Below are 81,332 nucleotides of genomic sequence, written 5' to 3' on the forward strand. Positions count from 1 at the left end.
CCCCGGCATGGCGGGCTACGTCGAACGGAACCGCGAGGAGCTCGACGACGCCCGCCGCTCCGCGACCTGAAGCGCCGGAGCCGCTCCTCGGGTCCGTGCCGCGGTCAGCTGACCGAGCAGAACACTCGGTCGGAGCTGACGGACGCCGTGCTCTTCGCGCCGGAGCCGACGGAGCCCTCGGGCAGGGTCAGCGTCGCGGTGAGCACGAAAGCGGTGGTGAGCGACAGCGTGGTGCGCAGGCCCAGGAACGCGCCGGCCGGCAGCGGGCCGATGAAGGTGACGAGGCGGGCGGTGCTGCTCGGCGAGCTGATCGTCACGATGTCCGAGGTGGCCGTGAACGTGCCGATGCTCGGAACGCGGCTGCCGACGATCACGATCGTCGTGCCGACGGGCACGTCGCCGCTGCCGGCTCGGAGCGTGAAGCCGGGGCCGGTGATCCCGGCGTTGCCGCAGCTGCCCGCGAGGACGAACGCCCCGATGTCGGCGGTGGACGCGGCGGCGGCGGGGGTGGCGACGGCGACCGCCACCACCGGCACGGTCCACGCGGCAGCGGTGAGCGCGCGGCGGGAGAGTCCGCGGGACGCCGAGGATCCTGAGGACGCCGACGATCCTGAGGACGCCGAGGACGCGGCGGCGGAGTGGTGGATCTCGGTCATGGCGGCCTCTCGGTCGGCGGGCGCGGCGCCACCGGGACGAGAGGGGCCACCCCGATCCTCGCAGCGGATCGGCGCCGAGTGCGGTCCGCCTCTGGCCCCCGAGTAGGGCGAGTGTGCGAGGCTGCCCGGATGGCATCGGAGCAGGACGGCCCCCCGCGGTTCGCGGACCCGCGCCGGCTGGGCGCGGTCGTCGGTCTGGCCGGCGCGGTCGTCTTCGCCTTCTCCTACTCGCCTGCGGAGCCCGTCGCGCTCGTCGCGCGGGTCCTGGTCGCCGCGACGGTCGCCGCCGCACTCTGGTTCCTCTTCGTCCGTCCGCGCCCGCTCGGGTCCTTCGCGCCGCCGAGGCCCGTGCGGCTCGCCGTCTACGGCGCCTGCGTGGTCGCGGAGTTCGCGCTCATCGCTGTCGGCAGCCGCGCCCTCGAGTCGGCGGGTCGAGGCGAGCTCAGGCCCGCGCTCATCGCGCTCGTGGTCGGGCTGCACTTCCTCCCGTTCGCGTGGGCGTTCTCCGAGCGGATGTTCGCGCTGCTCGGCGGTGCGCTGGTCGTGCTCGGCGGGCTCGGCCTGCTCGTCGGCAGCGGCGACGCGGCCGTGCTGGCGGCGGTGGCGTCCGGAGCCGCGATGGCGCTGCTCCTGCTCGCGTACGCCCTCGGCGCGTTCGCCCCGGGGAGCCGAGCCCCGAGGAGCCGAGCGCACCGGAGCTGAGCGCGCCCGTTCCCCGCTGTCTGAGATCCTTCTCATAGACTCGACCGCAGTGCCCGGATGAACGTCTCGCTCCTCCGCTCCGTACCCCCTGTGACGGGCCGCCCGGCCGGTCGGGACAGGAGGCGCCGATGGCACTCGCGGCGCTGACGATGCCGACGACGATAGGGCCGACGCCGATCGGGCCGACGACGATCGGGCCGACGACGACCGGGCCGCAGACGACCGGGCCGACGACGACCGGGCCGACGACGAGGCGACGAGGGGACCGCACCGCGATGACGCAGCCCGACCCGCGCCCGGCGCCCGTGCCCGCCGCCGGACCCGCCGTCCCGCCTCTCGATCCCAGGCACCTCGACCCCGCGCCCGGCGACCCCGCGCCCCTCGATCTCACCGCGGCGTTCGACGAGCACGGATCCGCCCTGCTCGGCTTCGCCGTCAACGCGCTGCGCGACCGAGGGCTCGCCGAGGACTGCGTGCAGGAGACGTTCCTGCGCGCCTGGCGCTCGCGCGAGCGCTACTCGGCGGAGCGCGCGAGTCCGCGCACCTGGCTGTTCGCGATCGCCCGCAACGTGATCGTCGACGCCCACCGCTCTCTGCAGCGGCTGCCGCGGATCGTGCCGGCCGAGGTGCTCGACGACGTCCCCGGCGACGACGTCGATCCCCTCGAGCCGCTGATGATGGTCGAGGCGCTGGCCCGGCTCTCGCCCGAGCACCGGCAGGTCGTCGTCGCGATCCACCTCCGCGGCGAGAGCTACGCCGAGGTCTCCGCGGCCACCGGAGTCGCGGTCGCGACGCTCCGGACGCGCACGTTCTACGCTCTCAAGGCGCTCCGCACGCATCTCGCGGCGCCCGACCCGACTCCGGAGGACCGATCGTGACCAGCAGTGGCGGACCCGGCGACGGCGGACCCGGCAGCGGCGGACCCCGCAGCGGCGGCCCGGACGAGGGCGGCCGTCGCGAGGAGCTGATCGCCGCGGCCCTCGCCGGCGAGCTGTCGCCCGGGGAGGCCGCCGAGCTCGACCGGCTGCGGGCCGAGGACCCGAGCGTGGACGAGGAGCTGGCCTCCTTCGGCGCCGTGCTCTCCGGGCTGGGCGGGGTCGGCCGCTGGGAGGAGCCGGAGCCCTCGGCGGACCTGCGCGCGCGGGTCGCGGCGCTCGCCGGCCCGGCGCCGGTGGCCCTCCCGGATGCCCGCGACGCGGAGGAGCGGGGTGCACCGAAGCGTCCCGCGCGCGCCCGCCGGATCGCGCTCGGCGTGACCGCCGCGGCCGCCTGCGTGGCGCTCGGCGCCGTCGGCGGTCTCGCCCTGCAGGCGCTCGGCGACCGACCGCCCCAGGGCGGGCCGGGCACGCTCGGCGCCGTCGAGCCGATCGCTTTCGCCGAGGACCCGGCCCTCGACATCGACGCCGAGCTCGTCGCCCATACCTGGGGCACCGAGACGATCCTGCGCGGCAGCGGCTTCGCCGTCGGCGAGAGCTACGAGGTCGTCCTGGTCACGGCGACGGGCGTGCGGCTGCCCTCCGGCTCCTTCCTCGGCAGCACCGCCGAGCTCGACTGCGCGATGAACGCGGCCGTCCTGCGCGCCTCCGTCGCCTCGATCGAGATCACCGACGAGAGCGGCGGAGCGGTCGCGGTCGCCGAGCTGCCGGTCGTCGAGAGCTGACCGGCCGGGCGGCGATCGGCCAGGCGGCTCAGCGCCGCGGCGCCGGCACCAGGCGGGTCAGCCGGCCGATCAGCCACTCCAGCGGTCCGATGCCGACGAAGCGCCACCACAGCACCGCGACCGCCCACACTCCCAGCACCAGGAGGAGGGCCGCGCCGGGGGTGTCGGCGACGTAGCCGAGGCCCTGGGTCGCGAAGGCGGCGACGACCGCCACCTGCAGCACGTACACCGAGAGCGCGAGCGAGCCGACGGCGCGGAACGGCGTGAGCACCGCCGTGATCACCGTGCTCGCCGGCCGCCGCCGGACCGTCGCGAGCAGCACCACTGCGACGTAGGCGGCGAGCACCAGGCCGAGGTCGTGCAGCGTGTCCGGGTGGCTGCCCGAGACGGATCGGAGGCCGATCAGCCGCTCGAGCGCCGGCCGCACCGGGTACGCCAGCACCGCGACGACGGCGAGCACCGCGAGCAGGCGGTCGCGCCGGAAGCCGTGCCGCAGCAGCAGCGCGCCGAGCAGGAGGAACGGGAGCAGGTTCGTCAGCCGGTAGTGCGGATCGACGAAGCTCCACTGCAGCAGGTATCCGACGGGCGTCCGCGCGTAGAGGACCGCCGGGTCCACCGACGCCGCGACCAGCGCGTTCAGCGGAGCACCCGCCACGAGGACGACGGCGGCGACGATCGCGACGAGGCGGCTGCGCAGGAGCAGGATCGGCGTCCCGAGCGCGAGCGTGAGCCCGAGGTGCGGCAGCACGATCGCGATCCAGCTGCCCCAGCCGCCCAGCCAGACGCCGAGCGCGACGAGCACGGCCCCGCGGATCAGGTTCTGCACGACGACCCGCCCGCCGGAGGCGCCGGGCCGCGCCAGGACCAGGGCCGCCGACATCCCCATCACCAGGGCGAACAGCGGCGACGCGAGGTCGTTGATGTTCCCCGCCGCGAAGCCGGCCGCTCCGTCGCGCAGACTCGGCAGGAGCGGCATCGCGTGCGCGATCAGCATCGCCAGGATGGCGACCCCGCGGAGGACGTCGGGCACGAGGACCCGGTCCGGCTGCAGCCGGGGCGCGAGGGTCGCGGCGCGCGGAACGGTCGTGGTCGCATCCATGGGGGAGAGGCTACGGCGTGGCCGCCCGCGCCCGCGCGCCGTCGCGCGTCGGGGCGCCCCCACCTCGCGCCAGGCGAGCCTTCGCTGTCCGTGGCGTCCGCGCCCGTGCCGTGGTCCGCGCACGGAACCGGTCTCGGCTCGTCGGCTCCGGGCGTTGCAGGGTCACCGTGGACGCCGTACCGTAGGAGTCGCCCCCCGTTACGACGGAACGGGAAGAAGACCTTGGAACCCCAGCCGGACGACTGGATCCAGGGTCTTTCGCTTGTCAGGGTGCCTTCCGCTCGTCAGGGTGCCCTCCGCTCGTCAGGGCCCGGAGTCGATCGCGACGAGTGACTCCGGCGTGCGACTCTCGATGATCAGCGTCGTCCGCAGCTCGTCGAGATGTCTGTGGTCCCCGAGACGGGCCGAGTTGATCGCTCCCAGAACAGCGTCGGCGATCCAGAGCAGAGGCTCGTCACCGCCGCGACGATGCGCGATGCGCAGGCGACGATCCAGTCCCTGCGCTTGAAGACCGACGATGTGGGCACGGTCGTCTCGGTCCTGCGCAGTGGATCGGCACTCGAGCGTCAGATCGAAGACCTCGAGCCCGATCAGCTCGTGGTACAGCATCTCGAGGCATTTCCGCCGATACCGCTCGACGCGGCGGCGCCGGAGGTCGCGGTGGGAGACGACGATGTTCATCGGTCCGAGCTCGACGATGCGAGAGACGATGACGCGGCGACGTCGCTCGCTCTCGCCCGTCCAGTGGAGCTTGATCTGTCCGGGCAGCAGGAGCGGGCGCAGCAGGTCGCGCGCATCCGCGTAGGAGTCGGCGGTCAGAAGCGCTGCGCAGACGAGGTACTCCTGATGCCCGCTGCCACGGTCGGCCGACGACTCGTCGATGAAGGCGCGAAAGGGTGCTGCCATCAGCTCTCCCTTCTTCGCGCTCGACCCCGCACGGGCCGCGTCGGTACTCGTCGACCTGGTGCTGACAGCGACGAGGTCGGCAGCGATCCGAACAGTAGCGGGAGCACCGCGCTCCTGCTGCTGACCGGGCAAGCAGTATCGGTTCCGGCCGCGATTCGTCGTGTCTCCGGCTCGTGAGACGCGGCCGGGCTCGTCGGACTGGGCGGTCTCCGCGTGCCGGGGCGGTTCCTGCGAGCCCGGGCCGAGCGCGCGCGCCGGACGGGCGCGGGCGGCATGCTGGAGGGATGACCGACGCCACCACGCCCGCCGCGCCGTCCGAGCGCCGCGCCCGCCCGCCCCGCCCGCAGCTCGTGCTGACCGTGCTGCGCACCGAGCGGCTCACCGAGCACTTCGTGCGCGTGCACCTCGGCGGCGAGGGCTTCGACGCCTTCGTCGAGGCCGCGGATCCCGAGCGCCTCGCCGCCACCGACCGCTACGTCAAGCTGCTGCTCGCCCCGCCCGGTGTCGCGCTCGAGCCGCCGCACGACCTCGACGCCCTGCGCGCCCGCCTCGCCCCCGAGGAGCTCCCGGTGCGTAGGACCTACACGATCCGCTCCGTCGATCTCGAGGCGCGCAGCCTCGCGATCGACTTCGTCCTGCACGGCGACGAGGGAGTGGCCGGACCCTGGGCCGCCTCCGCGCGCCCCGGCGACCGCCTCGAGATGTCCGCCCCGGGCGGCGCCTGGGCGCCCCGAGCGGACGCCGCGAACCTCCTGCTCGGCGACGAGTCGGCACTGCCGGCGATCGCGGCGGCCCTGGAGGCGATGCCCGCCCATGCCCGCGGCACGGCGCTGATCGAGGTGCACGGCGCCGAGGACGAGCTGCCGCTGACCGTCCCCGCGGGCGTCGAGGTGCGCTGGCTGCACCGCGGCGACGAGGAGGCGGGGCAGGCGCTGACCGCCGCCGTCGCGGAGCTGACCCGCCCGGACGGCGCCGTCGAGGTCTTCGCCCACGGCGAGCGGACGGCGATGAAGCGGCTCCGCGCGATCCTCCAGGACGACTGGGGCGTCGAGCGCGCGGCGCTCTCGCTCTCGGCCTACTGGGCACTCGGCCGCGCCGAGGACCGCTTCCAGGCGGAGAAGCGCGAGCCGGTGGGCGCGATCTTCGCCGACTGACGGCGACTCGGACTGACGGCGAGTCCGGCTGACGGCGACTCCGTCACCCGCGGACGACGAAGGGCCCCTGCACTGCGCAGGGGCCCTCCGGCGTTCAGACGGTGATCACTCCGGGCGTCAGACCCGCTTCAGGAGGATCGGAGCGCTCGTCGTGGCGTTGCCCGCCGCGTCGACCGCCTTCGCCGTCACCGAGTAGGTGCCCTTGGGGAACACCGCGGTGTTGACCGTGAGGTACCAGTTGCCGTCCGACGCCTTCACGGCGTCGCCCAGCTTGGTGGTGCCGACCCAGTACGTGACTCCGGTCACGGCGGTGTCGTCCACGGCGGTCGCCATCAGGCTGACGACTCCGGTGACCGACGAGCCGGAGCCCGGCGAGACGATCGCGACGGTCGGCGCCGTGCGGTCGACCGGCGCCGGCGTGGCCGTCGGGGTCGGAGTCGCGGTCGGAGTCGCGGTCGGCGTCGGCGTCGCGGTCGGCGTCGGCGTGGCGGTCGGCGTCGGGGTCGCGGTCGGGGTGGCGGTGGCCGTCGAAGTCGCGGTCGGCGTCGCCGTCGGAGTCGCGGTCGGGGTGGCCGTCGGGGTCGCGGTCGCGGTCGGCGTGGCCGTCGGCGTGGCGGTCGGCGACGGAGCGGTCACTCCGCCGAACTGGTCGGCGCCGGCGGTGCGGGAGCCCATGACCTGGCCGTCGATGTCGGTGCGGGCCGACGTGGTCGATCCCCAGCCGGCGATCTGGGTCCCGGTCGCGGACAGCACGTGCAGGTCGCCGGTGGCCACCGAGGCGAGCGCCGGAGCGCCCTGGACGTTGCCCTGCTGGTTGAGCAGCGACGGCGTCTTGCAGAGCTTCGTGTTCCAATTCTCGACGATGGTGTTCGTCATCGGGCTGGTGCAGGAGGAGAGGTAGCTGACGATGTTGCGGTCGAAGACCGTGTTCTTCGCCCCGCCGACCCGCAGCGCGCCCGACTCGAAGGTGTTGTTGCGGATGTGGATTCCGTCGGCCGAGGCCTCGCGGAAGTCCGCGGACGAGCCGCCGCGGCAGTCGCTGGTGATCACGATGCAGCCGGAGACGAAGTTCGACTCCACGGTGATGTCGCTCATGCCGTCGCCGCCGCCGGGGGAGAAGATGATGCCCGCGTTGTAGCAGTTCATCAGCGTGTTGCCGCGGAGGGTGACGTCGTTGCTCTCGAAGACCTGGATGCAGTCGGCGTGCAGGCCGTTGTCGATGTTCTGGTCGAAGTTCCGGACCAGGTTGTTCTCGATCAGCCCGTTGTCGGTGCCGCCGACCTGGATGCCGTCCATCGACGAGCCGTTCTCGAAGAGCGAGTCGCGGACGACGACGTTCGCGCTGCGCACGAAGATGCCGGCGCCGTCGATGTGCATCCGGTTCACCGTGATGCCCGAGCCGTAGGTGTAGAAGGTGCTCTTGGAAAAGATGTCGTTCCACACGGTGTTGGGCGTGTAGACCTTCGTCGAGCCGAGCACGGGCGAGGCGCCCGGGGCGGGCTGCACGACGACGGGAGCGGCGACGGTCGCCTTCCCGCCCTTGAGGGTGGTCGTCGGGTAGGTGCCGGCGGTGAGCAGCACGGTGTCGCCGGCGGCGGCGTTCTGGACGGCGGTGGTCAGGGCGCAGGGAGCGGCTGCGGAGCAGGCCGTTCCCGTGCCGTTGGGCGAGGCGTAGCGGTTCGCCGCCGCGAAGCTGGGCGCGGCCGCGAAGAACGCGGCGATCACGACCAGCAGAGCGGCGAGAGTCGCGCTGAGCGTTCGAGTCATGGGCGTGGTGTCCAATCGGGGAAGGTGTGAGCGGGGACTCGGGGCTGGGAGAGGAGAAGGGAGAAGACGAGGGGAGGCCGTACCGGGCCTCGGCGGTGCGCGCCGGGCGAACGGGGGACGACTCCGTACACTGGGCGCGGCGGGAGCGTCCCCGGCGGCCGAGCACCACCGATGCACGTGCCGCCGAGCTCGCGCCCTGACGGACGGATGCGGCGACGGGCCGCCTCCGCCATCGATGAGCACGGCTCCGCGACGGGGCCGGGAACGGGATCGCTGTGAGCGGAGTAGGTTCGCGAGTCCGGACGGTGCTGGGCGGGCTGCGCAAGCGCACCGCCCCGCTGCTGAAGAGCCCGGCGGTGCTCTCGCTCGGCGCGCGCGGCGTCTTCCTCGACGCGCCGCGCCTGCGCAGTGCCCGCCGCTCGGGCGGGGCCCGCGGAGCCAGTGGTGCTCAGGGCCGCGCGATCCTGATCGCGCCCCCCGGTGCCGGCAACATCGGCGACGCCGCGCTGGTCGGCGCGTTCCTGGAGAACGTGGCCGGGCCGATCACCGTGATCACCCGCTACAAGGGCGACTTCCGCATCCCGGCCGAGCAGGCCGACCGCGTCGAGATCGTCTCGCTGGGCACCCTGCTCTACGGCGGCCTGCCGAGCTTCGTCCGCGACCTGCGCCGCTTCCGGGCCATGCTGCCCGGCGCCGCGTCGGTCTCGATCGTCGGCGCCGACATCATGGACGGCGCCTACAACTTCCGCGCCTCGACGAGCCGCGCGCTCGTCGCCCGCAGCGCCGCGTCGGCCGGAGTGGACACCCGCGTCCTCGGCTTCAGCTGGAACGGCAAGGCGCACCCCGGTGCCCTCGCGCAGCTCCGCGACGCGGACCGCGCCGGCACGACCCTCTTCCTCCGCGACCCGCTCTCCGTCGAGCGCGCCCGCCGCGACGGCCTGGACGCGAAGGCCTCGGCGGACATCGTCTTCTCGGCGCGCTCCGTCGACCAGGGCCGCGCGAGCACCGAGCTCGCCGCGCTGGACACGACCGGCGGCATCGCGATCGTCAACGTCTCCGGCCTGATCGACACCGACCAGACCGGCGCCTACGTGGAGATCATCGGCGGCCTGCGCGCCCGCGGCCTCGCCGTCGTGCTGCTCCCGCACGTCATCAAGCACGGACCGGACGACCTCGCGGCCTGCCGCAAGGTCTTCGCGGCCCTGCCGGACACAACCGGCGTCGCCTTCGTCGAGGACGTCCTCACTCCGGCGGAGGTGCGCGGCTTCACCGAGCGCGCGACCGTCACCGTCACCGGCCGGATGCACCTGGCGATCATGTCCCTGATGAAGGGCGTCCCCGCGATCACGCTCGCCACCCAGGGCAAGGTCGAGGGCCTGATGGCGATGTTCGAGCTGCCGTACCTCTGCGTCGAGCCGGGAGCCGGTCTCGCCGGCCGCGTGGGCGACGCCCTCGAGCGCGTCCTCTCCGACCGCGAGAGCGTCTCGGCCGCCATCCTCGCCAAGCTGCCCGCCGTGCAGGAGCTCAGCGCCGCGAACTTCGCCGGCCTGCCGCGCGCCTGAGCGGCGCGGGCGGGCTGTCGCGGGGGTCGTCGGCACGGGCGTCCTTCCGGGCGTCGAGGGCGGAGGAGCGGCTCGCGCCCTGACCGCGGCACTGCGGTGGGGGAGTCGCTCGAGAGGTCGGCCGGAGGAGTCCGGCGCGTCTGCTGCGACCCTAGGCGGGGCGTTCGAACGCCTGTTCGCAATGAACCTTCCTCCGGACGGGGGTTCCCGTTCAGGGGGCGCACTCCGGCTCGACGCGCCGCCGGTCCGCCCGATCCCGCCCCGGACGGGTGACGCGGGCCTGGGATGCGGCCCCGAGCGCGAAGACGCGTTCGGCTCGCGGAACCGCGTCGGGCTCGCGGGACTGTCCGGATCCGGCGTGCCGAGGCGGGTTCTGAGTGCCGGAGGTGGCTGCGGGCGGCTGGGCGGGCGAGTTCGGCTCGCGACATCGCGTCCGGCTCGCGGAACCGCGCACGTTCTGCGCGCCGGAGGGGGTTCCACGAGCCGAAGATGCATGCCGTTGGCACCGTCGCCGTAACCCCGAGCGCCGTCAGACCGAGCGCCGTCAGACCGAGCGCCGTCAGACCGAGCGCCGTCAGATCAAGTGCCGTCAGACCAGGCGCCTCCCGCTGAAGCGGTCGATCGGGGCGTCGCGGCGCATCGCCCGCTCGTACATGCGGTGGAACGGCTCGGTCAGCACGCCGTTGGAGCGGTCGAGGGCGTCCTGCCGGGCGACGATGTCGCCGAGCTGCGCCGCCAGGTCGGCCCGCAGCGCCGCCTCGTCCACCGTCGTCGACTCGCCGCCCGCGACGACGACCCGCCCGGCCACGATCACGGTGTCGATCGACGAGCCGTTCTCGGAGTAGACCAGCTGGTTCTCCAGGCGCTGGCGCGGAGTGAAGGCGAGCGTCTCGAGGTCGAAGAGCACGAGGTCGGCCTGCTTGCCCACCTCGATGCTCCCGGTGACGTCGCCGAGCACGGCGCTGCGCGCGCCGCCGATCGTGCCCGCGGTGAGCACCTCGGCCACCGTCGGCCAGGACGAGAGGTCCGGATCGGTCACCTTGTGCAGCAGCGCCGCCGCCTTGATCACGTCGAGCATCCGCGGGGAGTCGCTGCTCGAGCAGCCGTCGGTGCCGAGTCCGAGGTTCACCCCGGCCTCGTGCAGTGCGCGCCACGGCGCGATGCCCGAGCCGAGCTTGAGGTTCGAGATCGGGTTGTGCGAGACGGAGGTGCCCGCCGCCGCGATCGACGCCATGTCGGAGTCGGTCAGCCAGATCCCGTGCGCGAAGGTCGTGTTCGCGGAGAGGGCGCCGATCCCGGCCATGTACTCGACCAGCGTCGAGCCGTGGAACTCCTCCCCGGTGACCAGCTGCGTCTTGGTCTCGAGGACGTGGATGTGGCACTCCGCGTCGTGCTCGAGCGCCAGCTCCGTCGCCCCGACCAGCAGGTCGGCGCCCACGCGCTGCGGGGCCGAGGGCGCGACCATGTAGCGCAGCCGTCCGCCGCCCCGCCCGTGCTGGGTGGCGAAGGCGGTGCGACTGAAGTCGAGGTAGCCCTCGGTGGTCGGCCGGGCCGCCCCGCGGACCGAGTCGAGCAGCTCGGCCGGCAGGTACTCCTCGAGGAACGGCATGGTCTCGAAGAACGGCTTGCTGATCACGTGGCCGGAGATGTTCGCCCGGATCCCGATCTCGTCGTAGGCGTCGAACACCGCCGCCAGCTGCGCCGCGTCCTGGTCCGGGTTCTCGAGCACGTCGTCGACGAGCGTCGTGACGCCCGCCTTCAGCGACTCGAGCGCGAACAGCGACGAGCGCAGCCGGATCAGGTCCGGAGCGACGCGGCTGTCGCCGAGGATCGGATAGGACAGCAGCATCCACAGCTCGAGCGGCAGGTTGTCGTAGCGTCCCTTGTAGAGGTACTCCCACGAGTGGGTGTGCGCGTTGACGAAGCCCGGCGTCACGAGGCGGTCGCGCCCGTCGAGGATCTCGTCGCCCGGCTCGGGCTCGAGCCCCGGGCCGATCGCCGTGATCACGTCGTCGACGATCCGGATGCTCGCCGTGATCGGGACGGCGCCCGAGACGGGGTCCATGGTGATGACGGCGGCGTCGGTGATGAGGAGGGGCATGGCGGTTCCGTTCGTGATGCGGTGGTGCAGGAGCAGGGTGGTGCGGGAGCGGGGGGTGCGGGAGAAGAGGAGCGGGCGGAGTGACGCGGCCGGCTACCCGAGGACGGGCTCGGACTCGCGCGCGGCCGGCTCCAGGGCCTCGCGCTTCCGCACCCAGGACGCGGCGTCGCCGCGGCCGAGCAGCAGATAGGCGAGCCCCGCTGAGACGCCGCCGGCCAGCCAGGACACGTCGACGCCGCCGAGCGCGGTCGCGGCCGGCCCCTGCAGCGCGGGCACGGAGCCGTTCATGAACAGCCAGGTCAGCGTCGCGCCGATCGCGAAGGAGAGCAGCGCGCGCCAGCGGACGTCCGGCAGCAGCGGCGAGCCGACCGGCGCGAAGAGGTGCCCGAACGAGCGCACCCGCGGCTCGAACACCGTGTAGTGCACCAGCACGATCGCGCCCCACGGAGCGACCCAGCCGACCAGGCCGACCAGCCAGGCGTCGAGGGTGGTCGCCAGGTCGTCCTGGAAGACGAAGAAGACGGACGCGGCGAAGGCGAGCACGCCGACGATCAGGCTGAGGGTCCGGCGGCCGAGGCGGATGTCGAGCGCCTGGGTCGCCATCCCGAACGAGTAGATGTTGAGCACGTTGGTCGCGATCGGCCCGTGCACCACGAGCAGGAGCACCGGGATCGCGAGGGCGCCGAAGTTCTCCACGATCAGCTGGCCGGGGTCGACCGAGCCGTTCTTCGTCGCGAGCGTCGCGCCGAGCACGCCCAGCCAGACGACGGGGACGAACTGGCCGAGCACGCTGGCGAAGTAGAGCTTCCGGCGCGAGGCACGGGGGCTGACGAAGCGGGAGTAGTCGCCCGCGTAGGCGAGCCAGGTCAGGCCCCAGCCGATCCCGATCGCGGTCATCACGATCGACATCGCCGCGATCCGGTCGCCGCCGGTGAGGGCGCCCTCGGCCGGGCCGGCGTAGGACCAGTCGATGTCGAGGAAGAACCAGGCGACGATCGACATCACGGCCAGCACCAGCAGCGTCGGCGGCACGGTCCAGCGCTCGAACGCGGCGATGGCCTTGTAGCCGAGGAACGAGATCGCGACCTGGATCGCCATGATCACCGCGGCGACCGCGACCTTCCAGCCGATGTTCGCCGCCTCCGGATCGACGAGGCCGACGGAGCCGAGCAGCGCGATCACCAGGTCGAGCACGATCCAGGTGTTGATCGCGCACCAGCCGATCACCACGACGGCCTGGATCACGGCGGGCGCGTAGTTGCCGCGGCGGCCGAAGACCGCGCGGCCCACGAGCATCCCGGTCGCGCCGGTGCGCTGGCCGAGCAGCACGAAGAAGCCGAAGACGGCCATGCCGACGACGTTGCCGAGCACGAGGACGGTGATCGTGTCCCAGAGGCCGAGGCCCATGTTCACGCCCAGCGCGCCGAGGACCCAGTTGATCGGGGCGATGTTGGCGCCCGCCCAGATCCAGAACTGGCCGTCGAGGCGCGCGTTGCGACGGCTCTCGGGGAGCGGGGTCAGCGCGTCCTCGGTGTCGGTCGTGCCGTGCAGGGTGTCGGAGCTCATGGGTGGATCCTCTCGAAGCGTGAGGTGGAGCGGGGAGGCGGAGCGGGGAACGGTGGACGGCGCTGCGGATGAGCGGCTGTGGAGGAGTGCGGCGGGTCGGGGTCCACCCTCCCGGCGGGCGGTTTCCGCGGCCGCCTCGCCGTGTAAATTCGCCGTGACGCGAGAGGACGTTCTGCATGGTGATCCCGCTGTCCGAGGCGCTCCTCGACCCGCTGCTCGCGGCCGCCGGACCGGTCGTGGTCGCCGGCGGGGAGGCCGCCGCGCGGGTGCCGATCCGCTGGGCGCACGCCAGTGAGCAGCTCGACGTCGCGCCGCTCCTCCTGGGCGGCGAGCTGCTGCTGATGGAGGGTGTCAACCTCTCCTCGGACCAGGATCCCGAGGAGTGCCGCCGCTACGTGGAATCCCTGGTCACGGCCGGTATCGGCGCCCTGGCCGTCGAGCTGTCCGAGCGGCTGCCGAGTGTCCCGGCTCCGCTCGTCGCCGCGGCCGACGACCTCGGGCTCGCCGTGCTCGCGCTGCCCCGGCGGGTGCCGTTCGTGCAGGTCTGCGAGAGCATCAACACCCGGCTCACCGAGCAGAAGTTCCGGAGCCTGCGGGTGGCGGACAGAGTGTCCGGACTTCTCGGCGAGGCGGCGGCCGCGGACGCCGGGATCGACGAGCTGCTGAAGGTCGTCGCGAGCGCCACGGGCGCCAGTGCCGCGCTCGTCTCGCCGGCGGGAGAGGAGATCGTGCGCGCCCATCCCGGCCGCGGCGTCGACACCGCGCGCACCGCGGGCGCCTCGTCCGGGGTGCTGCGGGCCGGCGACTCCCTGCTGGGCACGCTCTACCTCCGCGCCCACGACGAGGCCGACCTGCACGGCGTGGCCGTCGCGCTCGACCGCGCGCCGGACGTGCTCGCGATCGCCCTGCTCCGGCGGCGGCCGCCGACCGCGCGCGAGCGGCTCACCGCGCAGCTCTTCGCGGTCGCGACGGCGCCGTCCGCGCGCCCCGACCCGAGCGCGGAGCTGCAGATCGACGCGCTCCTCGGCCGGCTCGGCGTCGGCGGCCGGGAGTGCTTCCTCGGTGTCTGGGCGGACTTCGGCGACGACGAGCGCACCCTCCGTGCGGTCCGCGCCGCGCTCGACCGCTCGGTGCGGGGGTCCGCGGACTCCGCGAGCGTGATCTGCGTCGCGGGCGGCGAGCTGCTCGCGCTGCTGGCCTTCGCGGACTCCGCCGCGCGGGAGCGGGCGAGGGCGCTGCTGCTCGGCGAGTGGCCGCCCGCTGCCGGGGCGGCCGCGCTGGTCTGCGTGGGCAGCGGGGCCGACGCAGTGGCGCGGGTGCCGCGCGAGCTCGCGGAGGTGCGCGGGGTGCGGGAATGGACCCGCGCCGAGAGCGGCGTCGTCGATGCGCGGCTGCACCGGCTCGAGCGCTTCGCCAGCACGCTCCGCGACGACCCCGAGGCGGATGCTCTGGTGGAGGAGGTGCTCGGCCCGCTGCGCCGCGGTCGGCCGGAGCTGCTCGCGACCCTCGAGTCGTTCGCGTCGCACTGGGGGAGCAAGACCGCCACCGCGGCCGCCCTCGGCATCGGCCGGCAGACCCTCTACGACCGCCTCGCCCGCATCGAGTCCCTGATCGGCCCGCTCGACGCCTCCCCGGCCCGCACCCGCGTCCTGCTCACCGCCGTCTCCCTGCACCGCGCCCGCGCAGCCCTGCCCCCGGCCGCCCCGCGCTCGACCCGCCCGTTCCCGCCCCCACCGGACCGCTGACGCGCCGCGGACGCCCATCGCGGCGCCCTCTGAGACGCTGAACGGAACGAGAAGGAGAGGTGCGGGACGATGCACATTAGCCCCGTGGATCCGCGTGACGTCGACGCCGAGGTGACGATGCCCGTCTACCGCGTCTACTTCGCCGAGACGGAGACGAGGGTCGACGAGATCCGGATCACCGGCGCGCGGGACGTCTTCGAGGTCGTCGACTGGGCGGAGCGCGACGCCCGCGGAGTCCCGTTCACGGTCTACTGCGAGCACCCCAGCCCCTTCAACCCGGGCAAGGTGACGCTGCAGCTCCTCCTGTCGCGCTGAGCGAGGTCCTGTCGAACCGAGGTCTCAGCGCGGCGGCAGCGCGGCGCCCGCGACGGCAGAGCTGCCGAGGTCGCTCTGAGGGAGGGGCTCGCCGGAGGTGAGGGCGTCGGTCCAGGTCGCGGTGTCGGCGACGGCCGCGAAGTTCGAGTTCAGCAGGGCGAGCAGCGTGGTGTGCACGGTCTCGGCGTCGACGGAGCCCGCGGCGTTCGAGATCGCGATGGCACCGGTGGCGTCGGAGAGCACCTCGGCTTTCAGGCCGTGCGTCTCGGCCTCGGCCGCCGAGGCGAGGATGCAGTTGTTGGTCATGTAGCCGACCAGGGTGATCGTGTCGACGTCGCGCTCGCGCAGCCAGGCGAGCAGGTCGGTGCCGGCGAAGACGGTGCCGAACCGCTTGGTGATCGACTTCCACTCATCACTGCGGCGGCCTTCGATCTCCGGGTGCAGCTCGAAGCCGGGGGTGCCCGGTGCGAAGACGGGTGCTCCCTCGCCGCTGCTGTGCTGGACGGCGGCGATCGGCAGACCGGCGGCCGTGGCGGCGTCGAGCGCGGCGGTGATGGCGGGCAGCGAGGTCGCGTGCGGCGGGTAGCGGATCTCGAGCGGCCCGGCGAAGTACTCCAGCTGGACGTCGACGAGGATCAGGGCGCGGCGGGGTGCGGTCATGGTGTCTCTCCTGGATCGGGGTGGTGCTCACCAGACTGCCGTCTTCCGGGAGTCGAGGGACTCGCGGATCGACGGCGCGGCCGTCAGGTCGTCGCGAGGGCGATCCCGAGCAGGAGGAGCGAACCACCCGAGGCGAGCACGCGCGCCGTGTTGGCGCGGACCCAGGCGCGCTCGAAGCCGCGCCGGGCGTCGGAGAGCGGACCGCCGGCGGCGCGGTCCAGTCGCAGGTTGAGCGGGATGCTGCGCCCGAAGGTGACGACGTACTGGAGCACGGCGAGGGCGAGGGCCCCCGCGACCGCGCTGGTCGTCGCGGCACCGGCGCCGCCGGCGAGCGCGGCGACCAGCGCGGCGGCGGAGGAGAGACCGCTGCCGACGAACGACAGGGCGAACAGCGGGTTCTGCACGGCGGCGTTGATCGCGGTCATCGCGCTGACGAAGGCGCGGTCGTCGGTCCGGCTCAGGCCCGGCATCACCGCGCAGGCGAAGGCGTAGAAGAAGCCCGCCGCCAGGCCGTTGGTGACGAGCGCGGCGAGCAGGAGCGGCACGAGGAGAGCGTCGGGCACGGCTGCCTCTCGGAGGGGATGGGCGGGTGGACGGTGCGCGGCGGACGGCGGAATCGGCCCGCGCGACCGAGATCCCGGCTGCACCCGAGTGCTGACCCGCCTTCCGGTGGGGTCGTCCAGGTGATCGTCCGGTGGCGGTCGACGCGGGGGTGAAGAGGAGGCTCGCCGCCGGATGTCCCGGCGAAGGTGGGTCTCGATACGCCCTTCGGGCTACTCGACCAGCATGGACCGCCCTCGGGGCGAGGGTGGCTCTCGATACGCCCTTCGGGCTGCTCGACCAGCGGAGGGCCGGGCCGCACCATGCTGATCGAGTAGCCCGCGGAGCGGGCGTATCGAGATCCACCGGCGCCGGAACAGGAGTCTGCAGACTCGCCGAGCTGGTGAGGGTGGGTCTCGATACGCCCCTGCGGGGCTGCTCGACCAGCATGCAGCGGCTGCTCGACCGGCGGCGCTACTCCGTCTCGGTGCGGGTCTCCGTCTCGTCGGAGGAGGTGATCTCGGTGTCGGTCTCGTCGGCGCGGTCGCGGAGCGCGTCGGCCATGGCGCCCGCGCCCTCGTCGCCGTGGTCGTGGTCGACCTGCTCGATCAGGCCGCTCAGCTTGTCGTCGTTGCTCGCGTCCTCAGCGCCGTCCATGACGGGGCCGTTCTGGGTGTCGCTCATGACTGCCTCTCCGCGCGGACGGAGGTCGACCGCGCGCCTCCGACGCTACGGACCGCGCCGCCGGAGCGCCCGCCCTTGACGCCGCGACCGCCCCGTGGGAAATGCGAACGGCCCGGCTCCCCCCCCCCGAGGAGGGAGCCGGGCCGTTCAGGCGGAGCGGGTCAGTTCTTGATCACCAGGGTGATCGAGGCGCTGGAGCCCACGTTGCCCGCGGCGTCCGTGGCCCGGGCGACCACGGCGTAGGTCGCGTTCGGCCAGTTCTTGCTGTTCGCGGTGAGCGACCAGCTGCCGTCGGCCTGCTTGACGCCGTCACCGAGCTTGGTCGAGCCGGACCAGAAGGCGAGGCTCGTGACCGCGACGTTGTCGCTCGCGTTGGCGACGAGGGTCACGGTGCCGGTCACGGTCGTCTGGCTGGCGGGCGAGACGATCTTCGCCTGCGGCTTCACCGTGTCGGCGCCGGAGGTCGGCGTCGGGGTCGGCGTCGCGGTCGCGGTGGGCGTGGCGGTCGGCTTCGGCGTCGCGGTGGCGGTCGGCGTCGGCGTGGCGGTCGCGGTGGGCGTGGCCGTGGGCGTCGCGGTCGGCTTCGGCGTCGCGGTCGCCGTGGGCGTCGCGGTCGGGGTCGGCGTGGCGGTCGGCGTCGCGGTCGCGGTGGGCGTCGCGGTCGGCGTGGGCGTCGCGGTCGGCGTCGGGGTGACGACCGTGCCCACCGGGATCGTGCTCACGCCGTAGCCGTAGTAGCGGCCGGAGACGGGACGCGTCGGGTCGCCGGCGAAGGTGCGGCCGCGGTCGACGGTGGCCGACTTGGCCTGGGCGACCACCTGGGCGATGACCTGCGCGGGGCTCTTGCCCACGCAGGATCCGCCGGCCGCGAGGCAGTCGAGGACGACACCGGAGGCGGCGGCCGTCGACATGCTGGTGCCGGTCTGGATGTACGCGTAGGTGTTGCCCTTCTTGGTCGTGTAGGGGCAGGTGCCGGGCGCGGCGATGGTGTGACCGGCGTCCGCGGGCGAGGCGAAGTTGCTGTTCAGCGTGTAGTTGTCGTCCTTGGTGGTCACGTTCGAGCACGGGACGGCCGCGAGCGAGCCCGGCTTGCCGTCGTAGTTCGCGAAGTTCGTGACGGCGAGGACCTCGTCGTAGGCGGCGGGGATGTAGGCCGACAGGTCGGCGGCGGAGTTGCCGGCGGCCGAGACCACGGTCACGCCCTTCGCGACGAGGTCGCAGACCGCCTGGTGGATGGTGTCGCCGTTGGTCCGCCCGCAGTTGCCGTCGTCGACGCCGTTGGTGGCGAGCGACATGTTGACGACCTTGATGTTGTAGGTCGCGGCGTTCTGCGACACCCAGTCGAGCGCGCACATCAGGGTCGAGATGCTGCCCTTGTTGTTCGCGTCGAGCGCGCGGACCGAGTAGACCGGCGCGCCGGGGGCGATGCCGACGGTGCCGGACCCGTTGTCGAGCGCGGTCATGTAGCCGGAGACGCCGGTGCCGTGGCCGTTGGCGTCCTCGGCGGTGCCGGAGCCGAAGCAGTTGACCTGCTTGGCCAGGTTGTAGTCGGGGTGCGCGCTCACGCCGGAGTCGATGACCGCGACGGCGGGTCCGGTCCAGTTGGTGACGCCGTCGCCGGCGCTGACCGGGGCCTTGTCGGCCTCCGCGGTCAGGACGTGCGAGGGCATGGTCTGCGCCTGGCCCTCGACCACCTGGTCGGCGGGCGAGAGGCCGAGGACGCGGCTGTCGGCGGCGAGGATCGCGTGCTGACGGGCGGTCAGGGTCGCGGTGAAGCCGGAGACGCCTCCGCCGTAGGACGCGTCGAGCGAGAGGCCGAGGGCGCTCGCGAGCGTCGTCGAGACGGCCTTCGAGTCGACGGTGACGACGTAGCGGCCGGCGCCGGTCTGCGCCGACTCGGCGGCCTGCGCGGGGAGCGCGGCGGCGCCGACGAGACCGGCGGTGACGACGGCGGCGGTGGCGGTGGCCGCGAGGAAGCGGCGCAGTCGGCCGGCGGGGCGGCGCGACGGGGTGGAGCGAGGGATCACGAAGGTCCTGTGTTTCTGTGCGGCGGGCGGGGCGGGGGAACCGGAGGGCTCGCCGGGCTGCGGTGACCGACGACCGACGGACGCTGGGAACGGCCGACGGAGGAGTGCAAGGGGATCAGGAGCCCAAGCTAGCGGTCCCAGGTTCGGGATGCACTACTCTTCGTGATTTCTCAGTGCGCTGGTTCCATGGGCGGGGCTGTGGAGGAGCGTGGATCTCGATACGCCCGCTGCGCGGGCTACTCGATCAGCTCGAGCGGGGCCGCTGCGCGAGCCGCTCGATCAGCATGCGCGGAACATGCTGGTCGAGTAGCCCCGCAGGGGCGTATCGAGACACGCGCCGCTCAGCGCGGGCGCGGAGCGCGCAGCACGCGGCGGTAGACGTCGATGGTCGCGCGGGCGATGGCGTCCCACTCCAGCGCGGAGAGGTCCGCGGAGGCGTCGGCGGCCACCGCGCGCTCGTCGAGCCAGGCCAGCGCGCCGTCGAGGGCGGCGGTGTCGAAGGCGCCGTCGTAGAGCCGCACCCAGTCCGGGCCGACCAGCGCGGCCAGCTCGTGCATCGCGCCGAGGTCGGGCACCAACACCGGCCGGTCGGCCGAGACCGCGAGGATCGCCGAGCCGGAGTTCTGGATCGCCGAGTAGGGCAGCACGACCAGGTCGCTCGCCCGCAGCCAGAGCGCCATCCGCTCGTCGCTGAGGAAGGACAGCTCGAGCCGGATGCGCGCATCGCCGGCCGCCGCCTCCTCGATCACGCCGCGCAGCGGTCCGCGGGCCGGGTTGCCGGCGACCGCGAGCAGCGTGCCGTCGTCCTCGCGCTCACGGAAGCGCTCGATCAGCGTCGGCACGTTCTTGTACGGCCGGATCTGGCCGACCGACACGACGAGCCGCGCGTCCGGGTCCAGACCGAGCTCGGCGCGCGCCTCGGCCCGAGTCGCGGAGAAGTCGTAGTCGTGGCGGTAGTGCCCGTGCGGGGTGACGAAGGCGGGCACCGCCGCGAGCTCGGGGTAGGAGCGCCGCATCGCGGTCACGCCCTCCTCCGAGAGGCAGACGATCGCGTCGAGGTTCTCGGTCAGCAGCCGGCGGTACCAGTTGCGGAGGAACGGGGTGCCGCGCTCCTCGTGCGAGGTGACGTTGTGCGCGGTCCAGATCAGCCGGGTGCCGCGCAGGCGCGCGACGCGCAGGAAGGCGAAGAAGAAGACCAGCCGCGCGACGATCCGGTAGCGGCGGACGCCGCTGAGGAAGGTCAGGTCCGGCCAGTGCAGGTGCACCACGTCGACCTTCGCGACGAGCAGGCGCAGCCAGGAGAGGTCGCGCACGAGCACGCCCTCGGCGGTCATCGCCGTGTAGAGCCGCGCGTTGTAGGGGTTCGCGTAGCGGGTGCGGAAGGCCGGCTCGGCCTCGACCCGCAGCCGGCGGCTCCGGGCGTCCTCGCCCGAGAGCAGTCCGCGCACGCGCGTGCGCAGGCGGCCGCGCAGGGTGCGGGTCCCGCCGGGGATCATCGGGTGACCTCCGCCGCGCCGGTGCCGGGCACCCGGCCGAACAGCGTGCGCTCGGCCTCCGGGTAGCCCACGCGCCAGTCGGCCCGGCGCTGCCAGACCTCGGTCCAGGCGCGGCGCTTGCGGCGGGTCGCGGTCTCGAGCACAGTGCGCACGAGCGCGCCGGCCTGGAGCAGCGCGATGCCGATCCGCGCGGGCAGCGGCTTCCACGCCAGGCGGATCATCGTGGCCTTGCCGGCCATCACCATGCACATCTTGCGGCCGGAGTTGCCGGCGGTCGCCGCGTCGCGGGTGGAGGCGCCGACGTCGTGCACGATCACGGCGGTCGGCACGATCACCGGGCGCAGGCCCGCGCGGCGAGCGCGGATCGAGAACTCGGCGTCCTCGCCGTAGAGGAAGAAGCGCTCGTCGAGCCGGCCGACCCGCTCGTACTCCTCGCGCGGCATCAGCAGCAGGCAGCCGGTGATGATCGGCACCTCGCGCACGCTGTCGCGCTGCCAGCCGCCGAGCGACTCCGGGTCGAGCAGCGGGTTGCCGCGGAAGGCGGTGGAGAGCATGGTCGCGTAGGTCAGCAGCGACCACAGGCTCGGCGCGCCCCAGCAGGACGAGGGGTCGACCGAGCCGTCGGGCCGGAGGGTGCGCCCGCCGTACACGCCGTAGCGCGGGTTCGCGACGGCGAACTCGAGCAGCGCGCGGAAGGAGCCCTCGAGCACCAGGGTGTCGGGGTTCAGCAGCAGCACGAAGCGCTCGGTCGCCGCAGCGACGCCGCGGTTCACGCCGCGGGCGAAGCCGAGGTTGTCGCCCGCCTCGATCACGGTCGCCTCGGGGTGCGCGGCGCGGATCGCCTCCGCGCTGCCGTCCTCGGAGCCGTTGTCGACCACGATGATGTGCGGGGGAGTCGGCGCGTCGCCGAGCGGGATCGACGCGAGGCAGGCCAGCGTCTTCTCGCGGGTGTTGTAGCTGACGACGACGATCGCCAGGCTGGTGTCCACGGCCTCAGGCACGGTCGGCCTCCGGTCGCTGCCCGATCACCTTGGCGGGCACGCCGCCCGCGATGCAGTTCGCGGGCAGGTCCTTGGTGACCACGGCCCCCGCGCCGACGATCGCGCCGTCGCCGATGGTGACGCCGGCGACGACGACCACGTTCGCGCCGAGCCAGACATCCCGGCCGATCACGATGTCCTTCTCGATCTTCGGCTGGTCCATCACGGGCGTGCCCTGGACGATGCTGTAGTTGGAGGCGGTGATCGTGACGTTCGGCGCCAGCAGGCACTTCGCGCCGAGGGTGATCCGGCCGGTGCTGTTGCCGGCCCAGAGCAGCGAGTTCTCGCCGATGTGGGTGCCGGCGCCGAGGGTGATCCGCTCGGCGTTCCGGAACGACACGTTCGGTGCGAACGACACGTCGGCGCCGCGGGTGAGCCGCGGCACCTGGTCCGCGTGGCTGTACGCGTGGAAGTGCAGCAGGCGCACGGCCTGCAGGTAGGTGCGCACCTTCGTGAGGGTGCGCAGCGGTCCGCCGCCCTGGCTCATCGGCCGGCTCCGTTCGGTTCGTGGTCGTCCGGCGATCCGGCGGGGGTCTGCTCGGCGAGCGGGTCGATCACCGGGGCGCCGATCTCGGTCAGCGAGGCGGCGATGGAGTCGATGAAGCGGTCGGCGTCGAGGTCCGAGCGCACCGAGATCGCGATGTCGAGCCGCTTGGCGAAGGAGCTCGCGAAGACCGCGGCCTCGTCGTCCGGCTCGGTGACCGGCCAGAGGGTCATCGAGGCCAGCTCGGCCCCGCCGAACCAGCGCGGGCGCAGGAAGACGGGGAGGTAGGACGCGTAGCCCTGCCAGTCCTTCCGGCCGCGGGTGATGCCGCTCTCGCCGGTCTCGACGGCGAGCTGCACCTGCTCGCGCACGCTCGCCACCGTCTCCGCGAGACCGAGCGACACCGGCACGGCGACGCGCACCATCGACACGTGGTTGCGCTTGACCTCGTTCTTGTCCCGGCGCGGCGACACGGGCACGAGCGTCGCGATCTCGGCGCGCTCGGGGTGCAGTGCGGCGAAGGCGTGCAGGGCGAGCGCGACGGTCAGGTCGGCGACCGAGCCGCCGGCCGCGCGGGCCGCCGCCTTCGCGGTCTTGAGGTCCACGGTGAGGATCGCGGCGTCGCGCGGCTTGATGCTGCGCTCGAGCAGCCCCGAGCGGCGGATCCACCAGTCGCGGGCGGAGCGGATGTTGCGGCCGCCGACGCGGGTGATCCGCTTCTTCAGCGGCTTGCGCTTCCACTCGGTCCACTCGTCCGCGAGCGACGCGTGCGTCGACGCGATCTGGCGGCGGGCGGCGAGGGTCAGCGAGAGCGGTCCGCGGGGCGGCCGCGGGTCGTCCGGGAAGCGCATCGGCGCGCGGCTGTACGCCGGGAACTCGATCGGCTCGCCGGAGGTGAACGCCTGGATCAGCACCAGGCCGAACATCCCGTCGCCGAGCGCGTGGTGGATGCGCACCGCGAAGCCGAGCTGCCCGGTCGAGAGCTCGATGACGAGGATGTCCCAGAGCGGGCCCTTCGGATCCATCGGCCCGTTGAAGGCACCGGTGAGCAGCTCGACGTGCCGCGGGTCCCACTCGACGACGCCCGGGTGGAAGCGCACGTGGTCGCGGACGTCGATCGTGTCGACCGACACCCAGGACGGCGTGAACAGCCCGAGCGGCGCGCGGGCGAGCCGCTGCCGCACCGAGGGGGAGGTGCGGATGAACGCCTCCCAGGCCGAGTAGACGAGGTCGCGGTCGAGCGAGCCGTCCGCGCGGCGGAACGGGGCGCCGTCGACGATCATCGAGCCGGTCGGCCGGGCGACCTCGTAGACGACGGCGTTCGAGACGAACTTCTCGTCGAGGGTGCGCAGCGGCTCGGCGTGCGGTCGCCCGGTGGGGCGAGGGGGTCGGGTCATGGCGGTGCTCCCTGGTCGGAGGCGGAGGAGGGGAGCGGTCAGCTCGGGGTGCCGGCGGGAGCCGGGTCCGCCTGCGCCGTGCCGGGCTGGGCCGGGGTGGCAGGCAGGCGGATCGGCGTCGGCGGGTACTCGTCGACGAAGGTCGAGCCGGAGAGGCGGAGGTGGCGCGAGCGCAGGTAGCCGCGGAGGATCCCCTCGACCATCGCGAGCTCGTCCTTCGCGCCGCGGCCGCGTCGCTGGGCCGAGCGCACCAGGCGCCGGCCGCTGCGGACGGCGAGGGTCGCGGTGAGCCGCGCGCCGACCTTGGGCGACAGGCGCCACCACTTGCCGACGAGCGCGCCGAGCCCGAGCCCGTAGCCGCGCATGAGGCGGCGGTAGGCGACGGGGTTGCGGGTGTTGACGTGCAGCACGACGCTGTCGGGCACGAAGACGGCGGTGCCGCCCGCGGCGAGGGCGCGGCAGAAGATGTCGAGGTCCTCGGCGCCGGCGAGGTAGCGGCCCGCCCCGAGGGTGTCGTCGAAGGCGCCGAGCGTCTGCAGCACGTCGCGGCGGAAGGCCATCACGGCGCCGTGGCCCGCGTCGAGGCCGCGGACGGCGGAGCGGTAGACGATGCGGTCCGTCGGCGGCACGTCCGTGTCGACCAGGGTGTGGTCGAGCATCCGCCCGGTCGCCACGGTGACCCGCTCCTCCTCGAAGGCGCGCAGCAGCGCCTCGATCCAGCCGGGCGTCGGCGAGCAGTCGTCGTCCGTGTAGACCACGATCGGCCGGTCGCTCGAGTCGAGCCCGAGGTTCCGCGCGATCGAGAGGCCCTTGGTGTCGGTGCGCACGTAGCGCACGCCCGCGGCGAGGGCGACCTCGCGAGTGCGGGAGTCGGTCGACGCGGAGTCGACGACGATCACCTCGACCTCGGGGTCGGTGCCGGCGGCGATCGCCGCGAGCGCCTCCCGGAGCATGTCGGGCCGCTCGCGGGTGCACAGGATGATCGAGACGTCACCCGGGGTGAGGACGGAGGGGTTCACGGCGTGTCTGTCCTCGGCTGGTCGGAGCGGTCGTCGGAGTCGGCGGCGGAGCCCGTAGCGGCTGAGCCCGTGCCCGCCAGGTCCTCGCGGACGAGCACCATCGCGGCGCGGTAGGCGGCGACGAGGTCGATGCTCGCGCGCTCCCAGGTCAGGTTGCCGCGGTTGTCGAGCGCGGCCCGGCGCATCCGCGCGAGCAGGGCGCGGTCGGAGGAGACCAGGTCGATCTGCGCGGTGAGCGTCTCGACGTCGCGCGGCTCGTGCACGAGCCCCTGCATGCCGTCCTCGAGGTTGGCCCCGGCGGCGGAGGAGACCAGCGGCACGCAGCCGGCGGCCTGCGCCTCCGAGGTGACCAGGGCGCTGCCCTCCTCGATGGTCGGCAGGATCAGCACGTCGGCGCTCGCGAAGACCCCGGCGACGTCGCCCGTGAAGCCGCGCAGCTCGACGCTCGGCTGCTCGAGCAGCCCGGCGAGGCGCTCCTGGTAGCCCGGGGTGAAGTCGCCGTAGATCAGGAAGCGGCCGGTGCTGCTCGCCTTGGACTGCTGCCAGGCCTGCAGCGCGTAGAGCAGGCCCTTGCGCGGCTCGATCCGGCCGACGAAGACCGCGGTGAAGACGTGGTCCGGCTCGTCGCGCGGGTCGGGATCGAAGCTGCGGGTCGTGTCGACCAGGGCGCCGTAGCGGTGGCGGAGGAGCTTGCGCGGCGAGAAGCCCTTCTCGAGGAAGGTCTGCTCCACCGAGGCGGACGGGACGAGGATCGCGGTCGCGGACGCCCACTCGCGCTCCTCGCGGCGCAGGCGCACCGCGTTGTAGGTGTGCGGCGAGCCGACCGGGGGCGTGATGCCCAGGCGCTCGTACTCCTCGGCGACGACCTCGAAGGCGTGGGCGGTGTGCGTGTTCGGGGCCTCGCGGACCGCGGGCACGCCCTGGCGGGCGGCCTCGTCGAAGGTCCGGGCCGAGCCCCACGGCCAGCCGTGCACGACGTCGTAGTCGCCCTCGGCGAGGATCCGCGCCGTGACGCGGTCGTGGTGGGCGATCGAGCGGCTGCGGCCGAAGAGGCGGTGCGGGAGGCGGACGCCGCCGACCGTGAGGGTCGTCACGGCGCGGGCGACCGGGCCGAGCGACTCGGTGATCGAGGCGGCGACGACGGTGACGCGGTGCCCCGCGGCGACGAGCGAGCGGACCTGCTGCAGCGCGGTCCAGCCGATCCCCGGCGAGCCGATGCCGTGCGGGAACGAGTACAGGATCGACAGCGGTGCCCCGGCGGGCGCGCCGGAGGCGACGCTCGTCAGCGGACGGGCGTCGCGGTCGGTGCGGTCGTGCTCGGGGTCGTCTCGATGGTCGGGTGGGCCTGCGGCAGTGGTGGAGCACTGGTGCTCATCATCCATGCGTCTCCTGTCGTGAGGGCGGCGCGCTCAGGAATGAACGATAGCCACCATCCTCGACCACCTGAGAGGAACGCAAGTCCACTCCCGGCTCGGCGAGTCGTCGCTCCCGCAGACTTAACACAGCCGCAATACTTCCGGCATCCGCATGCCGTGGGTTATGGTCACAATGAGTGTGTCGGGGCACCGCACTCGTGGGGTCCCGGTTCTGTGCTCGTTCCGGCCCCATCGAGGCATGCCCGAAGGCCGGTGCGAAAGCAGCACCGCACCGCTCCGAAACCGCCCTTCGCACCAGGCTCCGTCGACACCTCGACAGCCGCAAAACCCGTTCCGCCATCACCGCCGTGATGGACGGAGGCGTTGCTCCAACGATTGCAGCAGCAATGCGACCTCCGAGCACGCGGCGCGTCGCCCCGAGGTACCACACCTCGCCGTCTGGAAGTCGAGACCGAGATGTCCGTCCCCCTTTACCTTCGAGTGCTCTGGAGCTACAAATGGCTCCTCGCGGTCGGCCTCGTGGTCGCCGTCCTGGCCGCCATGGTCGCCGGTTACACCGTGAAGGACGGTGAGATCGTCTCGCGCGCCGAGTCGGCGTACCGCTCCGACACCACGATCCTGCTCGGCGGTGGCTCGCGGAACCCGCTCCAGGCCGTCGAGCCCGGCCAGACCCTCACCGAGGGCCAGTCCGAGGCCCAGCAGAACGACCTGACGAACACCGCGGTCATCTACGCGTACATCGTCAGCGGCTCCGAGATCCGCACCCAGGTCGAGCAGGCCATCGGCGGCTTCGCGCCGACCGAGGCCCTCAGCGCCGTGCGCCGCACGACCCAGCCGGCCGGCACCGAGCAGAACCCGGGCCGCTTCAGCCTCCCGATCCTCTCGATCGTCGGCGAGTCGACCGACCCGGCCCGCGCCGTCCTGATCTCGCAGACCGCGACCCAGATCTTCCAGGGCTACATCACCGCGCAGCAGGACGCCCAGGGCGTCGCCCCCGAGCTCCGCGTCACCCTGCAGACCACCGACCAGGGTGCGGCCGTCGAGCAGGAGGGGTCGAACCCGATCATCCCGATCGCGATCACCGGTCTCGGCGTCTTCCTCGCGTTCATCGCGCTCGCCTTCATCCTCTACAACATCCGCATCTCGCGGGAGCGCGTCACCGCCAACCGCGGCAACCAGCGCCGCGGCGAGTCCTTCCGGCGCGGCCCGGCCCTGACCGGCACCGCGTCCGAGAACGGCCAGCGCCCCGCCGCCCTCGGCACCGCCCCCGAGAACACCGCCGGGCCGGGTGAGCTGGCCTCCTCCGGGAAGCGCAGCGCCACCTGAGGCGGTCGCAGCAGATGAGCACGCCGACGCTGAAGGGGACCCCGCTCGGGGTCCCCGGGAACGACGACCCCTACGCGGGTGAGATCCTCGTCCGCCGGACCTTCACGGTCCGCGCCGTCCTGTCGACCGTCCTGCTGGCGGCCGTGGCCGTCGCAGCGGTCTACTACCTCAATCCGCTGTACGCGGGGGCGATCCTCTTCGGGATCTCCTTCCTGTACCTGACGCGCAAGCTGGTCTTCAATTGGACCGGCGCGTTCATCGTCCTGCTCGGCGTGATCATGTTCATCCCGGTGCGCTACTACGCGCTGCCGATCCCGCTCGGCTTCGCTCTGGAGCCGTACCGGCTCGTCATCGTGCTGATGGTCGTCGCGGCGATCGTCGCGCTGATGATCGACCCGACCTTCGTCTGGCGCCCGGCCGCGTTCGGCTGGCCGCTGGGCATCTGGGTGGCGTCGAGCCTGCTCTCGATCGCCGCGAACGTGCAGTTCATCTCCGAGGGCGCCCTCGGCAGCGGTGTCGCCGGCGCGATCGTCAACGACCTGCTGATGCTCTCGGTCTACTTCGTCGCCCGGCTCGTGATGCGCAACGAGAAGCTCGTCGAGGCCTTCCTGACCTTCCTGGTCTGGTCGGCCGTCGTCGTCGCCTTCTTCGCGGTCATCGAGCGCGCGACGCAGCAGAACGTCTTCACGATGCTCGACAAGTTCCTGCCGCTCGAGCGCCTCGGCGCCGAGCAGGAGGCCTACCGGGCCGGCGGCTACCGCTCGTTCGGCTCGTCGCAGCACCCGATCGCACTGGCCGTCATGTTCACCATGATGATCCCGATCGCGATCTACCTCTCGAAGTACGCCCGCTGGCCCTTCAACGAGATCAACCGCCGGATCATCTATTACGGCACGATCCTCGCCCTGCTGCTCGGCGTCGTCACGGCGGTCTCGCGCACGGCGATCGTCACGCTCGGCGTGATGTTCCTGCTGACGGTCATCCTGCGGCCGAAGGTCGGCGGCTACCTGCTCCTGGGCATGGTGCCGGTGCTCGGCCTCGGCTTCGTGCTGATCCCGAAGATCCTCACGGACATGATCGGGTCCTTCCTCGACCCGGACGCGCTCATCGCCTCGCAGTACACCTCCGCGGGCATGGCGGGCGCCGGCCGCCTGGCCGACCTCGAGCCGGCCATGGCGATCGTGCGGGAGCACCCCTTCTTCGGAACGGGAGTCGGCAGCCGCATCGTGGTGGGCGAGGACAAGAACGCGTTCATCCTCGACAACCAGTGGCTGGGCACGCTGCTCGACGGCGGCGCCGTGGGCGTCATCGGCCTCGCCGTGCTGTTCCTCGTCCCGATCGTGATGCTTCTGCGCTACTCGTTCAAGAGCACCACCACGCCGCAGTACGCGAGCCTCGCGTTCGCGATCGCGGTCCTGCTGCTCGGCTACACGATCGCCGCGTACTTCTACGACGCCTTCGGTTTCTTCCAGTCCTTCATGCTCTTCTGGATCCTCCTGGCCGTCGGGGCCTGGGTGCTCACGGAGGCACCACGGAAGTCGACCCGCCGGCGCCTGTCGCCGGAGGAGGCGGGGCACGTCTCCGCCTTCACCCGCGGGGGCCCCCACATCCCGGTCGGGCAGCCCGCCCTCGGCTCGCACGTCGGCGCTCACGTCGTCCGCAAGCCGACGCAGATCGAGTCGTGAGCGCACGCGTCAGCGTCGTCATCCCCGCGCACGACGAGGGGGCGGTGATCGCCCGGCTCCTCGGCGCCCTGGTGGCCGGGGACCCGGAGGGCCGGCTCGAGATCGTGGTCGGCGCGAACGGCTGCACCGACGACACCGCGGCCGTGGCCCGGGCCGTCGATCCCCGGATCCTGGTGGCGGAGACGCCCCGGGCCTCGAAGATCGCCGGCCTCAACGCGGCCGACGAGCTCGCCACGGTCCTCCCGAGGATCTACGTGGACGCGGACGTCTCGGTCTCGGCCGAGACGCTCCTGGCGCTCGGCGACGAGCTGGCCCGCCCCGGCGGACCGCTCGCCGCGGCGCCGGAGTTCCGCGTCGACACCCGCGGGGCCTCGTGGCCCGTCCGGGCGCACTACTCGATCTGGGAGCTGTCCGACTACCGGGCCCCGGGCCTGGTCGGCTCCGGGATCTACGGCCTCTCGGCCGAGGGGCGCGGCCGCTTCGGCGCGTTCCCCGAGATCATCGCGGACGACCGCTTCGTCCAGCAGCTCTTCACCCCCGAGGAGCGGCTGACGCTCCCCGGCCGGTCCTTCTCCGTGAAGGCGCCGCGCCGGATGCGCAACCAGATCAAGCGCACCGTCCGCATCGCGATCGGCAACGCCCAGCTGGCGGCCTCCGGGCTCGTGCCCGAGCAGGCCGGCTCCGGCGGCGGCGGCCCGGTCGCGCTGCTGAAGCGCGTCCTGCGCCGGCCCGCCCTGTGGCCGGCCTTCCCGATCTACTGCTACGGCTATCTGCGACCCCGCCTCGAGGCGCGGTCGATCATCGCTCGAGGAGGCGTACCCGAATGGAACCGCGACGAGACGACGCGCGCGTGACGGGGTCGACCCCCGCGGGCGGCTCCTCCGCCCGCCACGGCACCACCGCGAGCGACGCCCAGATCGAGGCGGCGATCGACGACACCGCGCACACCACCGAGACGTTGGCGACCGACGCGATCGCGCAGTCGCCGACCGTGGGGGACGGGCCGAACCTGCCGCCCGCCTCGCCCAAGTCCGACCTCGGGCACAAGGCGAGCCGCGGGGTCATCCAGACCCTCGGCGGCCTGTGGGGCAAGACCGCGATCCAGCTGATCTCCACGATCGTGCTGGCGCGCCTGCTCTCGCCGAGCGACTTCGGTCTGCTCGCCGCCGTCACGGCGATCGTCGGCGTCGCCGACCTGGTCCGCGACTTCGGCCTGACCGGCGCGATCATCCAGGCCAAGAAGATGAGCGAGACCGTCTGGCGGTCGGTGCTCTGGCTGTCGGTCGCGCTCGGCGTGGTCGGCACGATCGTGATCGGCGCCTCCGCCTGGCTCATCGCCGGCATCTACAACGAGCAGGCGCTGGTCGTCCTGACGCTCGCCGTCGCGCCGACGCTCTTCATCAACAGCCTCTGCATGCCGCTCCAGGCGCGCGTGCAGAAGGAGATGAAGTTCGGTCTGATGGCGCAGATCGACGTGGTCTCGATGCTCGTCGGCGTGATCGGCTCGATCATCGCCGCGTTCCTCGGCTGGGGCGTCTGGTCGCTCGTCGTGCTGCAGGGCGGCGCGCTGATCTACCGGTTCATCGCGCTCTGGGTCGCGGCCCGGCCCACCTTCGGCCGCCCGCAGATCTCGCGCGAGGTCATCCCGCTGGTCACCACCGGCGGCAGCATCTTCGGCGTCCAGCTGCTCAACTACTTCGCCCGCAACGTCGACAACGTGCTGATCGGCGCGCAGCTCGGCACGGGCGTGCTCGGCCAGTACACCCGCGCCTACTCGCTCTTCCTGCTGCCGCTGCAGCAGCTGAACGGACCGCTCGGCCGCGTCGCGCTGCCGGTGCTCTCCTCGCTGCAGGACGACGGCGAGCGCTACCGCCGCTACGTCCGCGGCGCGCTGCTCGTCATCGGCTACCTCACGCTGCCGACCTTCGGCGTCCTCGCGGCGCTGGCCGGGCCGCTCGTCGAGCTCCTGCTCGGCCCGCAGTGGTCCTCCTCCGCGACGATCCTCTCGCTGCTGTCCATCGCGGGCATCGCGCAGGGCATCGGCAACGTGCAGGGCTGGATCTACATCTCGCTCGGCCGCGTGCACCGCCAGCTGGTCTACTACGTGGTCACCCGCCCGCTCGTCATCGGCTCGTTCTTCGTGGGCCTGTGGTGGAACGGCGTCGAGGGCCTCGCGCTGCTCTACGGCCTCACCACCCTGGCGCTGCTGGTGCCCGGCTTCTGGCTGGCGATCCGCGGCACCTTCGTGCGCGGCTCCGACGTGATCGTGCCCGTCCTGCGCCCCGCGCTCGTCGTGCCGTTCATGTTCGGCGCGGCCTGGGCCGTCGGCGCGTACACCGACCTGCCCGCGATCGTCCACCTGCTCGTCGGCGGACTCGCCTCGCTGGTGCCGCTGGCGCTCGCGATGGCGATCCCGGCCTACCGCCGCGACATGAACCAGATCCTCGCGTTCGTGAAGCAGGTCCGGAAGCCCAAGCCCAAGGGCCCGGCGACCCCTGCCGCGCCTGCCGCGCAGACCACCCCGGCCGATGGAGGCACTGCATGACCCGCACCACCCGCTCCCGTCGCGCCGGCGTCCTCGCCGTCGTGGCCGTCGCCGCCGCGCTGCTGGCCGGCTGCACCTCCGCCCCGGCTCCCGCCGAGACGACCGAGCCCGCCGCCTCGGGCGAGCTGCCCTTCGCGGCCGGCTCGATCGCCGCGCTGGGCGACTCGATCTCGGTCGGCGTGGCCGCCTGCGGGCAGAACAAGCCCTGCCCCAGCGCGTCCTGGACCACCGGCGAGGACGAGACGGTCGACTCGGTCGCCCGCCGCGCCGGCGAGTCGGTCGGCGCCGTGCCCGAGATCGAGAACGTCGCCTCGAAGGGCGCGACCTCGGCCGAGCTGCCCGGCCAGGCCGAGAAGGCGGTCGCCGCCGCTCCCGACCTGGTCACCGTCCTGATCGGCGCGAACGACGTCTGCCGCAAGAACAGCGCCGACATCACGACGCCGGACGCCTTCCGCGCCAACGTCACGACCGCGCTGACGACGCTCTCCACCGGCGCTCCCGAGGCGACGATCTTCGTCTCCTCGGTGCCGAACCTGCTCGACTTCTTCGAGACCGAGCGGACCGACGCCGAGGCCGTCTCGCGCTGGGGCGGCAGCTCCAACTGCAACTCGCTGCTCTACCAGCCCACGTCGGACGACGCGGACGCGCAGGCCCGCCGCGACAACGTCTCGACGACGATCGACGCCTACAACGACGTCCTCGCCGACGTCTGCGGGGCGACCGCGAACTGCGTCTACGACCAGGGCGCCCTGCACGACTTCGACGTCACCTCCGACGACATCTCGGACGTCGACCACTTCCACCCGTCGCTGGCGGGCCAGGCGAAGCTCGCGGACATCGCCTGGACGGCGCTGCTCGCGAACGCCTCCTGAGGCGCTGAGAGCGCCGCCTGCGCCCGCTGAGGGGGCAGGACGAGGGCGGGGGAGCTTCGGCTCCTCCGCCCTTCTGCGTGCGCGGGCGGCTTCTCGCGTGCGCCGGCGGTCGTGGTGACGACGCGCTCGTCCGGCTCGCGATTCCTCCTCCGGCTCGCTGGAACCCGTGGATCCGGCGTGCCGGGCGGGTTCCCGCGTGCCGGAGGTCTCGACGGAGCCGGTCCGGCTCGCGATCCGGCGTCCGGCTCGCTGGATCGGGTGCTTCTGACGTGCCGGGGGTCTTCCCACGTGCCGGAGGTGCCGGGGGTGAGGTTCGGCACGAGATTCCGGCTCGGGCTCGCGGGGTCCTGCGATTCCGGCGTGCCGGGCCGGTTTCCGCGTGCCGGAGGTCCCGGCGGCACCGGTTCGGCTCGCGATCTCGCGTCCGGCTCGCGCGAGCCGGTGCTTCTGACGTGCCGGAGGTCTTTCCGCGTGCCGGAGGTCTCCACGGCGGCGCTCGGCACGTGGAGACGGCTCCGGCTCGCAGAATCTCGGGGATTCGGCGAGCCGGAGGTGGTTCAGCGTGCCGGAGGCGATCCGGCGCGAGGTGGGCGCAGCGGCCCCCGCGTCAGGCGGTCTCGAAGCGGGTGTCGCCGCGCTCGGGGCGCCAGGAGGGGACGCTCGCGGAGGCGCGGCGGCGCGAGCGCGCGCGGGACGGGCTGAAGCGGAACGGCGGCACGGTGGGGGCCAGCGCGGCGGTGCGGCTCGCGGCGCGCAGCAGCAGCTCCTCGGTCAGCTCCTCCGGGGCGGCGGCGATCGCCAGACCGCGCTGGTCGAGCTCGCGGGCGATCTGGATCTGGTGGTCGTCGATGTGCTCGCCGCGCGCGACGAGGCGCGGGACGAGGATCGGCACCTTGCCGTTCTCGATGGCCGTGATGGCGGCGCCGGTGCCCGCGTGGGCGATGACGACGTCCGCCTCCTTCACGGCCTCCTGCAGCTCGTGGTGCGGCACGCTCGCGCGGCCCTCGATGCCGTAGGGGGAGACGTCGGCGAGGCCGGTCTGCCAGAGCACCTCGGCGTCCTTCAGCAGCGGCACGGACGCGGCGATAAGCCGGTCGAAGGGGTAGAGGTCCTGGGTGCCGACGGAGATCACCGCGCGGCGGATCGCGGAGACGGGCTGGTCGGGTCCCGTCGTGTACGCGTCGAAGATCGAGCCGCCGAAGAGCCAGCGCTCGTCCGCCCAGACCGGGTACTGCGTGTAGGTGTTCACGCCCGGGAGGCGGGCCATGATCTTGCCGGTGATCGAGGGGCCGTCGGCGCGCGCGGCGCTCTCGATGTAGTGGCACTCGATGCCGCGGAGCGAGGCCTCGGGCATGAACGACACGGCGGGGCTCGAGCCGGTGCTGAAGACGGCGGAGTAGTCGCCCTTGGCCAGGATCCGGTGCGCGATCAGCGCGTTCTCGGCGATCGGGCGGGCGTCGCGGGGAGCGGCGAAGCGGCTGTAGGTGACGCGGCGGCCCTCGAGGAGGGAGCGGCTGAGGCCGTTGTCGAAGGTCACCCAGTGCTGGTCGGCGGGGTCGATCCCGAAGCGGGAGGACAGGGTGAAGAGCTGTTTGAGATGCCCTCCACCGGAGCAGACGAACAGGAACTGTGACATGGCGACCCTTCTCGCGTCCGGGGGAGCTCTCGGGCTCTCCTCCGGCGGAAGCTGACTGAGGCGGTAGTGCAGGGCTGGGTGGTGTGGGGGTGGGTGGTGCTGGTGGTGCTGGTGGTGCTGGGGCGGCGCGGAGCCGGGCGGGAGCCCCGCTCTGCACGGGAGCGGCCCGGTGGGAGGGAGATCCGGCGGCGTCGTGACCGCGCTCTCCCCGGAGTGCGTCAGGACGTGGGGGCGTCCCGGGCATCGGCGGGTCGACGACCAGGGGGACGCGCGCGGGGTGGGGCGGGGAGCCTGCGCTGCATCGTGGTCCTGGTCGGTCGGGTGGTTCTCGGGCGGGTGAGGATCGTGACGTCGGGTGCGACGCGGTGCCGGCACGGCGGGATCCGCTCCTGCGCCTGGGCGAGTGCTCGCCGTCCGAGGACGAGGGCACAGCGGAACGGGCCGCGGTGCCACCCCCACGATAGTGAGGCGCCCGTTCCCTGGCTACTTCGGAGTCGGACCCCCGGGTGGATTGACCTAGCCCGCCTGCAGTGCCGACGGGGTGGCTCCGCCCGCGCGGGCGCGGCCGTCGTTCCGGTCGAGCAGGATGTCGAGCACCGTCTCGTGCCGGGCGGCCCAGGAGTTCGCGTGGATCCAGCCGAGGCGCTCGTCCTCGGTGGCCGGGCCGTCGGCGAGCGCGTCGTCGACGACCGCGGCGAACTCCGCCATGGTCGGCACGATGCGGATCCGGTCGCTGATGCCGTGGATCGGCGGCAGATCGACGGAGATCACCGGGCAGCCGCTCGCCACGTACTCGTAGAGCTTGAGCGGGCTCATCGCCTCGGTCAGCGGGGTGCGGCGGTGCGCGAGGAGGCAGAGCTCGACGTTGCGCATCGTCGCCACCAGCTCGCGGCGGCCGACGGAGTGGTGCAGGTGCACGTTCGCGAACGGGGCGAGCGGGGCGAGGTAGCCGGGGTCGGGCTGCGGGCCCATCAGCACGATCTGCAGCTCGGGGTGCGCCGTCGCGACCGCGACGATCCCCTCGACGTCGAGCCGGTCGTCCAGCGTGCCGACGTGCAGAGCGCGCGGGCCGGGGATGCGGCCGAGCCACTCGGGGGCGTCGGGCACGGGGCCGGTCCACTCCTCCGGGCTGACGCCGTTCGGGACGACGGCGTGCGGGCCGGTCGGCGCGATGCGGTCGATGATCTCCTGCGAGACGGCGGTGACGGAGCGGCCGCTGCTCGCGACGCGGCGGTAGGCCTCCTGGAAGGCGGGCCAGTGGCCCTTCCAGCGGGTCGAGGTCGTCCAGTCGTCGCGGGCGAAGAACATCACGTGCTCGGCCCACTCGAACGGCGAGAAGCCGGCCACGACGGGGCTGGTCGTGACGACGACGGGGCGCACGAGCTCCATCTCGTCGGCGAGCTTCGCGATCCCCTGGTCGTAGGCGCGGTACTCCTTCTCCAGGCCGGCGATGTCGGTCGGGTCGGAGCGGCGCAGGCGCAGCGGGGTGTGCAGGATGCGCTGCGGCGTCGACGGGAACTCGACCTCGCGGCCCAGAGCCCCGCGGACGAGCGTCGTCGGCAGGAAGCGGAAGGGGTTCGCCACGATCAGGCGACCGACCTGCGGGCTCTCCATCAGCGAGTGCAGGATCCGGTCCGGCGGGCGCATCATCCCGCGGCGGGCCGCATCCGTGTAGGTCTCGTAGGAGAAGGTGAAGACGACGTCGCGGACGACGCCGTCGGCGGTCGCCTCGGGCGCCGTGTGGTCGGGCGCTGGCTGCTGGGGCACGGCGTTCCTCACGCGAAGGTCCGGATGACGCGCGCGGGCACGCCGACGGCGACGGAGTAGTCGGGGACGTCCTCGCGGACGACGGCGTTCGCGCCGATCACGGCGCCGCGGCCGACCGTCACACCGGGCATGATGACGGCGTTCTCGCCGAGCCACGCTCCGCGGCCGATGCGCACCGGGGCGATCCGGTCGACGCCCTGGTCGCGGATGAAGCGCGTCGGGTCCTTGAAGCCGTGCGAGTGGTCCGAGATGTAGACGCCGCGGGCGATGCCGACGCCCTCCTCGATGATCACGCTCTGGACGGCGCTGATCGCGGTCATGTTCATCCGCACGCGGTCGCCGATGATCAGGGCGGGCGTGGGCGCGTCGTCGGTCGGGACCATCAGCATGCAGTTCGCGCTGATCAGCACGTTCTCGCCGATGGAGATCCGCTTGCCCTGCCCGGGTCCGATCCGGAAGGGCAAGCAGATGCGGGAACCCTTGCCGAAGCGGTGGAAACCGCCGGCGACCAGCTTGCTGAAGGCCAGATCGCGTGCTCGCTGCGCGAGGATCGCGAGATCCAGTCCGTTCAAGGCATCAACTCCAGGGAATAGCGGCGGGCCGGACGGCGGGGGTGGACGTCCTGAGCCTGGGGGGTGTGGTGATCGCGCCCGGGGGTGAGGCGCGCGGGTGTGACCCACGATAGCGAGCGCCTCCTGTGCGCCACGAGTCCGTGCGGATCGGATCCGCGGTGTTTACCCCGCGGAAACACGCTGTGCTCTCCGAGGCGGGCTCGGTGCGTGCTCAGAACGGGGGTCGTCACCTGCACGGTGGCCGAGCATCCCGGCGCTCGGAAGGCTCCCGGCGCCGGGAGCGCCCCGGGGAGCGTAAAATCGCAGGGTCCGCGGAGGCGGCCGCCCACTCCGGGCCGGCGCGTCCTCCGGATCGTGCGGGACACCGCACCGACGGACCCGGCGACGCCGCTCGGTCCCCGCCCTCGCGCGACCCCGACCCGCCCGCACCACCAGAGAGGCCTGACCGTGGCCGAAGCCGACACCGCCAGCCGACTGTGGACCCTCCACCTCGCGCGAGCCGCCGTCGCGGCCGTCGCCGGTGTGGTGATCACCTTCTCGCCCGACCACGGCCCCGCCTTCGGCTTCGCCGTCTTCGCCGGCTTCGCGATCCTCAGCGGCGCCGTCGCCCTCGTGATCGGCCTGCGCACCCTCGCCGGTCGCGGCCGCACGCTCGCCCTCGCCTCCGCCGGGGTCACCCTCGCCGCCGGCGTGCTCGCGCTCGTCGCGCTGCCGGTCGCGGCACTGCTGCCCTTCATCGCGCTGATCGCCGGCTGGGCGCTCGTCTCCGGCTCGCTCGAGTTCTCCAGCGGCCGCCGCGGCACCGGCCTCGCCGCCCGCGACGCGGTGATCGTCGGCCTCGGCACGGCCCTGCTCGGAGCGGTCTTCGCCCTCCTCCCGCCGCACCCCGTCGTCTCGGTCGGACTCCTCGGCGCGTACGCCGTGATGCTCGCCGTGTTCCTCGCGATCGCCGCGTTCTCGCTCAAGTGGGCCGCCGGCGCCGATGCCGCCGCACCCTCCACCCCCACCACCGGAGGAGACCGATGACCGCCCCCGACCCCGCCCCCTCCGAGCCGTCGCCCTCCGACGACGACTTCGCGCCGCGCACCTTCCGCCCCACCCGCAAGGACCGCCTGCGTCCGCTCGAGCTCGTCGGCCTCTCCGCCGTGATGGCGGCCTTCGTCGGCCTCGTCGTGCTGATGTCGACCCGCGAGTTCGTCGTCGCCCTGATCGGCTTCGGCGTCGCCTTCATCGTCGTCCTCGTCGCCATCGCCATGTTCTCGCTGACCTTCAAGCCCGACGAGGCCGAGATCGCCGACCTCGACGAGCAGGACGGTGCTCATTAGGTCGGTGCGACTGCGTCGCTCCTCCCCGCGGTCGGCTCCCTGAGGCGGCCGGGTCCTGCAGAGCGTCCTGCGTCCGCTGCGCGGAATCGCTTGGCACGCGATTCCGCGGTGCGCTCGCACCTGCGGTGGAGCTCTGCTGGCGTCCGCGCGCCCATGCTGGTCGAGTAGCCCCGCAGGGGCGTATCGAGACCCACCGTCGCCGGCGAGAGGAGCTCGCGGACTCCACTGCTGATGTCGCGGGCTCCCCCTGCATGCTGGTCGAGTAGCCCCGCAGGGCGTATCGAGCCCCGCCGTCGCTGGCAGTGCGGTTGCATGCCTCAATGGCGGCAGGGGGAAGCGGATTCATGCCCTCGGCGCCCCGCATCATGCTGGTCGAGTAGCCCCGCGGGGCGTATCGAGACCCGCCGTCGTCCGCCGTGCGGCAGCACCCTCGCCCGGTGAGCCGGACGGTCTACGGCGAGACGTCGTCCCGCTCGGTCTCCCCGAGCGCGTACGCCAGGCTCCGCGCGTAGATCTCCTCGAGGCGGGACGCGACGATGCGGTACTGGACCGAGCGGCCGCGGCGCTGCTCGCGCGGGAGGTTGCCGAGGACCACCCCGGCGTCCTCCAGCTCGATGAGGTGCCGGTAGAGGCTCGTCGTCGTGGCGCGGCCGGTCGGCAGCTCCGGGCCGATCGCCTCCACCAGCTCGCCGAAGAGCAGGCCCTGCTCGGGACGCTCCGCGCGGGAGAGCGACCGCAGGATCCCCCGGTTGATCTCGCTGCCGACCACCCGGACGGCCAGGTCGGCCTCCTCCGGGGTCGCTCGGCTCCTCGTGGACGACGCGGACGAAGGCATGAGGCCCATCCTCCCGCACGGGATCGCATCGCGGTCCCGCAGGCACGTATTGCCACACCGTCTGGGTACCGGATGATTCGCGCCAGTGGAATCATGATCCCACGGAACGGTTACCTTGGTCTCCGTCGGCACGCCTCTCGCGTGCCGGTACGCGATCGCATCCGGCGCTCGCGGGAGGCGCGAGCCTCGACACACGCAGGGGAGAGAACGGCATGGATCGACGACGACGGGCGGGGGAGCCCGCGAGAGCCTCGGTGGGCGGGCAGCGTGACCGGAACCGAGCGGTGGTGTGGCCGAGCGGCGCCCACCGCGGCCGGATGCGGGCGGGGCGCCGACTGGCCGCAGGCCTCCTGGCGGCGGGACTGGTCGGCGGAGCGGGCACGTCGCTGGCGGTGACCTCGTCGTTCCTCGCGCCGCTGTCGGCGTCGGCGGCCACGCACGGCGCGGGCTTCGACCTGGGGAAGGGCTTCCTCGGCGCGTATCGCCACCCGGACGGGACGCTGGCCTACTGCCTGCAGATCAGGGCGTCGATCCCGTACAGCCCGACGTCCGGTCCGTCGCTGAACAGCGACTGGAACTCCCTGTCGCCGGATCAGCTCGCACGACTGAGCTACGTCATGGACGTCCACGGGAACACGGAGGACGCGAACACCGCGGCCGCCGTCGCGCTATACGTGTGGGACGTGGCGGACAACGCCGCGTACAACGGCAACGGCATGCCGGGCGACGTCTACTACAGCGCCCGCGCCGGCGGGAACCGCGACGCCGTGCTCGGGCTGCTGCGGCAGTACCGGGCGGAGGCCGCCGGCGTGACGGCGGTGCAGCCGGGGCGGACGTCCGGGTCGGCGTCGCTGAGTCTCGACATGCAGTCGAGCGCGGGCACCGGCAGAGTCACGGCTCGGACCGATCCGCCCGGGCAGACGGGGACGGTGCATCTGACGAACGCGGTGTTCGACGACACCGGGTCCGGGGAGTCGACGATGAAGGGCGGGGAGTCGCGGACGTTCCGCGTCGTCCCGAGCGCCGGCCCCTCCTTCGCCGTCGAGGCGCGGACCGACGAGATCCGGGTGGCGGGTGCCTCCGGCTATCTGGGCAACATCATGACCTGGGCTCCAGGGGTGACCTCCGAGCAGTGGACCGCGTCGAAGGGGCAGAAGATCGACGGCTCATTCACGATCGCCGCCGCCACGGCGGCCTCCGCGCCGATCCCGAACCTGTTCTCGCCGATCGGATCGACGCAGGTCTCGACACGACGCGTGGAGGCCGGGACGCAGGCGACCGACACCGTCACGGCAGGCGTCGCGCCCGGATCGGGGGAGTGGCGCACCCTCGACGGCGCGCCCGTGCCGGTGGTCTACCGCGGCACGCTCCACGGTCCGTACGCCGAGCAGCCGGCGCAGTCCGACGCGGTGCCACCGGGCGCGCCCGTCGCCGGAAGCGTCGAGCTGACCGCGACCGGCCCGGGGACGTACACGTCCCCGGGAGTGACGGTCCCCTCGGCCGGGTTCTACACCTGGGTCTGGCGCGTCGAGGAGGCGTCGCAGCCGGACCGGGTGAAGCCGTTCCTCCCCGACGGCTACACGTGGTCGGACGGGTTCGGGCTGGTCGCGGAGACGCATCTCTCGCCGACGACGGTCGCGGCGGAGACGCAGGTCACCGACGAGGAGATCCCCGTCGCCGCGACCTCCACGGACACCCTCACGGTGAAGGACACCGGAGCCTGGCTGAGGAAGGACGGCAGGAGCGTCCCCGTCACCTTCACCGGCACCGCCTACTGGCTGCCCGGCACCGGAGCGGTCCCGGCGACGAGACCGGAGAACGCCAGGGTCCTGACGACCTCGAGCATCGTCGTCGAGGGACCCGGCACCTTCACCTCGGAGCCGGCGACCGCGCCGGCGGACTCGGCCGGCCACATCGTCTGGGTCTGGTCCGCCCCCGAGACGCTCTTCACCACGGGCTGGGCGGACGGGTGGAACACGAAGGGCGAGGTCGTGCGCGTGACGACCCCGGAGGTCCGCACGAAGGCGACGCCCTCCGTGCCGCTGTCGGACACCGCGAAGGACGAGGCGGTCGTCGACGGCGAGGTGCCGGAGGGCGCCGTGATCACCTTCGAGGCGTACCGGCAGACCGGCGACAGGGCCTCCTGCACCGTCGAATCCCGCGTCTACGACGGCTCGACGTCGCCCGTCGCGGTCGCCGCGGGGCGGAACGAGAAGAGGTCGTACTGGTCGAGCGAGGTCCGCTTCGCGGAGCCGGGCGTCCATCACTGGGTGGAGACGCTGCGGACCAAGGACGGCCGCGTCCTGCACCGCGGCGAGTGCGGAGTGCCGGGGGAGACCACGAAGGTGACCGTGCCCGATGTGTCGTCGAAGGCGCAGACCGACAGCGCGGTCCATGACGGCGCGACCGACGACGCGATCGTCACCGGGGACACGCCGAAGGGCGCGTACCTGGTGTGGAAGGCCTACCGTGCGGCCGCCGGCACGGGATCCTCCGCTGACAGCGCGCCGCCGGTCTGCGACGCGTCGACACTGGCGGCGGACACGACCGGCACACCGGTCGTCGTCGAGAAGGCGGGCACCTACACCTCGCGCCCGGTCGTCTTCACCACCGCGGGCGCCGTGCACTGGGTGGAGGAGCTGCACTCCTACGACGGGAGGATCCTCGCTCAGGGTGCGTGCGGAGCGCCCGGCGAGACGACCACCGTGCACACTCCCGACGTCCGCACCAAGGCCACCCCGGCAGTGCAGGTGGGCGACCCGGTGCGGGACGAGGCCGTCGTGAACGGCTGGGTCCCGGCCGGTGCGGTGATCACGTTCGAGGCGTTCAGAAGGAGCGGCGACCAGGACACGTGTACGCCGGCGAACCGCGTCTTCGACGGGTCGGACAGCCCCGTCGCCACGACGCCCGGCCTGAACGAGGACGTCTCCTACTGGTCCGGTGAGACCCGGTTCACCGAGCCCGGCGACTACTACTGGGTCGAGACGCTCGCCACGAAGGACGGAACGGTCGTCCATCGCGGGGAGTGCGGAGCACCGGGCGAGACGACCGTCGTCTCGCCGACGCCGGTCGTCCCGAAGGTGACCACGACCCTGGCCGACTCGGGAGCCCATCCCGGCCCGTGGCTCGGTGGCGGCCTGGCCGCCCTCGTCCTCGGTCTCGCCGCCGCCCTCCTCGCCCGCCGGCGCCGCCCCTCGCCACAGGAGTAGCCCCACACGCCCCGCATGCTGGCCGTGCATGCCGGTCGAGCAGCCCCGCAGGGGCGTGCATGTCGGTCGAGCAGCCCCGCAGGGGCGTGCATGCCGGTCGAGCAGCCCCGCAGGGGCGTGCATGTCGGTCGAGCAGCCCCGCAGGGGCGTGCATGTCGGTCGAGCAGCCCCGCAGGGGCGTGCATGTCGGTCGAGTAGCCCCGCAGGGGCGTGCATGTCGGTCGAGTAGCCCCGCAGGGGCGTGCATGTCGGTCGAGTAGCCCCGCAGGGGCGTATCGAGACCCACCGTCCTCAGCACAGCAGGTCCGCGGGCTCGCCTGCTGGAGGCGCTGGATCTCGATACGCCCGCTCCGCGGGCTACTCGATCAGCATGAGGGCGCGAGCGGACCGGCAGTGGGCCTCGTGTCCCGAGCGGAGCCCCGCCCGCGTCCACTCGACAGCCCTGATCCGCGCGAGCGGACCCGGAGTGGGCCCGACTGTTCCGCCGGACTCCGTCCCCGGCCGGCTGGCCGAGCAGCCCCGCAGGGCGTGCATGCTGGTCGAGTAGCCCCGCAGGGCCGGGCATGCGGGTCGAGTAGCCCCGCAGGGCGTGCATGCTGGTCGAGCAGCCCCGCAGGGCGTGCATGCTGGTCGACTAGCCCCGAAGGCCGGGCATGCTGGTCGAGTAGCCCTGCAGGGCCGGGCATGTTGATCGAGTCGCCCCACAGGGCCGGGCATGCTGGTCGAGCAGCCCCACAGGGGCGTATCGAGACCCACCGTCCTCAGCACGGCGGCCCTGCAGACTCCCCCTCTGCCGCCGATCCCCTTCGAGACGCCCGCCCCGCGGGCTCCTCGATCAGCATGCACGCGGCGGCGTCGGTGGTCCGAGTTAGCGTGCGGGGGTGGCGGAGGCGATTGGGCGGTGGTGGGAGCGGCGGCGATTCTCGCGAGGGGTCGACGTCCCGTATCCGGTGGGGACGTACCGGGAGGCGTGGGCATCGTTCCCGGTGCTCGTGCTCCAGTACCGGCCCGAGTGCAACGGGGGGATCGTGCTCAGCCAGATCCCGCCGGCGGCCGACGTCTACCTGTGCTGGCTGTGCGACGCGGGGCACGTGTTCGTCGCGACTCCCGAGGAGCAGCGGCACCGTCCGGGCCGGGAGCGGCGGCGCTCCTCCTGGTGCCCCGACTGCGCGGCGCTCGCGAAGCCCCGGACGCTGCGGCCCGCGGTGGAGCCGGTGGTCGAGCGTCCGTCGACCCCTGCTCCCGAGCCTGCTGCTGCGCGCCCGCCCCGTCCCGTTCGCACGCCGACGAGGTCGCGCCCGCCGCGGATCTGCTCGAAGACCCCGCAGCTCCCGCCGGGGGAGCCCTTCGTCAGCGCCTGCGCGCCTCCGCCCGCGTCGGCGGTCGAGGCGCGGCTCCGGGCGCTGCTCGCCGAGCGGCTCGAGTTCGAGCCGGGGTTCACGGCGGTGCGGCTGAGCCGGCCGTTCTTCGAGCACCTGGAGGCGTGGCCGGACATCGTGCTGAGCGAGCTGCGGGTGGCGATCGAGTACGACTCCACGGGGCGCCACGGGCTCGAGCACGTGGGGCATCGCGAGGAGGCGGACCGGCGGAAGGACCGCGCGCTGCGGGCCGTCGGCTGGGAGGTGGTGCGGGTGCGGACCGGGCGCCTGCCTCCGCTCGGGCCGCACGACGTCCTCGCGTCGGGCGTCTCGGCGGGGCTCGTCGACCGGCTGCTCGACGAGCTGCGCGAGATACGCGGCTCGCTGCTCGTCGACGCCTGGACGCGCTGATCGGACGCCTGGACGCGCTGACCGGTCGGAGGGGCGTGCCGGCCGACCGCGCGCCCCCCGCTGCGTCTCAGGCCTGCAGCGCGAGCGCCTCGCTGCACCAGCGGCGGTACAGGACCCACGGGTCGAGCTCGCCCGCCCGCACCGTCTCGACGTGCCGGTCGAGCGCGGCGCTGCGGGTGAACCACTCCGTCCGCTCCAGCCGCTCGACGGCGAACTGCGCGTGGCGGTGCTGCTCCAAAGCCCGCCCGCCGCGCTCGAAGGCGAGCAGCTCCTCGTGCCGCAGCCGGTGCAGGCGCTGCCGTGGGTTGCCGCTGGTGCCGATCTTGATCCGCCCGGCGAAGCGGATGTAGTAGACGACCTCGACCCGCGGCGGCGGCAGCTCGCCGTCGGGCGCGTCGCCGAGCCGCCACTCGCAGGCCGCGCAGAGCCAGCCGGAGGGGTGCCGGACGCCCAGCCGCGAGCCGCAGACGAGGCACGGCGAGGGGAGGGCGTCGACGACGCCGTCCTCGCGCGCCACCCAGTCGTGCGCGAGCCCGAGGTGCGCGCTGCAGAGAGCGACCGGCGCACCCGGCTCGGCGGCCGAGCGGCAGCCGTCGAGAGCGCAGCCCGAGGCAGCGCGGTCCGGGGCAGCGCGGTCCGGGGCGCCGCAGTCCTGGGCGGGCACTGCATCGGGGGACATGCTCCGACCCTAGGCAGGACCCCCGACATCCGCGCCGGGGGCCGTCGCCGTCGAGCTCCCTCGCAGGCGAGCTCGACGGCGACTCAGCTCAGGCGGTCGACCAGCTCCGAGGCCAGCCCGGTGTAGCCGGCGGGCGTCAGCGCGAGCAGACGGGCCTTCGCGGCAGCGCCGATGTCGAGGCCGTCGACGAAGACCGCGAGGTCCTCGGCGCCGAGGCGCTTGCCGCGGGTGAGGTCCTTGAGCATCGCGTACGGGTCTGTGATCGAGGAGCGTCCCGCGACGACCTCGGCGCGGATGACGGTCTGGATCGCCTCCGCGAGCACCTCCCAGTTGGTGTCGAGGTCGGCGGCGAGGGCGCGCGGATCGAGGTCGATCTCGAGCAGACCGCGGGCGATGTTGTCCAGCGCGAGCAGCGAGTGGCCGAACGCGACGCCGATGTTGCGCTGCGTCGTCGAGTCGGTGAGGTCGCGCTGCAGCCGCGAGGTGACCAGGGTCTGCGCGAGCGAGTCGAGCAGCGCGCTGGAGAGCTCGAGGTTCGCCTCGGCGTTCTCGAACCGGATCGGGTTGATCTTGTGCGGCATCGTCGACGAGCCGGTCGCGCCGGCCTGCGGGATCTGCCGGAAGTAGCCGAGCGAGATGTAGGTCCAGACGTCGGTGCAGATGTTGTGCAGGATCCGGTTCGCGTGCGCGGCCTTGCCGTAGAGCTCGGCCTGCCAGTCGTGCGACTCGATCTGGGTGGTCAGCGGGTTGAAGACGAGGCCGAGGGAGCCGACGAACTCCGCCGCGAGGGCCGCCCAGTCGGTGTCCGGATCCGCCGCGAGGTGCGCCGCGAAGGTGCCGGTCGCTCCGCTGAACTTGCCGAGGTACTCGGTGGCCTCGAGCTGCACGACGACCCGCTCGAGGCGGAAGGCGTAGACGGCGAACTCCTTGCCCATCGTGGTGGGCGTCGCGGGCTGGCCGTGGGTGCGGCTGAGCATCGACTCGTCGCGGTAGCGCACGGCGAGCTCGCGCAGGGAGGCGACGACCGAGCGCAGCTTCGGCAGCCAGACGTCCTCGACGGCCCGGCGGACGACGAGCGCGTAGGAGAGGTTGTTGATGTCCTCGCTGGTCGCGGCGAAGTGGGTGAGCTCGGCGATGCGGTCCAGGCCAAGCTCGGCCAGCCACTGGCGCACCAGGTACTCGACCGCCTTCACGTCGTGGCGGGTGACGGCCTCGAGCTCGGCCAGGCGGTCGATCTCGGGCTGGCCGAAGTCGCGGGCGCGACGGCGGAGCTCCTCGGCGGCGGCGGCCTCGACCGGCTCGGAGCCGAAGAGGCGGCGGTCGGTGAGGGCGAGCAGCCACTCCACCTCCACGTGCACGCGCGCTCGGTTCAGCCCGGCCTCCGACAGGTGCTCGCCGAGGGCGGAGACGGCGGCGCTGTAGCGGCCGTCGAGCGGGCTGAGCGGCTGGGGAGGGAGCGAGGTCATGCGGTGGTGCCTTCCGGTTCTCGGGGGTCCCGCGCGGTCTGGAGGCTCGATCGCGGGTCGGTGCGGACCGTGCGGTTGCCGCGCAGTCCCGGTTCGATCTGGGCGAAGAGTGCCCGGCACGCGCGCTCGATCAGCGCGAGCACCGAGTCGAACGCCGCCGCATCGGAATAGTAGGGGTCGGGGACGTCGCCCTGCGCCGAGAGGCCCGGCTCGAAGGCGAGCAGGCGCCGGATCTTCTGCCGGTCGACGTCGGTGCGCGCCCAGGAGCGCAGCGCCCGCTCGTGGCCGTGATCGAGTGCGACGACGAGGTCGAACTCCTCGAAGAGCGCGGGGTCGAAGAGCCGCGCGCGGTGCGGGGCGCCGTCGAGTCCGCGGCGATCGAGCGCCTCGAGGGCGCGGTGGTCGGCGTGCTCGCCGAGGTGCCACTCGCCGGTGCCGGCGGAGGTGATCGTGATGACCGAGCCGAGCCCGGCCTGCTCGGCGAGGGAGCGCAGCACCACCTCCGCCATCGGCGACCGGCAGATGTTGCCGGTGCAGACGAAGCACACGGCGAACGCCGACGGCGCGGAAGAGGGGGTCACCCGCCCATCATGGCGCACCGGCGGTCCTCCACAGCGGGCGGATTCTCGACCTCTCCACCGTTTCGGGGAGCGCCCGCCCGCGGCCGACCGCGGTGCCCGAGGCTGGCCGCGGGCATCGAGAGAAGGGAGGTGGCGGATGGGCGTCGAGGCGGCTGCAGGGGGAGCGACGGGTGCGGCGGCGCCGTGGCCGAGCGCGGCGGTGGCGGCGCTCGCCGAGCGGATCGGGGTGCTGCGCGGGGAGGCGGGCGGACTCCTGCCCGACGCCGACTGGGAGGGGTCGGCGGCGCGGGAGTACGCCGAGCGGGCGGCCGAGCTGCTGGCCGGGCTCGCGACGGCGGAGGCGGCGGCGCGCGGGCTGGCAGTGGGGGCGGGCGGGTGAGGGCGCCGTCCCCGGTGCGGGTGGAGACGGCCGAGCTCGACGAGCGCCGGCGGGTGCTCGCGGGGCTCGCTGCGGGGCTGGCCGAGTGCGCGGTGCTCGGCGACGGGCTCGTCCCCGCGGTGATGCTCGCGGCGCCGGCCCGGGCGGGCGAGCCGGCGGCGCTCGGCGATCGGCTCCGCCTGCTCGAGGCCGAGGCGGTGGCGCTCCGGGAGGCGCTCGCCGCGGCGGCGGCGGGGTACGAGCGGGCGGAGGAGGACGCGGCACCGGGGATGCCGGGGGTGCCGGAGATGCCGGAGATGCCGGGGATGCCGGGGATGCCGGGGATGCCGGGGATGCCGGGGATGCCGGGGATGCCGGAGATCCTCGGGCCGCAGACCGCCGTCGCGCTCTTCGAGCGGCGTGCGGGCGAGTCCCTCGCGCGGCGACTCCCCGGTGCCGTCGAGGACGCGGCGGTGCTGGTCCGGGCGGTCGCCGACGCCGCGTTCGGGTCGGTCTCGGCGGCGGTGCGGGCCCTCGCGGGGGACGAGGGCGCCGAGGCCGACCTTGCGGAGGAGGGGGAGGACCTCGTCCGGGCGCTGCTGGGCGACCCGCTCCTGATCGAGGGCCTGCGCGGGGTGATCTCCGCGATCGGCCTCGGCACCGAGATCGGGGTGCTGCTGCTCCCGCCGCCGCTGGCCGACGCGGTGGGGCGACCGACGTCCGAGCAGGTGATCGGGAACGGGGTGCAGTCGGCGGCGGGGGTGCTCGTCGTCCTGGGGACGGTGTTCGGCGTGCTGCCGGCGCCGGGCGAGCGGGAGCTGCGGGTCGAGCGGGTGGCGCCGCCGGTCGACCCGCTCGCCGCACCGGCGGGCTGGGGGGAGCTCGCGGCGCGGATCCCGCCGAGCGACCCCGACGGTCCGCAGGTGGTGATCGAGCGCTACGGCGGGGAGTGGCTCGTCACGCTCTCCGGCACCACCGACTGGAGCGCTGACCCGGAGCAGTCCTTCGGGGCTCCGTCGAACCTGCAGGCGATGGCGGGCGGGCGCGCCGCCTCCGTCGAGGGAGCGCTCGCGGCGATGGCGGCGGCGGGAATCCCCGCCGGGGCTCCCGTCACGATCGCCGCGCACTCGCAGGGCGGGCTGGTCGCCCTGCGAGTGGCGCAGTCGGGGCGCTACGACGTGCACGACATCGTCACCTTCGGCAGTCCGGTGCGCGGGCTGGATCTGCCGGAGGGGACGCGCTCGCTCTCGATCGAGCACTCCGACGACCTGGTGCCGGCGCTCGGCGGCTTCGGCCGGACGGCGGCGGAGGAGCCGGGGGTGGTGCTGGTCGAGCGCGACTCCCCGGCGGGGATCGTGCGCGACACCCCGGCGCCCGCGCACGCGCTCGACGCGTACGTCGCGACCGGGCGCGCCCTCGATGCGGCGGCCGACCCCCGGCTCGCGGCGACCGGGGCCGCGCTGTTCCCGCTCTGGCGGGGAGCGCCGGACTCGCGCGTCGCCGCCCGGCTGACGACCGTGCCGGTCAGTCCCGGCGGCGGTCGCGAGCGAAGGGGCGCAGGAGCAGCCCGATGAACCAGTTGACGATCGCGAGCACGAGGGCGCCGAGGACGCCCCACCAGAACCCGTCCACGACCAGGCCGAAGCCGAAGAGGCCGCTGATCCAGGCCGTCAGCAGCAGGAGCAGGCCGTTCACCAGGAAGGAGACGAGACCGAGCGTCAGCACGTACAGCGGGAAGGCCACGACGCGGACCACCCTGCCGACCACGGAGTTGACGACGCCGAAGATCACTGCGACGAGGAGGTACGTGAGCACCGCGGCGGTCGGCCCCTGCTCGTACGGATCGACGCGGACGCCCGCGACGACGAGCGTGGTCAGCCAGAGGGCGACGGCGTTGGTGGCGAGGCCGAGGAGGAGTCTGCGCATGCCTCCACTCTGGCGCAGCCCGCCGCCACCCGGGCGCACCGGCGGCGCGGGAGGACGCCTCGCGCGGCTCGCGCGGCCGCCGCCCGAATAGCATGGTCCGGGTGACCGACCAGCAGGAGCCACCCGTCCGCCTCCGCCCCGAGATCCTCGCTCTGCCGGCCTACCGCCAGGGCCGCGCCGCCTCCGCGGACGCGTTCAAGCTCTCCTCCAACGAGAACCCATTCGATCCGCTGCCCTCGGTGCTCGAGCGGGTGCACGCGATCACCGACTTCAACCGCTACCCGGACGCCGCGGCCACGGCGCTCCGGACGGCGCTCGCCGAGAGCTACGGCGTGGGGATCGACGAGGTCGTCGTCGGAGCGGGGTCCGTCGCCGTCATCGCCCAGCTGATCACCGCCGCCGCGGGACCGGGCGACGAGGTCGTGCACGCCTGGCGCTCCTTCGAGGCCTACCCCTCCCTCATCACCACCGCCGGCGCCACCGGCGTGCGCGTCCCCCTGCGCGCCGACGACACGCACGACCTCGACGCGATGGCGCAGGCGATCACCGAGCGCACCCGCCTGGTGATCGTCTGCAGCCCGAACAACCCCACCGGGACCGTCGCCACCGCGGACGACGTGGCGGCCTTCCTCGAGCAGGTGCCGGCCGACGTCCTCGTCCTGCTCGACGAGGCCTACGCCGAGTTCGTCGGCGACGAGCGCGCGGTGGACGGCGCGACCCTCCTCGGCCGCCACCCCAACCTCGTCGTCGCCCGCACCTTCTCCAAGGCCTACGGACTGGCGGGGCTGCGCGTCGGCTACGCGATCGGGCACCCGCGGATCCTCGACGCCGCCCGCTCGACCGCCATCCCCCTCTCGGTCACCCGCTTCGCGGAGACCGCGGCGGTCGCCTCGCTCGAGCACCGCGAGGAGCTGCTCGAGCGCGTCGGCCGCATCGCCCAGCTCCGCGACCACCTCTGGCAGGCGCTGCTCGACCAGGGCTGGACCATCCCGAAATCCGAGGCGAACTTCCTCTGGTTCGACACCCGCGAGCAGACGGAGGCGGCCGCGGCGGTCTTCGAGCGGGCCGGCGTGGTCGTCCGCGCCTTCCCGCCCGAGGGCATCCGGGTGTCGGTCGGCGAGGCGAGTTCTGTCGACAAGCTCCTCACGGCGGCGGCGGAGATTGTCGGGACCCTCCCGAAGGGGCATCCCGCGAGGCGGATAGGTTAGTCGGGTGGCAGCCACCAGCGAGACGCCGACGGTCCAGTTCCTCACCGCGGACGGCCGGTTCGCGCCGACCCCCGCGGCCGAGCAGTACGCCCCCCTCCTCGACGGGATCGACGAGGCGCAGCACCGCTCCTTCTACCGCGAGATGGCGGTCGTCCGCCGGTTCGACATCGAGGCGGCGAACCTGCAGCGGCAGGGCCAGCTCGGACTCTGGGTGCCCAGCCACGGGCAGGAGGCGGCGCAGGTCGGCTCCGCGTTCGCGCTGCGCCCGCAGGACCACGTCTTCCCCTCCTACCGCGAGCACGTCGTCGCCAAGGTCCGCGGCGTCGACCTGCTCCGCGTCCTCGCGCTGCTGCGCGGCGTGACGCACGGCGGCTGGGACCCGGCCGACCCCGCGCACGGCAACTTCCACCTCTACACGCTGGTCCTCGGCTCGCAGGCGCTGCACGCGACCGGCTACGCGATGGGCCTCACCTTCGACGGCGCGACCGGCACGGGCGACCCCGAGAAGGACGCGGCGGTCATCGTCTACTTCGGAGACGGCGCCTCCAGCCAGGGCGACGTCAGCGAGGCCATGGTCTTCGCCGCGAGCTACCAGACGCCCGAGGTGTTCTTCCTGCAGAACAACCACTACGCGATCTCGGTCCCCGTCGCCACGCAGTCGCGCAGCCCGCTCTACCTCCGCTCCTCCGGCTTCGGCATCCCGGGCGTGCAGATCGACGGCAACGACGTGCTCGCCAGCTACGCCGTCACCGCGAAGCACCTCGCCGACGCCCGCTCCGGCGGCGGCCCCCAGTTCATCGAGGCGCTCACCTATCGCATCGGCGCGCACACCTCGAGCGACGACCCCACGAAGTACCGGACCGACGACGAGCTCGCCTCGTGGGTCGCGAAGGACCCGATCACCCGCTTCGCCGCGTACCTGCGCGGACTCGGCGCCCCGCAGTCGTTCTTCGACGAGGTGGAGGAGGAGGCGAAGGACTTCGCCGCCGACATCCGGCAGCGCCTGCTCGCGCTCGAGGCGCCGCCCGTCGACGTGATGTTCGACCACGTGTACTCGGAGCCGCACCAGCAGGTGGCGGAGCAGAAGGCGTGGCTCCAGGGCTACGAGGACGCGCTGGGAGGCGACCCGCGATGACGATCGACACGAGCACCACCGTCCAGCCGCCGCTGAGCGACACGCAGCTGGAGTCCATGTCGATGGCGAAGGCGCTGAACGCCGGGCTCCGCCGCGCCATGACCGAGAACGACCGCGTCCTGCTGATGGGCGAGGACATCGGCCCCCTCGGCGGCGTCTTCCGCATCACCGAGGGCCTGCACGCCGAGTTCGGGCCGCAGCGCGTGCTCGACACCCCGCTCGCCGAGTCCGGCATCGTCGGCACCGCGATCGGCCTCGCGATGCGCGGGTTCCGCCCGGTCTGCGAGATCCAGTTCGACGGCTTCATCTACCCGGCCTTCGACCAGATCACCTCGCAGCTCGCGAAGATGACCAACCGGCACGAGGGCTCGCTCACGATGCCCGTCGTCATCCGCGTGCCCTACGGCGGGCACATCGGCGCGGTCGAGCACCACCAGGAGAGCAACGAGGCGTACTTCGCGCACACCCCGGGTCTGCGCGCGGTCAGCCCGTCGACCCCGAACGACGCCTACTGGATGATCCAGGAGGCCATCGCCTCGGACGACCCGGTGATGTTCTTCGAGCCCAAGAGCCGCTACTGGCCCAAGGGCGACGTCGACCTCCGCGCCTCCGCCGCCCCGCTGCACGCGACCCGCGTCGTGCGCCAGGGCGACGAGGTCACGGTCGTGGGCTGGGGGCCGATGGTCTCCGTGCTGCTCCAGGCCGCCGAGCTCGCCGGTGAGGAGGGGACCAGCGTCGAGGTCGTCGACCTGCGCTCGATCTCGCCGATCGACTGGGAGCCGCTGCTCGCCTCGGTCCGCAAGACCGGCCGGCTCGTGGTCGCCCAGGAGGCGTCCGCGAACGTGAGCCTCGGCTCCGAGATCGCCGCGACCGTCACCGAGAAGGCGTTCTACTCGCTCGAGGCGCCAGTGCTCCGCGTCGCGGGCTTCGACACGCCCTTCCCGCCCGCCAAGGTCGAGAAGCTCTTCCTCCCCGACGTCGACCGCGTCCTCGAGGCCGTCGACCGCTCGCTCGCGTACTGACGCACCGGACGACGCCCCCCGCGTTCCGACGCGCCCCCCTTTTTCCTCATGCAGAACCGGCACAGCCAGGAGTCCCGACGATGACAGAGCACTTCCTCCTCCCCGACGTCGGCGAGGGCCTCACCGAGGCCGAGATCGTCTCCTGGCGGGTCAAGGTCGGCGACGAGGTGAGCGTCAACCAGGTCCTCGTCGAGATCGAGACCGCCAAGTCGCTCGTCGAGCTGCCCTCGCCGTTCAGCGGAACCGTCGTCGACGTGCTCGTCGACGAGGGCCAGACGGTCGACGTCGGCACGCCGATCATCACCGTGCAGGGCGCGGGGTCGGTCGGCTCCGAGATCCCGGCGATGCCCGCGCAGGCCGCACCGCCCGCCGCCCCGCCCGCTCCCTCGACCACCGAGCCCGGCGAGGGCTCCGGCGCCGCGTTGGTCGGCTACGGCACCGCCGGCGGCCACGTCGCCACCCGCCGTCGCCGCCCGGCCGCGGGCGCCGCTCCGGAGAAGCCGGCCCGCCCGGCGTCGCCGCCGCGACCGACCTCGGTCCCCGCCTCCTCGGCGCTGCCCGTCATCGCGAAGCCGCCGATCCGCAAGCTCGCGAAGGACCTCGACGTCGACCTGCTCGAGGTGCAGGCCACCGGCCTCGCCGGCGAGGTCACCCGCGACGACGTCATCCGCCACGCCTCCCAGGCCAGCGTCTTCCGCAACATCCAGACCCCCGCCTGGGGCGACTCCCGCGAGGACCGCATCCCCGTCCGCGGCGTCCGCAAGGCCATCGCCTCGGCGATGTCGCGCAGCGCCTTCACCGCGCCGCACGTCAGCGTCTTCGTGGACGTCGACGCGACCCGCACGATGGAGTTCGTCAAGCGCCTGAAGAACTCGCCCGACTTCGCCGGCGTCAAGGTCTCGCCGCTGCTGATCATGGCCAAGGCCATCATCTGGGCGGTGCGGCGGAACCCCACGGTCAACTCCGCCTGGACCGACACGGACATCCTCGTCCGCCACTACGTCAACCTCGGCATCGCCGCGGCGACCCCGCGCGGCCTGCTCGTGCCCAACGTCAAGGACGCCCAGTCGATGAGCCTCCTCGAGCTCGCCCAGGCCCTCGAGAAGCTCACCCTCGACGCCCGCGACGGCAAGACCTCCGCCGCCGACATGCAGAACGGCACGATCACCATCACCAATATCGGCGTGTTCGGCATGGACACCGGCACCCCGATCCTCAACCCCGGCGAGGTCGCGATCATCGCCCTCGGCACCATCAAGCAGAAGCCCTGGGTCGTCGACGGCGAGGTCCGCCCCCGCTTCGTCACCACCGTCGGCGGCTCCTTCGACCACCGCGTCGTCGACGGCGACGTCGTCAGCCGCTTCGTCGCCGATGTCGCGAGCGTGCTGGAGGAGCCTGCGCTGCTGCTCGACTGAGGCTGTGCTCGATCGAGCGGATTCCTCCTTCGTCGTCATCCGCTCCGCGGTCGGCTCGGGAGGACGGTCGCGTCCTGTGGAGCGTGTCGCGTACCAGTACGACGAATCGCTGGCACGCGATTCGCCGGTGACCTCGGCCTTGCGCCCGGAGTGACGTGCTCGGACTTGTGGGCTCCGCTTCGCGGTCGCGGTACTCGCGGAGCGGCCCACTCATGCTGGTCGAGTAGCCGCGCAGCGGCGTATCGAGACCCACGTGCTCCGTGCGGGCGGATCTCGATCCGCGCCCTGCGGGCGCTACTCGATCAGCATGAAGGGCGTGCTTGTTCGGAGGGGCTCCGCTTCGCGGTCGCGGGTCTCGCGCAGCGGCCCCTGCATGCTGGTCGGGTTGCCGCGGAGCGGCCCCTCCTTGCTGGTCGGGTAGCCGCGGAGCGGCCCCTCCTTGCAGGTCGAGTTGCCGCGGAGCGGCCCACCCATGCTGGTCGAGTAGCCGCGGAGCGGCGTATCGAGACCCACGTGTTCAGTGCGGGCGGATCTCGATACGCGCCCTGCGGGCGCTACTCGATCAGCATCAGCATCAGCGCGGGGTCGGGTCGAAGGAGTGCAGGGACAGGGCTGCGGACAGGAGGGTGCTCGCGGCGGCGCCGCGGACGCTGGTGCCCTGGGAGTCGAGGGGCGGGCTGACGACGGCGGCACCGACGCGGCCGGGGGCGGAGAGGACGATCGCGCCGGAGACGCTCGACTTGGCAGGGACGCCGACGGCGCGCATCCAGCGGCCGGAGCCGTCGTAGACGCCGCAGGTCGCCATCACCGAGACGACGTCGCGGGCGACCTCCGCCGGCACGACGCGCTCGCCGGTCACGGGATTCACGCCGCCGAGGGCGAGGGTCGCGCCCATCACTGCGAGGGCCTCCGCGTCGACGAGGACGGCGCAGGCGCGGGCGTAGGCGGCGACGGCGTCGTCCGCACTGCGCCGCAGGGTGCCCTCGGCGCGCATGAGGTGCGCGAGGGCGTGGTTGCGGTCGCCGAGCAGGTGCTCGTTCGAGGCGACGCTCTCGTCGACCTCCAGCGAGCGGCCGGCGAAGGCGGAGAGGCCGCGGAGGATGCGCTCGCCGCGGCCGTCCGCGTCGCCGCCGTCGACGAGGGCGGCGGTCAGCAGGGCGCCCGCGTTGACCATCGGGTTCGGCGGGCGGCCGGTGCCGCTCTCGAGCTTCAGGGCGTCGAAGGCCTCGCCGGTCGGCTCGATGCCGACGCGGTCGAGCGCGTCGCCGTCGGTGTCGAGCAGGGCGAGTGCGAAGAGGAACGGCTTCACCGCCGACTGGATGCTGAACGCGACGTCCGCCTGCGCGCTCGAGCGCACGGTGCCGTCCGGCAGCGCCAGCGCGATCCCGCACAGCGCCGGATCGGCCGCGGCCAGCTCGGGGATGCTGTCGTCCACCTCCCCGCCGTCCTCCTCGAGGGCGCGCGCCCGCAGCTCGTCGAGGTCGAAGTCCTGGGGAGAAGCCATCCCTCCACCCTGCCACCCCCGCCTGACCCCTCCGCGAGATGCCACTTGTGAGCGCGACACGCCGTGAGAAGCGTGCACAAGTGGCATCTCGCGGAGGGGGAGGGAGGGGCGGGTCAGCCGAGGATGCGGCGGACGGCCTCGCGGACGACGGCGTCGTCCGCGGGTTCCTCGTCGAGGGCGCGGTGGATGGTGAGGCCCTCCATCAGGGCGTCGAGCATGCGGGCGGTCATCGGGTCGACGTGGCGCTCGAGGGCGGCGCGGGAGCGGGCCATCCAGCTGTGCGTGATGCTGCGGTACTCCGGGCGCCGGGCGGCGAGGGTGTAGAGCTCGTGGGTGATCACGAGCTCGCGGCGGCTGCCGAAGATGTCGTGCAGGACGACGTCGACCACGGCCTCCCTGGCCTCGTCGGGGGTGCGGGCGTCGGTCATCCGCCGCAGCGTCTGCTCGGCGACGGAGTCGGCGAAGCGGGTGAACGCCTCGTGCAGCAGCTCGTCCATCCCGGCGAAGTGGTAGCTCATCGAGCCCAGCGGCACGTCGGCGGCGGCGGCGACGCGGCGGTGCGAGGTGCCGGCGACCCCCTCCTCCGCGATCACGTCGAGGCAGGTGTCGATGATGCGGTCGCGCCGGTGCGGATCGGTGCGGCGCGGCGCGCGCGGGGCGGGCTCGCTCTCAGCGGTCCCGGTCACTCCGTGACGCTCCGGATCACGCGCGCCGGATTGCCGACGGCGACGACTCCGGCCGGGATGTCGCGGGTGACCACGGCGCCCGCTCCGATCACGCTGTCGTCGCCGATGCTCACGCCGGGACAGACGATCACCCCGCCGCCGAGCCAGACGTTGTCGCCGATCGTGATCGGCCGCGCGGCCTCGAGCTTGTCGCGGCGCGGACCGGGCTCCACCGGGTGCGTCGGTGTGAGCAGCTGGACGTTCGGGCCGATCTGGCAGTCCGCGCCGATGGTGATCGCCGCGACGTCGAGCGCGGTGAGGTGGTAGTTGACGAAGGTGCGCGGGCCGATCGTGATGTTCTCGCCGTAGTCGACGAACAGCGGCGGCTTCACGAACGCGCCCTCGCCGAGGGAGCCGAGCAGCTCGACGAGCAGCGGGCGGGCGGCGTCCTCGTCGGCGAGGGCGGCGCGGTGGTAGGCGTCGGCGAGTCGCGCGGCGCGCTGCGCCAGGCGCGTGCTCTCCAAGTCGTCGGCGATGTAGAGGTCGCCGGCGAGCATCCGCTCGCGGTTGCTGCGGTCGTCCCCGGCGAAGTGGTCGGCGGCAGAGTGGTCGGTGCTGTCCATGTGCACGATCGTACACACTGCGTGTACGGTCGTACGCATGTCCACCGCCCTCGCGCCGCCGTCCACCGAGTCGCGCCGCGCCCGCACCGCCGTCGCCGCGCTCTTCCTCACCAACGGCGCGCTCTTCGCCAACCTCGTCCCGCGCTTCCCCGAGATCAAGGCCGACCTGGCGCTCGACAACGCGGCCTACGGAGTCGCGATCGCCGCGTTCCCGGCCGGCGCGGTCGTCGCCGGGCTCGCTGCGGCCGTCGTGATCCGGCGGCTCGGCAGTGGCCGGGCCGCGGTGCTCGGCACGATCCTCACCGCGATCGGGACGGTGCTGGCCGGCTTCTCGCCGTCGCTGCTGGTCTTCGCCGGGGCGCTCGCCTTCGCCGGCGCGACCGATGCGATCACCGACGTCGCGCAGAACAGTCACGGTCTGCGGGTCCAGCGCCGCTACGGGCGCTCGATCATCAACTCCTTCCACGCGATCTGGTCGATCGGCGCGGTCCTCGGCGGCTCGATGGCGGCCGGGGCGATCGCGCTCGGCCTGCCCCGCGCCGTGCACCTGAGCATCTCGGGGGTGCTCTTCGCGGCCGTCGCGCTGACCGCGCTGCGGTTCCTCCTCCGAGGCCGGGACGACGAGACGGCCGCCGAGTCGGGGGCCGCGCCGGTCGGGCGGGTTCGGATCCGCCCGCGGGTGGTGCTGCTGCTCGCGGCCCTGGTCGCGGTGGCGATCGCGGGCACCCTCGTCGAGGACGCGGCCTCGACCTGGGCCGCCGTCTACCTGAGCGGCTCGCTCGGGGCGACCGCGGCGGTGGCGGCGTACGGCTTCGTCGCGCTGGTCGGCGCGCAGTTCGTCGGCCGGATCCTCGGCGACCGGCTGGTCGACCGCTTCGGCCAGCGCACCGTGCTGCGGGTCGGCGGGGCGATCGCGGCGCTCGGGATGGGAGCGGCGCTCGCGTTCCCGTCCGTTCCCGGCACGATCGCCGGCTTCGCGGCCGCCGGCTTCGGGCTCGCGACCACCGTGCCCGCGGCGATGCACGAGGCCGACGAGATCCGGGGGCTGCGCGCGGGCACCGGAGTGACGATCGTCTCCTGGCTGATGCGGCTCGGCTTCCTGCTCTCCCCGCCGATCGTCGGGCTGGTCGCCGACGGCGCGGGGCTGCGCGTCGGGCTCCTGGTGGTGCCGATCGCGGGGGTCGTGGCGGTGCTGCTCGCGGGGGTCCTCGGTCGGCGCCGGACGACGGGGGCCACGTCGTGACCGGGCTCGAGGCAGTGCCCGGCCCGGAGAGTGTGACCGGTCTGCAGGCGGTGCTCTGGGACATGGACGGCACGATCGTCGACTCGGAGCCCGCCTGGGTGCGGGCGCAGGAGGTGCTCGCCGGGCGCTTCGGCCGCGAGTGGACGCAAGCCGATGCGCTCGCGCTGATCGGCAGCACGATGGAGCAGACGGTGCGGGCGCTGCAGGCCGCCGGGGTCGAGCTGCCGGACGCCCAGGTGGAGGCGGCCCTCGAGCGCGACGTGCTCGCGGAGATGCACCGCGGGCTGGTGTGGCGGCCGGGGGCGCGCGAGCTACTGCGCGAGGTGCACCGTGCGGGAGTGCGGCAGGCGATCGTGACCACGTCCTCGCGCGTGATGGCGCAGGTCGTCGTCGATGCGCTGGCGGCGGAGGTGCCGCTCGCCGCGCTCGTCACCGGCGACGACGTGTCGCGCGGCAAGCCGGATCCGGAGCCGTACCTGCTGGCGGCCGCGTCGCTCGGCGTGGACATCGCGCACTGCGTCGCGATCGAGGACTCGCCGACTGGGCTCGCGGCGGCCGCGGCGTCCGGGGCGTGCGCGGTCGGGGTGCCGCACGACGCGGAGCTCGCGCCGGGCGCGGACCGCACGCTCTGGCCGACGCTCGCCGGGCGCGGTGTCGCGGACCTCGAGGCGCTGCTGCCCTGAGGGCGTCGGCGGTGGGGGGATCTCGATACGCCCGCGGTGCGGGCTACTCGATCAGCATGGAGGGGGTGGATCTCGATACGCCGCGATGCGGGCTGCTAGATCAGCAGGGAGCGCCTGCGCCGCGCCCGCGAAGGGCAGGGAGCGCAGCTCTCCCCATCATGCTGGTCGAGTAGCCGCGCAGCGGCGTATCGAGACCCGCCGTGCTCAGCAGTCCCGGTCTGCGGGCCTCCGTGCTGACGTGGGTGGATCTCGATACGCCCGCGGTGCGGGCTACTCGATCAGCATGAAAGCAGGCGTGCCTCGCGAGAGGTGCGGCGGACCATGCTGGTCGAGGAGCGGGCCGCAGGTCCGCGTATCGAGACCCGGTGGCCGAGGTGCCTGCGGTGGGGGATCTCGATACGCCCGCGGTGCGGGCTACTCGATCAGCATGAAAGCAGGCGTGCCTCGCGAGAGGTGCGGCGCACCATGCTGGTCGAGTAGCAGGCCGCAGGTCCGCGTATCGAGACCCGGCGGCCGAGGTGCCTGCGGTGGGTGGATCTCGATACGCCCGCGGTGCGGGCTACTCGATCAGCATGGAGCGCCCGCGTCCGCGCGTGCACCCGCGCTGCGCGGGCCGCGGGGAGTGGAGAACGGGGAGCGGCGAGCGCAGCTCGGCGCACCATGCTGGTCGAGTAGCGGGCTGCAGGCCCGCGTATCGAGACCCACCTGGTCCGGGCGCTACGCCGTCAGGGAGACCGCTGTCCAGGAGACCGGGGGCAGCGTCAGCGTCAGCACGCCGTCCGCCAGGGTGGCGTCGACGGGCTTCAGGCCCACGCGGTTCTGGTCGTCCCTGGTGTTCTTCGCGTAGACGTCCTCGTCGAAGATCCCGACAGCCTCCGCGACGGTGGAGACGCCGAGGCCGCTGACGTCGACGGTCACGTCGAGGGCGTCGGTCGTCGAGCGGTTCACGAGGAAGACCGCGGCGCGGCCGTCGTCGAGGGTGGCGACGGAGTCGACGAGCGGTGCGTCGCCGTGCCTGGCGGTGGAGTACGAGCCGACCTCGATGCGGGGCTTCAGCACCGAGCCCAACGCGAGGCGCGCGGTGGTGGAGAACGGGAAGAACGTGGTCTGCCGCCACGCGGCTCCGCCGGGCTCGGTCATGATCGGCGCGATGACGTTGACGAGCTGCGCGAGCGACGCGGAGGTGACCCGGTCGGAGTTCTTCAGCAGCGTGATCATCAGGTTGCCGAGCACGACGGCGTCGGCCACGGAGTACACGTCCTCCAGCAGGCGCGGCGCGTAGGCCCACTCGCGGGTGCTCTGGTCGCCCGCGGCGTCCGCCTTCTCCTTCTCGTTCCACTCCTGGAGGTACCAGACGTTCCACTCGTCGAAGGAGAGCTTGATGTCCTTGGTCTTGCGGAGCTTGTGCTTGACGTGGTCGACGGTGGCCGCGACGGTCGCGATGAAGTACTCCATCTCGACGGAGGACGCGAGGAAGGAGCCGAGGTCGCCGTCGTACTCCTGGTAGTAGGCGTGGCAGGAGACGTACTCGACGTCGTCGTAGGCGTGCTCGAGGACGACCCGTTCCCACTCGCCGAAGGTCGGCATCGACGAGCCGGAGGAGCCGCAGATCACGAGCTCGAGCGACGGGTCGGCGATCTTCAGGGCCTTGGCGGTGCGGGAGGCGAGCTTGCCGTAGTCGTCGGCGTTCATGTGGCCGACCTGCCACGGGCCGTCCATCTCGTTCCCCAGGCACCACATGCGGATGTCGTGCGGCTCCGGCGACCCGTTCGCGATCCGCTGGTCCGCGAGGAACGTGCCGGCCTTCCCGTTCGCGTACTCGAGGACATCCAGCGCCTCGAGGACGCCGCGGGTGCCGAGGTTCACGGCGTACATGATCTCGCTGCCGGTCAGCTTCGCCCACTTCGCGAAATCGTCCAGGCCCACCTCGTTGGTCTCGAGGGAGTGCCAGGCCAGGTCGCGGCGGCGCGGACGGTCCTCGCGCGGACCGACCCCGTCCTCCCAGCGGTAGCCGGAGACGAAGTTCCCGCCGGGGTAGCGGACGGTGGTCGAGCCGAGCTCCTTGACCAGCTCGACCACGTCCAAGCGGAAGCCGTCCTCGTTCGCGGTCGGGTGGCCGGGCTCGTAGATCCCGTCGTAGACACAGCGGCCCAGGTGCTCGACGAACGAGCCGAACAGCCGGGGGTTCACGGGAGCGACCACCGCGGCCGGGTCGAGGAAGACGCGCGCGGCGGCGGCGGGGGAGGAGGTGGCGGAGGAGTCGGTCATGCGGGGCCTTCCGAGGCGTCGGCGGGCTCCGGCCGGGCCGGACGGGGTGATCGTCGGCGATCGCCGCCCGCTGTTTCTAACGTTGTACCGTCGATGGTGCTGGCGCGAGCCGCGGGTGTCAAGGCCGCTGCTCCCCGCCACCGCCCAGTCGTCCTGTGCTCCACTGGGCGGGTGCCCGCCTACGACGCCTGCTCCGCCCTCGCCGACCGCGTCGACGCCCTCGCCGCCGCCTCGCCCCGCCCCCGCGCCCTGATCGCCGCGGTCGCGCGCGAGGTCGCCGGCATCCGGCCCTGGCCGCGCGGGCTGATCGACCTCGCCTCCGGTGGCAGCAACCGGATCCGCGGCCGCGGCTTCGCGCCGCCCTACGACGACGACACCCGCGGCCAGGCCCGGCACTTCGCCGGGGTGGCCGGCGCGACGCTGCGCCTCGGCGGCCCGATCGCGCACCTCCTGATGCGCACGGCCGGCGGCGATCACCGCGGCACCGCGGACGACCGCCTCACCGGGCGCGCGGTCGAGTGGAGCCGGCTGCTGCGGCGCGGCGAGCTGCCGGTCGCCGAGGCCGGCGACTGGATCCGCCGGGAGATCTGCGCCTGCTGACGCGCATGCGACCTCGCGCCGCGTGAGCCCCCCGTCCCTCCCTGCGCGCCCCGTCCCTCCTCCGATCGCCGCGCACCCGGGGCCGTCGGCGCCCCGTGCCAGGCTGGTGACGACGAGAGGGGACGCGATGGACGCGCGCGAGCACGAGGTCCGCCGGCGGATGGACGCCCACGAGCTGTACGTCGACGCCGGCGAGGGCCTCGAGGCGCTCGAGGAGGAGCGGATCCGCGGCAAGGAGCTCGCCCATGCCTACAACGCGACCGGCCCCCGCGAGGTCGACGAGCGCCGGCGCCTGCTGCACGAGCTGTTCGAGGCGGTCGGCGAGGGTGCCTGGGTCGAGCCGCCGCTGCACGTCGCCTACGGCAACCGGGTCCGCCTGGGCGCGGACGTCTACGTGAACTTCGGGCTGACGCTGGTCGACGACGTCGAGGTCGTCATCGGCGACCGGGTGATGATCGCGCCGAACGTCACGATCAGCACGACCGGGCACCCCGTGCACCCGGAGCTGCGCCGCGACGGCACGCAGTTCTCGGCGCCGGTCGTGATCGAGGACGACGTCTGGATCGGCGCGGGCGCGATCCTGCTGCCGGGCGTGGTGATCGGCGCGGGCTCCGTGGTGGCGGCCGGCGCGGTCGTCACCGCGAGCGTGCCGCCGCTGGTCGTCGCGGGCGGCGTGCCGGCACGGGTGCTGCGGCCGATCGGCGACGAGGACCGCTCCTGGGAGTGGCGGGCGCCGCGCGCGCTCGGCTGATCCCGGGACGTGGGCCGGCCGACGGGGGCGTCGGACCCGGCCGGTAGGCTCCGCGGGTGACACGCACCCGACTGGTCCTGCTCGACGTCGACGGCACGCTCCTGGACGAGGGGGTCGTCGCGCCGTCGGTGCGCGAGGCGATCACCGGCGCCCGGAGCAACGGCCATCTCGTCCTCGTCGCGACCGGCCGCTCGCGTCCCGAGATCCCGCAGCAGGTCCTCGACCTCGGCTTCGACGGGGTCGTCTCGGCGGCCGGCGGCTTCGTCGAGCTCGACGGCGTCCTGCTCGAGTCGCGGACGATGGCGCCCGAGGACGTCGAGGCGATCGCCGGCTTCTTCGAGGCGCACCGGATCGCCTACTCGCTGCAGTCCTACGACGACGTCTTCACGAGCGGCGGGGTGGGCGGCGGCTACGGCACCGTCCCGACGGAGGGCATCGCCAAGGCGACCTTCTTCGGCGAGGACGGCACCGCCTTCGCCCTCGTCCGCGACGGCCTCGGCGACCGCTTCCACGTGATCACCGGCACGATCCCGTCCCTCGGCGACGCCGGTGGCGAGGTCAGCGTCCGCGGCGTCGACAAGGGCAGCGCGCTGGTGCGCCTGGCCGAGCGCCTCGGCCACCCGCTGGCGGACACGATGGCGATCGGCGACAGCTCGAACGACGTCGAGATGCTGGCCGCAGCGGGCCTGGGCATCGCGATGGGGAACGCCTCCGCCGCGGCCCTCGCCGCCGCCGACGAGGTCACCGCCTCCGTGCGCGAGGACGGCGTCCTGGCGGCGTTCCGGCGGCACGGCCTGCTCTGACGCCGTCCGCTCCGACACGGCCGATCAGGTGTACCAGCTCGGCTCCGGCACCTCGTCGAGCAGCGTGTAGACGCCGACCTCGCGGCGCTTGTAGGGCAGCGGGTCGTGCAGGGAGTGGGTCCGCAGATTGCGCCAGTAGAGGTCGAGGCCGACCGAGCTCGAGGAGGCCCGGGCGCCGGTCAGCTCGAAGACGCGGGTCGCCGCGGCCAGGCCGTCCTCGACGATGCGCGCCTTCGCGGCCGCGATCCGCACGGCGATCTCGCCGCGGCGGCGCGGGGTCAGCTCCTCGCGCGGCGCGTGCAGCGCGGTCGAGAGGTCGGCGCCGGTCGCGTCGATCAGCGCCTCGTCGGCCCAGAGGCGCGACTGCAGGTCGCCGTATCCCTCGAGGATGTACCACTCCTCGCTCGCGCGGGCCTTGTCGTCGCCGCCGTACGGCCACGCCCGCGTCGACTCGCGGGTGTACTGCGCCGCCCGCTCGAGCGCGCCCTGCGCGATGCCGAGGTAGAACTCGGCGAACACCTGCTGGATCGCCGGCACGTTGAGGGTGTTGTAGACCAGCGGCTGGAACACCCGGTCGACGAAGCCCGCCGCCGCGGCCCACGGCACCCGCACGCCGCGGATCTCGACCGAGCCCGACTCGGTGAGGCGCTGCCCGAGGCTGTTCCAGTCGCGGCCGAAGACGATGCCGTCCTGCGCGGTCGGCACGATCGCGAAGACGTGGGTGTCCGTCCCCTCGAGGACGCCCTCGAGCACGGTCAGGTCGCTGACGACTCCGCCGGTCGAGAACGACTTCCGGCCGGTGAAGACCAGCTCGTCGCCCTCCTCGCGGACCGTGAGATCGGAGTCGCGCGGGTTCACCGCGCCGCCGTAGAGGAGGTTCCCCTCGGTCGCCTGCTGCTCGACGGCCGCGATCTGCTCGGGCGTGCCGACCAGCCGGGCCGCCCAGGCCCAGAGGTAGTGGTAGCCGAGCAGCTGGCCGATCGAGCCGTCGGCGCGAGCGATCGTGCGGATCACGCGGAGGGCGACGCTCCACTCCTGGCTGCCGCCGCCGTGCTCGACGGGGCCGAGCAGGGTGACCAGGCCCGCGCTCTTCAGCAGGGCGACCTCGGCGACGGGCGCGGCGCCGGCGCGGTCGCGCTCGAGCGCGTCGACGGCGAGGATCGCGGCGGCCTCCTCGGCACGGGCGAGCCACTCGGCCGGAGTGGCGGGGCGCGGGGAGCGGGCCCAGCGATCGGTCGGGGGCGGGCTGTCGAGCGGGAGTCGGCTGTCGAGCGTCGAGGTCGAGACGGTGCTGCTCACGGTGGTTCCTTCCGGTGCGGGCGATCGCGGCGGAGGCGGCGATCGCGGGGTGCTGCGGCGACTGTGGCAGCCGCGGCGGATGCCCTGCAGGAATGCGACGACCCGTGACCGCGTGTGACTCCGCGCGACGCGACCCGGGCGACTCCTCGCGGCGCAGGCACTCCGCAGTGACTTTGACAATCGTTATCAATAGTCGCTACCGTGTCAGCATCCCGACCGCCCCGCTCCAGACCCAGATCGGCTCACCCGTGAAGACCCGCTCCCTCGCCCTCGTCGCGCTGCTCGGCAGCACCGCGCTCGCCCTCTCGGCGTGCTCCGGCACGGCCTCCTCGACCGGCTCCTCCGGCGCGGAGGGCGGCAAGGTCGCCGTCGTCGCGTCGACCGACGTCTATGGCGACCTGGTCCGCAGCATCGGCGGCGACCTGGTCGACGTCACGAGCATCATCGACAGCCCGGACAAGGACCCGCACGAGTACGAGGCGACGGCCCGCGACCAGCTCGCCCTCTCGAACGCGGCGCTCGTGATCGAGAACGGCGGCGGCTACGACGCCTTCGTCGACACCATGATCGACGCCTCCGGCTCGACCGCCCCCGTGATCACCGCCACCGTCGTCGCCGGGCTCGAGGAGGAGCACGCCCACGAGGACGAGGCCGCCGAGTCCGAGGACGCCGGTCACGACGAGGCCGGCCACGAGCACGCCGAGTACAACGAGCACGTCTGGTACGACCTGTCCGCCGTCCGCGAGATGGTCACGTCGATCGCCGACGAGCTGTCCACGATCGACGCGGACAACGCCGCGACCTACGCCGCCAACGCCGAGACCCTCGGCGGGTCCCTCGATGCCCTGATCGACCGCGAGGCCGAGCTCAAGGGCACGCTCGGCGGCCGCTCGATCGCGATCACCGAGCCCGTCCCGCTCTACCTGACCGACGCGCTCGGGCTCGTCAACGCCACTCCGGAGGCGTTCAGCGAGGCGGTCGAGGAGGGCACCGACGTCCCCGCGACCACCCTGCAGGAGACGCTCGCCCTCTTCTCCGACGGCACCGTCGACGCGCTCGTCTTCAACGAGCAGACCGAGAGCTCGCAGACCCAGGCCGTGCTCGACGCGGCGGAGTCGGCCGGCGTCCCGACCGTCGGCGTCACCGAGACGCTGCCCGAGGGCGACGATTACGTCGGCTGGATGACCGCCAACCTCGACGCCCTCGAGGGAGCCCTCTCGTCGTGACGCCACCCTCCTCGACCCCACCCGGTCCGTCGTCAGCGCCCGCCTCCTCGGAGGCGGGCCTTTCGGCGTCCGTGCTGCAGCTGCGCGGCGCCGGTCTGCGCTTCGGCGACCGCGAGCTCTGGGGCGGCGTCGACCTCGACGTGCGGGCCGGCGAGTTCGTCGCGGTGCTCGGCGCCAACGGCTCCGGCAAGACCAGCCTCCTCCGCGCGGTCCTCGGCCAGCAGCCGCTCAGCAGCGGCGAGCTGCGCGTCCTCGGCGAGCCGGTGCACCGCGGCAACCGCCGCATCGGCTACATCCCGCAGCAGAAGCTCGCCGACGAGGGCACCCCGCTGCGCGCCCGCGACCTGATCGGCCTCGGCATCGACGGCCACCGCTTCGGCCTGCCGCTGCCCTCGCGCTCCCGCCGCGCGCAGGTCGACGCCCTGCTCGCCTCCGTCGGCGCCACCGACTACGCCGACGCGCCGATCGGCAGCCTCTCCGGCGGCGAGCAGCAGCGCGTCCGCGTCGGCCAGGCGCTCGCCGGCGACCCGGCCCTGCTGCTCTGCGACGAGCCGCTGATCGCCCTCGACCTCGCGCACCAGCGCGCAGTCAGCGAGCTGATCGACCGGCACCGGCGCGAGCGGAACCTCGGAGTGCTCTTCGTCACCCACGACGTGAACCCGGTGCTCGGGATGGTCGACCGGGTGCTCTACCTGGCCGGCGGCCGCTTCCGGATCGGCACCCCCGACGAGGTGCTGCGCTCCGAGGTGCTCAGCGAGCTCTACGACGCGCCGGTCGACGTGATCCGCGCGCGCGGCCGCGTCATCGTGGTCGGTGCCCCCGACCACTCGCACGTGCACGAGCACGAGGAGGAGCGCGCATGACCGACGACGTCTGGTCGCAGATCTTCGACTTCTCCGACTACAGCGCGCTGCTCGCGCTGCTGCTGAACTCCGTCATCGCGGGCGCCGTCCTCGGCGTCGTCGGCGGGCTGATCGGCGTCTTCGTGATGTCGCGGGACATGGCCTTCGCCGTGCACGGGATCAGCGAGCTGTCCTTCGCGGGCGCCTCGGCCGGGCTGCTGCTCGGCGTCGGCGTGGTGCAGGGCTCGATCGTCGGCTCGCTCGTCGCGGCGCTGCTGATCGGGCTGCTCGGCTCGCGCGCGCGCGACCGCAACTCGATCATCGCCGTGCTGATGCCGTTCGGCCTGGGCCTCGGGATCCTCTGCCTCGCGCTGTACCCGGGGCGGAGCGCGAACAAGTTCGGCCTGCTCACCGGGCAGATCGTCGCGGTCGACGACCCGCAGCTGGGCTGGCTGATCGCGATCTCGGTCGTCGTCGTGATCGGGCTCGCGCTGATCTGGCGTCCGCTGACCTTCGCGAGCGTCGACGCCGACGTGGCGGCCGCGCGCGGCATCCCGACCCGGGCGCTCTCGATCGTGTTCATGCTGCTGCTCGGCCTCGCCGTGGCGGTGTCGGTGCAGATCGTCGGCTCGCTGCTGGTGCTCGCGATCCTGGTCACTCCCGCGGCCGCGGCGCTGCGGATCTCCGCGTCGCCGGTGCTCGTGCCACTGCTCAGCGTGCTCTTCGCCGTCGGCGCGCTGGTCGGCGGCATCCTGCTCGCGCTCGGCGGCTCCGTCCCGATCAGCCCCTACGTGACCACGATCTCGTTCACGATCTACGTCGTCTGCCGGATCATCGGCCGCAAGGGCGTGCGGCGGCCCTCGCGCCGGCACTCGCCGGCCGCGGTCGGGGCGGGGGTATAGCGTGGCGCGGGTCGTGAAACGGGAAGGCGGACCGGTGGTCAAGCGGAACACGTGGCAGCGCGAGGCCGTGCGCGAGGCGCTCACCCAGCGCGAGGACTTCGTCAGCGCCCAGGGGCTGCACAGCGCCCTGCACGCCTCGGGCTCGCCGATCGGCCTGGCGACGGTCTACCGCGCCCTGTCCGACCTCGCGGTCGAGGGCGAGGCCGACTCGCTGCAGTCGCCCGAGGGCGAGAGCCTCTACCGTGCCTGCACGCCGGGCACGCACCACCACCACCTGATCTGCCGGCGCTGCGGGCTGACCGTCGAGATCGCGGCGGACGCGGTGGAGACCTGGGCGCACAGCGTCGCGGCGCAGAACGGCTTCACCGACGCGCACCACGTCGTGGACGTCTTCGGGCTGTGCGCGGAGTGCACGCGGGCGGTCGCCGCGGCGGAGTGACGCCGCCGCGTCGCGGTTCGTGCGCTCGGGCTCGCGGTCTCCGGTCGCCAGGGCTCAGGCCCGTGCGGCTCAGGCCGGTGCGGCTCAGGCCGGGTGCGGCTCAGGCCGGCAGGAAGATCCCGGCCGCCCGGTCCTTGACGACGGCGCCGGCCGGCAGCACCCGCCCGCTCATCGCGAGGTAGACGCCCGGCGGCAGCAGCTGCACCGCCGCGACGGCCGCGCCGAGGTTGAAGGCGGCGTCGCTGTCGCGCATCCGCGCGGGCTGCATCGCGCCGGTCAGCACGACGACCCGGTCGCGGACCGCGCCGAGCGCCTCGGCCGTCAGTGTCATCGTGTCGGTGCCGTGGGTGAGGACGATGCGGTCCTCCTCGGCCGAGAGCACGCGCTCGCGGATCAGCGCGCGGTCGGCGTCGTCGAGGTCGAGGCTGTCCTTCCGCAGGACCTCCTCGACGCGGAACTCGAGCGTCGACAGCACGGGCTCGAGCAGGCGCGGGATCGTCGGCGCCCCGATCTCGAGCTCGCCCGCGAGCGAGTACTCCTTGTCGATGGTTCCGCCGGTGGTGAGGACGAGGATGCGGTCTGACACCCGAACAGACTAGGCCGGGCCTCCGACACGGCACATCCGTGCGCTTCGGGCGCTGCCGGGCACTCCGGCCCGCTCGATCGGGAACGATGGGGGGATGGCCTCCTCCACTCCGTCCCTGATCCGCACCGGCGCCAAGGTCCTCCTCGGCTCCGCCCTCGTCTTCGCGGGCGTCAGCCACCTGACCCGCGCGCGCGAGGAGTTCCAGGCGCAGGTGCCGGAATGGGTGCCGCTGGACAAGGACACGGTCGTGCTCGCCTCGGGCGTCGTCGAGATCGGCCTCGGCGCCTCGCTGGTGCTCGCGCGCCGCCGGGCACCGCTGGTCGGAGCAGCCGCCGCCGCGTTCTTCACCGCGATCTTCCCCGGCAACGTCTCGCAGTACGTCACGAAGACCAGCGCCTTCGGCCTCGACACCGATCGCAAGCGCGCCGTCCGGCTGGTCTTCCAGCCGCTGCTGGTGGCCTGGGCGCTCTGGTCCACGCGCCGGCCGCAGCGCTGATCGGCGCTGCTCCTGCAGAACATCGGCTGAGAGCACGTCTCATCGCCGATGGCCGATGACGCGGCCTCTCAGCTGATGTTCTGCTCGCCGTCCGGCTCCAGCAGCGGCGCGAGCAGCTCCTCGATCGCCCGCCGGGCTCCGTCCGCGTCGCCCGCGGCGATCGACTCGACCAGCAGCGCGTGCTCGCGGGCGTGCCGGTCCTCCTCGCCGACGACGTCGTCCTGCAGCACCGTCTCGAAGAGGCCCGTCAGCCCGTCGTAGAGCTCGAGGAAGAGCGCGTTGTGGGTGGCGGCGACGACGGCGCGGTGCAGCGCGGTGTCGGTCGCGGTCCGCTCGGCGAGGTCGTGTCCCTCCCAGGAGCGGGTGCGCGCCGCCAGCAGGTCCCGCAGCGTCTCGACGTCCTCCGTCGTCCGGCGCTCGGCGGCCAGGGCGGCGGTCGCCCCGTCGATCGCGAAGCGCAGCTCCAGGCCGTCCCGCCGGTCCGCGCTGGGCAGTCGCCTCCGGAGCGACGTGGTGAGCTGCGAGCGCGCGATCACGAAGGTGCCGCGCCCCTGCTCCCGCCGCACCAGCCCCGACTGCACGAGCGTCTGCACGGCCTCGCGCACGGAGTTCCGCCCGGCGCCGCTCCAGCGCACCAGCTCCGGCTCCGTCGGGATCCGTGCGCCGACGGCCCAGCGGCCGGAGCGGATCTCCTCGTGGAAGAGCGCCGTGACGTGGTCGATGACGCTCTCGCGGCGGAACGGCTCCGGTGCGCTGAGGTCGACCGACCGGGGCTCCGGCGCGCTAGGCTCGGCGGGATTCATCCCATCATCCTACCCAGGGCAGGCCGCCATGACGTCCACCGTCGTCACCCCGCAGAGGACAGCGCTCCTCGCACTCGCCGCGATCGTGATGACGGCGCTCAATCTCCGGACGGCCGTCACCGGCTTCAGCCCGCTGCTCGAGACGATCGGCGCCGACCTCTCCTTCGGACCGTCGCTCTACGGCGCCTTCGGCACGATCGTCACCGCGTCCTTCGCCGTCTTCGGCGTGGTCGCCGCCCGAGCCGCCCGCCGCTTCGGCCTCGAGCGCACCCTCGCCGCAGCGACGCTGGTGACCACCGCGGGCCTGGTGCTCCGCGCCCTCAGCCCGAGCCCGCTCGCGCTGGTGCTCGCCTCGGTCGTCGCCTTCGCCGGAGTGGGGACCTCGAACGTCCTGATCGTGCCGATCGTGAAGCGCTACTTCGCCGATCGGCTGAAGACGATCAGCTCGCTCCACCTCGCGCTGCTCCAGGCCGGGCAGTTCGTCGCCCCGCTGGTCGCCGTCCCGCTCGCCTCGGCCCTCGACTGGCGCTTCGCCGTCGGCGTCTGGGCGGTACTGACCGCGATCGCCTGCCTGCTCTGGACGGCACTCGCCCGGCGCGGCGAGGCCGGCGCCGCCGCGGCCGCCGCGCCCTCCGGTCTGCCCGGCGCCTGGCGCACCCGCCTGCTCTGGGCGATGGTCCTGATGCTCGGCATGACGGCGCTGAACACCTACGCGATCATCACCTGGCTGCCGACGATCCTCGTCGACGCGGGCGCGGACCCGGCGCAGGGCGGGGCGCTGCTCGCCCTCTTCTCGATCTTCGGGCTCGGCGCGGCCTTCGTCGTGCCGCCGCTGACCCTGGGGATGCGGAACCCCTCGATCGTGGTGGTGGTCTGCGTCGTGCTGCTCGCCGTCGGCTACGTCGGCCTGATGGTCGCGCCGCTCGCCGGCGCCGTGGCCTGGGTGGTCTGCCTCGGCCTCGGCGTCAGCACCTTCCCGATGACCCTCACCCTCGTCAACGCGCGCACCCGCAGCACGGCCGGCTCGTCGCTGCTCTCCGGAGCGACGCAGGGCCTCGGCTACGCGCTCGCCTGCGCCGGGCCGCTGCTGATCGGCCTGCTCTACGAGGCGCAGGGGAGCTGGACCGGCTCGTACGTCCTCCTGCTGGCGAGCCTCGTCGTGCTGCTGGTCAGCGGGATCGCGGCGAGCCGTCCGCGCTTCCTCGAGGACGAGGCGTCGGCGCGCTGACCTCCGCCGACTCCGGTGCCGCGAGCTGCAGCGCTGCCACCACGCGGGTCAGGCCGAAGCGCCAGGCGCTCTCGACGTCGCCGCCGAGGGTGAAGGCGCCGTTGATCTCCATGCCGATGAAGCCGGTGGCCCAGGCCGTGAGGGTGCGCGCGGCCTCGAGCGCGTGCTCCTGGCCCGCGAGCCCGGCGGCGACGCGGAGGACGGAGGCGCTCGCCGCGTCGCGGAACTCCTGCCGGGCCACCGGCGTCCCGGGTGCCGGCGCCATCACCAGGAGGAAGGCGGCGGGCCGCTCGCGGCCGAACGCGCGGAAGGCGCCGGCGAGCTCGGCGGCGTCCTCGATCGGCTCGACGCGCGCGGCGAGCTCGCCCAGCGTCGCCTCGGCGACCAGGCGCAGCAGGGTGTCGCGGCCCTCGACCCGCTTGTAGAGGGAGGGGGCGCGCACGCCGACGCGCTGCGCGACGGCCTGCATCGTCACGCCGGCGAGCCCCTCCTCCTCGAGGATCTCGGCGGCGGCGCGGACGATCGCGTCGAGGGAGGTGCGCTCAGGAGTGGGCATGCCTCCACTATAGCTATTGACAGTAGCTATGATGGCTAGCTACCGTAGCCATCATGGAACTCGCCCCCCACCTCCGCCGCATCGGCTCGGACATCGTCGCCGCCTACCTCGTCCACACGCCCGAGGGCGTGACCCTCATCGACGCCGGCCTGCCCCGGCTCTGGCCCGAGCTGCTCGCCGAGCTGAAGGCGATCGGCCGCTCCGTCGACGACATCAGGGGAGTCGTGCTCACCCACGGCGACTCCGACCACATCGGCTTCGCCGAGCGGCTCCGGCGCGAGCACGGCGTGCCCGTCTTCGTGCACGAGGCCGACGCCGAGCGCGCGAAGGGCGGGAAGAAGCCCGCGAACGGCAAGCAGTCGATGAAGCTCGGCGCTCTCGTCGGCTTCCTCGGCTACTTCCTGCGGAAGGGCGGGGCGCGCGTCCCCCCGCTGACCGAGGTCGTGACGGTGCGGGACGGCGAGACGCTCGACCTCCCGGGTGCTCCGCGGATCATCGGGCTGCCCGGCCACTCCGCCGGCAGCATCGCGGTGCACGTGCCGATCGCCGACGCCGTGTTCGTCGGCGACGGCCTCACCACGCGCCACGTGCTGACCGGCGCGACCGGGCCGGCCCCCGCGCCGTTCACCGACGAGCCGGAGCAGGCGCTCGCCTCGCTGCAGCGCCTGCTGCCCACCGGCGCCACCTGGGTGCTGCCCGGCCACGGCGCGCCGTGGGGCGGGGGCGTGGCGGCCGCGGTCGCAGCCGCGACCCGCGCCTAGGCGGAGCGCGCGGGGGCGTGTCGAGCGGCGGAGCCGCTTCGCGTCCCGGTGGTGAGAAAGAGGACGCGGAGACGGCTCACTTCATGCTGGTCGAGTAGCCCCGCAGGGGCGTATCGAGACCCGCCGTCCCCAGCAGGGCGGGTCTGCGGACTCAGCTTCTGGCGCTGGTGGATCTCGATACGTCCGCTGCGCGGCCTACTCGATCAGCATGCGTTCCGCGCAAGACGAGTTGTGCATGCCCGCCGCTTGATGCTGGTCGAGTAGCCCCGCAGGGGCGTATCGAGACCCGCCGTCCCCAGCAGGGCGGGTCTGCAGACTCAGCTTCTGACGCTGGTGGATCTCGAGACGTCCGCTGCGCGGCCTACTCGATCAGCATGCGCTTCCCCCTGCCCGCGAGGTGATCGTCGGAGGCGCCCCCTCCGCTCGCTAGGACGCGGGGACCAGGTTCCAGCGCGCCGTCAGCAGCTCGACTCCCTTGTCGAACGTCGTCGACCACGCCGTCGCGTCGTGTGCGCTGTCCGGCACCTCGAGGTAGGCGGTGTCCATCCCGGCGGCCTGCGCGGCGGTGTGCAGGGTCTGCACCCCGGCGAGGAACGAGGTGTCGTTCGCGCCGACGCCGAAGACCGCGAAGGAGTCCTTGTAGGGCGCGTTCTTCGCGAGGATCGCCGCGGGCTTGGCCGCCTCGTAGGCCGCCGCGTCGCCGCCGAAGCCCTGCTGGATCGTGGTCGCGTCGTCGCCGAGCGTCGGGGCGAGCTCGCCGGACGCGTCGACGATGTTGCCGAAGAGCTGCGGATAGCCGGCGCCGAGCTGGATCGCGCAGGTGCCGCCTTGCGAGAGGCCGCCGATCGCCCAGTGCTGCGCGTCGCCGAGCACGGGCAGGTTGGCGCGGATCCAGTTCGGCACGTCGACGGTGAGGTAGGTCGCGGAGTTCCCGAGCGGCGAGTCGATGCACATGGGGTTCGCGGTCGGGTCGCCGAGCTGGTCGGGCGAGACGACGATCGGGGCGAGGCCGGCGTGCGCGGCCGCGTAGGTGTCCAGGGTCTGCTGGAGGTGCTCGACCGCGAGCGGGTCGGAGGGCGAGCCGGGCTGGCCGGAGAGCATCATCATCACCGGCAGCAGCGGCGGGTCCTCGGTCAGGGCGGCCGGCGGGAGGTAGACGACGGCGTCCCGGGCGGGGAAGCCGGACTTCGTGGCGGGGATCGCCACGTTGGTGACGCTGCCCGCGGTCGGCATCCCGGCGGGGGCGGTCCAGCTGTCGAGCGAGGCGTGCTCGCCGGCGGGCGTCGGGATCGGATCGGCCACGGTCGGGTAGGCGCTGATGCCCAGGAGGCTGCGGACGGTCGGGTACTGGCCGAAGTCGATGTTGACGGTCATCGCCGCGGTCGCGACGACGAGGACGCCGACGAGCGCCGAGGCCAGCACCCGCCGGCCGCGCCGGCGGACGAGGGCGTGCACCAGGACGATCAGCGCCACGGCGAGTCCGCCCAGACCGAGCCCGATCCAGACGCGGGTGACGGGGGTGAAGTCGACGCCGAAGAGTCCGCCGGTGCCGCCGAGCAGTCCGCCGAGTGCCCAGCCGGCGAGCAGGCCCAGGAGCAGGACGGCCGCGGCCAGCGCCAGGCGGCGGCGGCGACCGCGGCGGGCGGAGCGCGTGAAGGCGAGGACGAGCAGGAGCAGGGCGAGACCCGACACCGCGTAGACCGCGACCACCACCGGCCCGGAGACGAGGCTGAGCCCGAGGAGTGCGTTCATGGGTCGATCCGGTCGTCGAGGGGCGGGGCCGCGCGGGGCGCGGCGGCGGTCAGTCTGGCGCCGAGGTCTGGGTGCGGTCTGGATGATCGCTGGACGGATCGGGAGGTGGCCGAGGCTCCTCCCCAGGCGCTCGTCCTGCGATGCTCCCACCGATCGTGCGCAACCCCGCGCGGCGCGCCTCCGGAGCCGCCTACCGTGGAGGAGCAGCAAGCCGCCTCCGGCGCCCTCACGAAGGAGCTCGACCATGACGCAGAACCCCCGCACCCCCGCCCCCGGAGCCCGCGCATGAGCCGCGGCGTCGCCGTCGTCACCGGTGGCACCGCCGGTCTCGGCCGCGCCACCGTCCGCGAGCTGGCCTCCCGCGGCTGGGACGTCGCCGTGCTCGCCCGCGGCGAGGACGGTCTCGCGGCCACGCTGGCCGAGATCGAGCAGGCCGGCCGCCGCGGTCTGACGATCCCGACCGACGTCGCCGACCGCGAGGCGGTCGAGTCGGCCGCCGACCGCATCGAGGCCGAGCTCGGGCCGATCGAGCTCTGGGTCAACGACGCGATGGTCGGCGTCTTCGGCGAGTTCCTCTCGACCGAGCCGGCCGACTTCGAGCGCGCCGTCGCGGTCAACTTCTTCGGCTTCGTCAACGGCACCCGCGCGGCGCTCTCGCGGATGACCCCGCGCGGCCGCGGCCACGTCATCCAGGTCGGCTCGGCGCTCGCGCACCGGGGCATCCCGCTCCAGGCCGCCTACTGCGCCTCGAAGTTCGGCGCCCGCGGCTTCACCGAGGCGGTCACCGCCGAGCTGCTGCACTCGAAGAGCAGGATCAAGCTCTCCGAGGTCGACATGCCGGCGCTCAACACCATCCAGTTCAACTGGGTGAAGTCGCAGCTGCCGCACCACCCGCAGCCGGTGCCGCCGATCTACGAGCCCGAGGTCGGGGCGATCGCGATCGCCGACGTCGCCGACAAGCCGCGCCGGCGCACCTGGGTCGGCGAGCCGACCGCGGGCACCATCCTCGGCGACCGCTTCGCCGGCGCCTTCATGGACTGGTACCTGGCCCGCAGCGCCTTCGACGGCCAGCAGGCGCCGGACAAGAAGGAGCCGATGCTCCCGAACAACGTCTACGAGCCGGTCCCCGGCGACCACGGCGCCCGCGGTCTCTTCAGCGACCGCGCGCACACGATGACGCCGCAGATCTGGATGATCCGCCACCGCGCGGCGAGCTACGCCGGTGCGGCCGTGCTCGGCGCGGCCGGCCTGGTCGGCGCGGTCGCGGCCCTGCGGAGGAAGTGACGTGGTCGACGCCGTCGTCGTCGGCTCCGGCCCCAACGGGCTCTCCGCCGCGGTCACCCTCGCTCGCGCCGGGCTCTCGGTCGCGGTCTACGAGCGCAACGAGACCCTGGGCGGCGGCGCCCGGACCGCCGAGCTGACGCTGCCCGGCTTCCACCACGACATCGGCTCGGCCGTGCACCCGATGGCGCTCGCTTCCGGTTTCTTCCGCCGGTTCCAGCTCGACCGGCGGATCGACCTGCGGCTGCCCGAGATCTCCTACGCGCACCCGCTCGACGGCGGCCGCTCCGGCATCGCCTACCGCGACCTCGAGCGGACCGCCGCGGCGCTCGGGCGCGACGGTGCGGCGTGGCGCTCGCTGATGGGTCCGCTCGCCGAGCGCGCGGATCGCGTCGCGGGCTTCACCAACGACGCCCTGCTGAAGATCCCGACCGACCCCTCGGTGCTGCTCCGCTTCGGGCTGCGCGTGCTCGAGCAGGGCTCGCCGCTCTGGAACGCGCGGTTCCGCGAGGAGGTCGCGCCCGCGATGTTCGCGGGCGTCGCGGCGCACGCGATCCGGCCGATGCCGAGCCTGTCCACGGCCGCCGCGGCGCTCGCGCTCGGCTCCTACGCGCACGCGCGCGGCTGGCCGGTGCCGGTCGGCGGCAGCCAGGCGATCGTCGACGCGATGGCGGACGACCTCCGCGCCCACGGCGGCACCATCGAGACCGGAGTGGAGATCACCTCGCTCTCGCAGCTGCCGAGCGCGCGCGCCGTGCTGCTCGATCTCACGCCGAGGGCGCTCCTCGCGCTCGCCGGCGACCGCCTGCCCGGCCCCTACGCCTCCGCTCTGGGGATGTTCCGCTACGGCAACGGCGTCGCCAAGGTCGACTTCGCGCTCGACGGACCCGTCCCCTGGACCGACCCGGAGCTCGCCGGGGCCGGCACCCTGCACGTCGGCGGCACCCGCGCCGAGATCGCCGCGGCCGAGCGCGACGTCGTCCAGGGCCGCCACAGCGAGAACCCGTACGTGCTGGTCGCGCAGCCCTCCGTGCTGGACCCGACCCGCGCGCCGGAGGGCAAGCAGGTCCTCTGGGCGTACACGCACGTGCCGCGCGACTCGCCGGCGCACCAGCGCGAGGCGATCACCGCGCAGATCGAGCGCTTCGCCCCGGGCTTCCGCGACCGCGTTCTCGCCGTGTCCTCGATGACGGCGCGCGACATGCAGGCCTGGAACCCGAACTACATCGGCGGCGACATCGCGGCCGGAGCGGCGAGCGTCGCGCAGCTCCTCTCGCGGCCGATCCCCTCCTCCGACCCGTGGCGCACGCCCGCGAAGGGGCTCTACCTCTGCTCGTCCTCGACGCCGCCCGGCCCGGGCGTGCACGGGATGGCCGGCTGGCACGCTGCCCGCAGCGCGCTCCGGCACGAGTTCGGGATCCGGCGGGCGCCCGATCTGGCGCCCTCGCCCTCGCCCGATCCGGGCCGGTCGACGGGGCCGGACCAGGGGGACGCGGCGGATCTGGCACGCTGAGACGCGGGCGGCACGACCCGCCCGCGTTCCGCCTGAGCCTCGAAGGAGCCCGCGATGTCCCGCAACACCCGCGTCTTCCACTGCCCGCCCGAGTCCGTCTTCGCCGTCTTCGCGTCCGGCTGGCTCTTCCCCTCCTGGGTCGTCGGCTCGTCCCGGATGCGCCGGGTCGGCCGCGACTGGCCGCACGTCGGCTCGAAGCTGCACCACTCCTTCGGAGTCTGGCCGCTGGTGATCGACGACGAGACGACGGTCCTCGAGTGGGACCCGTCGAGCCGCTTCATCATCCAGGCGGCCGGCTGGCCGATGGGCGAGGCGCGCGTCCGCCTCGAGGTCGAGCCGCACCGCGACGGCTGCCGGGTCCGCATCCACGAGACCGCGGTGAAGGGGCCGGGCACGCTCATCCCGAAGCCGCTGCTGCACTCGTTCCTCTGGGTGCGCAACATCGAGACGCTCCGCCGGCTCGCGCACATGGCGGAGGCGGGCGCCAACGGCCGCACCCTGCCGCCGGCCGCGCTGGCCTCGCCGAAGGACCGCGCCGGGCTCGACTCGCCGAAGCACGTCGGCTGGCGGCTCTTCGGCACGGTCGCGTCGGTCGCCGTCGGCTCGCTCGCGCTCCGGGCCGTCCTCGCCGTCGCACGCCGCGCCCGGAGCTGAGGTCCGGGGCGGCTCCCGGGAGCCGCCCCGCCCCGGTCAGACGATGCGCTCGACGAGCCGGACGTGGTGCACGGCCACGCGGGTCGGCTCGCCGGCGAAGGCGGCCTCGCGCTCGGGGGAGGCGAGGTAGGCCTTCTCGATCTCGGCGAACGCCTCCGCGTCGCCGGGGGTGCTGACGGCCCAGACGAACTCGTTCACCTCGCGGTCGGCGAAGGCGAACTCGATCGTGAAGCCGTGCGCGGCGCGGGCGGGGACGATCTTCGCGCGGTACCAGGCCAGGAAGTCGTCCATCACCCCGTCGACGAGCTCGTAGCGGCGGAGCTGGACGGTGCGGTTCTCGGAGTCGCTCATGCCCTCGACGGTACCGGGCCGAGTCGCTGCCGGGCCGCGCGCTACGCTCGCCCTTGTCGTCCCGGCGCCCGCCCCGCCGCACCCGTCCCCGCAGGAGGCCCGCCCTGGATCCCCGCCGTCAGCGCGCGATCGCCCTCCTCGTGGCGGGCTGCTTCTTCATGGAGAACCTGGACGCGACGATCGTCACCACCGCTGCGCCCGCGATCGGCGCCGACCTGGGCGTCGACTCCGCCGCCGTCGCGATCACCGTCACCGCGTTCCTGCTGACCGTCGCGGTGCTGATCCCCGCCTCCGGCTGGCTGAGCGAGCGCTTCGGCGTGCGCCGGGTCTTCACGACCGCGATCGCGGTGTTCACGCTCGCCTCGCTGCTCTGCGCGCTCAGCCCGACCCTGCCGCTGCTCGTGGCGGCCCGCGTGCTGCAGGGCGTCGGCGGCGCGCTGATGGTGCCGGTCGGCCGGCTCGCGGTGCTGCGCGTGACACCGCGGGAGGGGATCATCCGCGCCATCGCGATCCTGGTCTGGCCCGGGCTGGTCGCGCCGATCCTCGCGCCCTTCGTCGGCGGGCTGCTGACGACCTACGCCTCCTGGCACTGGATTTTCCTGATCAACCTGCCGCTGGGCGTCGTCGCCTTCGTGATCGCGCGGCGGATCATCCCGGCCGGCGTCGAGGCCTCACCGCCTCCACTGGACGTCGTCGGCCTGCTCCTGGTCGCGGTCGGACTCGGCGCGCTGGTCGGCGCGACCGGCTTCGTGACCGGCAGCGGCTCGGACACCGTCGCGCTCGGTCTGGCCGTGACCGGCGCACTCGTCACCGCCGTCTCGGTGCGACACCTGCGCCGCACGCCGCACCCGCTGGTGCCGCTGGACGCCTTCCGCTTCTCCACGTTCCGGGTGGCGAACGCGAGCGGCTCGCTCTACCGGGCGACGATCAACGCGGTGCCGTTCCTGCTGCCGCTGCTCTTCCAGGACGCCTTCGGCTGGAACGCGGTGCAGGCCGGCTCGATCGTGCTCGCGCTCTTCGTCGGCAATCTGGCGATCAAGCCGGCGACGACCTGGCTCCTGCACACGGTCGGCTTCCGCGGGGTGCTCGTCGCGGCGAACGTCGTCGGCATCGCCTGCATGGTCGCGATGGCGTTCCTCGATCCGGACGTGCCGATCCCGGCGATCGTGGCGCTGCTGGTGCTCAGCGGGGTCGCGCGCTCGGCCGGCTTCACCGCCTACAACACGGTCACCTTCGCCGAGGTGGCGCCCGAGGGGATGTCGGGCGCGAACACCCTCAGCGCGACGACCCAGCAGATCGCCGCGGGCTTCGGCGTCGCCGCCGGCGGCATCGCTCTGGCCGCGGGCTCCGCGTTCGGTCCCGGTCTCGTCCCCTACCGCTTCGCCTTCCTGACGCTGGCCGTGCTGACCCTCGTCCCCCTGATCGCCGCCGCCCGCCTGCCCCACGACTCCGGCAGCACCCTCACCCGCTGACCCCTCCCGCGAGATGCCACTTGTGCGCGCGTTCTGCGGCGTGTCGCGCTCATAAGTGGCATCTCGCGGCGGGGATCAGAGGTGCAGGGGGGTCAGAGGTGCAGGGCCAGGCCGTCGAGGATGTCGTGGGCCGTCGTCGTGACCGTCGTCACGGCGGGGGAGACGTCCTGGACGGCGCGGAGGACCTCGGACCAGATGGCGGCGCCGGCGCCGAGGACGTCCTCGCGGCCGGCGCGGACGTAGGGGAGGGCGGCGGTCTCGACGGGGGAGAGCGCGGCGAGCTCGTCGCAGGCGGCGAGGACGTCGCGGATCGGCAGGGTCGCCTCGAGCGCGTCGCGGTCGTAGGCCTCGAGGCGGAGGACGTGCGCGGTCACCGTCAGGACCGTCGCCGCGACGCCGACGACACTGCGCGCGGCCGAGAGGTCGACGGGGGAGGCGGCCAGTGCGCGGCGGACGTCGGCGCGGATCGCGGCGCGCTGCTCCGCGGTCGGCGCGCCGCCGCCGGCGCGGTGGCGCTCGGTGAGCCGGACGCTGCCGACGTCCATCGAGTGCGCCTGCTCGGGGTCCGCTCCGCCGAGCACCAGCTCCGTCGAGCCGCCGCCGAGGTCCACGACCAGGACGGGCCGGGGCGCGTCGACGGCCGAGAGCGCGCCGCGGAAGGAGAGGGCCGCCTCCTCCTCGCCGCTGATCGTCTCGGGGCGGACGCCGATGATCCGCTCCACGGCGCCGAGGAAGTCCTCGCGGTCGGCCGCGTCGCGGGTCGCCGAGGTGGCGACGAAGCGGACGCGCTCGGCCCCGGCCTCGCGGACCAGCTCGGCGTACTCGCGGGTCACGGCGAGGGTCCGCGCGAGCGCCTCCGGGTCGAAGCGGCCGGTGCGGTCCACGCCGTGGCCGAGCCGGACGAGCTCGGTGCGGCGGAGGACGTCGACGAGGCGGCCGTCCTCGACGTCCGCGATCAGGAGCCGGAGGGAGTTGGTGCCGCAGTCGAACGCGGCCACGCGGGTGGCGGTCATGCCGACAGTCTGCCCGGCGGCCCCGCCGCTAGATTGGCAGGGACGAGCCGAAGGAGCCCCCGTGCACGAACACCACGTCCGCGTCCACCGCAGCGACGAGGACCTCCCGCGCCACGGGCAGCTCGCCCACGCCCTGGCCGAGGTCGCCGCCGATCCCGTCGAGGTCGAGGCCGAGGTCGCCGAGATGGTGGTCAACCGCGTCATCGACAACGCGGCCGTCGCCGCTGCGTCGCTGGTGCGCCGCCCCGTCGTCGCCGCGCGCTCGCAGGCGCTCGCGCACCCCGCCTCCATCGGCGGCGAGGGCGCGACGGTGTTCGGCGTCGACCCGGGCCGCCGCGTCTCGCCCGAGTGGGCCGCCTGGGCGAACGGCGTCGCCGTCCGCGAGCTCGACTACCACGACACCTTCCTCGCGGCCGAGTACTCGCACCCCGGCGACAACATCCCGCCGCTGGTCGCCGTCGCCCAGCACACGGGCATCGACGGCGCCCGGCTGGTCCGCGGCATCGTCACCGGCTACGAGGTCCAGGTCGACCTCGTCCGCGCGATCAGCCTGCACCGGCACAAGATCGACCACGTCGCGCACCTCGGCCCCTCGGCCGCGGCCGGACTCGGCACGATGCTCGGCCTCGACGTCGCCGTGATCGAGCAGGCCATCGCCCAGGCGCTGCACACCACGACCGCCACCCGGCAGTCGCGCAAGGGCGAGATCTCGAGCTGGAAGGCGTACGCCCCCGCCTTCGCCGGCAAGGCCGCGATCGAGGCCGTCGACCGGGCGATGCGCGGCGAGACCAGCCCGTCGCCGATCTACGAGGGCGAGGACGGCGTGATCGCCTGGCTGCTCGACGGCCCGGACGCGTCCTACGACGTGCCGCTGCCCGACGCGGGCGAGGCCAAGCGCGCGATCCTCGACACCTACACGAAGGAGCACTCGGCCGAGTACCAGGCTCAGGCGCTGATCGACCTCGCTCGCCGCCTGCACCACGCGCACCCCGAGGCCGCCGATCCCGAGCGCGTCGAGCGGATCGTCCTGCACACCTCGCACCACACCCACTACGTGATCGGCTCCGGCGCGAACGACCCGCAGAAGTACGACCCGACGGCGTCCCGCGAGACGCTCGACCACTCCGTGCCGTACATCTTCGCGGTCGCGCTGCAGGACGGCGCCTGGCACCACGAGCGCAGCTACGCCCCCGAGCGCGCCGCCCGCCCCGACACCGTCGCGCTCTGGCAGCGCACGACGACGGAGGAGGACGCGGAGTGGACCCGCCGCTACCACTCGACGGACCCGGCGGAGAAGGCGTTCGGCGCGCGCGTCGAGATCCTGCTCACCGACGGCACGACGATCGTGGACGAGATCGCGGTGGCGGACGCGCACCCGCTCGGCGCGCACCCGTTCACGCGCGAGCAGTACGTCGCGAAGTTCCGCACCCTCGCCGCCGACGTGCTCGAGGAGGCGGAGGTCGAGCGCTTCCTCGACCTCGCCCAGCGCCTGCCTGAGCTGACCGCGGAGGAGGTCGCGCGGCTCACGATCGTGGCGGCGCCCGGCGTCCTCGCCTCGGTGGAGTCGCCGCGCGGGCTGTTCTAGGGGGCGGTGGATCTCGATACGCCCGCTGCGCGGGCTACTCGATCAGCATGAGGGGCCGCGCTCGTCGAGAGACGATGCGGCGCGCGCTCATGCTGGTCGAGTAGCCCCGGAGGGGCGTATCGAGACCCGGCGTCGTCAGCAGGGCT

Annotated in this window: 76 protein-coding genes (1 of these 76 only partly in view); 40 read left to right on the plus strand and 36 right to left on the minus strand. The window is 73.4% G+C overall.

The genetic code is table 11. From position 1 onward, the window contains the following. Positions 1-70, plus strand: partial view of a hypothetical protein gene (locus tag EDF17_RS00260; RefSeq protein WP_133671808.1) — the end only. 605 nt of this gene lie to the left of the window's left edge; the window shows 70 of its 675 coding nt (coding positions 606-675); its start codon lies off the left edge, out of view; its stop codon occupies positions 68-70. Positions 71-104: 34 nt separating this feature from the next. Here EDF17_RS00260 and EDF17_RS00265 read toward each other — a convergent pair whose 3' ends face one another. Next, positions 105-656 (minus strand): hypothetical protein, encoded by a 552-nt coding sequence (locus EDF17_RS00265; protein WP_123444635.1) that lies wholly within the window; start codon positions 654-656, stop codon positions 105-107. Between the two features lie 129 nt (positions 657-785). Here EDF17_RS00265 and EDF17_RS00270 point away from each other — a divergent pair, with 129 nt between their 5' ends. The 3 genes from EDF17_RS00270 (at position 786) to EDF17_RS00285 (ending at position 3,018) form a co-directional block, all read left to right on the plus strand. Further along, the gene (locus EDF17_RS00270; protein WP_123444636.1) at positions 786-1,358 is read left to right on the plus strand and encodes a hypothetical protein; all 573 of its coding nucleotides are present in this window, start codon (positions 786-788) and stop codon (positions 1,356-1,358) included. 128 nt (positions 1,359-1,486) lie between these two features. After that, positions 1,487-2,236 (plus strand): sigma-70 family RNA polymerase sigma factor, encoded by a 750-nt coding sequence (locus EDF17_RS00280; protein WP_243732739.1) that lies wholly within the window; start codon positions 1,487-1,489, stop codon positions 2,234-2,236. Then, the gene (locus tag EDF17_RS00285; protein WP_123444637.1) at positions 2,233-3,018 is read left to right on the plus strand and encodes a hypothetical protein; all 786 of its coding nucleotides are present in this window, start codon (positions 2,233-2,235) and stop codon (positions 3,016-3,018) included. The genes EDF17_RS00280 and EDF17_RS00285 overlap by 4 nt, the downstream gene beginning before the upstream one ends. 28 nt (positions 3,019-3,046) lie before the next feature. On the opposite strand, the gene EDF17_RS00290 is transcribed toward EDF17_RS00285, so the two are convergent. Together EDF17_RS00290 and EDF17_RS00295 are read right to left on the minus strand one after the other, a co-directional pair. Further along, entirely contained in the window at positions 3,047-4,117 is a 1,071-nt protein-coding gene (locus EDF17_RS00290; protein ID WP_123444638.1) for a DUF418 domain-containing protein, read from the minus strand. A 303-nt stretch (positions 4,118-4,420) separates the two neighbouring features. Next, positions 4,421-5,155, minus strand: a complete 735-nt coding sequence (locus tag EDF17_RS00295) for a hypothetical protein (protein WP_243732740.1) — start codon at positions 5,153-5,155, stop codon at positions 4,421-4,423. 152 nt (positions 5,156-5,307) lie between these two features. Between EDF17_RS00295 and EDF17_RS00300 the strand changes: the two genes are divergently transcribed. Beyond that, positions 5,308-6,177 carry a siderophore-interacting protein gene (locus EDF17_RS00300; protein ID WP_123444639.1) on the plus strand — a complete coding sequence of 290 codons (870 nt, stop codon included), beginning with the start codon at positions 5,308-5,310 and terminating at the stop codon, positions 6,175-6,177. A gap of 117 nt (positions 6,178-6,294) precedes the next feature. Here EDF17_RS00300 and EDF17_RS00305 read toward each other — a convergent pair whose 3' ends face one another. After that, positions 6,295-7,944 (minus strand): Ig-like domain-containing protein, encoded by a 1,650-nt coding sequence (locus tag EDF17_RS00305; RefSeq protein ID WP_123444640.1) that lies wholly within the window; start codon positions 7,942-7,944, stop codon positions 6,295-6,297. Positions 7,945-8,249: 305 nt separating this feature from the next. Here EDF17_RS00305 and EDF17_RS00310 point away from each other — a divergent pair, with 305 nt between their 5' ends. Next, on the plus strand, positions 8,250-9,506 hold the full coding sequence (locus EDF17_RS00310; protein ID WP_123444641.1) for a polysaccharide pyruvyl transferase family protein: 1,257 nt from the start codon (positions 8,250-8,252) through the stop codon (positions 9,504-9,506). A 589-nt stretch (positions 9,507-10,095) separates the two neighbouring features. On the opposite strand, the gene EDF17_RS00315 is transcribed toward EDF17_RS00310, so the two are convergent. Further along, positions 10,096-11,607 (minus strand): amidohydrolase, encoded by a 1,512-nt coding sequence (locus tag EDF17_RS00315; protein ID WP_123444642.1) that lies wholly within the window; start codon positions 11,605-11,607, stop codon positions 10,096-10,098. 93 nt (positions 11,608-11,700) lie between these two features. Continuing rightward, positions 11,701-13,173 (minus strand): cytosine permease, encoded by a 1,473-nt coding sequence (locus tag EDF17_RS00320; protein ID WP_123444643.1) that lies wholly within the window; start codon positions 13,171-13,173, stop codon positions 11,701-11,703. A 176-nt stretch (positions 13,174-13,349) separates the two neighbouring features. Here EDF17_RS00320 and EDF17_RS00325 point away from each other — a divergent pair, with 176 nt between their 5' ends. Continuing rightward, a complete protein-coding gene (locus EDF17_RS00325; RefSeq protein WP_123444644.1) occupies positions 13,350-14,918 on the plus strand; it encodes a PucR family transcriptional regulator in 1,569 nt (522 codons plus the stop codon). An 84-nt stretch (positions 14,919-15,002) separates the two neighbouring features. Then, on the plus strand, positions 15,003-15,233 hold the full coding sequence (locus EDF17_RS00330; protein WP_123444645.1) for a hypothetical protein: 231 nt from the start codon (positions 15,003-15,005) through the stop codon (positions 15,231-15,233). Between the two features lie 24 nt (positions 15,234-15,257). On the opposite strand, the gene EDF17_RS00335 is transcribed toward EDF17_RS00330, so the two are convergent. The 10 genes from EDF17_RS00335 to EDF17_RS00380 form a co-directional block, all read right to left on the minus strand. After that, positions 15,258-15,893 (minus strand): isochorismatase family protein, encoded by a 636-nt coding sequence (locus tag EDF17_RS00335; RefSeq protein ID WP_123444646.1) that lies wholly within the window; start codon positions 15,891-15,893, stop codon positions 15,258-15,260. 83 nt (positions 15,894-15,976) lie between these two features. After that, entirely contained in the window at positions 15,977-16,456 is a 480-nt protein-coding gene (locus tag EDF17_RS00340; RefSeq protein ID WP_208110554.1) for a DUF1772 domain-containing protein, read from the minus strand. 451 nt (positions 16,457-16,907) lie between these two features. Beyond that, positions 16,908-17,117, minus strand: coding sequence for a hypothetical protein (locus tag EDF17_RS00345; RefSeq protein ID WP_123444647.1), 210 nt, complete (start codon positions 17,115-17,117; stop codon positions 16,908-16,910). 161 nt (positions 17,118-17,278) lie between these two features. Further along, complete coding sequence (locus EDF17_RS19665; protein ID WP_166649563.1) at positions 17,279-19,144, minus strand: Ig-like domain-containing protein; 1,866 nt, start codon at positions 19,142-19,144, stop codon at positions 17,279-17,281. A 341-nt stretch (positions 19,145-19,485) separates the two neighbouring features. Then, on the minus strand, positions 19,486-20,640 hold the full coding sequence (locus tag EDF17_RS00355) for a glycosyltransferase (RefSeq protein ID WP_123444648.1): 1,155 nt from the start codon (positions 20,638-20,640) through the stop codon (positions 19,486-19,488). Then, positions 20,637-21,629, minus strand: a complete 993-nt coding sequence (locus tag EDF17_RS00360) for a glycosyltransferase family 2 protein (RefSeq protein ID WP_166649564.1) — start codon at positions 21,627-21,629, stop codon at positions 20,637-20,639. Before EDF17_RS00360 ends, EDF17_RS00355 begins: the two co-directional genes overlap by 4 nt. A gap of 4 nt (positions 21,630-21,633) precedes the next feature. Then, positions 21,634-22,167: an acyltransferase gene (locus EDF17_RS00365; protein WP_123444650.1), complete on the minus strand. Its 534-nt coding sequence runs from the start codon at positions 22,165-22,167 to the stop codon at positions 21,634-21,636. After that, the gene (locus EDF17_RS00370) at positions 22,164-23,561 is read right to left on the minus strand and encodes a wax ester/triacylglycerol synthase domain-containing protein (protein ID WP_123444651.1); all 1,398 of its coding nucleotides are present in this window, start codon (positions 23,559-23,561) and stop codon (positions 22,164-22,166) included. The genes EDF17_RS00365 and EDF17_RS00370 overlap by 4 nt, the downstream gene beginning before the upstream one ends. A gap of 38 nt (positions 23,562-23,599) precedes the next feature. Next, positions 23,600-24,580 carry a glycosyltransferase family 2 protein gene (locus EDF17_RS00375; RefSeq protein ID WP_123444652.1) on the minus strand — a complete coding sequence of 327 codons (981 nt, stop codon included), beginning with the start codon at positions 24,578-24,580 and terminating at the stop codon, positions 23,600-23,602. Then, the gene (locus EDF17_RS00380) at positions 24,577-25,962 is read right to left on the minus strand and encodes a glycosyltransferase family 4 protein (RefSeq protein ID WP_123444653.1); all 1,386 of its coding nucleotides are present in this window, start codon (positions 25,960-25,962) and stop codon (positions 24,577-24,579) included. Before EDF17_RS00380 ends, EDF17_RS00375 begins: the two co-directional genes overlap by 4 nt. A 450-nt stretch (positions 25,963-26,412) precedes the next feature. On the opposite strand from EDF17_RS00380, the gene EDF17_RS00385 reads away from it, so the two are divergent. From EDF17_RS00385 to EDF17_RS00405, 5 genes are read left to right on the plus strand one after another with little or no spacing between them, the layout of a single operon-like run. After that, positions 26,413-27,282, plus strand: a complete 870-nt coding sequence (locus EDF17_RS00385; protein ID WP_133671811.1) for a hypothetical protein — start codon at positions 26,413-26,415, stop codon at positions 27,280-27,282. 14 nt (positions 27,283-27,296) lie between these two features. Further along, complete coding sequence (locus EDF17_RS00390; protein ID WP_123444655.1) at positions 27,297-28,967, plus strand: O-antigen ligase family protein; 1,671 nt, start codon at positions 27,297-27,299, stop codon at positions 28,965-28,967. After that, positions 28,964-29,821, plus strand: a complete 858-nt coding sequence (locus tag EDF17_RS00395) for a glycosyltransferase (protein ID WP_123444656.1) — start codon at positions 28,964-28,966, stop codon at positions 29,819-29,821. Before EDF17_RS00390 ends, EDF17_RS00395 begins: the two co-directional genes overlap by 4 nt. Further along, a complete protein-coding gene (locus tag EDF17_RS00400; RefSeq protein WP_123444657.1) occupies positions 29,791-31,512 on the plus strand; it encodes a lipopolysaccharide biosynthesis protein in 1,722 nt (573 codons plus the stop codon). The genes EDF17_RS00395 and EDF17_RS00400 overlap by 31 nt, the downstream gene beginning before the upstream one ends. Further along, positions 31,509-32,384 (plus strand): GDSL-type esterase/lipase family protein, encoded by an 876-nt coding sequence (locus EDF17_RS00405; protein WP_123444658.1) that lies wholly within the window; start codon positions 31,509-31,511, stop codon positions 32,382-32,384. Before EDF17_RS00400 ends, EDF17_RS00405 begins: the two co-directional genes overlap by 4 nt. A 607-nt stretch (positions 32,385-32,991) precedes the next feature. Here EDF17_RS00405 and EDF17_RS00410 read toward each other — a convergent pair. The 3 genes from EDF17_RS00410 to EDF17_RS20410 form a co-directional block, all read right to left on the minus strand. Next, positions 32,992-34,020 carry a glycosyltransferase gene (locus EDF17_RS00410; protein ID WP_123444659.1) on the minus strand — a complete coding sequence of 343 codons (1,029 nt, stop codon included), beginning with the start codon at positions 34,018-34,020 and terminating at the stop codon, positions 32,992-32,994. 516 nt (positions 34,021-34,536) lie between these two features. Further along, positions 34,537-35,787, minus strand: coding sequence for a hypothetical protein (locus EDF17_RS00415; RefSeq protein WP_123444660.1), 1,251 nt, complete (start codon positions 35,785-35,787; stop codon positions 34,537-34,539). Positions 35,788-35,795: 8 nt separating this feature from the next. After that, on the minus strand, positions 35,796-36,359 hold the full coding sequence (locus tag EDF17_RS20410; RefSeq protein ID WP_123444661.1) for an acyltransferase: 564 nt from the start codon (positions 36,357-36,359) through the stop codon (positions 35,796-35,798). A gap of 447 nt (positions 36,360-36,806) precedes the next feature. Between EDF17_RS20410 and EDF17_RS00425 the strand changes: the two genes are divergently transcribed. Together EDF17_RS00425 and EDF17_RS00430 are read left to right on the plus strand one after the other, a co-directional pair. Beyond that, positions 36,807-37,385, plus strand: a complete 579-nt coding sequence (locus EDF17_RS00425) for a hypothetical protein (protein WP_133671813.1) — start codon at positions 36,807-36,809, stop codon at positions 37,383-37,385. Further along, positions 37,382-37,684 (plus strand): hypothetical protein, encoded by a 303-nt coding sequence (locus EDF17_RS00430; RefSeq protein ID WP_260321427.1) that lies wholly within the window; start codon positions 37,382-37,384, stop codon positions 37,682-37,684. Before EDF17_RS00425 ends, EDF17_RS00430 begins: the two co-directional genes overlap by 4 nt. Positions 37,685-38,135: 451 nt before the next feature. On the opposite strand, the gene EDF17_RS00435 is transcribed toward EDF17_RS00430, so the two are convergent. Then, positions 38,136-38,519, minus strand: a complete 384-nt coding sequence (locus tag EDF17_RS00435) for a hypothetical protein (RefSeq protein WP_123444663.1) — start codon at positions 38,517-38,519, stop codon at positions 38,136-38,138. Between the two features lie 284 nt (positions 38,520-38,803). Here EDF17_RS00435 and EDF17_RS00440 point away from each other — a divergent pair, with 284 nt between their 5' ends. Beyond that, on the plus strand, positions 38,804-41,728 hold the full coding sequence (locus EDF17_RS00440; protein ID WP_123444664.1) for a hypothetical protein: 2,925 nt from the start codon (positions 38,804-38,806) through the stop codon (positions 41,726-41,728). Between the two features lie 881 nt (positions 41,729-42,609). Then, positions 42,610-43,497 carry a hypothetical protein gene (locus EDF17_RS00445; protein ID WP_243732741.1) on the plus strand — a complete coding sequence of 296 codons (888 nt, stop codon included), beginning with the start codon at positions 42,610-42,612 and terminating at the stop codon, positions 43,495-43,497. A gap of 67 nt (positions 43,498-43,564) precedes the next feature. Here EDF17_RS00445 and EDF17_RS00450 read toward each other — a convergent pair whose 3' ends face one another. The 3 genes from EDF17_RS00450 to EDF17_RS00460 form a co-directional block, all read right to left on the minus strand. Beyond that, the gene (locus EDF17_RS00450; protein ID WP_243732742.1) at positions 43,565-44,176 is read right to left on the minus strand and encodes a GIY-YIG nuclease family protein; all 612 of its coding nucleotides are present in this window, start codon (positions 44,174-44,176) and stop codon (positions 43,565-43,567) included. Between the two features lie 83 nt (positions 44,177-44,259). Then, the gene (purB, locus tag EDF17_RS00455; protein WP_123444666.1) at positions 44,260-45,642 is read right to left on the minus strand and encodes an adenylosuccinate lyase; all 1,383 of its coding nucleotides are present in this window, start codon (positions 45,640-45,642) and stop codon (positions 44,260-44,262) included. Next, positions 45,639-46,223: a low molecular weight protein-tyrosine-phosphatase gene (locus tag EDF17_RS00460; RefSeq protein WP_243581095.1), complete on the minus strand. Its 585-nt coding sequence runs from the start codon at positions 46,221-46,223 to the stop codon at positions 45,639-45,641. The genes purB and EDF17_RS00460 overlap by 4 nt, the downstream gene beginning before the upstream one ends. Before the next feature lie 136 nt (positions 46,224-46,359). On the opposite strand from EDF17_RS00460, the gene EDF17_RS00465 reads away from it, so the two are divergent. Next, complete coding sequence (locus EDF17_RS00465; RefSeq protein WP_123444667.1) at positions 46,360-46,602, plus strand: hypothetical protein; 243 nt, start codon at positions 46,360-46,362, stop codon at positions 46,600-46,602. After that, positions 46,599-48,155 carry a hypothetical protein gene (locus EDF17_RS19670; RefSeq protein WP_166649565.1) on the plus strand — a complete coding sequence of 519 codons (1,557 nt, stop codon included), beginning with the start codon at positions 46,599-46,601 and terminating at the stop codon, positions 48,153-48,155. Before EDF17_RS00465 ends, EDF17_RS19670 begins: the two co-directional genes overlap by 4 nt. Here the strand turns inward: EDF17_RS19670 and EDF17_RS00475 are convergent. Then, on the minus strand, positions 48,106-48,507 hold the full coding sequence (locus EDF17_RS00475) for a phage holin family protein (RefSeq protein ID WP_123444668.1): 402 nt from the start codon (positions 48,505-48,507) through the stop codon (positions 48,106-48,108). The two genes, EDF17_RS19670 and EDF17_RS00475, sit on opposite strands and share 50 nt — an antisense overlap. Before the next feature lie 101 nt (positions 48,508-48,608). Here EDF17_RS00475 and hisC point away from each other — a divergent pair, with 101 nt between their 5' ends. The 4 genes from hisC (at position 48,609) to EDF17_RS00495 (ending at position 53,287) form a co-directional block, all read left to right on the plus strand. Next, entirely contained in the window at positions 48,609-49,715 is a 1,107-nt protein-coding gene (gene hisC / locus EDF17_RS00480) for a histidinol-phosphate transaminase (protein WP_243732743.1), read from the plus strand. Between the two features lie 4 nt (positions 49,716-49,719). Continuing rightward, entirely contained in the window at positions 49,720-50,850 is a 1,131-nt protein-coding gene (locus tag EDF17_RS00485) for a thiamine pyrophosphate-dependent dehydrogenase E1 component subunit alpha (RefSeq protein WP_123444670.1), read from the plus strand. Continuing rightward, a complete protein-coding gene (locus tag EDF17_RS00490; protein WP_123444671.1) occupies positions 50,847-51,872 on the plus strand; it encodes an alpha-ketoacid dehydrogenase subunit beta in 1,026 nt (341 codons plus the stop codon). Before EDF17_RS00485 ends, EDF17_RS00490 begins: the two co-directional genes overlap by 4 nt. Positions 51,873-51,952: 80 nt before the next feature. Beyond that, a complete protein-coding gene (locus tag EDF17_RS00495) occupies positions 51,953-53,287 on the plus strand; it encodes a dihydrolipoamide acetyltransferase family protein (RefSeq protein ID WP_123444672.1) in 1,335 nt (444 codons plus the stop codon). A gap of 294 nt (positions 53,288-53,581) precedes the next feature. Here the strand turns inward: EDF17_RS00495 and EDF17_RS00500 are convergent, their stop codons facing one another. From EDF17_RS00500 to EDF17_RS00515, 4 genes are all read right to left on the minus strand, one after another. After that, positions 53,582-53,800, minus strand: coding sequence for a hypothetical protein (locus EDF17_RS00500; RefSeq protein WP_123444673.1), 219 nt, complete (start codon positions 53,798-53,800; stop codon positions 53,582-53,584). Positions 53,801-53,861: 61 nt separating this feature from the next. After that, positions 53,862-54,791, minus strand: coding sequence for a glutaminase A (gene glsA, locus EDF17_RS00505; RefSeq protein ID WP_123444674.1), 930 nt, complete (start codon positions 54,789-54,791; stop codon positions 53,862-53,864). A 113-nt stretch (positions 54,792-54,904) separates the two neighbouring features. Beyond that, on the minus strand, positions 54,905-55,477 hold the full coding sequence (locus EDF17_RS00510; RefSeq protein ID WP_123444675.1) for a TetR family transcriptional regulator: 573 nt from the start codon (positions 55,475-55,477) through the stop codon (positions 54,905-54,907). Next, positions 55,474-56,079: a sugar O-acetyltransferase gene (locus tag EDF17_RS00515; RefSeq protein WP_123444676.1), complete on the minus strand. Its 606-nt coding sequence runs from the start codon at positions 56,077-56,079 to the stop codon at positions 55,474-55,476. The genes EDF17_RS00510 and EDF17_RS00515 overlap by 4 nt, the downstream gene beginning before the upstream one ends. Positions 56,080-56,116: 37 nt before the next feature. Here EDF17_RS00515 and EDF17_RS00520 point away from each other — a divergent pair, with 37 nt between their 5' ends. Both EDF17_RS00520 and EDF17_RS00525 read left to right on the plus strand, forming a co-directional pair. Further along, positions 56,117-57,322 (plus strand): MFS transporter, encoded by a 1,206-nt coding sequence (locus EDF17_RS00520; RefSeq protein WP_123444677.1) that lies wholly within the window; start codon positions 56,117-56,119, stop codon positions 57,320-57,322. 32 nt (positions 57,323-57,354) lie between these two features. Next, positions 57,355-58,005, plus strand: coding sequence for an HAD family phosphatase (locus EDF17_RS00525; RefSeq protein ID WP_243732744.1), 651 nt, complete (start codon positions 57,355-57,357; stop codon positions 58,003-58,005). Positions 58,006-58,722: 717 nt separating this feature from the next. Here the strand turns inward: EDF17_RS00525 and EDF17_RS00530 are convergent. After that, on the minus strand, positions 58,723-60,273 hold the full coding sequence (locus EDF17_RS00530) for an alpha-L-arabinofuranosidase C-terminal domain-containing protein (protein ID WP_123444678.1): 1,551 nt from the start codon (positions 60,271-60,273) through the stop codon (positions 58,723-58,725). Positions 60,274-60,444: 171 nt separating this feature from the next. On the opposite strand from EDF17_RS00530, the gene EDF17_RS00535 reads away from it, so the two are divergent. The 3 genes from EDF17_RS00535 to EDF17_RS00545 all read left to right on the plus strand — a co-directional run bounded on the left by EDF17_RS00535 (position 60,445) and on the right by EDF17_RS00545 (position 62,427). After that, positions 60,445-60,873 carry a hypothetical protein gene (locus tag EDF17_RS00535; protein WP_123444679.1) on the plus strand — a complete coding sequence of 143 codons (429 nt, stop codon included), beginning with the start codon at positions 60,445-60,447 and terminating at the stop codon, positions 60,871-60,873. Between the two features lie 127 nt (positions 60,874-61,000). Further along, complete coding sequence (locus tag EDF17_RS00540; protein ID WP_123444680.1) at positions 61,001-61,624, plus strand: DapH/DapD/GlmU-related protein; 624 nt, start codon at positions 61,001-61,003, stop codon at positions 61,622-61,624. Between the two features lie 56 nt (positions 61,625-61,680). After that, positions 61,681-62,427: an HAD family hydrolase gene (locus EDF17_RS00545; protein WP_123444681.1), complete on the plus strand. Its 747-nt coding sequence runs from the start codon at positions 61,681-61,683 to the stop codon at positions 62,425-62,427. 24 nt (positions 62,428-62,451) lie between these two features. Here the strand turns inward: EDF17_RS00545 and EDF17_RS00550 are convergent, their stop codons facing one another. Then, positions 62,452-63,726 (minus strand): acyl-CoA dehydrogenase family protein, encoded by a 1,275-nt coding sequence (locus EDF17_RS00550; RefSeq protein ID WP_243732745.1) that lies wholly within the window; start codon positions 63,724-63,726, stop codon positions 62,452-62,454. Positions 63,727-63,974: 248 nt separating this feature from the next. On the opposite strand from EDF17_RS00550, the gene EDF17_RS00555 reads away from it, so the two are divergent. The 4 genes from EDF17_RS00555 to EDF17_RS00570 all read left to right on the plus strand — a co-directional run bounded on the left by EDF17_RS00555 (position 63,975) and on the right by EDF17_RS00570 (position 67,135). Beyond that, on the plus strand, positions 63,975-64,952 hold the full coding sequence (locus EDF17_RS00555; protein ID WP_243732746.1) for a zinc ABC transporter substrate-binding protein: 978 nt from the start codon (positions 63,975-63,977) through the stop codon (positions 64,950-64,952). A gap of 71 nt (positions 64,953-65,023) precedes the next feature. Continuing rightward, positions 65,024-65,815: an ATP-binding cassette domain-containing protein gene (locus tag EDF17_RS00560; protein ID WP_243587249.1), complete on the plus strand. Its 792-nt coding sequence runs from the start codon at positions 65,024-65,026 to the stop codon at positions 65,813-65,815. Continuing rightward, positions 65,812-66,696 carry a metal ABC transporter permease gene (locus EDF17_RS00565; RefSeq protein ID WP_123444684.1) on the plus strand — a complete coding sequence of 295 codons (885 nt, stop codon included), beginning with the start codon at positions 65,812-65,814 and terminating at the stop codon, positions 66,694-66,696. Before EDF17_RS00560 ends, EDF17_RS00565 begins: the two co-directional genes overlap by 4 nt. A 34-nt stretch (positions 66,697-66,730) precedes the next feature. Further along, positions 66,731-67,135: a transcriptional repressor gene (locus tag EDF17_RS00570; protein WP_123444685.1), complete on the plus strand. Its 405-nt coding sequence runs from the start codon at positions 66,731-66,733 to the stop codon at positions 67,133-67,135. Positions 67,136-67,235: 100 nt separating this feature from the next. Here EDF17_RS00570 and EDF17_RS00575 read toward each other — a convergent pair whose 3' ends face one another. Further along, entirely contained in the window at positions 67,236-67,721 is a 486-nt protein-coding gene (locus tag EDF17_RS00575; RefSeq protein ID WP_123444686.1) for an asparaginase domain-containing protein, read from the minus strand. A gap of 94 nt (positions 67,722-67,815) precedes the next feature. Here EDF17_RS00575 and EDF17_RS00580 point away from each other — a divergent pair, with 94 nt between their 5' ends. Next, on the plus strand, positions 67,816-68,217 hold the full coding sequence (locus EDF17_RS00580; RefSeq protein ID WP_123444687.1) for a hypothetical protein: 402 nt from the start codon (positions 67,816-67,818) through the stop codon (positions 68,215-68,217). 68 nt (positions 68,218-68,285) lie between these two features. On the opposite strand, the gene EDF17_RS00585 is transcribed toward EDF17_RS00580, so the two are convergent. Continuing rightward, positions 68,286-69,020, minus strand: coding sequence for an FCD domain-containing protein (locus tag EDF17_RS00585; protein WP_123444688.1), 735 nt, complete (start codon positions 69,018-69,020; stop codon positions 68,286-68,288). 28 nt (positions 69,021-69,048) lie between these two features. Between EDF17_RS00585 and EDF17_RS00590 the strand changes: the two genes are divergently transcribed. Next, a complete protein-coding gene (locus tag EDF17_RS00590) occupies positions 69,049-70,248 on the plus strand; it encodes an MFS transporter (protein WP_166649566.1) in 1,200 nt (399 codons plus the stop codon). Here the strand turns inward: EDF17_RS00590 and EDF17_RS00595 are convergent. Then, positions 70,190-70,804: a TetR/AcrR family transcriptional regulator gene (locus EDF17_RS00595; RefSeq protein WP_123444690.1), complete on the minus strand. Its 615-nt coding sequence runs from the start codon at positions 70,802-70,804 to the stop codon at positions 70,190-70,192. The two genes, EDF17_RS00590 and EDF17_RS00595, sit on opposite strands and share 59 nt — an antisense overlap. Positions 70,805-70,857: 53 nt before the next feature. Here EDF17_RS00595 and EDF17_RS00600 point away from each other — a divergent pair, with 53 nt between their 5' ends. Then, positions 70,858-71,565: an MBL fold metallo-hydrolase gene (locus EDF17_RS00600; RefSeq protein WP_123444691.1), complete on the plus strand. Its 708-nt coding sequence runs from the start codon at positions 70,858-70,860 to the stop codon at positions 71,563-71,565. 426 nt (positions 71,566-71,991) lie between these two features. Here the strand turns inward: EDF17_RS00600 and EDF17_RS00605 are convergent, their stop codons facing one another. Further along, complete coding sequence (locus EDF17_RS00605) at positions 71,992-73,317, minus strand: alpha/beta hydrolase-fold protein (RefSeq protein WP_123444692.1); 1,326 nt, start codon at positions 73,315-73,317, stop codon at positions 71,992-71,994. A gap of 285 nt (positions 73,318-73,602) precedes the next feature. On the opposite strand from EDF17_RS00605, the gene EDF17_RS00610 reads away from it, so the two are divergent. From EDF17_RS00610 to EDF17_RS00620, 3 genes are read left to right on the plus strand one after another with little or no spacing between them, the layout of a single operon-like run. After that, positions 73,603-74,601, plus strand: coding sequence for an SDR family oxidoreductase (locus EDF17_RS00610; protein WP_123444693.1), 999 nt, complete (start codon positions 73,603-73,605; stop codon positions 74,599-74,601). Position 74,602: 1 nt separating this feature from the next. Next, complete coding sequence (locus EDF17_RS00615) at positions 74,603-76,111, plus strand: NAD(P)/FAD-dependent oxidoreductase (RefSeq protein WP_123444694.1); 1,509 nt, start codon at positions 74,603-74,605, stop codon at positions 76,109-76,111. Between the two features lie 54 nt (positions 76,112-76,165). After that, the gene (locus EDF17_RS00620; RefSeq protein WP_123444695.1) at positions 76,166-76,765 is read left to right on the plus strand and encodes an SRPBCC family protein; all 600 of its coding nucleotides are present in this window, start codon (positions 76,166-76,168) and stop codon (positions 76,763-76,765) included. 36 nt (positions 76,766-76,801) lie between these two features. Here the strand turns inward: EDF17_RS00620 and EDF17_RS00625 are convergent, their stop codons facing one another. Continuing rightward, complete coding sequence (locus tag EDF17_RS00625) at positions 76,802-77,116, minus strand: NIPSNAP family protein (RefSeq protein ID WP_123444696.1); 315 nt, start codon at positions 77,114-77,116, stop codon at positions 76,802-76,804. Between the two features lie 53 nt (positions 77,117-77,169). Between EDF17_RS00625 and EDF17_RS00630 the strand changes: the two genes are divergently transcribed. Next, positions 77,170-78,588: an MFS transporter gene (locus EDF17_RS00630; protein ID WP_243732747.1), complete on the plus strand. Its 1,419-nt coding sequence runs from the start codon at positions 77,170-77,172 to the stop codon at positions 78,586-78,588. Positions 78,589-78,680: 92 nt separating this feature from the next. Here EDF17_RS00630 and EDF17_RS00635 read toward each other — a convergent pair whose 3' ends face one another. After that, entirely contained in the window at positions 78,681-79,601 is a 921-nt protein-coding gene (locus EDF17_RS00635) for an exopolyphosphatase (protein WP_123444697.1), read from the minus strand. A gap of 61 nt (positions 79,602-79,662) precedes the next feature. Between EDF17_RS00635 and EDF17_RS00640 the strand changes: the two genes are divergently transcribed. Next, the gene (locus tag EDF17_RS00640; RefSeq protein WP_243732748.1) at positions 79,663-81,186 is read left to right on the plus strand and encodes an MmgE/PrpD family protein; all 1,524 of its coding nucleotides are present in this window, start codon (positions 79,663-79,665) and stop codon (positions 81,184-81,186) included. Positions 81,187-81,332 lie beyond the last annotated feature (146 nt).

Origin of the sequence: Rathayibacter sp. PhB1, assembly GCF_004362935.1 — a bacterium.
Classification (GTDB): domain Bacteria; phylum Actinomycetota; class Actinomycetes; order Actinomycetales; family Microbacteriaceae; genus Rathayibacter; species Rathayibacter festucae.

Bases quoted from the DNA above. Each gene is read 5' to 3' on its own strand.
- EDF17_RS00265 (WP_123444635.1), bottom strand. From the start codon at position 656: ATGACCGAGATCCACCACTCCGCCGCCGCGTCCTCGGCGTCCTCAGGA.
- EDF17_RS00270 (WP_123444636.1), top strand. From the start codon at position 786: ATGGCATCGGAGCAGGACGGCCCCCCGCGGTTCGCGGACCCGCGCCGG.
- EDF17_RS00280 (WP_243732739.1), top strand. From the start codon at position 1,487: ATGGCACTCGCGGCGCTGACGATGCCGACGACGATAGGGCCGACGCCG.
- EDF17_RS00290 (WP_123444638.1), bottom strand. From the start codon at position 4,117: ATGGATGCGACCACGACCGTTCCGCGCGCCGCGACCCTCGCGCCCCGG.
- EDF17_RS00300 (WP_123444639.1), top strand. From the start codon at position 5,308: ATGACCGACGCCACCACGCCCGCCGCGCCGTCCGAGCGCCGCGCCCGC.
- EDF17_RS00305 (WP_123444640.1), bottom strand. From the start codon at position 7,944: ATGACTCGAACGCTCAGCGCGACTCTCGCCGCTCTGCTGGTCGTGATC.
- EDF17_RS00315 (WP_123444642.1), bottom strand. From the start codon at position 11,607: ATGCCCCTCCTCATCACCGACGCCGCCGTCATCACCATGGACCCCGTC.
- EDF17_RS00320 (WP_123444643.1), bottom strand. From the start codon at position 13,173: ATGAGCTCCGACACCCTGCACGGCACGACCGACACCGAGGACGCGCTG.
- EDF17_RS00325 (WP_123444644.1), top strand. From the start codon at position 13,350: ATGGTGATCCCGCTGTCCGAGGCGCTCCTCGACCCGCTGCTCGCGGCC.
- EDF17_RS00335 (WP_123444646.1), bottom strand. From the start codon at position 15,893: ATGACCGCACCCCGCCGCGCCCTGATCCTCGTCGACGTCCAGCTGGAG.
- EDF17_RS00345 (WP_123444647.1), bottom strand. From the start codon at position 17,117: ATGAGCGACACCCAGAACGGCCCCGTCATGGACGGCGCTGAGGACGCG.
- EDF17_RS00355 (WP_123444648.1), bottom strand. From the start codon at position 20,640: ATGATCCCCGGCGGGACCCGCACCCTGCGCGGCCGCCTGCGCACGCGC.
- EDF17_RS00365 (WP_123444650.1), bottom strand. From the start codon at position 22,167: ATGAGCCAGGGCGGCGGACCGCTGCGCACCCTCACGAAGGTGCGCACC.
- EDF17_RS00370 (WP_123444651.1), bottom strand. From the start codon at position 23,561: ATGACCCGACCCCCTCGCCCCACCGGGCGACCGCACGCCGAGCCGCTG.
- EDF17_RS00380 (WP_123444653.1), bottom strand. From the start codon at position 25,962: ATGGATGATGAGCACCAGTGCTCCACCACTGCCGCAGGCCCACCCGAC.
- EDF17_RS00385 (WP_133671811.1), top strand. From the start codon at position 26,413: ATGTCCGTCCCCCTTTACCTTCGAGTGCTCTGGAGCTACAAATGGCTC.
- EDF17_RS00390 (WP_123444655.1), top strand. From the start codon at position 27,297: ATGAGCACGCCGACGCTGAAGGGGACCCCGCTCGGGGTCCCCGGGAAC.
- EDF17_RS00400 (WP_123444657.1), top strand. From the start codon at position 29,791: ATGGAACCGCGACGAGACGACGCGCGCGTGACGGGGTCGACCCCCGCG.
- EDF17_RS00405 (WP_123444658.1), top strand. From the start codon at position 31,509: ATGACCCGCACCACCCGCTCCCGTCGCGCCGGCGTCCTCGCCGTCGTG.
- EDF17_RS00410 (WP_123444659.1), bottom strand. From the start codon at position 34,020: ATGTCACAGTTCCTGTTCGTCTGCTCCGGTGGAGGGCATCTCAAACAG.
- EDF17_RS00430 (WP_260321427.1), top strand. From the start codon at position 37,382: ATGACCGCCCCCGACCCCGCCCCCTCCGAGCCGTCGCCCTCCGACGAC.
- EDF17_RS00435 (WP_123444663.1), bottom strand. From the start codon at position 38,519: ATGCCTTCGTCCGCGTCGTCCACGAGGAGCCGAGCGACCCCGGAGGAG.
- EDF17_RS00450 (WP_243732742.1), bottom strand. From the start codon at position 44,176: ATGTCCCCCGATGCAGTGCCCGCCCAGGACTGCGGCGCCCCGGACCGC.
- purB (WP_123444666.1), bottom strand. From the start codon at position 45,642: ATGACCTCGCTCCCTCCCCAGCCGCTCAGCCCGCTCGACGGCCGCTAC.
- EDF17_RS00465 (WP_123444667.1), top strand. From the start codon at position 46,360: ATGGGCGTCGAGGCGGCTGCAGGGGGAGCGACGGGTGCGGCGGCGCCG.
- EDF17_RS00475 (WP_123444668.1), bottom strand. From the start codon at position 48,507: ATGCGCAGACTCCTCCTCGGCCTCGCCACCAACGCCGTCGCCCTCTGG.
- EDF17_RS00490 (WP_123444671.1), top strand. From the start codon at position 50,847: ATGACGATCGACACGAGCACCACCGTCCAGCCGCCGCTGAGCGACACG.
- EDF17_RS00495 (WP_123444672.1), top strand. From the start codon at position 51,953: ATGACAGAGCACTTCCTCCTCCCCGACGTCGGCGAGGGCCTCACCGAG.
- glsA (WP_123444674.1), bottom strand. From the start codon at position 54,791: ATGGCTTCTCCCCAGGACTTCGACCTCGACGAGCTGCGGGCGCGCGCC.
- EDF17_RS00515 (WP_123444676.1), bottom strand. From the start codon at position 56,079: ATGGACAGCACCGACCACTCTGCCGCCGACCACTTCGCCGGGGACGAC.
- EDF17_RS00520 (WP_123444677.1), top strand. From the start codon at position 56,117: ATGTCCACCGCCCTCGCGCCGCCGTCCACCGAGTCGCGCCGCGCCCGC.
- EDF17_RS00530 (WP_123444678.1), bottom strand. From the start codon at position 60,273: ATGACCGACTCCTCCGCCACCTCCTCCCCCGCCGCCGCCGCGCGCGTC.
- EDF17_RS00540 (WP_123444680.1), top strand. From the start codon at position 61,001: ATGGACGCGCGCGAGCACGAGGTCCGCCGGCGGATGGACGCCCACGAG.
- EDF17_RS00565 (WP_123444684.1), top strand. From the start codon at position 65,812: ATGACCGACGACGTCTGGTCGCAGATCTTCGACTTCTCCGACTACAGC.
- EDF17_RS00580 (WP_123444687.1), top strand. From the start codon at position 67,816: ATGGCCTCCTCCACTCCGTCCCTGATCCGCACCGGCGCCAAGGTCCTC.
- EDF17_RS00585 (WP_123444688.1), bottom strand. From the start codon at position 69,020: ATGAATCCCGCCGAGCCTAGCGCGCCGGAGCCCCGGTCGGTCGACCTC.
- EDF17_RS00590 (WP_166649566.1), top strand. From the start codon at position 69,049: ATGACGTCCACCGTCGTCACCCCGCAGAGGACAGCGCTCCTCGCACTC.
- EDF17_RS00595 (WP_123444690.1), bottom strand. From the start codon at position 70,804: ATGCCCACTCCTGAGCGCACCTCCCTCGACGCGATCGTCCGCGCCGCC.
- EDF17_RS00600 (WP_123444691.1), top strand. From the start codon at position 70,858: ATGGAACTCGCCCCCCACCTCCGCCGCATCGGCTCGGACATCGTCGCC.
- EDF17_RS00605 (WP_123444692.1), bottom strand. From the start codon at position 73,317: ATGAACGCACTCCTCGGGCTCAGCCTCGTCTCCGGGCCGGTGGTGGTC.
- EDF17_RS00610 (WP_123444693.1), top strand. From the start codon at position 73,603: ATGAGCCGCGGCGTCGCCGTCGTCACCGGTGGCACCGCCGGTCTCGGC.
- EDF17_RS00620 (WP_123444695.1), top strand. From the start codon at position 76,166: ATGTCCCGCAACACCCGCGTCTTCCACTGCCCGCCCGAGTCCGTCTTC.
- EDF17_RS00625 (WP_123444696.1), bottom strand. From the start codon at position 77,116: ATGAGCGACTCCGAGAACCGCACCGTCCAGCTCCGCCGCTACGAGCTC.
- EDF17_RS00635 (WP_123444697.1), bottom strand. From the start codon at position 79,601: ATGACCGCCACCCGCGTGGCCGCGTTCGACTGCGGCACCAACTCCCTC.